Annotated in this window: 102 protein-coding genes, 1 tRNA gene and 5 pseudogenes (1 of these 108 cut by a window edge); 47 read left to right on the forward strand and 61 right to left on the reverse strand. The window is 61.6% G+C overall.

Annotated features, from left to right (window positions below; translation table 11 throughout):
• The 3 genes from QA642_RS37865 to QA642_RS37875 form a co-directional block, all read left to right on the forward strand.
• Positions 1-398, forward strand: partial view of a metallophosphoesterase family protein gene (locus QA642_RS37865; RefSeq protein WP_283081461.1) — the 3' portion only. Its footprint begins 313 nt before the window's first position; 398 of the gene's 711 nt are visible here — the last part of the coding sequence; its start codon lies beyond the left edge, outside the window; its stop codon occupies positions 396-398.
• A 27-nt stretch (positions 399-425) separates the two neighbouring features.
• On the forward strand, positions 426-1,058 hold the full coding sequence (locus tag QA642_RS37870) for a hypothetical protein (protein ID WP_283081462.1): 633 nt from the start codon (positions 426-428) through the stop codon (positions 1,056-1,058).
• A gap of 200 nt (positions 1,059-1,258) precedes the next feature.
• A complete protein-coding gene (locus tag QA642_RS37875) occupies positions 1,259-1,585 on the forward strand; it encodes a hypothetical protein (RefSeq protein ID WP_283081463.1) in 327 nt (108 codons plus the stop codon).
• A gap of 92 nt (positions 1,586-1,677) precedes the next feature.
• On the opposite strand, the gene QA642_RS37880 is transcribed toward QA642_RS37875, so the two are convergent.
• The 5 genes from QA642_RS37880 to QA642_RS37900 form a co-directional block, all read right to left on the reverse strand.
• Entirely contained in the window at positions 1,678-2,097 is a 420-nt protein-coding gene (locus tag QA642_RS37880) for a hypothetical protein (protein ID WP_283081464.1), read from the reverse strand.
• Between the two features lie 51 nt (positions 2,098-2,148).
• Positions 2,149-2,433, reverse strand: coding sequence for a hypothetical protein (locus QA642_RS37885; RefSeq protein WP_283081465.1), 285 nt, complete (start codon positions 2,431-2,433; stop codon positions 2,149-2,151).
• 319 nt (positions 2,434-2,752) lie between these two features.
• Positions 2,753-2,911: a hypothetical protein gene (locus QA642_RS37890; protein WP_283081466.1), complete on the reverse strand. Its 159-nt coding sequence runs from the start codon at positions 2,909-2,911 to the stop codon at positions 2,753-2,755.
• A gap of 157 nt (positions 2,912-3,068) precedes the next feature.
• Complete coding sequence (locus QA642_RS37895) at positions 3,069-3,224, reverse strand: hypothetical protein (protein ID WP_283081467.1); 156 nt, start codon at positions 3,222-3,224, stop codon at positions 3,069-3,071.
• A 266-nt stretch (positions 3,225-3,490) separates the two neighbouring features.
• Entirely contained in the window at positions 3,491-3,877 is a 387-nt protein-coding gene (locus tag QA642_RS37900; protein WP_283081468.1) for a hypothetical protein, read from the reverse strand.
• Positions 3,878-4,547: 670 nt separating this feature from the next.
• Here QA642_RS37900 and QA642_RS37905 point away from each other — a divergent pair.
• The 3 genes from QA642_RS37905 (at position 4,548) to QA642_RS37915 (ending at position 7,761) form a co-directional block, all read left to right on the forward strand.
• Positions 4,548-4,721 (forward strand): hypothetical protein, encoded by a 174-nt coding sequence (locus tag QA642_RS37905; protein WP_283081469.1) that lies wholly within the window; start codon positions 4,548-4,550, stop codon positions 4,719-4,721.
• A gap of 281 nt (positions 4,722-5,002) precedes the next feature.
• Positions 5,003-6,592: an EAL domain-containing protein gene (locus tag QA642_RS37910; RefSeq protein ID WP_283081470.1), complete on the forward strand. Its 1,590-nt coding sequence runs from the start codon at positions 5,003-5,005 to the stop codon at positions 6,590-6,592.
• 803 nt (positions 6,593-7,395) lie between these two features.
• A complete protein-coding gene (locus tag QA642_RS37915; RefSeq protein WP_283081471.1) occupies positions 7,396-7,761 on the forward strand; it encodes a VanZ family protein in 366 nt (121 codons plus the stop codon).
• A gap of 468 nt (positions 7,762-8,229) precedes the next feature.
• On the opposite strand, the gene QA642_RS37920 is transcribed toward QA642_RS37915, so the two are convergent.
• The 14 genes from QA642_RS37920 to QA642_RS37985 form a co-directional block, all read right to left on the reverse strand.
• The gene (locus QA642_RS37920; RefSeq protein ID WP_283081472.1) at positions 8,230-8,583 is read right to left on the reverse strand and encodes a hypothetical protein; all 354 of its coding nucleotides are present in this window, start codon (positions 8,581-8,583) and stop codon (positions 8,230-8,232) included.
• A gap of 32 nt (positions 8,584-8,615) precedes the next feature.
• Positions 8,616-9,059, reverse strand: coding sequence for a CHRD domain-containing protein (locus tag QA642_RS37925; RefSeq protein WP_283081473.1), 444 nt, complete (start codon positions 9,057-9,059; stop codon positions 8,616-8,618).
• A gap of 144 nt (positions 9,060-9,203) precedes the next feature.
• Entirely contained in the window at positions 9,204-9,488 is a 285-nt protein-coding gene (locus QA642_RS37930; RefSeq protein WP_283081474.1) for a hypothetical protein, read from the reverse strand.
• A 111-nt stretch (positions 9,489-9,599) separates the two neighbouring features.
• A complete protein-coding gene (locus QA642_RS37935; RefSeq protein WP_283081475.1) occupies positions 9,600-10,043 on the reverse strand; it encodes a hypothetical protein in 444 nt (147 codons plus the stop codon).
• 152 nt (positions 10,044-10,195) lie between these two features.
• Positions 10,196-11,923 carry a chemotaxis protein gene (locus QA642_RS37940; protein WP_283081476.1) on the reverse strand — a complete coding sequence of 576 codons (1,728 nt, stop codon included), beginning with the start codon at positions 11,921-11,923 and terminating at the stop codon, positions 10,196-10,198.
• Positions 11,924-11,928: 5 nt separating this feature from the next.
• Positions 11,929-13,020: a chemotaxis response regulator protein-glutamate methylesterase gene (locus QA642_RS37945; protein ID WP_283081477.1), complete on the reverse strand. Its 1,092-nt coding sequence runs from the start codon at positions 13,018-13,020 to the stop codon at positions 11,929-11,931.
• A 16-nt stretch (positions 13,021-13,036) separates the two neighbouring features.
• Positions 13,037-13,891: a CheR family methyltransferase gene (locus QA642_RS37950; RefSeq protein ID WP_283081478.1), complete on the reverse strand. Its 855-nt coding sequence runs from the start codon at positions 13,889-13,891 to the stop codon at positions 13,037-13,039.
• A gap of 141 nt (positions 13,892-14,032) precedes the next feature.
• Positions 14,033-15,838, reverse strand: a complete 1,806-nt coding sequence (locus QA642_RS37955) for a methyl-accepting chemotaxis protein (protein ID WP_283081479.1) — start codon at positions 15,836-15,838, stop codon at positions 14,033-14,035.
• Between the two features lie 60 nt (positions 15,839-15,898).
• Positions 15,899-16,375 carry a chemotaxis protein CheW gene (locus tag QA642_RS37960; RefSeq protein WP_027549415.1) on the reverse strand — a complete coding sequence of 159 codons (477 nt, stop codon included), beginning with the start codon at positions 16,373-16,375 and terminating at the stop codon, positions 15,899-15,901.
• 65 nt (positions 16,376-16,440) lie between these two features.
• Positions 16,441-18,138: a methyl-accepting chemotaxis protein gene (locus QA642_RS37965; protein ID WP_283081480.1), complete on the reverse strand. Its 1,698-nt coding sequence runs from the start codon at positions 18,136-18,138 to the stop codon at positions 16,441-16,443.
• Positions 18,139-18,176: 38 nt separating this feature from the next.
• A complete protein-coding gene (locus QA642_RS37970) occupies positions 18,177-18,638 on the reverse strand; it encodes a chemotaxis protein CheW (RefSeq protein WP_283081481.1) in 462 nt (153 codons plus the stop codon).
• Positions 18,638-20,707 (reverse strand): chemotaxis protein CheA, encoded by a 2,070-nt coding sequence (locus QA642_RS37975; protein WP_283081482.1) that lies wholly within the window; start codon positions 20,705-20,707, stop codon positions 18,638-18,640. The genes QA642_RS37970 and QA642_RS37975 overlap by 1 nt, the downstream gene beginning before the upstream one ends.
• The gene (locus tag QA642_RS37980; protein WP_008142319.1) at positions 20,704-21,069 is read right to left on the reverse strand and encodes a response regulator; all 366 of its coding nucleotides are present in this window, start codon (positions 21,067-21,069) and stop codon (positions 20,704-20,706) included. Before QA642_RS37980 ends, QA642_RS37975 begins: the two co-directional genes overlap by 4 nt.
• Entirely contained in the window at positions 21,069-21,392 is a 324-nt protein-coding gene (locus QA642_RS37985) for an STAS domain-containing protein (protein WP_283081483.1), read from the reverse strand. Before QA642_RS37985 ends, QA642_RS37980 begins: the two co-directional genes overlap by 1 nt.
• 288 nt (positions 21,393-21,680) lie before the next feature.
• Here QA642_RS37985 and QA642_RS37990 point away from each other — a divergent pair, with 288 nt between their 5' ends.
• The 3 genes from QA642_RS37990 (at position 21,681) to QA642_RS38000 (ending at position 25,825) form a co-directional block, all read left to right on the forward strand.
• Positions 21,681-22,799, forward strand: a complete 1,119-nt coding sequence (locus QA642_RS37990; protein ID WP_283081484.1) for an HD domain-containing phosphohydrolase — start codon at positions 21,681-21,683, stop codon at positions 22,797-22,799.
• A gap of 187 nt (positions 22,800-22,986) precedes the next feature.
• Complete coding sequence (locus tag QA642_RS37995) at positions 22,987-23,655, forward strand: hypothetical protein (protein ID WP_283081485.1); 669 nt, start codon at positions 22,987-22,989, stop codon at positions 23,653-23,655.
• A 19-nt stretch (positions 23,656-23,674) separates the two neighbouring features.
• Positions 23,675-25,825, forward strand: a complete 2,151-nt coding sequence (locus QA642_RS38000; RefSeq protein WP_283081486.1) for an adenylate/guanylate cyclase domain-containing protein — start codon at positions 23,675-23,677, stop codon at positions 25,823-25,825.
• Positions 25,826-26,297: 472 nt separating this feature from the next.
• Here QA642_RS38000 and pobA read toward each other — a convergent pair whose 3' ends face one another.
• Entirely contained in the window at positions 26,298-27,470 is a 1,173-nt protein-coding gene (pobA, locus tag QA642_RS38005) for a 4-hydroxybenzoate 3-monooxygenase (RefSeq protein ID WP_283081487.1), read from the reverse strand.
• A 50-nt stretch (positions 27,471-27,520) separates the two neighbouring features.
• On the opposite strand from pobA, the gene QA642_RS38010 reads away from it, so the two are divergent.
• Positions 27,521-28,426, forward strand: coding sequence for a helix-turn-helix domain-containing protein (locus QA642_RS38010; protein WP_283081488.1), 906 nt, complete (start codon positions 27,521-27,523; stop codon positions 28,424-28,426).
• A gap of 352 nt (positions 28,427-28,778) precedes the next feature.
• Positions 28,779-29,384: an NYN domain-containing protein gene (locus QA642_RS38015; protein WP_283081489.1), complete on the forward strand. Its 606-nt coding sequence runs from the start codon at positions 28,779-28,781 to the stop codon at positions 29,382-29,384.
• A gap of 25 nt (positions 29,385-29,409) precedes the next feature.
• On the opposite strand, the gene pcaG is transcribed toward QA642_RS38015, so the two are convergent.
• Together pcaG and pcaH are read right to left on the reverse strand one after the other, a co-directional pair.
• Positions 29,410-30,036, reverse strand: a complete 627-nt coding sequence (pcaG, locus tag QA642_RS38020) for a protocatechuate 3,4-dioxygenase subunit alpha (RefSeq protein WP_283081490.1) — start codon at positions 30,034-30,036, stop codon at positions 29,410-29,412.
• A gap of 4 nt (positions 30,037-30,040) precedes the next feature.
• Positions 30,041-30,829, reverse strand: coding sequence for a protocatechuate 3,4-dioxygenase subunit beta (gene pcaH / locus QA642_RS38025; RefSeq protein ID WP_283081491.1), 789 nt, complete (start codon positions 30,827-30,829; stop codon positions 30,041-30,043).
• Positions 30,830-30,932: 103 nt separating this feature from the next.
• Between pcaH and QA642_RS38030 the strand changes: the two genes are divergently transcribed.
• The 4 genes from QA642_RS38030 (at position 30,933) to QA642_RS38045 (ending at position 36,196) form a co-directional block, all read left to right on the forward strand.
• The gene (locus QA642_RS38030; RefSeq protein WP_283081492.1) at positions 30,933-31,853 is read left to right on the forward strand and encodes a LysR family transcriptional regulator; all 921 of its coding nucleotides are present in this window, start codon (positions 30,933-30,935) and stop codon (positions 31,851-31,853) included.
• A gap of 111 nt (positions 31,854-31,964) precedes the next feature.
• Positions 31,965-33,224 carry an Lpg1974 family pore-forming outer membrane protein gene (locus tag QA642_RS38035; RefSeq protein ID WP_283081493.1) on the forward strand — a complete coding sequence of 420 codons (1,260 nt, stop codon included), beginning with the start codon at positions 31,965-31,967 and terminating at the stop codon, positions 33,222-33,224.
• A gap of 107 nt (positions 33,225-33,331) precedes the next feature.
• On the forward strand, positions 33,332-34,636 hold the full coding sequence (gene pncB, locus QA642_RS38040; protein ID WP_283081494.1) for a nicotinate phosphoribosyltransferase: 1,305 nt from the start codon (positions 33,332-33,334) through the stop codon (positions 34,634-34,636).
• Positions 34,637-34,888: 252 nt separating this feature from the next.
• A complete protein-coding gene (locus QA642_RS38045; protein ID WP_283081495.1) occupies positions 34,889-36,196 on the forward strand; it encodes a GGDEF domain-containing protein in 1,308 nt (435 codons plus the stop codon).
• A 6-nt stretch (positions 36,197-36,202) separates the two neighbouring features.
• Here QA642_RS38045 and QA642_RS38050 read toward each other — a convergent pair whose 3' ends face one another.
• On the reverse strand, positions 36,203-36,823 hold the full coding sequence (locus QA642_RS38050; RefSeq protein WP_283087065.1) for a TetR/AcrR family transcriptional regulator: 621 nt from the start codon (positions 36,821-36,823) through the stop codon (positions 36,203-36,205).
• Positions 36,824-36,874: 51 nt separating this feature from the next.
• On the opposite strand from QA642_RS38050, the gene QA642_RS46630 reads away from it, so the two are divergent.
• Both QA642_RS46630 and QA642_RS38055 read left to right on the forward strand, forming a co-directional pair.
• Positions 36,875-37,141 carry a hypothetical protein gene (locus QA642_RS46630; protein ID WP_349253808.1) on the forward strand — a complete coding sequence of 89 codons (267 nt, stop codon included), beginning with the start codon at positions 36,875-36,877 and terminating at the stop codon, positions 37,139-37,141.
• Between the two features lie 350 nt (positions 37,142-37,491).
• Positions 37,492-40,896, forward strand: a complete 3,405-nt coding sequence (locus tag QA642_RS38055; protein ID WP_283081496.1) for an acyl-[ACP]--phospholipid O-acyltransferase — start codon at positions 37,492-37,494, stop codon at positions 40,894-40,896.
• A 44-nt stretch (positions 40,897-40,940) separates the two neighbouring features.
• Here the strand turns inward: QA642_RS38055 and QA642_RS38060 are convergent, their stop codons facing one another.
• The 5 genes from QA642_RS38060 to tcuA all read right to left on the reverse strand — a co-directional run bounded on the left by QA642_RS38060 (position 40,941) and on the right by tcuA (position 45,320).
• The gene (locus tag QA642_RS38060; protein ID WP_283081497.1) at positions 40,941-41,492 is read right to left on the reverse strand and encodes a disulfide bond formation protein B; all 552 of its coding nucleotides are present in this window, start codon (positions 41,490-41,492) and stop codon (positions 40,941-40,943) included.
• 25 nt (positions 41,493-41,517) lie between these two features.
• Positions 41,518-41,676 carry a DUF5993 family protein gene (locus QA642_RS38065; RefSeq protein ID WP_014497560.1) on the reverse strand — a complete coding sequence of 53 codons (159 nt, stop codon included), beginning with the start codon at positions 41,674-41,676 and terminating at the stop codon, positions 41,518-41,520.
• Positions 41,677-41,748: 72 nt separating this feature from the next.
• The gene (gene tcuB / locus QA642_RS38070) at positions 41,749-42,855 is read right to left on the reverse strand and encodes a tricarballylate utilization 4Fe-4S protein TcuB (protein WP_283081498.1); all 1,107 of its coding nucleotides are present in this window, start codon (positions 42,853-42,855) and stop codon (positions 41,749-41,751) included.
• Positions 42,856-42,859: 4 nt separating this feature from the next.
• Complete coding sequence (locus QA642_RS38075; RefSeq protein ID WP_283081499.1) at positions 42,860-43,888, reverse strand: esterase; 1,029 nt, start codon at positions 43,886-43,888, stop codon at positions 42,860-42,862.
• A gap of 40 nt (positions 43,889-43,928) precedes the next feature.
• Entirely contained in the window at positions 43,929-45,320 is a 1,392-nt protein-coding gene (gene tcuA, locus QA642_RS38080; RefSeq protein WP_283081500.1) for an FAD-dependent tricarballylate dehydrogenase TcuA, read from the reverse strand.
• 159 nt (positions 45,321-45,479) lie between these two features.
• Here tcuA and QA642_RS38085 point away from each other — a divergent pair, with 159 nt between their 5' ends.
• Together QA642_RS38085 and QA642_RS38090 are read left to right on the forward strand one after the other, a co-directional pair.
• A complete protein-coding gene (locus tag QA642_RS38085; RefSeq protein ID WP_283081501.1) occupies positions 45,480-46,163 on the forward strand; it encodes a GntR family transcriptional regulator in 684 nt (227 codons plus the stop codon).
• Positions 46,164-46,349: 186 nt separating this feature from the next.
• The gene (locus tag QA642_RS38090) at positions 46,350-49,136 is read left to right on the forward strand and encodes a non-ribosomal peptide synthetase (RefSeq protein ID WP_283081502.1); all 2,787 of its coding nucleotides are present in this window, start codon (positions 46,350-46,352) and stop codon (positions 49,134-49,136) included.
• A 192-nt stretch (positions 49,137-49,328) separates the two neighbouring features.
• Here the strand turns inward: QA642_RS38090 and ybaK are convergent, their stop codons facing one another.
• From ybaK to mobB, 8 genes are all read right to left on the reverse strand, one after another.
• The gene (gene ybaK / locus QA642_RS38095) at positions 49,329-49,802 is read right to left on the reverse strand and encodes a Cys-tRNA(Pro) deacylase (RefSeq protein WP_283081503.1); all 474 of its coding nucleotides are present in this window, start codon (positions 49,800-49,802) and stop codon (positions 49,329-49,331) included.
• 275 nt (positions 49,803-50,077) lie between these two features.
• Entirely contained in the window at positions 50,078-52,846 is a 2,769-nt protein-coding gene (fdhF, locus tag QA642_RS38100; RefSeq protein WP_283081504.1) for a formate dehydrogenase subunit alpha, read from the reverse strand.
• Entirely contained in the window at positions 52,843-54,552 is a 1,710-nt protein-coding gene (locus QA642_RS38105; RefSeq protein WP_283081505.1) for an NADH-ubiquinone oxidoreductase-F iron-sulfur binding region domain-containing protein, read from the reverse strand. The genes fdhF and QA642_RS38105 overlap by 4 nt, the downstream gene beginning before the upstream one ends.
• A gap of 250 nt (positions 54,553-54,802) precedes the next feature.
• Positions 54,803-55,078 carry a hypothetical protein gene (locus QA642_RS38110; protein WP_283081506.1) on the reverse strand — a complete coding sequence of 92 codons (276 nt, stop codon included), beginning with the start codon at positions 55,076-55,078 and terminating at the stop codon, positions 54,803-54,805.
• 90 nt (positions 55,079-55,168) lie between these two features.
• The gene (locus QA642_RS38115) at positions 55,169-56,824 is read right to left on the reverse strand and encodes an OFA family MFS transporter (RefSeq protein ID WP_283081507.1); all 1,656 of its coding nucleotides are present in this window, start codon (positions 56,822-56,824) and stop codon (positions 55,169-55,171) included.
• A 316-nt stretch (positions 56,825-57,140) separates the two neighbouring features.
• A complete protein-coding gene (locus QA642_RS38120; protein WP_283081508.1) occupies positions 57,141-57,404 on the reverse strand; it encodes a sulfurtransferase TusA family protein in 264 nt (87 codons plus the stop codon).
• Between the two features lie 45 nt (positions 57,405-57,449).
• Positions 57,450-58,706: a gephyrin-like molybdotransferase Glp gene (glp, locus tag QA642_RS38125; protein WP_283081509.1), complete on the reverse strand. Its 1,257-nt coding sequence runs from the start codon at positions 58,704-58,706 to the stop codon at positions 57,450-57,452.
• A 9-nt stretch (positions 58,707-58,715) separates the two neighbouring features.
• A complete protein-coding gene (gene mobB, locus QA642_RS38130) occupies positions 58,716-59,243 on the reverse strand; it encodes a molybdopterin-guanine dinucleotide biosynthesis protein B (RefSeq protein ID WP_283081510.1) in 528 nt (175 codons plus the stop codon).
• A gap of 207 nt (positions 59,244-59,450) precedes the next feature.
• Between mobB and fdhD the strand changes: the two genes are divergently transcribed.
• Together fdhD and mobA are read left to right on the forward strand one after the other, a co-directional pair.
• Positions 59,451-60,341: a formate dehydrogenase accessory sulfurtransferase FdhD gene (fdhD, locus tag QA642_RS38135; RefSeq protein WP_283081511.1), complete on the forward strand. Its 891-nt coding sequence runs from the start codon at positions 59,451-59,453 to the stop codon at positions 60,339-60,341.
• On the forward strand, positions 60,322-60,963 hold the full coding sequence (gene mobA / locus QA642_RS38140; protein ID WP_283081512.1) for a molybdenum cofactor guanylyltransferase MobA: 642 nt from the start codon (positions 60,322-60,324) through the stop codon (positions 60,961-60,963). The genes fdhD and mobA overlap by 20 nt, the downstream gene beginning before the upstream one ends.
• 6 nt (positions 60,964-60,969) lie before the next feature.
• Here the strand turns inward: mobA and QA642_RS38145 are convergent, their stop codons facing one another.
• The gene (locus QA642_RS38145) at positions 60,970-61,269 is read right to left on the reverse strand and encodes a hypothetical protein (protein WP_283081513.1); all 300 of its coding nucleotides are present in this window, start codon (positions 61,267-61,269) and stop codon (positions 60,970-60,972) included.
• Between the two features lie 111 nt (positions 61,270-61,380).
• On the opposite strand from QA642_RS38145, the gene QA642_RS38150 reads away from it, so the two are divergent.
• Positions 61,381-61,626 carry a hypothetical protein gene (locus QA642_RS38150; RefSeq protein WP_283081514.1) on the forward strand — a complete coding sequence of 82 codons (246 nt, stop codon included), beginning with the start codon at positions 61,381-61,383 and terminating at the stop codon, positions 61,624-61,626.
• Here QA642_RS38150 and QA642_RS38155 read toward each other — a convergent pair.
• From QA642_RS38155 to QA642_RS38170, 4 genes are read right to left on the reverse strand one after another with little or no spacing between them, the layout of a single operon-like run.
• Positions 61,593-62,723, reverse strand: coding sequence for an FAD-dependent monooxygenase (locus QA642_RS38155; RefSeq protein ID WP_283081515.1), 1,131 nt, complete (start codon positions 62,721-62,723; stop codon positions 61,593-61,595). The genes QA642_RS38150 and QA642_RS38155 overlap by 34 nt on opposite strands.
• Before the next feature lie 44 nt (positions 62,724-62,767).
• Positions 62,768-64,717: a molybdopterin biosynthesis protein gene (locus QA642_RS38160; protein ID WP_283081516.1), complete on the reverse strand. Its 1,950-nt coding sequence runs from the start codon at positions 64,715-64,717 to the stop codon at positions 62,768-62,770.
• Between the two features lie 13 nt (positions 64,718-64,730).
• A complete protein-coding gene (locus tag QA642_RS38165; RefSeq protein ID WP_283081517.1) occupies positions 64,731-65,837 on the reverse strand; it encodes a molybdopterin-binding protein in 1,107 nt (368 codons plus the stop codon).
• A 54-nt stretch (positions 65,838-65,891) separates the two neighbouring features.
• A complete protein-coding gene (locus QA642_RS38170) occupies positions 65,892-66,719 on the reverse strand; it encodes a substrate-binding domain-containing protein (RefSeq protein WP_283081518.1) in 828 nt (275 codons plus the stop codon).
• Between the two features lie 395 nt (positions 66,720-67,114).
• On the opposite strand from QA642_RS38170, the gene QA642_RS38175 reads away from it, so the two are divergent.
• Positions 67,115-68,008, forward strand: coding sequence for a helix-turn-helix transcriptional regulator (locus tag QA642_RS38175; RefSeq protein WP_283081519.1), 894 nt, complete (start codon positions 67,115-67,117; stop codon positions 68,006-68,008).
• A gap of 99 nt (positions 68,009-68,107) precedes the next feature.
• Entirely contained in the window at positions 68,108-69,322 is a 1,215-nt protein-coding gene (locus tag QA642_RS38180) for an ABC transporter substrate-binding protein (RefSeq protein ID WP_283081520.1), read from the forward strand.
• Between the two features lie 128 nt (positions 69,323-69,450).
• On the opposite strand, the gene QA642_RS38185 is transcribed toward QA642_RS38180, so the two are convergent.
• Positions 69,451-70,413: a TAXI family TRAP transporter solute-binding subunit gene (locus QA642_RS38185; protein ID WP_283081521.1), complete on the reverse strand. Its 963-nt coding sequence runs from the start codon at positions 70,411-70,413 to the stop codon at positions 69,451-69,453.
• Between the two features lie 106 nt (positions 70,414-70,519).
• Here QA642_RS38185 and QA642_RS38190 point away from each other — a divergent pair, with 106 nt between their 5' ends.
• Positions 70,520-71,494 (forward strand): tripartite tricarboxylate transporter substrate binding protein, encoded by a 975-nt coding sequence (locus tag QA642_RS38190; RefSeq protein WP_283081522.1) that lies wholly within the window; start codon positions 70,520-70,522, stop codon positions 71,492-71,494.
• A gap of 340 nt (positions 71,495-71,834) precedes the next feature.
• Positions 71,835-71,910 (forward strand) — tRNA-Ile (locus QA642_RS38195).
• Positions 71,911-71,927: 17 nt separating this feature from the next.
• On the opposite strand, the pseudogene QA642_RS38200 reads toward QA642_RS38195, so the two are convergent.
• From QA642_RS38200 to QA642_RS38210, 3 genes and pseudogenes are all read right to left on the reverse strand, one after another.
• Positions 71,928-72,166, reverse strand: a pseudogene (locus QA642_RS38200) (site-specific integrase); the annotation flags it as partial.
• A 1,238-nt stretch (positions 72,167-73,404) separates the two neighbouring features.
• A pseudogene (locus tag QA642_RS38205) lies at positions 73,405-73,772 on the reverse strand (hypothetical protein).
• Between the two features lie 97 nt (positions 73,773-73,869).
• Positions 73,870-74,091, reverse strand: coding sequence for a hypothetical protein (locus QA642_RS38210; RefSeq protein ID WP_092217518.1), 222 nt, complete (start codon positions 74,089-74,091; stop codon positions 73,870-73,872).
• Positions 74,092-75,572: 1,481 nt separating this feature from the next.
• On the opposite strand from QA642_RS38210, the gene QA642_RS38215 reads away from it, so the two are divergent.
• From QA642_RS38215 to QA642_RS38235, 5 genes are all read left to right on the forward strand, one after another.
• Entirely contained in the window at positions 75,573-75,785 is a 213-nt protein-coding gene (locus QA642_RS38215) for a hypothetical protein (RefSeq protein WP_194389416.1), read from the forward strand.
• A 3,051-nt stretch (positions 75,786-78,836) separates the two neighbouring features.
• Positions 78,837-79,025 carry a hypothetical protein gene (locus QA642_RS38220; RefSeq protein WP_194389417.1) on the forward strand — a complete coding sequence of 63 codons (189 nt, stop codon included), beginning with the start codon at positions 78,837-78,839 and terminating at the stop codon, positions 79,023-79,025.
• Positions 79,026-79,774: 749 nt separating this feature from the next.
• The gene (locus tag QA642_RS38225; protein ID WP_283081523.1) at positions 79,775-80,062 is read left to right on the forward strand and encodes a recombinase family protein; all 288 of its coding nucleotides are present in this window, start codon (positions 79,775-79,777) and stop codon (positions 80,060-80,062) included.
• 30 nt (positions 80,063-80,092) lie between these two features.
• Positions 80,093-80,347, forward strand: a complete 255-nt coding sequence (locus tag QA642_RS38230; protein ID WP_283081524.1) for a hypothetical protein — start codon at positions 80,093-80,095, stop codon at positions 80,345-80,347.
• Between the two features lie 155 nt (positions 80,348-80,502).
• Positions 80,503-80,745 (forward strand): hypothetical protein, encoded by a 243-nt coding sequence (locus QA642_RS38235; RefSeq protein WP_283081525.1) that lies wholly within the window; start codon positions 80,503-80,505, stop codon positions 80,743-80,745.
• A 701-nt stretch (positions 80,746-81,446) separates the two neighbouring features.
• On the opposite strand, the gene QA642_RS38240 is transcribed toward QA642_RS38235, so the two are convergent.
• Positions 81,447-82,685: a tyrosine-type recombinase/integrase gene (locus QA642_RS38240; RefSeq protein WP_283081526.1), complete on the reverse strand. Its 1,239-nt coding sequence runs from the start codon at positions 82,683-82,685 to the stop codon at positions 81,447-81,449.
• Between the two features lie 948 nt (positions 82,686-83,633).
• Between QA642_RS38240 and QA642_RS38245 the strand changes: the two genes are divergently transcribed.
• Positions 83,634-83,828 (forward strand): hypothetical protein, encoded by a 195-nt coding sequence (locus QA642_RS38245; RefSeq protein WP_143130673.1) that lies wholly within the window; start codon positions 83,634-83,636, stop codon positions 83,826-83,828.
• A 582-nt stretch (positions 83,829-84,410) separates the two neighbouring features.
• Here the strand turns inward: QA642_RS38245 and QA642_RS38250 are convergent.
• The 3 genes from QA642_RS38250 to QA642_RS38260 all read right to left on the reverse strand — a co-directional run bounded on the left by QA642_RS38250 (position 84,411) and on the right by QA642_RS38260 (position 86,697).
• Positions 84,411-84,629, reverse strand: coding sequence for a hypothetical protein (locus QA642_RS38250; protein WP_283081527.1), 219 nt, complete (start codon positions 84,627-84,629; stop codon positions 84,411-84,413).
• 459 nt (positions 84,630-85,088) lie between these two features.
• Positions 85,089-86,369: a HipA domain-containing protein gene (locus QA642_RS38255; protein ID WP_283081528.1), complete on the reverse strand. Its 1,281-nt coding sequence runs from the start codon at positions 86,367-86,369 to the stop codon at positions 85,089-85,091.
• Positions 86,359-86,697 (reverse strand): helix-turn-helix transcriptional regulator, encoded by a 339-nt coding sequence (locus tag QA642_RS38260; RefSeq protein WP_027562245.1) that lies wholly within the window; start codon positions 86,695-86,697, stop codon positions 86,359-86,361. Before QA642_RS38260 ends, QA642_RS38255 begins: the two co-directional genes overlap by 11 nt.
• Before the next feature lie 797 nt (positions 86,698-87,494).
• Between QA642_RS38260 and QA642_RS38265 the strand changes: the two genes are divergently transcribed.
• Positions 87,495-87,746, forward strand: a complete 252-nt coding sequence (locus QA642_RS38265) for a hypothetical protein (protein WP_283081529.1) — start codon at positions 87,495-87,497, stop codon at positions 87,744-87,746.
• Positions 87,747-88,532: 786 nt separating this feature from the next.
• Positions 88,533-88,796 (forward strand): hypothetical protein, encoded by a 264-nt coding sequence (locus QA642_RS38270; protein WP_283081530.1) that lies wholly within the window; start codon positions 88,533-88,535, stop codon positions 88,794-88,796.
• An 87-nt stretch (positions 88,797-88,883) separates the two neighbouring features.
• Here the strand turns inward: QA642_RS38270 and QA642_RS38275 are convergent, their stop codons facing one another.
• On the reverse strand, positions 88,884-89,867 hold the full coding sequence (locus QA642_RS38275; protein ID WP_283081531.1) for a hypothetical protein: 984 nt from the start codon (positions 89,865-89,867) through the stop codon (positions 88,884-88,886).
• Positions 89,868-90,377: 510 nt separating this feature from the next.
• Here QA642_RS38275 and QA642_RS38280 point away from each other — a divergent pair.
• Positions 90,378-90,878 carry a molybdopterin-dependent oxidoreductase gene (locus QA642_RS38280; RefSeq protein WP_194389422.1) on the forward strand — a complete coding sequence of 167 codons (501 nt, stop codon included), beginning with the start codon at positions 90,378-90,380 and terminating at the stop codon, positions 90,876-90,878.
• A 46-nt stretch (positions 90,879-90,924) separates the two neighbouring features.
• On the opposite strand, the gene QA642_RS38285 is transcribed toward QA642_RS38280, so the two are convergent.
• Genes QA642_RS38285 through QA642_RS38310 form a run of 6 tightly spaced genes read right to left on the reverse strand, consistent with a single transcriptional unit; the run spans position 90,925 to position 96,708 of the window.
• Positions 90,925-91,689 carry a class I SAM-dependent methyltransferase gene (locus QA642_RS38285; protein ID WP_283081532.1) on the reverse strand — a complete coding sequence of 255 codons (765 nt, stop codon included), beginning with the start codon at positions 91,687-91,689 and terminating at the stop codon, positions 90,925-90,927.
• 32 nt (positions 91,690-91,721) lie between these two features.
• A complete protein-coding gene (locus tag QA642_RS38290; protein WP_283081533.1) occupies positions 91,722-92,573 on the reverse strand; it encodes a class I SAM-dependent methyltransferase in 852 nt (283 codons plus the stop codon).
• Positions 92,563-94,125 carry a hypothetical protein gene (locus tag QA642_RS38295; protein WP_283081534.1) on the reverse strand — a complete coding sequence of 521 codons (1,563 nt, stop codon included), beginning with the start codon at positions 94,123-94,125 and terminating at the stop codon, positions 92,563-92,565. The genes QA642_RS38290 and QA642_RS38295 overlap by 11 nt, the downstream gene beginning before the upstream one ends.
• A gap of 17 nt (positions 94,126-94,142) precedes the next feature.
• Positions 94,143-95,195: an NAD(P)-dependent oxidoreductase gene (locus QA642_RS38300; RefSeq protein WP_283081535.1), complete on the reverse strand. Its 1,053-nt coding sequence runs from the start codon at positions 95,193-95,195 to the stop codon at positions 94,143-94,145.
• A 46-nt stretch (positions 95,196-95,241) separates the two neighbouring features.
• Positions 95,242-96,480, reverse strand: a complete 1,239-nt coding sequence (locus tag QA642_RS38305) for a radical SAM protein (RefSeq protein WP_283081536.1) — start codon at positions 96,478-96,480, stop codon at positions 95,242-95,244.
• Positions 96,481-96,525: 45 nt separating this feature from the next.
• Positions 96,526-96,708: a hypothetical protein gene (locus QA642_RS38310; RefSeq protein ID WP_092217502.1), complete on the reverse strand. Its 183-nt coding sequence runs from the start codon at positions 96,706-96,708 to the stop codon at positions 96,526-96,528.
• Positions 96,709-96,895: 187 nt separating this feature from the next.
• Here QA642_RS38310 and speD point away from each other — a divergent pair, with 187 nt between their 5' ends.
• Together speD and QA642_RS38320 are read left to right on the forward strand one after the other, a co-directional pair.
• Positions 96,896-97,336 (forward strand): adenosylmethionine decarboxylase, encoded by a 441-nt coding sequence (speD, locus tag QA642_RS38315; RefSeq protein ID WP_283081537.1) that lies wholly within the window; start codon positions 96,896-96,898, stop codon positions 97,334-97,336.
• A gap of 1,269 nt (positions 97,337-98,605) precedes the next feature.
• Positions 98,606-99,436 (forward strand): polysaccharide deacetylase family protein, encoded by an 831-nt coding sequence (locus QA642_RS38320; protein WP_283081538.1) that lies wholly within the window; start codon positions 98,606-98,608, stop codon positions 99,434-99,436.
• 124 nt (positions 99,437-99,560) lie between these two features.
• Here QA642_RS38320 and QA642_RS38325 read toward each other — a convergent pair whose 3' ends face one another.
• The gene (locus QA642_RS38325; protein WP_283081539.1) at positions 99,561-102,032 is read right to left on the reverse strand and encodes an EAL domain-containing protein; all 2,472 of its coding nucleotides are present in this window, start codon (positions 102,030-102,032) and stop codon (positions 99,561-99,563) included.
• 453 nt (positions 102,033-102,485) lie between these two features.
• On the opposite strand from QA642_RS38325, the gene QA642_RS38330 reads away from it, so the two are divergent.
• The gene (locus QA642_RS38330) at positions 102,486-102,680 is read left to right on the forward strand and encodes a hypothetical protein (RefSeq protein ID WP_283081540.1); all 195 of its coding nucleotides are present in this window, start codon (positions 102,486-102,488) and stop codon (positions 102,678-102,680) included.
• A 67-nt stretch (positions 102,681-102,747) separates the two neighbouring features.
• On the forward strand, positions 102,748-103,068 hold the full coding sequence (locus QA642_RS38335; protein ID WP_283081541.1) for a hypothetical protein: 321 nt from the start codon (positions 102,748-102,750) through the stop codon (positions 103,066-103,068).
• 106 nt (positions 103,069-103,174) lie between these two features.
• Here the strand turns inward: QA642_RS38335 and QA642_RS38340 are convergent, their stop codons facing one another.
• Positions 103,175-103,480 carry a S1/P1 nuclease gene (locus tag QA642_RS38340; protein ID WP_283081542.1) on the reverse strand — a complete coding sequence of 102 codons (306 nt, stop codon included), beginning with the start codon at positions 103,478-103,480 and terminating at the stop codon, positions 103,175-103,177.
• Positions 103,481-103,519: 39 nt separating this feature from the next.
• Here QA642_RS38340 and QA642_RS38345 point away from each other — a divergent pair.
• Together QA642_RS38345 and QA642_RS38350 are read left to right on the forward strand one after the other, a co-directional pair.
• A pseudogene (locus QA642_RS38345) lies at positions 103,520-103,903 on the forward strand (IS3 family transposase); the annotation flags it as partial.
• A 745-nt stretch (positions 103,904-104,648) separates the two neighbouring features.
• Positions 104,649-104,993 (forward strand): hypothetical protein, encoded by a 345-nt coding sequence (locus QA642_RS38350; protein ID WP_283087155.1) that lies wholly within the window; start codon positions 104,649-104,651, stop codon positions 104,991-104,993.
• Here QA642_RS38350 and QA642_RS38355 read toward each other — a convergent pair.
• The 3 genes and pseudogenes from QA642_RS38355 to QA642_RS38365 form a co-directional block, all read right to left on the reverse strand.
• A pseudogene (locus QA642_RS38355) lies at positions 104,990-105,313 on the reverse strand (IS481 family transposase); the annotation flags it as partial. The gene QA642_RS38350 and the pseudogene QA642_RS38355 sit on opposite strands and share 4 nt — an antisense overlap.
• A 75-nt stretch (positions 105,314-105,388) precedes the next feature.
• Positions 105,389-105,679, reverse strand: a complete 291-nt coding sequence (locus QA642_RS38360; protein WP_283081543.1) for a hypothetical protein — start codon at positions 105,677-105,679, stop codon at positions 105,389-105,391.
• Positions 105,680-105,699: 20 nt separating this feature from the next.
• Positions 105,700-106,724, reverse strand: a pseudogene (locus QA642_RS38365) (IS5 family transposase).
• 1,513 nt (positions 106,725-108,237) lie between these two features.
• On the opposite strand from QA642_RS38365, the gene QA642_RS38370 reads away from it, so the two are divergent.
• The 6 genes from QA642_RS38370 to QA642_RS38395 all read left to right on the forward strand — a co-directional run bounded on the left by QA642_RS38370 (position 108,238) and on the right by QA642_RS38395 (position 114,686).
• Positions 108,238-108,411: a hypothetical protein gene (locus QA642_RS38370; protein WP_167381167.1), complete on the forward strand. Its 174-nt coding sequence runs from the start codon at positions 108,238-108,240 to the stop codon at positions 108,409-108,411.
• A gap of 452 nt (positions 108,412-108,863) precedes the next feature.
• Entirely contained in the window at positions 108,864-109,460 is a 597-nt protein-coding gene (locus QA642_RS38375) for a hypothetical protein (RefSeq protein ID WP_283081544.1), read from the forward strand.
• Positions 109,461-109,645: 185 nt separating this feature from the next.
• Positions 109,646-111,322: a hypothetical protein gene (locus QA642_RS38380; protein ID WP_283081545.1), complete on the forward strand. Its 1,677-nt coding sequence runs from the start codon at positions 109,646-109,648 to the stop codon at positions 111,320-111,322.
• A complete protein-coding gene (locus QA642_RS38385) occupies positions 111,306-111,860 on the forward strand; it encodes an FAD-dependent oxidoreductase (protein ID WP_283081546.1) in 555 nt (184 codons plus the stop codon). Before QA642_RS38380 ends, QA642_RS38385 begins: the two co-directional genes overlap by 17 nt.
• Before the next feature lie 504 nt (positions 111,861-112,364).
• Positions 112,365-113,507 (forward strand): hypothetical protein, encoded by a 1,143-nt coding sequence (locus tag QA642_RS38390; RefSeq protein ID WP_283081547.1) that lies wholly within the window; start codon positions 112,365-112,367, stop codon positions 113,505-113,507.
• 132 nt (positions 113,508-113,639) lie between these two features.
• The gene (locus QA642_RS38395; RefSeq protein ID WP_283081548.1) at positions 113,640-114,686 is read left to right on the forward strand and encodes a tyrosinase family protein; all 1,047 of its coding nucleotides are present in this window, start codon (positions 113,640-113,642) and stop codon (positions 114,684-114,686) included.
• The last annotated feature ends 657 nt before the right edge of the window (positions 114,687-115,343 follow it).

The following is a 115,343-nucleotide window of genomic DNA, read 5'->3' on the forward strand; positions in this document are numbered from 1 at the left end:
TGCAGACCCTGACATCCTACGGCCTCAAACCCTCGCTCAACCCCAGCGCGGCCGAACAAGCCGAGCTCATCCAGGAGCTGTCGGCAAGAATTCCGCCTCATCAGCATAGATTCTTTCAGGGTCTGCGCCCCCGTTTTGTCTGCGGCGACTTCTTCTTCGTTCACGCCGGCGTCAGACCGGGCGTTCCGCTGGCACGTCAGCAGGAGCACGACCTCCTCTGGATCCGAGAGGAATTTCTTCGAAGCGAGGCTCGTTTCGGCAAATACGTCGTCCATGGACACACACCGGTTCAGGAGCCCGATATCCGTCCCAACCGGGTCAACATCGACACCGGCGCTTATGCAACGGGCAATTTGACCTTGTTGACTATTCAAGGGCATAGTCTCCTGGCGCTTTGAGCATAATGCTCGGCCACGAGTTCATCGATGCTCTTCCGGATCAGCCTGATCGCCTTGTCACTGCTCGTAGGATGCTACGGCTTCGTCTCTGGCGCCGCGGAATTGGCTGCCAGTGCGCGACCAGTTTTTCCTGACGATCCCAAGCTCTCGAAACAGCTGCACGAAGCTCCAGGTTGGCCCGGTGGCATTCCGTTCAGATCGGACCTTGAAAGCAATCACACGCTCATCGAAGCACTAGATGCCGTTCGGGATGGAAAAGCCTCTCCGAGGAACGATCATGCCCGATCGCGCGTCATATCGGCGCTGTCTGAAACGCCCTACGACGCCGGGTTATGGCTGACGTTAGCCCTTCTCGAAGCCCAACGTGACCCCAGTGGCCCGGCGGTGGTCGGGGCGCTCAGGATGGCCTACATCACGGGGGCGAACGACGTTCGCTTGATGCCGATGCGGCTTTATACCGCGACCTCTGCCGATGCACTTTTCGATCTTGAGCTTGCGGAGCTCGCGCGAGGCGACGTGCGGCTGATGTTGACGCGCCGCCCGGAATTGAGGGTGGCGCTCGTCAAGGCCTACCGGCAAGCCTCCAAGCAGGGCAAAGCCTTCCTGGAGCAAGCCGTACAGGCGGTCGACCCCTCCTTTGTCGGCGCGCTACGCGGCTAAAGCATAATCCGGAAAAGTGCGCAGCGGTTTTCCGAAAAGATCATGCTCAAACAATAACCTAAAGCGCGATCACGAATCATCCCGATCTCATCGCGCTTTAGATGTTTGTCTGTTTATTGCGCGATACCCGGCCGTCCAGGAGCCAACTTGCCCGTTCGGACGAGAACGTCTAAGATTGTCCCAATTGGGGAAATACAGCCATGCGATCTCTTCTCGGATTTCTCGCCCTTGCGACGAGCCTGACTGCCGTCGCCTCACCATCTTTCGCGGCCGATTACGCCGTTCCGCCGGTCGCCGTTCGCCACGCTTCGGCTGTTCCCTATATCGATCGCGGCCCCAATCCCTATTGCGGTCCGCGTTGCGGCTGCCCGATCGTCGTCCATGTACGTCATCGTTCGCTCGGACAGGCATATTCCTACGCTTTTGATCCGCGAACCCGGGATGAACCTCACTACTACTACGGTCGGGTTCGCACATACGCGCGCTATGCAAATCCCGCATTTCCCGAGCACGTTCTTCAGTACTAAGGCGCGCAGATTCGCTGCCTGAGCGCAGACGCGGGTTGAGCGCTGTCAGGGCTGCGATTGCCGCTGGCTTCAATGGCTGCGGTGCGGTCTAACTAGTTTGTGCTGGCGGGTGACCTGAATTCCGGAAAGCGGCTCAGCATTGCCGCCTTCAGGAATTTGAAGTGCGCGATCGAGGAGCCCAGCTCCTTGAGCCTGCGCTGCCCGTTCAGGATCTCCTTGTCGAAGAGATCCTGATGATGATTGTCCAGGTCATCGCGCTCCAGATATTCGTCATCGCCATTGCCGAGCGTCACGGCAGCCCGCGCGAGCACGTCTTCCACGCGACGGCTCAGGCCTGACTGCTCACGCTCGGCAGCGTGCAGGGCATCTTCGATCGCTGTCATGATGGCCCCGATCCGGGAGCGGTCGGTTTCCATGTCGCGTTCGGGCGAACGCGCACGAAACTCCTGCTCTCCCCGGCTATGGCCTCTCAAGAAGTTGTGGGTGCGGGCCCGCAAGAACAGCTGGAACATGCGTTCATTTTCCGGTTGGAAGCGCCAGACCAGAAAATGGGTCCGGGATAGTTAATAAAGGCTAAAGCCTACGGCCCGTTCACCACGGTTCTGCACCAACCACGCCTTCCAGGCACCGTCGTGCTTGGCGTACAGTTCCTGCCAGCGCTGCTCACCGGCTGCCGGCCACGGGACCTTCCCGTCGCGGAGAACCTGGCCCTCGGATAGGTCGGCAACCGGTTTGCTGTCCAGCCGTTCGAACTCGAAGGTCTCTTCAAGCGTCAGCCCAATCAAAACTCGTCGCCCGCCCGCATCCACGAAATATCGCCGCGGCGCATTGTTCCTCAGATCAGTCATGACGCGCCGCCTCTTCCCAGATCCACGGTCCGCCTAGCGCGCCAAGCCGGCGGCCATAGGCCCACACGAAAACCGGTCCCGCCACAACCGGGACGGCCAAAGCGACGAGCCAGATCATCAATTCAATTCCCACTCAACAGCGCAAGGATGCAAAATCATTTGCCTGAAATCCATGCGGAACCTAGCCATCACCAAACCGATAGACAACGGCGGCCGCGATTTAACCTAAGTGGACATGGTTACCTTGGTCATCGCGGACGCCGCCCAGTCGCTCCGGGCAGATGTTGCCATCACGGTAGCTGCCTTCCAGTCGTGTCGTCTAAAAAGCGCGCCGCGCGGCCGGCCGGGATGTCGGCGCGCCATAGGGCGCGTAAAGCTGGCGCATGTGCTTGCGCTTGCGCGAACGCAAGGCACGCGCGAGATAGCCAACTCCGAAGCCCGCGAAGAAGATCAAGCCTACGATCAAGACCGGTGTCATTGGGAAGTCTTTCCATTTGCGGAACGTTTCCTTCTCCCAGACACAGCATTCTCACCCCCCAGATTTGTCGATATCGTGATGAGTGCTGCTGATTTCGTTTTCACAGGCGAGAAATATTGGGCAGCCATCTGCTTGAGGATCGATCACCCGCATGCAGTCAGCCGACGAGCCACAGGATCAATCTCAGCAGCGATAGCGTGATGAAATAGACCCAGCCGGCCATCGCGATCAGCACAACACTGAAGAATGCGCCTTCGAATGCCCGTTCTTTGATCTTGGTGAGCGGCAATGCCGCCCAGGCTTTTTGAAGCATCTGCGTGTTCGCATTGTTTGTTTGCGCGATCATAAGCGAACGAATTCGACGATCTCGTGACGCGTCCTCATGAGATGAGGCGCAGGAATCCATCGAGGGGAGAATTCACGGAGGAGCATGTTGCGTGCGCGCATCATGACTTGATCGATTGTGAACCAGAGTTGACACGATCGTCACGATTTCGCGCGCGATGATTCGTTTCGTCTCGATCGGCATGATCCTGCAAGGCGTGAGCGCGAGCGGGCAATGAACGTCGCCGAGGCAAGCTAGCGCGGAGCTATCGGCACGAAATCCGCAGCCTGTCCGTCGGTGCCCGACCGCCCGCGGAAGACAAAGAAGCCCTTGTCCGTCGAGACGATATCTCCTGGCTGCAGCGTGTCATTGCTCAGCACACGTTCAGTGGCGATTTTCTCCGGCGGGTCTGGCACGAACGTCCGCAACGGAGCATTTAGTCGCCACTCCCGTCGTGCCTGCTCAGCCCGCGAGCGAGCCTCCCCGATCCGGCGCTTCCAATCTTCACGGGAGATATGACTATCGGGGGATGCAACGAGATCACTAGCCTCGCTTTCGGCCGCCGAACCAGCCATCGAGACCTCGTCGCCGGCCCGAGCCTGACCACTCCAGGCCTGAATCATCACGACCAACGCAACCATGGCGCCGAAATCCGGTCTCATAGGGAGCATTGCGATCGTCCGACCATTCAAGGCCCATAGTAGTTCATCAGTGCGACTGTGTCAGCAGCGACTGATAGAGAACCAGTTGCACAACCTCCGTCATTTAACACCAGCTCGCAGGAATTCGGCCTGAGCTCGAGAACATGGAGCGTATCGCCTGCGGCAGTCGGCCTTGCGTCGCCCGTCAGGCGAGGCCCCTCGGCGGCGAACAGAGCAAGGACGGCGAGGCCTGCAAGATCAACTCACGCTTCGAAGCAACGCTCGACGTCGATATCGTCTGCGCGACGAGTTCTCGGTCGGCACCGCCATTCCTCCCGGGACGCTACAGCGAATGCGAACTTGAAACGGGCTCGCACAAACTCGCTCTGCGAGAGCCTTATAGAGGCGGGGGCAGTCTAGATCACAGCCACTCGCCCGTAAGCCGCCGTCACTCACGAAAACTCCGTGGTTATACGTGGATCGCGCACCGATTTCGTCGCGGTAAGGTTGAGAGGTTAGCTTAATTCCCAGTCTTTGTTGCGCGTTTCGTCGGATCGCCTATCCATCTCCGCACCGGGCTCCCCCAAGCCCGGCCCCACCCAAGCAAAGCCGCTGAGCGAACCGCTTGGCGGCTTTGTCGTCGTGTCGACGTGAGAGGATAGTTTCGGTTATGGCGCGCAAGCCCTGGTCATTCAAGGAAGACCGCCGCCTCATGGAATTGGCCAAGTCTTCGACCTCGCTGGAAGAGGCAGCGAAACAGCTCGGGCGATCACCCGACGCAATCAAGCGGATGGCCATGCGCCTCGGCCTGTCGCTCAAGTCGAAGGCAACCAAGAAAGGCTAGCAGCCCGGCGGAAGGGCAGCTGAGCCGCTTGGCAACCACACCCCGCTCTCCGCGTTTGAGCGAGATCCGGCTGCCCCGGCGCCTACCCCGGCAATTCCACCAGCCATAAGGAGCCCGTCTGCGGTGGTTGGGCGGCCCGGAGCAGAACAGCGGGTCACAGGGCGTACCGAGCACAACCTGGAACGGGCGCCCGGCGGTTGTTAGTCGGCCCGTCTTAAACCTTATCTTAGCGCCTCCGGGTTAAGTTCGGATAATCCTCTTTTAACCCTGCCCGGGGCCGGATGCGATCGATACGGCCGAGATTTGCGACGGCGGTGCTCGTGCTTGCGGGCGCGGTGACGTTTGGACTAGGCGGCCACTTCGCCGCTATACAATTCATTCACGATCAGCAGGCGCGCCATCTGGAAGAGCTGACCGAGGTCGTTACGCGCCGCTCAGAGCTCGCGGTCGACTTTGCCGCAGCAAGCCTCGACCAGTTGGCAATCCGAGGGCTCGCCACCTGCGATCCGGCCGCGTTGCAGGCGATCCGTCTCCACGTCTATCGGCGCTCGGCGGTCAAGGATGTGCGACTGGTCAACGCCGACGGCTCGGTGATCTGCTCGGCCTATTCGGAGACGCTCGAATTCGACAAGGGCTGGGTCGATCGCGGCGACATGCTGGCCTCGCGCGATGCGGGGCTGATGCTGTTCCGCGTCGAGCAATTCGGCGGCGACGCCCTCGGCGTACTCAGGGACATCGGCAACAACAAGGCGCTGGTCGCCATCCTCGGCATCAACTCCAGCCTGTTCGATATCATGCCGGCGGAATTGCGTGCGCATGGTCAGGTCCTGTTGGCGCTCACGAACGGCGCGCAGCTTGGCGAATTCATGCTTGATGCCGACAAGGCGTTGCCGCATCCGGTCGATTTCGAGAAGCGCTCGGCACGTTACCCGCTGCGCACGACGATCCGCATCGACCGGACCGTTCTGTCGACATGGAACAGCCAGGTCTATTGGCCGGCCATGGCTCTCTCGCTCGCGCTGGGCGCGATCTTCGGCCTGCTGCTGTCGCGGACGCGGCGCGTAGAGGGCCCCGTCGCCGATCTCGACCGCGCCTTGGCACGCGGCGAATTCAGGCCCTATTTTCAGCCAGTCTTCGATCTCAAGACCAGGCAGATCAAAGGATGCGAGATCCTGGTGCGTTGGCTGCGCGAGGATGGCTCCGTCGTGCCTCCAATGAATTTCATCCCGTTGGCGGAGTCCAGCGGACGGATCCAAGGCATGACTTGGCAGCTTCTCGGCCGTGCCCTGGCCGACCTGCAGCCGCACCTGAAGGCCGACAAGGAATTCAAGCTTTCGCTCAATGTCGTGCCCAAGCACCTCTTGAGCGCGGGTTTCATCGAGACGCTGCGCAGCACCGTCGGTGCGGCCAGGGTCTCCACACGTCAGATTGTGATCGAGGTGACCGAACGCGACGAACTCGATGACCTTGTGCGCGCCGCAGCCGTGGTGAGCGAGTTACGCGAGCATGGCTTCCGCGTTGCCATCGACGACGTCGGCGTCGGCCATAGCGGGCTATCGCGCTTGAAAGGCCTGGGCGCCAACACCATCAAGATCGACAAGTTCTTCGTCGACACCATCGCGGTGGATGCGTCGACCACGGCCATCGTGGAGATGCTGGTCGCGCTCGCGGGCGATCTAAGCATGAGTGTGATCGCGGAAGGGATCGAGACCGAAGAGCAGGTCCGCGCCCTGATCTCCTGCGGCGTCGAAGAGGGCCAGGGCTATCTCGTCTCCGCGCCATTGCCCGTCGAGGAATTCGTCGAGCTTCTTGAGAGACGTAGATTGGCTGGCCTCGAGGGCGGGACACAAACAGCCGCGCTTGTTGCGTAGAAAAGCAGGTCGGCGAGCCGGCTCGAAAGCAGCCGCCTGCAAGGAGCGCCTTCACGTCTGACGAATCCGAGCTGGCACGGCAAATGCTTAGAGGGTGCCATGCTGGCACTGCTCTTCCTATTGGCTATTTTTGCGGCTGGATTTGCCGCGGGTTACGGCATTCGCGAGCTGCGTTCACGGCGGCGCCGACGCAGGTTCAGGCGAATTGCCTTCTGAACGGGCGCGACGCAATTGTTCACGATGTTGACACACGTTCACCCCGACCTTGAGGAGGCATTCTGCGGATGGATCGAAAGTTCCGGTCATCGCGGGCAAATTCATGTGATCGCGAGTCATCGGAAGTCCGCAAAACTGCCTTATGAATGTTGGCCAGCACCGGTATCGGACGGACAAGCTCTCCGATGGTGGTACCTTTGCATGTTTGACATCATATTCTTGGCTGCCATCGTGGCGATTTCGTTCGCGGCTGGTTATGGCACGCGATCCGTGGTCTCGCAGAGACGTCGTACAAAATATCTCAAGCTGAAGCCGTATGTGCGCCCCTCCAAGCCGTCGGAGCCGCCACAGTTCCTGCTCCGTCCTCGCGGCGGAAATGTCGCTCAGATGCCTAGGGTTGCATCAAACGGCCGTCGCAGCGGCTGATCTCGGCGGGGTTCCGGCCCGGCCTTCGCCGGGCCCGATGAAGATTGCTCTGTTGCTACGAACCGTCAGTCGCGCTCTCGTCGTACCGAGGGGCACCGGCCTCCTTAACGATAGCAAAGGGTTTTCCGGCACCAACTCGCAGGGTTGGGTATGGTGCCGACATGTTTCGCAACCCCCTCGTCACGGCCACTGGCGTCTGCTTTGCCCTGATAACTTACGCCACCTTGGCGAAGTTGGCGGGTCGCCCCGTGCTTGTCGGCCATCACGAAGCCTATTGGATCGTCGTCGTCGAGCGGTTCAGCGCTTATGGACTACTGGGCTTTCTCTTGTCTTTTTTGCTGCCTGGACGCTTCCGCCTGGCTTGCATGCTCGTGCTGTCAGTCGCAATCGGGCTCGAGGTTCTGCAAGCTCTGACGCCCGATCGCGATCCGGCCCTGGTGGACGTGCTGCAGAAAGCAGCTGGCGGAACAGTCGGTGTCCTGTTGGCTCAGACAATTCTTGCCTTCTTGCCGAGACCTCCATCCTAGACACGTTCTGCATACTCTGCTCAAAGCTCGCAGCGGATTGGCAAACTGCGGCTTCTCATCCACAATGCACACCCTGTTGAGAGGATTTCGAACGATGGCCCGCAAACTTCATGTGCTTCTGGGTGGAGCTTTGCTCATTGCCACATCGTCCTCGGCAGTCGCCCAAGGCACCTATCCGAGCGGTGTGCGCAGTGGCTACACTGGCACGACGTCCGGTTCACCCGCCCCGGCCACCAGCGCTACGGGAACGTCCTCCTCTCCGACACCATCGACTCGAAACTTGGGAACCGGCCAAGGGCGTACCGAGGGCGCGATGGGGCTTTCGCCGCAATTGCAGAAAGAGTTGGGAATTGGTCGTCAGCAGTAGGCGTGTTGCGCCTTGCCTATCCGTAAATTGATTGAAGACGCCCACATTTGATCGGCGACGTCAATCAAGCCTGCTGCCCCCTCGCCGAGACGCGCCTCTGATCAGCGGCTCACCGGTTCTTCCGGCGCTTCCTGACCGCGAACCACCGCACGCGCGGTTCCGAGATCGGCCGCTCGGCCGCTATGCGAGCGCAACATGACCTCGAACGACCTCTTGACCCCGCCAAGGTCATGGTCGATCGAAGCGTCGCGCAGCATGGCGCGCGCATCGGTGTGAAAAAGCAGGGCTGCGGCAACGGCCAGAGGGAACACGTGCTTCATGCTGGGTCCGACAATCAATTCCAGCGTGATGCCATTGCGCGAAAGTACGACGAAATGGCGACGCTTCGTTGCCACAGAGCGGCCTTTTAACGATCTTGAGCGTGACCGCTCCGGGCCAAGGCCGTTCGCCTGCACTAAGCCGCTTGAACTGGATTTGGCGGCAGCCTCTATTTCGTCATCTGCCCGCGCAACTCGCCACCCGGATTCGTGGCGGTGTGGATGTTCGCGTACCACTTGCCAGCCAGCAGGTCCGCAGCCTGCGTGTCGGTGAGCGTAGCGCTGCCCTGGATCGGGCTCTGCACCGTCTTGAACGGCAAGGCGATGCCGGCGTTCTTGCCGGCTTCGCCGGGGCCATGGAAATGGGCCCCCATCGCCGGGCCCGTCAGGCCGGCAAAGGTGACCGTGTAGGTGAGAGTTTTCGTCTCGGTATCGTAGGTCGCTTCCGCCTTGCCCGTGCCGGGCGAATTGTTTGGAGGCACCTCATTGCCGCCTTTGAGGTCGGCCTGAAGTTTCACGACCTCAGCGCTGGCCGGCGCTGCGGTCGCAATCGCCGCGCCGAACAGAGCTGTTCCCACCAGCGTCACGCACGCCCGATATGCGGCTGTCCTCATGGCATCCTCCTGCAGGCTGTATGCCCGTGCGGGTTGAAACCCCGAGGCCCAGCCGGAAATTCCGGAGCCGAATTTATGCCTGATTCGGAGCAGGGATAGCGGAAATCTCCGTGCGGATCGCAATGGCCCGCCCCTAGCGACGGCTCAAGCCACCCCGCGCCTGCCGAGCAACTCGTGCGGTGTCAGGAGTTCGGCCATCTGCTGATGCGTGGCCTGGAGCGCCTCGATGGCGCCGTCGAGATCGAAATCCGACTCGCGGACGGAGGCGAAGAACTTGGCCGTCAACGCCAGATCCAGTTTGACGCGCGTCGTTCCGTCGCGGCTCCTGCGACGGTCAAGTGACAGGTGAATGGCTCTCAACCTGGCTTCACTGCTGTCGCAATCGCACAGTCTTCCGAGTTCGTTATAGGTCATCCAGATCTGAGGCATGTTCTTCTTCCACCACCGTTATCGGGCTTCAGATTTAGATTTCACGTCTAAAGGCACGGTTTCTTCGGTCCGGCTGCGGCGTCTTTTCGAGGCAACAGCGTCAATGCAGTACTAAGATGCGGGAGACCTGGGAGGCCCAGGGAAGTGGCGCGGCCGGGAACGGCTATCGAGCCCCTTGGGCAATTTGTCATTGAGCTTCACGACGGCACGTCGCGTCTCGGCGGCAGGTTGATCCTCCTGGCAGTAGATCAGCGTCGCCTCGAACATGACGTCAGGCGCTTGCCTGGCCGTTCCCGAGCAGGTCGCCATCGCCCCGCTGCACACGCCGGAGAGCTCGACCTCGACCTCGTCATGCCCGAACACGGTCGGCGGGCCGTCGGCATACCGCTTCGTGGTCAGGAGGGCCGTGAAGCGCTGCTCGTCGACGCGATAGGATCCACCATAGGTGAAGAAGCTGTCGCTGCCCGAGATCCGCCCTTCGGCCAGATGTACGACGCCAGTGCCCTGGCCACGCGGGGTTCTGAACCAGGCAGCGTATTTGCCGTCTCTCAGCATGAAAAACATCCGTCGCAATTCCATGCGTATTTGCGACCAACTCTGGGGCGCGACAATGACCGATGCGACGAGCATTTCGCCACGGTTAACGTCCTGCAAAGCCAACCCGTCAAATTGCTGTCGGCGCGCACGCAAAGGCGCGGCGGCGGACGTCAGAACAATTCTATGCCGTCATCCGCTGTCTCGACCGCCTCGACCCGACGCGCGGTGGCGATCGACGCCAGCCCAAGCGTGTGCAGGAATTCGCGATGGACGTCCCGCTCGCGCTCCATCGTGTAGCGCGCGAAGAGACCGTCGAGCATCGCCTGATCCCGCCCCTCCGGCTGCGGCGGCTGCGCGCCCCCGCTCGCGGTCTCGAGGCGTACGGCGACCGCGGGCAATGCCGCGGAGCCTTCGCCGAGCGTGGTCATCAGGCCCTGCGCCGAATTCATCAGCCCCTCGAACTCGGCACCTTCATCGACGAGCCGGCTCATCAGCCTGCCGAGCCGTTCGTTTCCGGCCTCGACCTCGCGCAGCGCCTGCAGGATCTGCGGCTCGAGCTTGGCAAGCTGGGTGGGATCGCCCTGCACGCGCAGCTCCTTCAGCTCCTTTGCCGAGCGTTCGATACCATCGAGCACGGGCCGCAGGCGCCCTGCGCCGGCCGAGACCTGATCGGCGGTCGCCTTGAGCTCGTTCGCGATCACGACGAAGGCGCTACCGCGGCTGCCGAGATGGCTCGCTTTGAGGCCGGCATTCATCCCGATCAGGGTGATGTCGACGGTCGCCTCGGCGAGCCCGGCGATCGCCTGACGAAACTTTGCCAGCGTGTCCTCGACGATGGCGAGCGCCTCGTCGACCGCGCGGCCGGCGCTTTCGCAGGTGGCGATCAGGGTCGAGGCATGCGCCAGCGTCTGCTTGATGCGCGCCAGGAATGACGACGAGCCGCCCTCCTCGCCGCCGAACAGCGTGCGGCCGTGGCCGACGACACTGGCCGCGTCGCGCAGGATGGCGGACAGCGCGCGAACGATCTGGCCGATGTCGCCGCCGAACTCGCGCTGGGCGTCCCTGAGCAGGGCCGCCTGCAACTGGCAGATCGCGCGCGCGCCGTCTTCGCTCGCGACCGGTTCGGGAACGAGGCTCGTGGATGATCCCGACGCAAGGCCAAGGCCGTGACAGACATGCTCGAGACGCTGGCGCGTGCTGTCGCCGGCCTGAAGCGAAATGATCGCACCGCCGACCGCCTCGGCGATCTTCCTGGTGCTGGCGCTCGCGAGGTCGGCGAGCTCTCTGCCATTGCGGCGCTGCTCGCGCAACCCGGAATAGGCCGCACCGAGCTCGGCGCTCTCGGCCACCAGCTGCTTGGCGTAGCGGCTCTCGAATTCCTTCTGCCGGCCGGACGCCGTGGCGACGGCATCCGACAGACGCTGCTGGTCCTTCGCGCAGCCTTCGATCGAGCCCTGCACGGCCTTGCCGAGATCGTAGGCCTCCTGGGTGAAGGCGAGAAAGCCCTCGCGGTCGCCGTCGAGCGAGGCCGCCTCGATCCGCGCGCTGCGGGCGATGATGGTGATCATCTGGATGTGCTTGAACAGCGGCTTGAGCAGCGACGAGGCCTCCGCCGTGCTCTTGCCGATCGTCTCCAGCAGGGTACTTTCCGCCGGCAGCGCCTCTGCCAGCTCACTCAGCCGCGCCGCGATGTCCTGCAACGCGGTGGCAGCGCCCTCGATCTCGGCGCCGGAGAGCTCCTCGGAGAGCGTCGCAAGGCCCTGGTTCAGCTCCTTGAAGATGAGGTGGCCGCGGCCGAGATCATGACCGACGCGCGCGAAGACGTCCTCGATCCGCGACGAGACATCCTCGATCGCAGCGATCGATTCAGCGAGCGTATTGGCCGGAATGGCGGGCATTGTGATCAACCTGCCGCCGCGACATGCCCGGCCTGGTACCAAAGCATGATCTCGCGCGGGATATGGTGCAGCGAGACCACTTTCTCGACACCGCCATGGGCGATGGCTTCCTTGGGCATGCCGAACACGACGCAACTCTCTTCATCCTGTGCCCGCGTCGAAGCGCCGAGCTTGCGCATCTCCAGCATGCCGCGGGCGCCGTCGTCACCCATGCCGGTCATGATCACGCCGAGCGCATTGGCGCTCGCGTGCTGGGCCGCCGAGCGGAACAGCACGTCCACGGAGGGACGATGCCGCGACACCGGCGGGCCGTCCTTGATCGCGATCTGGTAGCGCAGGCCGATGCGCTGAAGCAGCATGTGACGGGCGCCGGGCGCGATATAGGCGTAGCCCGGCAGCACCGGTTCGCCATCCTCGGCTTCCTTGACGCGGATCTGGCAGACGCTGTCGAGACGCCTGGCAAAGGCCGCCGTGAAACCTGCCGGCATGTGCTGGACGATGAGAAGCGGAGGACAGTGCGGCGGCAGCATCTCGAGGACGTCGTTGAGGGCCTCGGTCCCGCCGGTCGATGCACCGATGCACACGATGCGCTCCGTCGTTGGCCGTACTTTGCCCAGCACCGGCGGCGGGATGATGGCGTCGGCCGTCAGCTTCTTCTCGACCACGCGACGTTCGGACCGCGGACGCACCCGCGCGCGCGCCGCCGACTTCACGGCCTCGCGCAGCCGCGTGGAGCATTCGAGCAGCGCCTGGCGCGTGTCGATCTTCGGCTTCGGCACGATATCGACCGCGCCAGCCTCGAACGCCTCAAACATCACGTTCGACCCCTCTTCGGTGAGCGAGGAGCAGATGATCACCGGGATCGGACGCTGCGCCATGATCTTGCGCAGGAATGTCATGCCGTCCATTTTGGGCATCTCGATGTCGAGAATGATGACGTCGGGAATCTCGTTCTGGAGGCGGCGCGCCGCCGCGAACGGGTCGGACGCCGTCCCCATCACCTCGATATCAGGGTCGTCGTTGAGGATCGTTTGCAGGATTTGGCGCACCGACGCCGAATCGTCCACGATCAGTACGCGAACTTTCTCCCTCGGCATTTGGGCGGCGCTCCGATCAGACCTTGAAAATGGTTGGCTGGACTTGCTTCAGACCCGGCACTGCACTGTGGATCATCGATTCCGAATGCCCGACCAGGAGATAGCCGCCGGGCCGCAAATGGCTGCACAATTGCTCGATCACCTTGCGCTGCGTCTCGCGCTCGAAATAGATCAGGACGTTGCGGCAGAAGATGATGTCGACGTCGCGATCCACCGGATAGGAGGAATCCATGAGATTCATCCGCATGAAATGCGTCATGCGCCGCAGCTCGGGCACCACCCGTACCTCGCAGCGCGACTTGTCGCGCGACGACAGGAAATATCGCTTCACGAAGTTCTCCGGCACCGGAGCCAGCACGTCGCGGGTATAGATCGCGGTCTTGGCGAGGCGCAGCACCGCCGTCGAAATGTCGGTCCCGAGAATGCGGTATTGAAACCGCGAGCCGCTCCGCGTCATGTCGTCCAGCACCATGGCGGTGGTGTAGGCTTCCATCCCCGTGGAGCTCGCCGAGCTCCAGATCTTCAGGTTCGCATTCCTGCGTCCATGCGACTTGAGCAGGGCGGGAACGGCCACGTCACGCATGAACGTGAAGTGCTGAGGTTCGCGGAAGAAGTCGGTCTTGTTGGTCGTCACTACATCGATGAGATGGGTGAGCTCGATATCGAAATGCTCGACCTCGAACAGGTTCTCGACATATTCGTTGAGGTCGGAGAAGTTCAGCGCGCGTACGCGCTTGTGCAACCGTCCCTCCAGCATCAGCCGCTTGCCCTGCGGCAGCTTGATGCCGACCTGGCCCTCGATCAAGTCGGCGATGGTCCGGAAGTGGCGGTCGGACAGATGCACCGCCGTATCCTGCATGGCGGGCATCATCGCTGCATGCCCCCAACCGGGATGGCCGCCGCCTGCACTGAATGTCGGGCCGAACGGGCCATCTTGAATCCCACGCGTTTACGCAATTGCTGACGAGGGATCGGCCCACCGGTCAAGGACGGACCGATCCCTCGGAGAGTCCTAGCGCTGGAAATCGGCGTCGCGATCGTCCTCGCCGTCGTTCATGTCGAAAGCGAAGCCGCCGCCGCCGGCCACCTTCAGGGCGCGTGCCGGCCTCGCCTGCGGCTTCTTGGCCGGACGCTCGGCCGCCGCCATCGTGGCGGCCTTGGCACGCAGCTGATTGACCGCGCGATCGATCGGCGCCGGCGCCTGGCTCTTTGCGCCGTGGTCGATGCGGAAATAGGCGATCGTCGACTGGAGCTGCTCGGCCTGCGAGGCGAGCTCTTCGGAGGTCGAGGATACCTGCTCGGAAGCGCTGGCGTTCTGCTGGCCGACCTTGTCGAGCTGCTGGATCGCCTGGTTGATCTGGGCCGAGCCGACGTCCTGCTCGCGGCAGGCCGCGGTGATCTCCTCGACGAGCTCTGCCGTCCGCTTGATGTCGGGGACGAGCTTGGAGAGCATGGAGCCAGCCTCCTGCGCCACCTTGACGGTCTCGGCCGAGAGCGTGCCGATCTCGGCCGCAGCCGCTTGGCTGCGTTCCGCGAGCTTGCGCACTTCGGACGCCACGACTGCAAAGCCCTTGCCGTGCTCGCCGGCGCGCGCGGCCTCGACCGCGGCGTTGAGCGCGAGCAGGTCGGTCTGGCGGGCGATCTCCTGAACGATCGTGATCTTCTCGGCGATGGTCTGCATCGCGTTGACGGCGCGACCCACCGCGGCGCCGCTGGCCTCGGCGTCCTTGGCGGACTGCGCCGCAATCTTCTCGGTCTGGTTGGCGTTGTCGGCGTTCTGCTTCACGTTCGAGGCCATCTCCTCCATCGAGGAGGAAGCCTCTTCCGCTGAGGAAGCCTGCTCCGTCGCGCCCTGCGAGAGCTGCTCGGCGCTGGCGGAGAGCTCCTGGCTGCCGGCGGAGACGTTCTGCGCCGCGGTGAGGGCTTCCGACACGATCTGCCGAAGCTTCTCCACCATGCGCTCGAGCGCGAGGCCGAGCGTATCCTTGTCCGACAGCGGCTTGGCTTCGACCGTGAGATCGCCCTGCGCGATCTGGTTGGCAAGCGCCGCCGTCGCGTTCAGGTTCACCGTCATCGCATTCAGCGACTTGATCAGGTCGCCGATCTCGTCATTGCTGGACGACTCGATCTTGTGGCTGAGATCGCCGATCGCCACCGCATCGGCGAGGCCGACGGCCTGCGCCAGTGCGCGGCTGATGTTGAGCGCGATCCAGGTTGCGGCAACAGCGGCGATCAGCAACGAAGCAATGACAAGGCTCATCAGGATCAGTTCGGCGCGGGCGCCATCCTGCTTGGCCTGTTCGGCCTGCTCGGCCATGTTCTTCTTGACGTTCTTGATGTAGCCGTCGGCCGCTTCGATCGCGTCCGCAACGACCTTGCGGCCGTCATGCATGGAACGGTCCAGCGCCTGCGGCTTGTCGGTCTTCGCGAGGCGGACCGTCTCGTCCTGATAGGCGTTCAGCTTGGCGAAGGCGACATTGAAGCCCTCCATCAGCTTCTTGCCGCTCTCGCTGGCCGCCGCATAGATCTCGTCCTTGGACTTGGCGACGGCCTCGCGGTTCTTGATGAGGTCAGCCCGGAACTGCTCATGCTCGGCGTCGGACGCTGCGAGGATGGAATTCTTCTCCGCGCGCACCAGGAAGAGAATGCCCTCCTTCAGTTCGGCGGCCTTTTCCATGCGGCCTGCACGACTGACCAGCTGCTCCGTGGTGCCGACCATGTCGGCGAGCTTCATGTAGCCGACCGCGCCAGCGATCATGGAAAGCAGGATGACGACGCCGAAGGCGCTGGCAAGCTTGGCTTTGACGGTGAATCTCATGTCAGTCTCGTTGGTTCAAATGGGGGTGCGTACGCTTGACCACGCTTCACTCTTGCAAACTCAGGCGGCGCGGGGCGCATCGCGCCCTTCCGGGATCTCGTCATGTGCCATCAGCTTGGCGAGATCGAAGATGACGACGAACTTCTCACCCTTGCGGCCGATGCCGGCGGCGTAGTCGGACTGCCATTTGCCGCCGACCTCGGGGATCGGCTCGATCGCCTGCTCGTCGATGTCGGTGACCTCGAACACGCAGTCGGCGACGAAGCCGACGCCGACCAGGCGGTCCTTCATCGGCACGTCGAGGATGATGATGCGGGTCGCCTCGGTGGCCGCCACGCTCGGCAGGCCGAGCTTGGTCCGGAGGTCGACGATCGGATAACCGCTGCCGCGCACGTCGATCATGCCGAGCAGGAAATTCGGCGCATGCGGCAGGCGCGAGATCGGCCGCATGTCCAGGATTTCCCGAACGTTGCGGATGCTGATGCCGAACGTCTCGCCGGCGAGCCCGAGCGTCAGATATTGCGAGGTTGCGGCCATGATGCAGTCCAGGGATCCCAGGTTTCGTGAAGTGCGCGGTCCGGCTCGGGGCCGGACCGGCTTGATCAGCGTTGAAACTCGGCGTCGCGGTCGTCTTCGCCGTCATGCATGTCGAACGCGAAACCGCCACCGCCGGCAACCTTCGTCGCACGCGCGGGCTTGCGGGCGGGCGCGGGCTTCTTCGTCCCGCGATCCGCCGCCGCCATGTGCGCGGCCTTGGCGCGGAGCTGGCCGACGGCGCGGTCGATCGACGCGGGCGCGGCACTCTCACTGCGTCCACCCTGTTCGATGCGGAAGAACGAGATGGTCGACTGGAGCTGCTCGGCCTGCGAGGCGAGCTCCTCGGAGGTCGAGGACACCTGCTCGGAGGCGCTGGCGTTCTGCTGGCCGACCTTGTCGAGCTGCTGGATCGCCTGGTTGATCTGGGCCGAACCGACGTCCTGCTCGCGGCAGGCCGCGGTGATCTCCTGGACCAGTTCGGCGGTCTTCTTGATGTCGGGCACGAGCTTGGCCAGCATGTCGCCGGCTTCTTGCGCGACCTTCACGGTCTCGGTCGACAGCGTGCCGATGTCGGCTGCCGCCGCCTGGCTCCGTTCGGCCAGCTTGCGCACTTCGGACGCCACGACCGCAAAGCCCTTGCCGTGCTCGCCGGCACGCGCGGCCTCGACCGCGGCGTTGAGCGCGAGAAGGTCGGTCTGGCGCGCGATCTCCTGCACGATCGTGATCTTCTCGGCGATGGTCTGCATCGCGTTGACGGCGCGGCCCACGGCAACGCCGCTGGCTTCCGCATCCTTGGCCGACTGCGCCGCGATCTTCTCGGTCTGGTTGGCGTTGTCGGCGTTCTGCTTTACGTTCGACGCCATCTCCTCCATCGAGGACGAGGCTTCCTCGGCGGACGAGGCCTGCTCGGTCGCGCCCTGCGAGAGCTGCTCCGCGCTGGCGGAGAGCTCTTGGCTGCCGGCCGAGACATTTTGCGCGGCGGTGAGAGCCTCGGCAACGATCTGCCGGAGCTTCTCGACCATTGTGTTCAGCGACCTGACGAGATCGCCGATCTCGTCGTTGCTCGCGGAGGGTATCGTCTGATTGAGATCGCCATCGGCCACCGCTCCGGCAAGGCTGACGGCGCGGCCGAGCGAACGGCTGATCGAGATCGAAATCCACAAGGCTGCCGCAATCGCAACCATCAGCGAGACACCGAGAAGCGACATCAGCATGAACTGCGCCTGATGCCCCTCGTCCTTCGACTGGATGGCCTGGTCGGCCATCTGTTTCTTGGTGTTCTCGACATAGGCACCCATGGACTCGAGCGCCTCGTTCACGACCTTGCGCCCCTCATTCGTCGAGCGGTCCGTCGCTTTGGCCTTGTCGGTCTTCGCGATCCGGATCGTCTCTTCCTGATAGGCATTCATCTTGGCGTAGGACGCCGCGAAGCCGTCGAGCAATTTCCTGCCGGCCTCACTGGCGAGCGCGTAGACCTCATCCTTGGTCTTGAACGCAGCCTCACGCCGCTTGGCAGCATCGGCGGCGGCCTGCTCGACCTCGCTCTCATTGCCGATGATGGCGTTCTTTTCCGCGCGGAGCTGGAGGAGGATGTCCTTCTCGATCTGGGTCGCCTTCTCCATGCGCTTGGCGCGGAGGACCATGCTGTCGGCCGTCGCCATCATGTCGCCGAGCTTCATGTACGCCACGCCGCCGGCGACCATGGACAGGACGATAACCAGGCCGAAAGCGCTGGCAAGTTTTGCCTTGACCGTAAATCTCATTTCCAGCCCCTACCCCTGTCTCGCCCCGAGACCTGCTCTCAATTCAGGATGCGTTCCATGTTGGGAACGATGACGAACTCTTCACGCCACTTCGCGATGAAGCGAATGAATTCCGGTTTCCAATGCATGCCGACGCGCGGCGTCTGCTGCACGTCGGTTTGCGAAATCTCCGTGACCTCGTAGACCTTGTCGGCGGTGACGCCGACCAGGACCGGCTCGCCGTCGAGCTGAAGCTCGATGACGACGATGCGCGTATCGGCGGAATCGTCGAGCTGCGGCATGCCGAAACGGATGCGCAGATCGGCGAGCGGAATGACGTTGCCGCGCACGTTGATCACGCTCGGAACGAACGCCCGCGCGCCCGCGACCTTGGTCACGGGCACGGGATCGATGATCTCGCGCACGAGGCCTGCGTCGAGTGCGAACTTCTCCTCGCCGAGGCCGATCATCACGACCTGCATCGCGCCCGTCTGGTGCTCGCCGGCTTGACCCTCGTTCATTACGCCGCCTCGCTGATGTGCTGCTTCTCGACCTTCGACTGCGCCAGCGTGACGAGCTGGGCGACGTCGAGGATCAGTGCCGCCGTGCCATCACCCAAAATCGTCGCGCCGGAGAAGATCGTGACGTCGGAGTGCAGCTTGGAGAGCGACTTGATCACGGTCTGGTGGTTGCCGATGATCTGGTCGGCGACGAGGCCGACGCGGGTCTCGCCGGTCGAGATGATGATCGTCTTCTGGTGCCGGTCGGGCGCGCCCGACGCGGTCAGGAGCTCGCGCAGACGCAGGAACGGGACGAGGTTGCCGCGCACGTTGAGGAAGTTGCGGCCGCGCGAGCGCTCGTCCTCGGCGGTCAGCTCGACGCATTCCTCCACCGCCGACAGCGGGATGATGTAGCGGCCTTCGCCGACGCGGATCAGAAGGCCTTCGATGATCGCCAGCGTCAGCGGCAGGCGCAGCGTCACGGTCGTGCCCTGGCCCGGCTTGGTCGACAGGTCGATCGTGCCGCGCATGTTCTCGATGGTGCGCTTGACCACGTCCATGCCGACGCCGCGGCCCGACAGCGCCGAGATGGTCTGCGCGGTCGAGAAACCGGGATGGAATAGGAACTGGTGGATCTCGTGATCGGTCAGCACGGCGCCGGAGGCGATCAGGCCCTGCTCTTCCGCCTTCGCGCGGATGCGCGCGGTGTTGAGGCCGCCACCATTGTCCTTGACGGTGACGAGCACCTGCGCGCCGGAATGCACGGCAGCGAGCTCGATCCGGCCCTGCTCGGTCTTGCCGTTGGCGGCGCGCGTTGCGGTGTCCTCGATGCCGTGGTCGATCGCGTTGCGGATCAGATGCACCAGCGGATCGGCCAGGCACTCGATCATGGTCTTGTCGAGCTCGGTGTCCTCGCCTGAGGTGACGAATTCGACCGGCTTCGACAGGTCGCGCGAGAGATCGTGCACGAGGCGGCGGAAGCGGCCGAACAGCGAGCCGATCGGCACCATGCGCGCACCCATCGTAGTGTCGCGCAAGGAGGAAGCGAGGCGCTCGATTTCCTCGGCGATCATCTTGATCGAGAGATCGGAGCCGGAGGCGGCGAGCTGGCTCAGCCGCGCCTGGGCGATCACGAGTTCGCCGACGCGGTCCATCAATTCGTCGAGGCGCTCGGCCTGGACCCGGACGGTGGCGATGCCGCGCTCTTCGCGCTTGGCCTCGGACTTCGGTTCAGGCTTGATTTCGGGTTTGGGCTCCGCCTTAGCGACGGGCGGCTCCGTAACGGGCGCGGCAACGGCCTCGGCCACCGGCGCGGGCATCTCGGCGACCGGCTCCTCGTCGAGAAGCTGGAACAGTGGCGCCGGGGCCGGCGCTTCGACGTGCTCCAGCGGCGAGAGCGCCAGCTTCATCTCGTCCTGGACGAACATGAAGACGTCGTCGATCGCGTCCTTGTCGCAGGCGGCGTGCAGCTTGACGTCCCACTTCAGATAGCAGTCTTCCGGCTCCATCTCGTCAAGGAACGGGATGCCGTCGGTGATGGGCACGACGAAGCAGGGGCCGAGCTTGCAGAGGTCTTCCAGCAGGTCGAGCGGATTCGAGCCGTTGCGCAGGATGTGGGATTCGAATTCGAGATAGAGGTGCCAGCCGGCCTGCTTGCTCTCGGTCGGGGCGAGCGGCGGCGCTGCCACGATCGCGGCGATCGGAGCTAAGGGCTGATCCGACGACACGAAGCGCTTGAGGTCGTCGAGGATGGCGTCGCCGATGATGTCGTCGGTCGACTGCGGGTCCTCGATCAGCGCGCGGATGTAGTCCTTGGCGGCGAGCGCGACCGAGATCAGCTCCTGGGTCGGCTTGATCTCGCCCTTGCGGACGCGGTCGAAGGCGGTCTCGAATTCATGGGTGAAGGAGGCGACCTTGTCGAAGCCGAACATCGCGCCCGAGCCCTTGATCGTGTGCAGGGCGCGGAAGGCGGAATCGACCAGCTCGCGGTCGTGGGGACGCTGGCCGAGATCGAGCAGGGCCCCTTCCAGGACCTCGAACAACTCGCTGGCTTCCTGGCGAAAGACCTCGGTCGGGTCCATCACGTTCATGCGCGCACCAGCTTGCCGACGACGGCGAGCAGCTGCTCGGGCTTGAACGGCTTGGTGATCCACCCGGTGGCGCCGGCGCTCTTGGCTTCCTGCTTCACCGTGTCGTTGGATTCGGTGGTGAGGAACACGATGGGCATGCCGACCGCGCTCGGTAGCTTGCGTAGCGCCCGGATCAGCTCCAGCCCGTTCATGACGGGCATATTCAAGTCGGTGATGACGAGGTCGAGCTTGCCGGCCTGCGCCTTGGCGAGCCCTTGCGCGCCGTCACCGGCCTCGATCACGTTGTGACCGGCCGGCTCGAGCACGACCTTGATCATCTGCCGGATGCTGGGCGAATCGTCGACCGTGAGAATCGTGGCCATCAGGTGCCATCTTTCTTTTGCGGGAAATGCTGATCGATCATCGCCTCGTTGGTGAAGCCGGCGCGGCGAAGAGTGTTGCGCAGAGACTGGGAGAATGACGTGAGCACCACCGGGCGGCCCTGGGCCTCGCCCGTCTTGGCGGTCGACAGCAGAAGCTGGATCGAGGTCACGTCGGCCTTGTCGACGCTCGAACAGTCGATCTCGAGCCGGTCCTGCCGGCCGAAAGCCTCGCGGATCAGGTCATAGACATTGCGGATCGCAGCAATGCTGCAATCCGCCGGCAGCCGCAGGGACCACTTCGGCTCGGTGACATCAGACGACATTCGTCCCCCAAATTTCCCCCGAGACTCACTGCACGCATGGCGCGAATCTCGCGCGACGACTATTCGGTATGGAGAGTGTGCAAACCCCTAATGGGCATCCCCGTACAACTACGGGTCACAATCCCCAGAACTTCGCCCGTGCATGCAAGCGTGCATGGCCCGCCCAATTCTCATGCGCTCCGCGCAGTCTTCAGGCTGCGTGATGCCGGTGAAACGTTTGCTCGGCGTTAAATCGCAAAGGCTAAGTGTCGAGGTCATGCCTCGCCATCCGAACGAGCCCGGCCGCCGATGCTGACCCAAGCGCTCCTGGTTGATGACAGCCGCTCCGTCCTCAACTTCCTGAAACGTCTCATCGAAGCCGAAGGCCTGGTCGAGGCCACCACCTTCCTCGATCCCCTGGAGGCGCTGGCCTGCGCGCGAGAGCGCGTCTTCGACCTCGTGCTGGTCGACTATGAGATGCCGCATATGGACGGCATCAGCTTCATCCGCACTTTGCGCACGCTGCCCGGCTGCGCCGACATCCCGATCGCGATGATCACCTCGCGACAGACCGATGACGTCAAGATGGAAGCGCTGCAGGCCGGTGCAACCGATTTCCTGCCCAAGCAGCCACAAAGCGTCGAGATGACAGTGCGCCTGCGGAATTTGATTCAGCTTGGTGCAGCCGTACGCAAGCTCAACGACCGAGCCGCGCATCTCGCCAGTGAAGTCGCGGCCGCGACGCGGAAGCTCGGCGAGCGCGAGGAAGAGATCATCCTGCGGCTCGCGCTCGCTGTCGAATACCGCGACAACGACACCGGCGAGCACACGCTGCGGGTCGCCCGCTACAGCCGTATCATCGCCCAGCAGCTCGGCCTCCCGGCCCGGCTCTGCCGCGACATCTATCTGGCCGCGCCGCTGCACGACGTCGGCAAGGTCGCCATCCCCGACAACATTCTGCTCAAGCCCGGCCGGCTGACCGACGAGGAGATGGCGGTGATCCGCACCCATGCGACGATCGGCGAGAGGATCCTGGCGGACTCCAGTTGCGAGCTGATCCAGCTTGGTGCGCAAATTGCCGCAGGCCATCACGAGCGCTGGGACGGCGCGGGCTATCCGAACGGCCTCAAGGCCGACGAGATCCCGGTCGCCGCGCGCGTGGTCGCCGTTGCCGACGTCTTCGACGCCCTGACGACACGGCGCCCATACAAAGAGCCGATGCCGCTCGAGGCGGCGCGCAACTACCTGGTCGAGCATCAGGGTCGTCAGTTCGACCCGGCCTGCGTCGAGGCCTTCCTGTCGCGCTGGGACGAGGTCGTTGAGATCGCCGCCGGGCAGCAGGCGACGCCATATCTGAAGACCGAGGCGACGCTCGTTCCTAATATAGAGTGTGCGGTGGAGAGCGGCCCAGCCATCCCGGCCGCCTGATATTATCCATTCGGCCAACGGCTTGCCGCGGCTCCGTTTTCTCCGGTCGCCGGGTTGAACCTGTTCCTGCTAAAGTGGCACCAATACTAAGAGTGATTCTGGTCACACATGCCTGGGCGCACCGCTGCTAAGCATCGGACCAGGACGGGGACCGGTAGAGCATCGGTCGAACTGGATGAGCATTCCCATGAAAAGCCTGATCGGCGCCGCTATCGGCACGTTCTGTCTTGCGGCCCCCGCTTTGGCCGAGACGCCGGCCGCAATCGTCGAGGACGTCCAGGGCAAGGTCGACGGCGTCGCGTTCATGGACTATGTGGCGCCGGGCAAGATCATCAAGCTCGGCCCCAAGGCCAGCATCACGCTGAGCTATCTCAAATCCTGCCAGCGCGAGACCATCAGCGAAGGCGTCGTCCTGGTCGGCGCCGAGCAGAGCACCGTGCAGCTCGGAGAGGTCAAGCGGGAGAAAGTGCCCTGCGATACCAACGCGGCAAAACTGTCCGAGCGCGAGGCGAACCAGAGTGCCGCGACCACCTTCCGCACGATGCGCTCGGACGCCAAGGGCGCGCCATCAAAGCTGCCGACGCTCTACGGCACAGCGCCGCTGGTGCAGGCCAAGAGCGGCAGCACGCTGGTGATCGAGCGCACCGACGGCAAGGAGCCCACAATCAGCGTGCCGCTCAAGAGCGAGATCATGGTCGGCGGCAAATTCTATGACTTTGCCAAGGCCGGGAAGACGCTCACCCCCGGCGGCAGCTATCTCGCCATTCTCGGCGCCAAGCGTTACGCCTTCCAGGTCGACGCCAGCGCCACGTCATCACCGACGCCGATCGTCGGCCGCCTGCTGCGGCTCGAATAGGCGACCTAGCGACGGGGCGATGCGGCGGATCGGCACACGGGACATCGTTGCGACGATCCTGATCGCGCTCCTTGCGGGCGCGGTCTTCACGTCCCCGCCGCTCCAGGCGCTGCAAGGTCTCTCGCTCGACATCCTCACGGCGCTGCGCGGCAAGATCACCAGTGACAACCGCGATCCCGCGGCCTCGCCTGTGGTCGTCGTCGCGATCGACGGGGAGACCTACGACACCCCACCTTTCAAGGGATCTCCGACACAGACCTGGACGCGCGAAATCGGCCGGGTGCTCGGCAGCATCGCCGAGGGCGGAGCCAAGGTGATCGGTTTCGACGTCATCTTTCCAAGCTCGATCGAGCAGTCCGAGATTCCCTTCGGCGACGCGCCGCTCGGCGCGCGCATGAAGGGTTTCGATCGAGACTACCTGATCGCGCTGCGACAGATCGCCGACGGCGGCAAGCTGGTGCTTGGCGAAATCCTAAGCAACGACCATCCGGACACGCCGTACACCGCGCAGCGGATGGCGGCGAAAAACAATATTCGCGCGCTGAACGTCCACACCGACGCGGACGATGTCATCCGGCGGATGCCGCTGAGCTTCTCCATCGATGGCAAGCCGGTTCCCGCGATGGCTGTCGAGCTCGCCGCACGTGCGGTCGGCGCGAAAGTCGAGATTGCACCGTCAGGTGCAGCCGAATTGTCCGGCTATGCCATTCCGAGCGCGGTGCCGAATACACTGACGCTGAACTTTCGTGGGATGGGTCGCGACGTTCCGACCTATTCGTTCGCCGATCTGCGCGCCTGCGTCGAGAAGGGCGACACCGATTTCTTCCGCCGTGCCTTTGACGGCAAGGTCGTGCTGCTCGGCACTATCCTCAATTTCGAGGACCGCAAGCTGACCTCGATGCGCCTTGCGGGCGGCTATGACGGCGCGCCGGGTGCGCGGTGCGCCCTGCCCGCGCCCGCAAGCACCGCGCAGAAGGCGCGCAGTGACGTCGCCGGCGTCTTCGTGCACGCCACCGTGGTGCGGAACCTGATCGAGCGCGATGCCGTGACCGAGCTCGGTTTTCCCATGCGGACCGTTCTGACAATCGTGTTCGCAGCGATCATCGCCTGTGCCGCCTGCCTGCTTGCACCGGGCGGCGCTCTGATCGTGTGGCTAGCCCTCACCGCCATCTACACCGCCGCAGCCGTCGGCGCCTTCGTTCACGCACTGGCATTGCCGCTGACCGAGCCCGCGCTCGCAAGCCTTGCCGCGCTCGCGATGATGATCGGCTACCGCTTCGTGCTGGCCGATCGCGACGAGCGCTTTCTGCGCAAGAGCTTTGCTCTTTATCTCGCGCCCGAAATCATCGAGACCATGGTCGCCTCCGGCAAGATGCCCGAGCTCGGCGGCGAGATGCGCAACGTCACCATGTTCTTCTCCGACCTCAGCGGCTTCTCCTCGATCGCGGAGACCATGACGCCGGGCGAGCTCGTGAAGCTGATGAACGAATACCTTTCCGCGATGACCGACATCATCGAGAGCCATGGCGGCTATGTCGACAAATATATCGGCGATTCCATCGTCGCCATGTTCGGCGCGCCGGCCGACGATCCCTCCCATGCGCGCAACGCCGTGCGCGCGGCACTGAAATGCCATGAGAAGCTCGCGGAGCTGAACGCCCACAATCCCGCCTTCGCCGGTCATGGCCTGTCGCACCGCATCGGCCTCAACAGTGGCGAAGCCGTGGTCGGCAATATCGGCTCGCGCCGCCGCTTCAACTACACCGTGATGAGCGACACCGTGAACGTCGCCTCGCGGCTCGAAGGCGCCAACAAATACTACGGCACCGCGATCATGGCCTCGGAAGCGACGGTCGCGCAGACCGGCGACACTTTCGCCTGGCGCGAGCTCGATGCGATCAGGGTGATGGGACGCGGCGAGGCGATCAAGGTGTTCGAGCCGCTGGCCAACAGGGGCGCGCAGAGTGCGAAGCAGGCGAAGGTGGCAGCAGCGTATGCGGAAGGCCTGGCCTGCTGGCGCGCGCGGGAGTTCGCGAAGGCGGCTGACGCGTTTGCGAAGACGGCGAATACCGATCCAACGTCAGCGCTGTTCGCAAAGCGCGCCCAAGCTCTAGCGGCCAATCCACCGCCGCCGGATTGGACACCGGTCAACGCGCTGGAAGGGAAGTAGTTGCCGCCGCGGCCCGGTGCGTCTTTCAACTGGCGCAAATGCGCCATGTTAGCTCGGATAGGCTCGCCTGCCCAAGGTCGAAGAAACGGGCTAAGGTTGCAGCCCCATCGAGAGCAAAAAGGCAAGTTCGATGTCCCCAATCAAGCTCTTGTCGATTGGATTGATCGCGATCGCCATGCTCACAACGTCCGCTGTGGCTCGCGAGAAGCGACGCGTCATAATACGCGCGCCCTTTGATATAAACCATTCCGCCACCGCCGGCCGGTCCTACAAGCTTCCGCTTGAACCGGATGGCCGTTGGATTTTCTGGGACGGCATTCCAATATGGTTCGGTCCGTCGGTCCGGGGCTGGCCCGGTCACATTTGCGACTGGGGCGACAATGGGCGGATTTGCTGAGTCATTTGATGCCGGTCTGACGCATCAATTTTTCTTCACGCGCGCGACGGATTGTGAGCGGGCAGCTGCCACTAGCTAAAACGGCAGCCCCACATAATTCTCCGCGAGCAGCCGCTGCGCCGTCTCGGACGAGAGCAGGTAGTCCAGCTCGGTCTGCTGCAGCCGGTCCTCGTATTCGAGCCGGTCGGGGAAACGATGCAGCATCATCGTCATCCACCAGGAGAAGCGCTGCGCCTTCCAGATCCGCGCCAGCGCCTTGGCGGAATAACCCGCAAGGCCGGAATCATCACCGCGCTGATAGTGCGCGAGCATGGCGTGATAGAGATAGTAGATGTCGGAGGCGGCGCTGTTCAGCCCCCGCGCGCCGGTCGGCGGCACGATGTGCGCGGCATCTCCGGCGAGGAACAGGCGGCCATAGCTCATCGGCTCGGCGACGAAGCTGCGCAGCGGCGCAATGCTCTTCTCGATCGAGGGCCCCGTGATCAGCCGGCCGGCAACCTCGTCCGGCAGGCGGCGCTTCAGCTCAGCCCAGAACGCATCGTCGCTCCAGTCCTCGACCTTGTCGGTCAGTGGCACCTGGACGTAGTAGCGACTCAATACCTGTGAGCGCAGCGAGCAGAGCGCAAAGCCGCGCTCGTGCTTCACATAGATCAGCTCGGGCGACACCGGCTTCGTGCGCGACAACACGCCAAGCCAACCGAACGGATAGACCTTCTCGTATTCGCGCAGCACGTCCTTCGGGATCGACTTGCGGCTGACGCCGTGGAAGCCGTCGGCGCCGACGATGTAATCGCAATCGACGCGGATGGTCTCTCCGTTCGACCGATAGGTCACGTAGGGGCGGTCGGACGTCAGATCATGCGGCGTGACGTCTTCGGCATTGTGCACGACCTTGCCGCCGTGCCGGTCACGTGCCTCGTAGAGGTCGCGCGTCAGCTCGGTCTGGCCGTAGACCAGCACCGAATTGCCCCCGGAATGCTTGTGCAGGTCGATATGGGACAGCCTGCCGTCACGGGCGATCTCGAAGCCACCGTGGATCTCGCCCTCGCGGTCCATCCGCTCGCCACACTGCGCCTCTCGCATCAGTTTCGCAAAACCATGTTCGAGCACGCCGGCGCGAATCCGGGCCAGCACGTGGTCGCGGCTGTATTTCTCCAGCACGATCGTGTCGATGCCCTTCAGATGAAGCAGCTGGGACAGCAGCAGCCCGGACGGCCCACCGCCGATGATGCAGACCTGAACTTTCATTTTTGCGTCCTCCCGTCGGCACTTTTTTGCAGATTTAGTCCCGCAAACCGATGGAGGGTTTCGTCTTTATCTTGTACTATTCGAACATGAGACACGCAGCCCCTGCCCCGGCGATCCGGGTCTACAATTTGTTCGGCGAGTCCGGCGATCTGCCCGACGTCGTGCATTGCGAGACGATCGCGTCCCGCTCGGTGCTGCACGATTGGACGCTGGCGGTGCACCGCCACGCGCGGCTGCACCAGGTGCTGCTGATCGAGCGCGGCGGCGGCGAGGCGACGCTCGACGGGCGGATGGTGCCACTCAAGCCGATGCAGATCGTCAACGTGCCGGTCGGCCATGTCCACGGCTTCCGCTTCGAGCCCGATACGCAAGGCTGGGTGCTGACCATCGCGGCGGAAATCCTGGACGAGGCGCTGCTCGCCGCCGAAGGCCTGCGCGGGGCGCTGTCGCGATCGGCCGTGGTGCGCGGCACGCCGCAGATCCGCACGACCATGAAGCAGATTTTTGCCGAGCACGCCGCGCGCGATTTCGGCCGCGCCCATGTGCTGCGCGCTCTGTCGTCGGCCATGATCGGGCTGGTGGCACGCGCGCTCACCGGCGAGAGCGGCGGTGCGGGCACGGCGGAAAGCGGACTATTCCGCCGCTTCGAGGCGCTGCTCGAGCAGCATCATCTGGAACGCTGGAGCGTCGCGGACTACGCCCGCGCGCTGTCGATCACGCCAACCCATCTCAACCGAATCACGCGGGCGGCGACCGGCGACACCGCCTCGCATCTGATCCTCAACCGCCTGATCCGCGAGGCGCGGCGCAACCTCGTCTACACCAATCTGCCGGTCTCGACGATCGCCTACGCGCTCGGCTTCGAGGACCCGGCCTATTTCAGCCGCGTCTATGCCGCGGCCACGGGACTGTCGCCGCGCGCCTTTCGCGCGCAGCTTCATGGCGATGAAGGCTGACACACGGGCGACGGGCCAAGCTGCGCCCACGGTCGGGGGGCCCACCGCGATTGCGTTTGTTGCCGACGCAGGCACTTACCTTCGTATATGGCGTCCTATCCTTTGGATAGGGGCTGTTTACCTCCGTACAATTGAGCCGGGACCGCGCCCGCCTTAGCGTGGCTGCATTCGGCGCCCTGGCGCTGGTGGCATGGATCCTCCCTAACCTTGGCGCAAGGCGGCCACCCCTGTCCGGTCGTCTGCGCCGCCTTTTTCGGCAAGCCATCGACGCCTTCAGAGTTTTCCGGCCGACGCACCGCACCATTTCGGCTGGACCGTCCGGCTTTCGTGCGGAACTGGGGATTTGTGCATAATGTCTTCAATTGGGAAGATCGCGCTCTTTATCGATGGCTCAAATCTATATGCCACCTCCAAGGCGCTCGGCTTCGACATCGATTACAGGCGTCTGCTCGGCGAATTCCAGAGCCGCGGCACGCTGTTGCGCGCCTTCTACTACACGACCGTCATCGAGGATCAGGAGTATTCGTCAATCCGCCCATTGATCGACTGGCTCGATTATAACGGATACACCGTCGTCACCAAGCTCACCAGGGAGTTCGTCGACGCCAACACCGGCCGCCGCAAGGTGAAGGGCAGCATGGATGTCGACCTCGCCGTCAGTGCGATGGAGCTCGCCGAGCACGTCGATCAGATCGTGTTGTTCTCCGGCGATGGAGACTTTCGTTCGCTGGTGGAAGCCCTGCAACGCCGCGGTGTCCGCGTGACGGTCGTCTCCACACTCTCCACCCAGCCGCCCATGGTCGCCGACGATCTGCGCCGACAGGCGGACGTCTTCATTGATCTGGCGGAGCTGAAACCGAAAGTGGGGCGCGATCCGGCCGACCGGCCGCGCGAGCTGCGGCAGCCACCGCAATTCCTCACGCGCGGAACGATTCCTCGCGGCGACCGGGTGGAGTGATCCTGCGGGACGATCCGCCGGATCCTCACACGTCGAAGAACACCGTCTCCTCCGGCCCCTGCAAATTGATCGTGAAGGAGTAGACGACCTTGCCGGCGCGCTCGCTGCGCGTGGCGATCAGCGTCTTCCGGCGCACCGGCGGCTCGACCAGATTGAGCACGGGATCGGCGGCATTGGCGGCCTCTTCATCCGAGAAATAGATGCGCGTGTTGAGGCCGATATTGATGCCGCGCGCGACGATCCAGACATTGACGTGCGGCGCGCATTTGCGCCCCGCCTTGTCGGTGATGGCGCCGGGCTTGATGGTCTCGAAGGTGACGAGGCCGCTCTCGAAGTCGGAGCCGGCCCGGCCCCAGCCGCGAAATGCCTCGTCCAGCGCGCCGGCCGAGCGGTCGGCCGGATGGTTGTAGCGGCCGGCCGCATTGGCCTGCCAGATCTCCAGCAGTACATCGCGCAGCGCCGTGCCGCTGCCGTCGAGCACCTTGCCTTCCAGCGTGATGCGCTCGCCTTGCGTGTTCGGCGTCACCAGCACGTTGGAAAAATTCTTCTCGAAGATGTCGAAGCCGGCCATGGCCGGGATCAGGCCGATATGGACATAGGGCCCGGCCGTCTGCGAAGCGGTTTCCTTGAGATAGTTGAGCGGCTGCGGCATGGACTCAGTTCCCCGCGGTGCGATTTTCAAAATAGGTGGAGCGCTGGCCGCGCAGCACGATGTCGAAGCGGTAGGCCAGCGAGTCGAACGGCGTCGAGGCGTTGAGGTCGAGCGGCGCCACCAGGCGATCCAGCGCGTCCTTGTCCGGGATCGTCGTCAGGATCGGGCAGACCGGGATCAAGGGATCGCCCTCGAAATACATCTGCGTGATCAGCCGCTGCGCAAAGCCGGAGCCGAACACCGAGAAATGGATGTGGGCGGGGCGCCAGCTGTTGACGAAGTTGCGCCAGGGATAGGGACCCGGCTTCACGGTGCGGAAATAGTAATAGCCGGTGTCGTCGGTCAGCGCGCGGCCACAGCCGCCGAAATTGGGATCGATCGGCGCCAGATACGTGTCCTTCTTGTGCCGGTAGCGGCCGCCGGCATTGGCCTGCCAGAACTCGACCAGCGTGTTCGGTACGCCGCGGCCGGTCTCGTCGAGCACACGGCCGTGGACGATGATGCGCTCGCCGACGGGATCGCCGTCCTTGGCGTAGTTGCGGATCAGGTCGTTGTCGAGCGGGCCGAGATCGTTGTGGCCGAACACCGGTCCCGTGATCTCCGAGACCGAGTTCTCCAGTGACAGCAGCGCCTGGCGCGGCGAGCGCAGCACCGAGGATTTGTAGCCGGGTGCGTGCGCGGGCGGATGGATCGAGCGGTCGCGCTGGAAAAAGCCGCCATCGCGCGGCGTGAACGGTTCGGGACGGTTGAGGCGAGGATCCTGCAAGGCCGGAATCGGAGCCTGGGCATTCATCGGCGTTGTCTCTCCCTGTGGCGGCCCGGTCGGGCACGCGGCTTATCGGGAGACCATGCGCCGGCCTATTCTCAAGATAAATAGATGGATTATAATATATTGCATGAAAGAAATCGATCATTTGGCCCTCGACGGCCACGCCCTCGAGCTGTTCCTCGCCGTGCTGGAGGAAGGCTCGGTCACGGCGGCGGCGACGCGGCTCGGCCTGACGCAGTCGGCGGTCAGTCACAGCCTGAACAAGCTGCGGCGGATCGCGGGCGATCCGCTGTTCGCCAAGTCCGGCCGCGGCATTGTCGCGACCGCCCATGCCCAGGCGCTGGCCGCGAAGGCGCGCGCCCTGATCGACGAGATGCGCAGCTTTGCCGGCGGCGTCAGCTTCACCCCGGCCACTGCACAGCTCTCGCTGACGATCGCCGCCAACGATTTCCAGCGCGACCTGCTGCTACCGCGCTTCTTCGATCATGTTGCGGCACAAGTGCGAAGCCTGAACCTGCGCGTGATCCCGTCACAATCGCCCTCGCCCGCCATGCTGCGCGAAAACCGCTGCGATCTCCTGATCACGCCGCTGCCGCCGTCGGGCGTCGACATCGTGCAGAAACGCCTGCTGAGCGATCACTATGTCTGCTACTACGATCCAAAGGCGCGCACTGCGCCGTCGGGCCGCGGCGCCTATCTGGCGGCGCGCCACATCACCGTGGTCTATACCGACAATGAGCGGCTCGACTTCGACCGCCGGCTGGCCGCAAGCGGATTCCACCGCGACATCGCGATCTCCGTGCCGAGCTTCTCCGGCGTGCCGTCCTTCCTGCGCGGCTCGCAGATGCTGGCGAGCATGCCGAGCCTGCTCGCTTCTGGCGTGATGCACGGTTTCGCGCAAACACGGATACCGCTTGCCTCGCGCACGCGAACGCTCGCCGAGCTGCCGATGTTCATGGTCTGGCACCAGCGCTACCAGAAAGACCCGGCCCATCGCTGGGTCAGGAATCAGCTCGAGATTGTCGCAACGACGGCAGCCGGCGGCTGATCCAGGAGTCGGCACCGGCTGCGGCCGATTGGCCACACCCTGGCCCGGAAATGTCGCGCCAGGCACGACAGCCGGCCGAGTTCAACCGAACGGTTGATGCGCGATCCGTGATTGCCCGCCACGGTCGCGCCACTGGCAGGACGAGGTGAATCAATGAAGAAAATTCTTGCGCTCATGCTCGGCGCAACCGCAGCGGTGACGGCAACCGGCGCCGCGGCCGGCGAACTCGAAGACGTCAATGCGCGCCTCGAACAACTGGAACGCCAGAACGCCGCCATCCGCAAGGAAAATGCTGCCTTGCGCGAGAACCAGCGGCTGCTCGGAGAGAACAACCGGCTGAAATCACGAGGCACGCACGCCGCGGTCGAAGCAGTCCAAACCTCCGCCCGACCGCAGCAAGAGAACGGCACGTTCCTGGCCGTATCGGCGGCTTCGCGACAGGCCAGGGATCCGTTGCAGTCCTATGCCACGGACTTCCCGGTCAAGGCGCCGCCGCTGGCCGGTCCGGCACAGTTCAGGGCCTGGATCGAAGGCGGCGCGATCTGGAGCGGCGGCGATCCAGTTTTCAGCAATTACAGCAACAATGGTGTCAGCGGCGTATTCGATCTGACGCCGAAGGTGGGTTGGGAAACAGCCATTGGCTTCGACCACCACTTCGCCGGATCTCCCTGGCACATCAGCGGCCAATTCCGCTACGGCGAAGGCGGCGCGACCAACGGCACGCGAACGACCGGCATCAACGTGGGCCCGGTAACGGGAACGGAAACCTCTGAAGCCGCTTCCAAGGAAACTCACTGGCTTGCCGATCTTGCGGCCGGACGTGACATCGCCGGCAGTGGCCCGGGCGCTCTTCAGCTGAAAGGCGGTATTCGCATTGCCGAATTCGTCGCTCGGAATTCGGACTCGGACGTCCAGAACGCCACGTTCGGCGCCGCATCCAGCACGGTCGCAGTTTGGCACGACAGGCGCGCGAGCTTCATTGGCGCGGGGCCTCTCATCGGCCTCGAAGGCTCGATCCCATTCGCCGGCAAATGGTCGTTCGATTATAACGGTGACATCGCTCTGCTCGTTGGCCGGCAGCAGTCGCAGCTCACGAGAAGGACCCTGAATAGCTTTTCCGGCCCTCCCGCCTTCGTCAGCGACGAGCTCGGAACGGGCAGCGACCGGCTCTTTGCCGGCGTGCTGAGCGCCGACATCCAGGTCGGCGTGTCCTATTGGCTGACGCAGAACCTGAAGCTGGGCGCAGGCTACCGGCTCGATGCCTTCGTCAACGTCTTCAACCAGGACGGCTCCGCCAATTCCGGCTTCACACCGGACCGCTACACGCATGGCCCGCGCGTCACGCTGACCGGACAGTTCGACGCCATGTAGGGTTAGGCCGGATCGCACGCGGCCACGTTCGGGACTGGTCACGGGCGACGCCCAGCCCCTCGCCAAACCCACTGGTTGCGCGCGGGCGGCCACGCTAGAATTCGGCCATGACAGTGACCGACATTGCGAGCCGAACCTACAATCACAGCTGGCGGCTGGATCCCATCATCCGCAGCCTGCTGGATACCGACTTCTACAAGCTATTGATGTTACAGATGATTCGGGAAGATTACCCGAGTCAGCAGGTGACTTTCTCGGTCATCAACCGATCGCGCCATGTGCGGCTTGCCGAGATCATCGACGAGGGCGAGCTGCGTGCCCAGCTCGACCATGCCCGCACCATCCGCTTCACCAAGAAGGAGCTGATCTGGCTCGCCGGTAACACCTTCTACGGCAAGACCCACATGTTCTCGGCCGATTTCATCCGCTGGCTCGCCGAATTCCGTCTTCCCGAATACGAGCTGCGCAAGGTCGAGGGTCAATACGAGCTGCATTTCCACGGACCCTGGACCCACACCACGATGTGGGAGATTCCGGCGCTCGCAATCCTCAACGAATTGCGCTCGCGTTCGGCGATGAAGGGCCGCGGCCGTTTCGAGCTCGACGTGCTCTATGCGCGCGCCAAGGCCAAGCTGTGGACCAAGGTGGAACGGTTGCGCAAGCTGGAGAATTTGCGGCTCTCGGACTTCGGCACCCGGCGCCGCCACGGCTTCCTGTGGCAGCGCTGGTGCGTCGAGGCGGTGAAGGAAGGCCTGGGTTCGTCCTTCATCGGTACCTCCAACGTGCTGCTCGCGATGGACAACGATCTCGAAGCCATCGGCACCAATGCGCACGAACTGCCGATGGTTGCAGCCGCGCTCGCCAAGGACGACGAGGAATTGCGCTGGGCGCCCTATCGCATTCTCGACCAGTGGCGCCAGACCTATGGCGGCAATCTGCTGATCGCGCTGCCGGACGCTTTCGGAACGAAAGCATTCCTGCGCGACGCGCCGGAATGGGTCGCCGACTGGACCGGCTTCCGTCCCGACAGCGCGCCGCCGATCCAGGCCGGCGAAGAGATCATAAAATGGTGGGAGAAGAAGGGCCGCAATCCCAGGGACAAGCTGCTCGTCTTCTCCGATGCCATGGACGTCGGCTCGATCGAGGAGACCTATCACCACTTCTCAGGCCGCGTGCGGCTCTCATTCGGCTGGGGCACCAATCTCACCAACGACTTCGTCGGCTGCACGCCGGATGGCTCGTTCAACCTCGATCCGATCTCGCTGGTCTGCAAGGTGTCGTCGGTCGACGGCCATCCGGCCGTCAAGCTCTCCGATAATCCGGAGAAGGCGACCGGAATGCCCTCCGAGATCGAGCGGTACCTGCGCGTCTTCGGCGACGCTGGCCGCGTGCGCAAGCCGGTGCTGGTATAGATCCAGCACCGGACCAGACTCTCTCGATCCGGTAAACCGCGCACGACGAATGCGAGGCATCGGCTCGCCGAAGCAGCGCCAGTTCCGGTCTCCCGGCATTTGAAGCGATCTGCGCCCATCCACTTCACAGCGCCTTCACCCTGCAACGCAGTCCCCTGTCGCTTTCAGGTCGAGTTAAGCAACCATCACCTCTACTTTGCGTTGCAGGCGCAACGCTCCGCTGGGGTCGTTGATCGATTTGGGGAACGCAGGGTGTTTCGCAGAACAGCGTCGTCGACGAAGGGAAACAATTTCCTTCGCGTCATCAAGCTCGTCTCGCCTTTCGTGATGGTCGTCGTGCTCCAGGCGGCGATCGCGGGATTCAGTCTCGAAGTGATGTCCTCGGTCCGCGCCTATGTCGCGGGCGAAGCGCTGTGGTCGCGCTCGCAGAAGAACGCCGTCTACTTCCTCAATCTCTATCTGCATTCGGGCAAGGCCAGCCAGTTCGCACATTATCAGGCCTCGCTCGCCGTTCCCATCGGCGACGAGTTCGCGCGCTGGGCGCTCGAGAGCCGTCCAGTCGACGTCGAGGCCGCCCGCATCGGCTTCCTGCAAGGCGGCAACCATCCCGACGACGTCCCGGGATTGATCTGGCTGTTTCGCTATTTCAATGGCGTCAGCTTCCTCCAGGAAGCGATCCGCGAGTGGGCCGCCACCGACCCCATGCTGCTGGAGCTGAGCGTGTTCGGCGAGGTGATCCGGTCCGAGCTGGAGAACGGCCCTGTTCAGGACAAGGGCCGCCTGCAATTCCTGTCGTCGCGGCTCTCGGACCTCAACGCCCAATTCACGGTGCATGCCAACCGCTTCTCCACCGTCCTCGGCGAAGGCTCCCGCGCCATCAAGGTGACGCTGACCTGCATCAACATCGTCACTGCGGCGATGCTGATCGTGCTCCTGGTCTGGCACACGCGGCGACTGGTGCTGCAACGACAGGCATTCGAGGACGCCTTGCATGCCGAGAAGGAGCGCCTCGCCTTTCAGGCTTCGCACGACTGGTTGACCGGCCTTTCCAACCGCCGCGCCTTCGAGGCGCGTCTGCAAAGCGAGCTGGACAACATCGCGGCGGGTCCGCTGGCATTGATCCTGCTCGACCTCGACCAGTTCAAGAGCGTCAACGACAGCTGCGGCCATCTCGCCGGCGACCGCCTGCTCTGCCAGGTTTCGCGGCTGCTGCAACAGAACCGGCGACCGCATGATCTGGTGGCCCGGCTCGGCGGTGACGAATTTGGTCTGATCCTGCCGCAGTGCTCGCCCTCGAGCGCCGTGGACATCGCCGAACGGCTGCGCCGGTCACTCGAATCGTTCAGCTTCGCCTGGGACGATCGTTGCTTTGCAGTGACGGCGAGCGTCGGCGTCACCTGCATTGCGGATCGCGACACCACGCTCGAAGACGCGATGCGGCGCGCGGACGCCGCCTGCTATCGCGCCAAGGAAAAGGGACGCAACCGGGTCCAGGTCGACACCGAGGGAGCGGACGTCGTCCTCGTCGCCGGCCGGCGGCGCGAGGCTGTCCGCGCCTGACGCGGCTCACCGCGGGCTGGGGATCCCAAGGCCGGCCAAATGCGTGTCCAGGAACTGCTCGACCTGCTGGCGCAGCATCTGCGATGGCACGGCCACCATGCGCTCCTCCAGGCCGAGCGAGATGATGCCATGCACGGCCGAAAACAGCGTGCGCGAGAGCAGCGCGATCTTCACGTCGTCCGCATCCGGTAGCACCCGCACCAGGGGCGGATGCATCAGCGCGAAGGCATCCATCACCATCTGAAGGATGTCGTCCGGATATGGCCGGTCGTCCTCCATCCGGTGCTCGAACAGCGAGCGCAGCAGATTGGCGTGCGCGGCGAAGAAGTCGAGATAGGTTTCGGCCAGCCCGTAGAGCTGGCGAACGGGATCCTCGGTCGGAACCCCGCGCAGCTGCAGGGTCAGCGCCTGGACGGTCTCTCGGTTGACGGTCAGGATCACCCCGTCGAAGTCGCCGAACTCGTTATAGACGCTGCCGACCGAGCAGCCGGCAGCCTCCGCGACGTCCCGAACCTTCAACGATCTCAAGCCTTTAGTAGCAATAATGGTGCGGGCGATCTCCAGGATCTGGAGCCGTCGCCGATTTTTTTTCTGACCCCGCAGCGATTCTTCTTGAACATTGTTCATTTTCAAGCTACTCACGTGAACATTGTTCAACTTAACCCGGAGACCTGCAAAATGCAAACCCTCGCTGTTGATATCGCCTCGACCTTCGTCGATGACGCCGCCGCTCTCGTGACCGGCCTTGGCCGCGCCCTGCTGCGGTTCGCCATGGCCCCGATCGATCGCATCGCCAATGCCTGCGACATTGCCGGCGTGCTCGCCGAACGGCGCGCGACCTTCCGGATGTGGCAGGCCAGTCGCACCCGCGCCCGCCACGAAGGCCGCCGGTTTAGCCTGCTCCGCCGCTTCTCGCCCTTTCGCCACCTCGCCCATCTCACCTGAGGCGACGGGTTCGGAGCGGCTAGAATGCAAGGGCCAGTTGCAACAAAGGACTCACCACGTCCCGACATTCGCAGCCCAACCCGCAATCCTCGGCGATGCGGTTCACTTTTCCTCGCCGTCCGGCGCGATATCCCCGACAGGTGCGGCCCTTCCCCCCGAAGTGCGGCCGTGACCAGATATTTGCGAACCTAACGAGATCACTTGGAGACCAACAGGATCGGAGGACCGGGGGGACAGAGCAGGCGGTGACCGTCGTCACACTGCAATGTTTCGTCGCATACCCTTCTGGTCGTGACGTCTCACCAACAGCGTAACAACCGCAGGCTGCCTTTTTCAAAACAGGACTCGTCATGATCAGGGATTTGATGTCGTCACGCCGCTTTGCGCCGCTGTTCTGGGCGCAGTTCTTCTCGGCGCTCAATGACAACGTGCTCAAGAACGCACTCGTCATCATCCTGCTTTACAGTGCCGCGACCGGCCACGGCGATGCCCTGGTGACAGTGGCAGGCGCCGTCTTCATCTTCCCCTATTTCATCCTGTCCGGGCTCGGCGGCCAGCTCGCCGACAAATACGTCAAATCCGTCGTCGCAAGGCGGCTCAAATTCGCCGAGATCTTCGCCGCGGCCTTTGCCGCCGCCGGCTTCTTCCTGCACTCGGTGCCGCTGCTGTTTGCAGCGCTGGCGCTGTTCGGCATCATCGCCGCCCTGTTCGGCCCCGTGAAATATTCCATGCTGCCGGACCAGCTCGAGCTCGGCGAGCTCGCGACCGGCAACGCGCTGGTCGAAGGCGCGACCTTCATGGCCATCCTGCTCGGCACCGTCGCCGGCGGCCAGTTCGTGGCGGGCTCCGCGCATATGGGCTGGGTCGCATCGGCCGTGGTCGTGCTGGCCCTGTTGTCCTGGGCCTTCGCCTCGCGCATTCCCGCGACCACGCCGTCTGCCCCCGATCTGCCCGTCAACGCCAATCCCTGGACCTCGACGCTGAGCCTGCTGAGGACGTTGCACGCCGACCACCGGCTGTGGGACGGCACTGTGATCGTCTCCTGGTTCTGGCTGGTGGGCGCCATCGTGCTGTCGCTGCTGCCGGCCCTGATCAAGGAGGTCGTCGGCGGCACCGAGGGCGTGGTGACGCTGTGCCTTGCGATCTTCGCGATCGGCATCGCCATCGGCTCGCTGTTCGCGGCCAGTCTCAGCCACGTTCGCCCGAATCTTGCGCTGGTGCCGATCGGCGCCATCATCATGGGCTGCGCCGGCCTCGACCTCGCCTGGGCCATCGCCGTGACCACCAAGGGTCAGGACATCACCGCGGCCGGCTTCGCGACCTCGTTCGCCGGCCTGCGCATGCTCGCCGACTTCGTCGCCTTCGCGTTCGGCGGCGGCCTGTTCGTCGTTCCCTCCTTCGCGGCGGTGCAGGCCTGGTCGGCACCAAACGAGCGCGCCCGCATCATTGCCGCCGGCAATGTGCTGCAGGCCGCCTTCATGGTGGTCGGCTCGCTGTTCGTCGCGCTGCTGCAGGCTGCCGGATTGCATGTCGGCTGGATCTTCTTCGGCCTCGGCGTCGCCAGCTTCGGCGCGGTGTGGTTCGTGCTGACCAAGTGGGGCAAGGAAGGCGTGCGCGATTTCGGCGGGCTCTTGTTCCGCGCGCTGTTCCGCACCGAGGTTCGCGGGCTCGAGAACCTGCCGCCTCCCGGCACGCGCATGCTGATCGCGCCGAACCATGTCAGCCTGATCGACGGCCCGTTGCTGCACGCCGTGCTGCCGATCGACGCCAGCTTCGCGGTCGATACCGGCATCTCCAAGGCCTGGTGGGCCAAGCCCTTCCTGCGCGTAGTCAAGCACTACACCATGGACCCGACCAAGCCGCTCGCCGCACGCGACCTGATCAAGCTGGTCGCCGCCGGCGAGCCGGTGGTGATCTTCCCGGAGGGACGCATCACCGTCTCCGGCTCGCTGATGAAGGTCTATGACGGCACCGCGATGATCGCCGACAAGGCCGATGCCGTGGTCGTGCCGGTTCGCATCGAAGGCGCACAACGCTCGCATCTCAGCTACCTCAATGGCAGCCAGATCAAGCGCTCGTGGTTCCCGCGCGTGACGGTCACGATCCTGCCGCCGATCAAGCTTCCGATCGATGAGCAGCTGAAGGGCAAGGCGCGCCGCAATGCCGCGGGCGCCGCGCTCCAGGACGTGATGATCGATGCCCTGGTCAAGAACGCGATGCTCGACCACACGCTGTTCGAGGCGCTCGGCCACGCCTATCGCGACCGCGACACCGGCAAGGTGATCATCGAGGACGCGCTCGGCACCGAGCTGACCTATCGCAAGCTGATCCTCGGCGCGCAGGTGCTGAGCCGCAAGCTTGAGACCGGCACGGTGGCCGGCGAGAATGTCGGCGTGCTGCTGCCGAATTCGGCGGGCGTTGCCGTCGTCTTCATGGGCTTGCAAAGCATCGGCCGCGTCCCGGCGATGCTCAATTTCTCGGCCGGCCCGGTCAACGTCCTCGCCGCGATGAAGGCCGCGCAGGTCAAGACCGTGCTGACCTCGAAAGCCTTCATCGAGAAGGGCAAGCTCGACAAGCTGATGGCCGCGATCTCCGCGGAAGCGCGCGTGGTCTATCTCGAGGACGTCCGCGCCTCGATTGGCACGGCCGACAAGATCAAGGGCCTGCTCGCCGGCACCGCGCCGCGCGTCGCCCGTCAGGCGAACGATCCGGCCGTCGTGTTGTTCACGTCGGGTTCGGAAGGCACGCCCAAGGGCGTGGTGCTGTCCCATCGCAACATCCTCGCCAACGCGGCGCAGGCGCTGGCGCGCGTCGATGCCAACGCCAATGACAAGGTGTTCAACGTGCTGCCGGTGTTCCACTCCTTTGGGCTCACTGGCGGAATGATGATGCCGCTGCTCGCGGGCATTCCGATCTACATGTATCCCTCGCCGCTGCACTACCGCATCGTGCCCGAACTGATCTACCAGACTGGCGCGACGATCCTGTTCGGCACCGATACGTTCCTCACCGGCTATGCGCGCTCGGCGCACGCCTACGACTTCCGCACCCTGCGCCTCGTGATCGCCGGCGCCGAGGCGGTCAAGGACCGCACGCGCCAGGTGTTCATGGAGCGCTACGGCATCCGCATCCTCGAAGGCTATGGCGTCACCGAGACCGCGCCGGTGCTGGCAATGAATACGCCGATGGCCAACCGTCCCGGCACGGTCGGCCGCCTCTCGCCGCTGATGGAAAGCAGGCTCGATCCGGTCCCCGGCATCGAGGAAGGCGGACGTCTCTCGGTGCGCGGACCGAACGTGATGCTGGGTTACTTGCGGGCCGAAAATCCCGGCGTGCTCGAAAAGCTTCCCGAAGGCTGGCACGACACCGGCGACATCGTGTCGATCGACTCCGCCGGCTTCATCACCATCAAGGGCCGCGCCAAGCGCTTTGCCAAGATCGCAGGCGAGATGGTCTCGCTATCGGCGGTCGAAGCCATCGCGACGGCGCTGTGGCCGCAGGCAGCCTCGGTCGCCGTGTCGATCCCCGACCAGCGCAAGGGCGAGCGTATCGTATTGCTGACGACGGAGAAGAACGCCGAGCGCAGCGCGATGCAGGCCCAGGCCAAGACGATCGGCGCGTCCGAGCTGACCGTTCCCGCGACAATCATGGTGGTCGACAAGGTGCCGCTGCTCGGCACCGGCAAGACCGACTATGTCACTGCAACCAACATGGCCCGCGAGCAGGCCTCCGCGCCGGAGCGCGAGGTTGCGTAAGGCTCAGGATCGTCGCACCGGCGGATGCCCGGTGCGACGGTCCTTCACTTGAGCAGAAGATAGCGAACCGGGTTGTCGTCGCACTGCCCTGCACCGCACTCCAGCGCGGTCGACAGCAGATTTGCGGCGACCAGCAACACGAAGATCGCGAACGCCGCATTCGATGCCGGCCCACCCATCGGCGCGTCGGCGTCCCGGTTGCCGGTGATATCCTTCAGGAGAAAGACGAGCGCGACATAGCAGACGATTCCGACCGCCGCGATCAGCGCCCAGGTATAGAAATGCAAGCCCAACAGCGTCGAACCGTAGCCGGGATCGCCGGGCGCGAGATGCAGCGACACCTGCCGCATCGAAATGAACCCGGTGACGAGGCTCGCAACGAGGATCATCGCATAGTGCGACGGACGCTCGCCGAGACGCATGTTGAACAGAAATCCCATGCCGATCGCGATGAACCCGGCCCGTTGCAGCAGGCAGAGCGGACAGGGCAACTCGCCGAGCGCCAGCTGATAGAAGAATGCGATCGTCAGGACCGACGAGATCCCGAGCAGCCCCAGCATATTCAGGATCGCTCCGACCGATCGCTGCCCGCTCATCCCTGTCGCGCCCATCTCGCCGCCGTCAGAACGAGAATTTCAGCGGATCGGTCGCGTGGTGGAAGAACCATGCGACCGTCACGACGATGGTTGCGCTCCAGAGCGCATAGCTCAGTCCCGCGCGCGAACGCCAGACCGACGCGCAGCCTGCGAGCGCCAGCAGAAAGGGCAGAAACATGTACATGAGCGTGGGCCCCCCAAGCGATTCGCGCATCGCGCGAACCGGCTCAAGAGATACGTCAGCGCCGAACGCCCCTCAAGAGCCGGCTTCGCTGCGCCGCTCCTGCGCATAGCGCACCAACGCCACGAAGCGATAGATGCCGTGCACGAACTTGCCATAGGGCATGGTGATGAACAGCGCGAACACCGTGCCGAGATGCAGCGCCAGCAGCGGCCCCATGGCGGCGGTCTCGCGCAGGACGAGAAGCAGCATGCCGGTGAGGCCGGTCAGGAACAGCATGGCGATGAAGCCGACATCCATGCCGTAGCGGTTCTCGTCGAGCAATGCCGGATCGCGCCGCATCTTGGCCGTGAACAGGCCGATCGGACCGACAATGAGGCCGATGCCACCGAGCGTGCCGAGCACCACGGGCAGATCCCACAGAGGATACGGCGCCTCGCGGCCAAGCAGATAGTGGTACAGCGTGGCGATCGAGGTCGCGGCAAAGCACAGCAGGAAGCCGTAGAACGTCAGATGGTGATACAGCTTGCGCTTATCGGTCGGCTTGTCGTCCTCGTTGTAGCAACCGACGCCGCCGCCATGGAGATAGCGCAGCTCGCCGGCATCGCGGATCGCCTGGAAGATCGAGCCGCCGTCGGCATGCCGACCGATCGGCGTGCCGATATCACGCCAGAACGCGCGCACGCTCATGACGAGGGCCAGGATCGCGTAGAGGAAGGCGGCGCTGAACAGCGCGGCCATCGCGTTATGCGGCATCAGTCTATAGAAGGCGCCGGGACCGGTGTGGACGCCGAACAAAACGTTGCGGTCGTTGAGCGCCGCGAAGCCGAGAATGAAGGCCGCCATGCTGAGCGCGGCAATGATGCTGATGACGAGCCCATTGCGCGCGAAGGCGCCGGAGAGCGCCTGCGGCCAGGCATAGGCCGCATAGGATTCGGCGCGCGCAACCGCGAGCGTTTTCGGGACGTTGACGTTGAACTCGTGCGGCGGCGAGAACTGGCAATCGACGTAGCAGGCGCCGCAGGAATGGCAGAGATTGGCGAGGTAGTTGAGGTCGCCGTCGGAGAAAGCGCGGCGCATCTCCATCGCCGGAAACACCGCGCAAAGACCTTCGCAGTAGCGGCAGGAATTGCAGACCGTCATCAGACGGTCGGCCTCGTCCAAAATTCTGGTTCCGTGCATGGCGTTACTTCGTCAAGCCCTTCGCCTCGAGCCATTTCTGGATCAGGCCCGCGACCTCGAGGTTGTTCTTGTCCATCATCACCATGTGCGAATTGCCCTTGATGCCAGCCTGCGGGAGGTCGACGATGTCGACGCTGCCGCCAGCCGCCTTGATGGCGTCCGCAAAGGCGATGCCGTTGGCGCGGATTTTTGGCCAACGCGAATCGCGCTCGATATAGTCGCCATAGATGATGAGGGTCGGGATGTTCTTCAGCACATCCGCCTTGGCGAGATCGCCAATGCCGGCCGGCTCGATCGCAATCAGCGCCTTGACCTTGTCGGGCCGAGCTTGCGCAACCTTGAAACCGAAGGTGCCGGCCTGGCTGTGGAACAGGAGCACCGAGGGACCGACGCGGTCGATCTCGGCGATATAGGCCGCGATGGTCGCATCATCCGTCGTGGTCCAGCGCGGCACATTCTGCTTGACGAAGTTCTCGTAGCCCTCGACCGGAAACTGGTTTCCCGGCAGCACCTTCCGCTTGGCGGGGTCGGGATCGTAGGAGTTCGGCCCGTCGCCGATGCGGAAGCGCTCGAACGGATTGGCCGTGGTGAGGAAGACCGGCTCACCCTTGAAGATGTCGGGGTATTGCGCCCAACCTGCGCGCCCACGCTCCACCGCATCGGAATTGTAGACCGCCCATCCCTTGCGCAGGAAATAGTTCAGCCAGCCTTCGCGTCCATCGGGCGTGGTCTCGTAGGTGACGCCGGTCAGTCCGCCGCCGTGCCACATCATCAGCGGATAGGCGCCCTTCTCGTTGGCCGGCAGGAAATATTGCACATACATCTGCTCGACCTGGTAGGTGCCGTTAGGATCGACCTTGGCCGGCACGCCGCCAGGCGCAAACACAACCTCCCTCACCGGCTTGCCGGAGATTTCGACAAGACGCCCGCCGACATGGAACGAGCCCATATCGCGCAAGGTGATCGGCTCGGCGGCGCGGGCGTGGCCGATCGTGAGCAGCGCCGCAATCGAAGCAATGGCAAGGCGTGACATGGTTGCTCCCTTTAGCTTTTCTTTGTCCTAGTTCTTTGTCCTAGTTCTTGGCGTGGCGCGCCGCTTCCCGTCCTGCGATGCGTCCGAACACGCTGCCGATGTTCATGCCCATGCCGGCCGCATAGCCCTTGCCGAGCACGTTGCCGGCCATGATCTCGCCCGCCGCGAACATGTTGGCGGACTGCTTGCCGTCGGCCATCAACATTCGCGCCTCCTTGTTCACGCGCGTGCCGAGATAGGTGAAGGTGATGCCGGGCCGCACCGGATAGGCGAGATAAGGCGGCGTTTCGATTCTGCGCGCCCAGTGCGTCTTCGGTGGCGTGATGCCATCGGTCACACAGTCATCGAGAATGGTGTGATCGAACGTGCCGGGCCGCACCGCGGCGTTGAACTCGCTGATGGTCTTTTCCAGCGCGGCTGGATCGAGCTCGAGCTTGCCCGCGAGCTCGGCAATGGTCTGCCCGGCGATCGGCGGGAACAGCGTCGGCATGAAGCTGGTGACGACGGTCGAATCGAAGATGATGTAGGCAATCTGGTCGGGCTGCGCCGCGACCAGCCGGCCCCAGATCGCGTAGCGCTTCGGCCAGATGTCCTCGCCCTCGTCATAGAAGCGCTGCGCGTGCTTGTTGACGACGATGCCGAACACGACCGAGTCATGCCTGGTGATGATGCCGCCGTCGAATTTCGGTGCACGGGCGTCGATCGCGACCGCATGACACTGGGTGGGGTCGCCGACCTCCTGCACGCCCTTGTCGAGCAGCATCTTCAGGATCGATCCGCGGTTATAGGGCGTGCCGCGGATCAGGAAATTGTCGGCGGCCTCGCCCCAATATTGCTTGAGCCATTCGATGTTGGCCTCGAACCCGCCGGCTGCCGCGACCAGCGCCGTCGCGCGGATCTCGGTCTCGCCCTTGACCGGCCGCTTGAGGCGCGCGGCGAGGAACATGCCGTCCTCGATCACGAGGTCGGTGACCTCGGCATCGTATTCGACGTCGACGCCGAGACGCTCGGCAGTCAGATACAGCGCGTTGAGCATCGCGCGACCGCCGCCGAGAAAGAAGGAATTGGTGCGGCCGAGGCTCAGCGTGCCGCCGAGCGAGGGCTGCCAGCGCACGCCCTGCTCCACGATCCAGTTCAGGATGTCCTTGGACTCCCGGATCATGTGACGGGCGAGCTCCTCGTCGGTCTGCCCGCCGGTGACGCGCAGCAGATCCTCCCAGAACTCCTCCTCGGTGTAGGGGCCGGTCAGGATTTCGGTCGCCACGTCATGGGCGCAGCGCATGTTGCGGGTGTGGCGTGTGTTGCCGCCGCGATAGAATTTTGGCGCGCCTTCGAGCACGAGCACCGAGGCGCCGCCGCGCCGCGCCGAAATCGCCGCGCACAGTGCCGCGTTGCCGCCGCCGATCACCAGCACGTCGTATCTGCTGCTCATGCCGTCTGTCCGGTGCGACGAAGTTGGAGACATTCTGCCGCCAGCCGGCGCGGATCAACCGCGCCGACCATTGCGTACCTTTGTATACAAAGATATACAGAAGCAGCGCAAGCGACATCTCTGCATGGGCAGGATGCGCTTGGCGGCCGACGAGGATGCATGGCCAGACGCCCGGCAAAGACAGGCGGATCAATCGGACGCGGCAGCGGCGTGGCGCTCGGTGAAGCCGTGTTCCGCTCGCTGTGCGAGGCACTGCAGGCCGGCAACTATCGCGCCGGTGACCGCCTGCGCGAGGAGGAGGTCGCGCAGCGGCTCAAGGTCAGCCGCACGCCGGTGCGGGAAGCGCTGGGACGGCTCGCCGCGCGCGGCTTCGTCGAGCCCGCCGGCGGCCGCGGCTTGATCGTGCGCAACCTCGACATCTCGGAAGTGCTCGAGCTCTACGCCATGCGCGAGATCATGGAAGGCGCCGCGGCGCGCCTCGCCGCCGCGCATGCCTCGGCGCCCGAGGTCGATGCACTCAGGGATATCGAGCAGGCTTTTGTCGAGGCGTCCGCGACCGACGCCGCCGAGATGGCGAAGCTCAACCGCGCCTTCCACGAAGCGATCTGCCGCGCCGCGCGCAACCGCTATCTCGACAACGCCTCGCGGGAACTACAGGACTGGATCGCTCTGCTCGGCCCAACGACCTTCACCGTATCGGGCCGCCCCTCGACCAGCCACGGCGAGCACCAGGCCATCATCGAGGCCATCGCCGCGCGCGACGGCGACAAGGCCGAGCAGCTCGCCCGCGCGCACATCCGCGAAGCGCTGCGCTGCCGGTTGAAGCTGTTGCAGAAGCAGTAGGCGCTGTCGTCTCGCCCCCGCACGGATGCGCATCCGTGTCGCCCCGGGCGCTCGCTTTAGGCCCGTTTCCATACCTTGGTACCGGAACCATGCCTTTTGTCGTACTGCATTCGAATGATTTTCCCGCGATAGGGCGCGCTATCCTGTCACACGCGACATCAAGCGGTCTTGACATGGAGTCACTGCGTGGCGACGCGGGGTTCGAAGTTTCATGCTGAGGTGCCGTTGAAGCCTTTAGAAGGTTCTGCCGCTGGTATTGTCCACCCTTTCGTCGAGAGCGTAGCCGACGGCATCGAGTGGAAGGCAGTACCGGAACGCCCCCTGGATGATGGCGGCCCAAACACCCCCTTCAAGGCGCTGCCGCACGATTTTCCCGACACGCCAGCGATCGAACATCTGACCCGCATCGTTGAGTGCCATCCTCACAAGATCTGCGTCGACGACGGAACGCACCAACTCGCGTTTGCGCAACTTCATGCCGCAGTGGTCAAGTTAGCCAATCTACTCCCTGAGCTTGTTCCTGCTGGACAAGCGGTGGGCCTGCTGATGCCGAACTGCGTCTGGCAACCTGTTGCAATGCTTGCATGCATGGCGGCAAATCGACCTTGCCTTCCCCTCAACTGCCGCGATCCGGTCAGCCGGAACGTGGACATTTCAACCGACGCAGGCCTCACCGTCGTGATCGGCTGCCTGCCGGATGCGCCGCCGAGCTTCGCAGACCTTGCACACCTGCGCTGGATCAATATCGCGAGCTTGACGGATCAGGGACATGGCGCCGCGCCGTCGCTTTCGGTCTCGGTCGACGACCCGGCTCTCATCCTATACACCTCCGGAAGCACTGGGCGTCCGAAAGGCATCGTGAACAGCCAACGCAGTCTTCTCCAGCGCGTATTGCAGTATGTGAACGCCTCCCATCTGAGCCACGAGGATGTGTTCTTCCCGTTGAGCGGCCCCACCACGATTGCAGGCTGCAGGGAAATGCTGACGTCGCTGCTGATCGGTGCAAGGCTCTACGTTGCGGATCTTGAAGCCGCCGGGCTCCACGGGACGCTGCGCGCGATTGGATCGCAACGTGCGACGGTCATCTATTCCGTTCCCACGCTACTGCGCACCATGACCTCTGCGGGAAAGCACAACGACTTTCAGTCGGTGCGAATCCTCCGAATTGGCGGCGAGAAGATCTTGACGGCCGACATCGAGTTTTTTCGTCGGGCGATGCCGCACGCCTACGTTCAGATTGGCTACTCTTCAACGGAGACGACCGGCTCTCAGTGTTTCGTTCCAACGCAGTTTGCCGAAGGGACTGTCACGACTCCGGTCGGATATCTGCTGCCCGGAATTTCTTTTGCCGTGGTCGACGACAACGGAGCATCTGTCCCGCAGGGTGAGTGCGGTGAGCTCATGATATCCAGCCGCTTCGTAACGCTTGGGCGATGGGAAAAGGGCGCATTAATTGCGGCTCGCAGCGATCCCAAGGACCCGACGCGTCGGATACATGCGACAGGTGATCTCGTCTTTTTCGATGATCGAGAAGTCATGCACGTTGTCGGCCGCAAAGACCGGCAGATCAAGATCAATGGAAAACGTATCGAGCCGGCGGAACTCGAGGTTGCGGTCCGTCAAATTCCACACGTTGCCGACGCGGTCGTTGTCGTCACGGCTGCGAACGAATTGGTGACCTTTGTCGTCCTCGAACCCAACTCCGGCATTCCATTCCCGGGCGCCATTTGGGAAGTCATCCGTAAGACTGTTCCAGGATCGCTTCACCCGAAGCGACTGCACGAGGTCGCGGACATCCCCCGGCTTGGGAGCGGCAAGATCGACGTGGTCACCCTCCGCGCCCGCGATGCAGCTCTCGTAGAGCCTGTATCGCGTTCACTCGATGAACTGCATCATGCACGATCGGCAGTCGAGCAGGTCTGGAAACGGGTGCTTGGTACGCGGAACGCGGTGGGCTCGTGGGATGAAGCGGGAGGAGATTCCCTGCAGCTTCTCCGGCTCGTCATGGAATTGGAAGACCTGATTGGCACGCAGCTCGACCTCGGAGCATTTACCTTAGACGCCGACGTAGCCAGGATGGCTGCGGCGGCGGCCGACGCACTCAGCCAGGACGCGGATGTTGATTGTGACCACCCGACCAAGCCACCGTTGTTTCTGGTGCCAGGTTCAATCGGCTTCGGTCCAAGCTTGACCGCCTTCGGAGCGACATTGGACGATGTGGCTCAAGTCACGACCCTCCGATATCCGGCTCTGAGCACTGCCATGGCTGGACAATCAGAGGTCACAGACATGGCGGCGGCCGCCATGGACCAGATCCATCGCATCCAACCCAGTGGCGACGTGAGACTTTTGAGCTATTCGCTGGGAGGCGGAGTTGCTTTCGAGATAGCGCGCCAGCTGATAGCCGAGGGCAGGAAAGTAAGGTTTTTCGGGGTATTGGACACGAATGTGGGAAATGAACGAAGCGGCTACGTGGAGGGGCTCAGCAGGACTTTGCAGCGTATCCGGACTCACCGAGTTACCATCTACAGGATGATCTGCCGTTCCATTTCCAAGGCATTTGTGCGCGTGGGTAGAGAGCAACTGCTGATGCGCGCACTCGAATTCAAACAATGGTCGTTCGCTCCAGCCACCCACTTCATGCTTAAGCTCGAGGCGGAGGAAGTTCTGCGTATGCGCGCGTTCCGGAGGTGGGTCGGGGAAGCCCATCAGCAACTGCCGATAACCGCCACGCTATTCTCCTGCAGACGCGCCCATGTCTCTCCGCGCATGGGCTGGGATCGTCTCGTCGAGCGACTCGACGTTATTCCCGTCAATGGTGGACACCTGGACCTCGTCGTTGAACCACATCTGTCAATCAATCAGCCACTGATCGAGCGAGCTCTAATCGCAACCTACGGAAAACCAGTGACCGGCAGAAGCGTTCGTGTGAAAGCAACTACCGATGCTTGTCATGCGAATCAACTCAGTTGAATGATGACGCGGGCGAGCTGCGCCGACATGATCTGTTCTTCCAAATCAGAAGATCGTTCAAAATGAGGAATGAGCCTGCAGCGAGCGGCGGAACCGACATCAGAGAGAGAGAGAGAGAGAGAGAGAGAGAGAGAGAGGATGACCACGCAGCCATAGCGGCTGCGGTCACCTTACGCTCCCGATCAATCGCCTTCACGCAAGCACATCCGCGACGACCGCTTTCGCGACATCCCGTACATCGGTCGGCTTGAGCCGCACCTGCAATCCGCGCTGGCCGCCATTGAGATAGACCAGATCATGCGCGAGCGCGCTCTGCTCGATCACGGTGCCAACCTGCTTGCGCTGCCCGAACGGGCTGATGCCACCGACCTTGTAGCCGGTGACGCGCTCGGCCTCCGGCGGCTTCATCATCTGCGCCGACTTGCCGCCCACGGCCGCGGCGAGCTTCTTCATCGAGACTTCCTGGTCGGACGGAACGATTACGCAGACCGGCTTGCCGTCGACCAGCGCCATCAGCGTCTTCAACACGCGCGCGGGGTCCTCCCCGAGCGCGGATGCGGCCTGCAGCCCGATGCTCTCGGCATCAGGATCGTAGTCGTAGGCGTGGACGGTGAAGGCGACGCCGGCGGCTGTGAGCGCGCGTGTGGCAGGGGTAACTTTGGACATGGCCCACGTTTACCACCGTCATTGCCAGGAGCGAAGCGACGAAGCAAGCCAGGATGCCGCCGCCGCGACTGTCTGGATTGCTTCGCTTCGCTCGCAATGACGGTGTGGGCGCAGATAAGCGCCACACCCTCGGTGTCATCGCCCGGCTTGACCGGGCGATCCAGTACTCCGAGCCGGTTATCGCTCAATCGATGGGCCGCGGCGTACTGGATGCCCCGCCTTCGCGGGGCATGACAGCGGAGTTTGGCGCGCTATGAACTCCGCCGAGAGAAACCCTACTCCGCCGCGTCCCGCATCTCGGCGCGCTCGGCTCTTGCCGCGCAGAACTTGAACTCGGGGATCTTGCCGAACGGATCGAGCGCCGGGTTGGTCAAGAGGTTCGCGGCCGCCTCGGCATAGCAGAACGGCATGAACACCATGTTCTCCGGCACGTCGCGGTCGGAGCGGACCTTGACCTCGACGGCACCGCGGCGGGTCTCGAGGCGAATGAAATCGCCCGGCGCGAGCTTCTTCCTGCGCATGTCCTTTGGCGACATGAACGCCACTGCCTCCGGCTCGATCTGATCGAGCACCTGGGCACGGCGCGTCATCGAGCCGGTGTGCCAGTGCTCCAGCACGCGGCCGGTCGAGAGCACCATCGGATATTCGGCGTCGGGCAATTCATCCGGCGGGATGACCTTGGCCGGCACGATCTTGCCGCGGCCGCTCGCGGTCGGGAAGCCCGTGGTGAAGATGATCTCGTTGCCGGGCTTGTTCGGATCGTCGGCCGGATAGGTGACGGCGCCTTCGCGCACCAGCCGTTCCCAGCTGATGTTCTTGAGCGACGGCATCAGCTCCGCCATCTCGGTATAGACGTCACCGGCGCCCGAATAATTCCACGGCAGGCCCATCCGCTTGCCGATCTCCTGGATGATCCAGAGATCCTGCCGCGCGTCGCCCGGCGGCTTGATCACCTGACGCGCGAGCTGCACGCGGCGATCAGTGTTGGTGAAGGAGCCCTCCTTCTCGGCGAAGGCCGAGGCCGGCAGGATGACGTCGGCGTGGAACGCAGTCTCGGTGACGAAGAGATCCTGCACCACGAGATGATCGAGCATCGCGAGCGCCTGTCGCGCGTGCTGGAGATCGGGATCGGACATCGCGGGGTTCTCGCCCTCGATATACATGCCCGTGATCTCGCCGGCGTGGATCGCGTTCATGATCTCGACCACGGTCAGGCCGCGGACGGGATCGAGATCCTGGCCCCACAGCTTCTCGAACGCGCCGCGCATGTCGTCGCGGCCGACCGGCTGATAGTCCGGCAGGAACATCGGGATCAGGCCCGCGTCGGACGCTCCTTGCACGTTGTTCTGGCCGCGCAGCGGATGCAGGCCGGTGCCGGGACGGCCGACCTGACCGGTGATCAGCGCGAGCGCAATCAGGCAGCGTGCATTGTCGGTACCGTGAACGTGCTGGCTGATGCCCATGCCCCAGAAGATGATCGACGATTTTGCCCGCGCATAGGTGCGCGCGGCCTCGCGCAGCGTCTGCGCCGGGATGCCGCAGATCGGCTCCATCTTCTCCGGCGTGAACTCCTTGATCTTCTCCTTGAGGTCCTCGAACCCCTCGGTGTAGCCGGCGATGTACTGGTCGTCGGTCAGGCCCTCGGTGATGATCGTGTTGATCATCGCGTTCAGCATGGCAACGTCGGAGCCGGGCTTGAACTGCAGATGCTTGGTCGCATGGCGCGACAGCGTCTGCCGGCGCGGATCCATCACGAACAGCTTTGCGCCGTTCTGCTTGACGGCGTTCTTGATGAAGGTCGCGGCGACCGGATGGTTCACGGTCGGGTTGGCGCCGATCACCCAGATCACCTCGGCATCCATCGCCGCCGAGAACGGCGCCGACACCGCGCCCGAGCTCAGGCCCTCGAACAGCGCCGCCACCGACGAGGCGTGGCACAGACGCGTGCAATGGTCGACATTGTTCGAACCAAAGCCGGTGCGCACCAGCTTCTGGAACAGATAGGCCTCTTCGTTCGAGCCCTTGGCCGAGCCGAAGCCGGCCAGCGCCTTCACGCCCTTCTCGTCGCGGATCTTGACGAGGCCCTTGGCGGCGATGTCGAGCGCCTCTTCCCAGCTCGCCTCGCGGAAATGCGTGAAGGGATTGGCGGGATCGACCTGGTCGTTGGAATCCTTCTTCGCATTCGGCAGCCGCACCAGCGGCTTGGTCAGGCGATGCGGATGGTGGATGTAGTCGAAGCCGAAGCGGCCCTTCACACAAAGACGGTTGTGATTGGCCGGGCCATCGCGCCCTTCCGCATAGATCACCTTCTCGTCCTTGACCTCATAGGTGACCTGACAGCCGACGCCGCAGAACGGGCAGAGCGAATCCACCTTCCGGTCGGCGTAGGTGACGCGGGTCTGCTTGTCGTCCAGCATCACGGCCGGCATCAGCGCGCCGGTCGGGCAGGCCTGCACGCATTCGCCGCAGGCGACGCAGGTGGACTCGCCCATGGGATCGTCGAAGTCGAACACGATTTTGGAATCGTGATTACGATAAGCCATGCCGATGACGTCGTTGACCTGGACCTCGCGGCAGGCGCGCACGCACAGGCCGCACTGAATGCAGGCATCGAGATTGACGCGCATCGCCGGATGGCTGGCATCGGTCTCCCAGCGCTCGGCGGCGGGGAAGCGGCTTTCGGTAACGCCCGTGGTCTCGGCCCAGTGCCAGAACTTCGAATCCGGATCGTGGCTGGTCTCGCGCGCCGGCTGGTCGGCGACCAGCAGCTCCATCACCATCTTCTGCGCAGCCGTTGCGCGCGCGGATTCGGTCTTCACCTTCATGCCGACCGACGGCGTGCGCTTGCACGACGCAGCCAGCACGCGCTCGCCCTCGATCTCGACCATGCAGGCGCGGCAATTGCCGTCGGGGCGATAGTCGGGCGCCGGCGAATAGCAGAGATGCGGGATGTCGCGGCCCTGGCGTTTTGCGACCTGCCAGATGGTCTCGCCGGGCTTGGCCTCGACCTGCTTGCCGTCGAGCTCGAACGTAATTTTCGTCATTCGGCCGCTTCCTTGAACTCGTCAGGGAAATACTTGATCACGGAGCTGAGCGGATTCGATGCCGCCTGTCCGAGCCCGCAGATCGAGGCATCGCGCATCGCCTGGCTCAATTCTTCCAGCAGAGCACGGTTCCAGACCGGCTTCTGCATCAGCAGCGCCGCCTTCTGGGTTCCGACCCGGCATGGCGTGCACTGGCCGCAGCTCTCGTCCTCGAAGAACTTCATCAGGTTCAATGCTGCCGCGCGCACGCTGTCCTTCTGCGACAGGATCACGATCGCGGCCGAGCCGATGAAGCAGCCGTATTTTTCCAGCGTGCCGAAATCGAGCGGAATGTCGTCCATCGACGCCGGCAGGATGCCGCCGGAGGCGCCGCCCGGCAGGTACGCATAGAACTGATGGCCGTCGGCCATGCCGCCGCAATATTCGTCGATCAGCTCGCGCACGGTGATGCCCGCGGGCGCGAGCTTCATGCCGGGATTTTTCACGCGGCCCGAGACCGAGAAGCTGCGCAGGCCGTGCCGCTCATGGCGGCCATGGCCCTTCCACCAGTCGGCACCCTTCTCGACGATGTCGCGTACCCACCACAGCGTCTCGATATTGTTGATCAGCGTCGGCAGGCCGAACAGGCCGACCTGGAACGGATAGGGCGGCTTGTGCCTGGGCAGGCCGCGCTTGCCCTCGATGCTTTCCAGCAGCGAGGATTCCTCGCCGCAGATGTAGGCACCGGCGCCGCGGCGCATGTGCAGCGTCGGGCCACCCGGCGGAAGCTTTGCGATCTCGCGCTCCAAAATCTCGCGCGAGGCCGGATATTCGTCACGCAGATAGATGTAGACGTCGGACGCCTGCACCACATGCGCGCCGATCAGCATGCCCTCGATGAAGCGGTGCGGATCGGTTTCGAGATAATAGCGGTCCTTGAACGTGCCGGGCTCGCCCTCGTCGCCGTTGATCGCCATCAGCCGCGGACCGGGCTCACCCAGCACCGCGCGCCATTTGCGCCCGGTGGGGAAGCCGGCGCCGCCGAGGCCGCGCAGCGAGGCGTCGTCGAGCGCCTTCAGCAGATCGTCCTTCGACAATTCGCCGGAGCGCACGCGATTGAGCAGCTTGTACCCGCCGCCGGCGACATAGGCGTCATAGTCGATATAATCAGGCAAATGCGCGTGGGTGTCATCGGCCTTCGCGGCCGCCATCACATTGGCGACGGTCGCATGATCGACGAAGTTGTGGCCGACCTCAGCCGCCGGCGCGGTATCGCAGCGGCCGACGCAGGGCGCGCGCACGACGCGGATGCCGGGACCCGAGGCATCTTGCAAATCCGCGAGCAACTTTTCGCCGCCGAGCATCGCGCAGGTCAGCGAGTCGCAGACACGGATCGTCAGCGGCGGAACGTTCGGCTCGCCTTCCTTCACCACGTCGAAATGCGCGTAGAAGGTCGCGGTCTCGAACACTTCGGCAAAGGCGAGCTTCATCTCATCGGCGAGCGCTGCAAGATGCGCGGCCGAGATCTGGTGATATTTGTCCTGGATCAGGTGGAGATATTCGATCAGGAGATCGCGCCGCCGCGGGCGATCGCCGAGAAGCTGCTCGATCTCGTGCGCGGCGGTCGGATCGACCTGCCGGCCCTTGGGCGTGGCCTTGGCGCGTCGGCGCCCCTCGCCCGGATGCTCGAATTCCCTGACCTTGTGAACGTCGTCGTTGCTGCTCATGGAAACGTCGCGTTCTCCTCAAAAGCGCGATGACCTCAGGCGGCATCGCCCTCGCGATCCGCCCTCATTTTCAGACCTGACACTCGGGAACCGCGTCGCCCGCATCCCGCGGATCAGGCCTCATTCCAGGCAACTCTAGCCTCTGGTATACCAGGTGCCAAGTGAATTTAGAACGTGTCTATAGTCATTTAGGGGGCGGACAGCCGCCCTGCCGCGCCCCCTTACGCAAACTGTTCGCGGGAACCTTGGCTCAGGTCTTGTTCATGCAGTCTTCGATGTAGAACCAGCGATCGTCGCCGATCAGGCCCTTCGACTTCACCTCGCCGCGGCAGGCCTTCAGCTTCGGCTTGTTGGCGGACCACTTCGCCTTCATGTCCTTCAGCTTCTGCATGGTGAGCTTGATCTTGCCCGGCTTGGCTTCGGTCGTCGCGGCCGGGGCAGCGGGCGCGGTCGCTGTCTGTGCCGACGCGGTGTGGAGGCCCGCGGCCAGCAGCATGGCAGCGAGGCAGATACGGGTGCGAAGCATTGAGGTCCCCCTAAGTCCCATTCCTGGTGATGTCTAAAAGGCGAACGCTGCGGGATGCGGATGAACATCCCGCAGCAGTCTCGACGGCGATCAGAAGATCTTGACCGCGCTTTCCAGCGTCTTCCAGACACCCCAGAGCAGGGGAATGCCGACGAAGGCCCAGAACAGCGCCGCCTTGGCATCAAGCCCGCCAAAGCCGATACCGTAGGAGCCGTGCGGCCCCGCGGCGGCCGCGCTGGCGCTGGCCGCCTGCAGCTTGGCAACGTCGGCCTCTTTCATGTGCCACTTCGCATCGACCGGCTTGACCAGGTAGTTACAGATCAGGCCCGCGATCAGCATCGCGCACAGGATGTACATCGTCGTGTTGTAGAGCTGGTCCCGCGGCACGCCGGCTGCGAGCTGGAACTCGCGGATGTAGTTCACCACGACCGGGCCGATGATTCCGGCGGTCGACCACGCCGTCAGCAGCCGGCCATGGATGGCGCCGACAAACTGGGTACCGAACATGTCGGCGAGGTAAGCCGGCACGGTGGCGAAGCCGCCGCCATACATCGACAGGATGATGCCGAAGCCGAGCACGAAGAGGAGCTTCGAGCCCATCGCCGCGAAGGTCGGCGCCAGCGCGTAGAGCACGATGCCGAGGATGAAGAACGTGTAGTAGGTGTTCTTGCGTCCGATCTTGTCCGACAGCGACGCCCAGAAGAAGCGGCCGCCGATGTTGAACAGCGACAGCAATCCGGCAAAGCCCGCGGCGATCGCGGCGATCTGCGCCTTCTGGCCGGCGTCGAGCGCGTTGAAGCCCACATCCGGCAGGCCGATCAGCTTGCCGGCGAAGATCTCCTGCAGCATCGGCGAGGCCATGCCGATCACGCCGATACCCGCCGACACGTTAAGACAGAGCACCCACCAGATCAGCCAGAACTGCGGCGTCTTGTGCGCGTCGTTGAGATGGACGTTGTTCTTCGAGATCATCGCGTTCGCCTTGGTCGGCGGGGTCCAGCCCTCCGGCTGCCAGCCGGGCGGCGGCAGGCGATAGCGGAACGCGCCGATCATCATGAACACGAAGTAGATGACGCCCATCGCGACGAAGGTTTCCCAGACGCCGACGGAGGTCGGGCTCTTGAAATAGTTCATCAGAAGGTTCGCCAGCGGCGCACCGATCATGGCGCCGCCGCCGAAGCCCATGATGGCCATGCCGGTCGCCATGCCGCGGCGGTCCGGAAACCACTTCACCAGCGTCGACACCGGCGAGATGTAGCCGAGGCCGAGACCGATGCCGCCGATCACACCCGAACCCAGCCACAACAGCCAGAGCTGATGGGTGTAGACGCCGATCGCGCCGAGGAAGAGGCCGCCGCACCAGCACAGCGCCGAGACGAAACCGGCCTTGCGCGGACCCACCCGCTCCAACCAGCCGCCCCAGACCGCCGCCGCGATCCCGAGCAGCACGAAGAACAGCGTGTACATCCACCCCATGCTGGCGACCTTCCAGTCGCAGCTGGTCGTGAACAGCTCCTGAAACAGCGAAATGTCCCCGCAGGTCTTCGGCGCGGTCAATCCGATCGCGCGCGACAACGGCAGCCAGAACACCGAGAAGCCGTAGGCCATGCCGATGCAGAGATGGATGCACAGCGCAGCGGGCGGCACCAGCCAGCGATTGAAGCCGGCAGTCGCGATGGTCCGCTCGCGATCCAGAAAGCCCCCGCCGGCGCCCGATAGTGTTCCGGCGCTCTCGATTGTTGTCATGTAGTCCTCCCCTGCAGTTGCCCTTCTGAGCACCCTGCCGCTGCGATCCTGTTTTCTCAGCCCGTTGCAGCGCAGCCAATTGTCCCTGCTGCTCCGCAAAATCATCCGACGCGCGCCAGGATCGTCGCGCGCATCCGAAAAGTTAACCCCGCGAGCGGGGCGCTATGCCGATACGACGTGCAAGCTTCGTGTGGCCCATTGATCCGCGTATCGCAGACAAGACTCAACCTCCGCGCCTGCACGGACATTGTCAATTGGGGCAGAAGCCGTGATTGATGTCGATAGACAAAAGGTCGGTATCAGCGCGGTAACGTGCTCAAGAACGCAGCGCACCATTGACGTCTGCTATCGGACCATTCGCTTTTTCTATCAAGAACACGATGCGCGCGTCGTTGCGCTCGGTGATCTCCACCGTGTCGCCCGTCTCGCGGATCAGGTTCGGAATGTCAATCACCGACAACGGATCGGTGCAGTGCACTTCGAGCTGATCGCCCGGCTGTAACGGCTTCAGCGCCTTGCGCGTTTTCAAGGCAGGCAGCGGGCATTTCAAGCCGGTGAGATCAAGCGTCGTTCTGGTCATGGGCGCAACATGGCGGGGCGAAGCGTTGGCGTCAACGAAGGGGCGTCAGAGCAGATCCGCATAGGGCAGGAAACCCACGCTCTGGCCGGGCTCGACACGAATGACGTCCTCGCCGAGCTCGATGAGACCGTCGGTCTCGACCAGCGACGACAACAGGCCGGCGCCCTCGCGCGGGAACTTGACTGCCTCCAGCGCGCCATCCTCTCCGCGCCGCAAGGTCGCGCGAACATATTCGCGGCGGCCGATCTTCTTCTTGTAGGTGAACGCGGCGCGCACGGGGATCGGCGACAGCGGCTCGGGCAGGCTGCCGGCGAGCGCCAGCACGGTCGGCCGCACCACATGGACGAAGGTGACGAAGCTCGCGACGGGATTGCCGGGTAGACCAATCAGCGGCGTGCCCTCGATGATGCCCATCGCCACGGGCCGTCCGGGCTTGATCGCCATCCGCCACAACACCAGCGAGCCGATGCTCTCCACCGCCGCCTTGACGTGGTCCTCCTCGCCGGTCGAGACGCCGCCGGTGGTGAGGATTAAGTCATGCTCACCCGCAACCTGCTTCAAACCATTCGCGAGCGAAGTCCGTTCATCGCGCACGATGCCGAGATCGCTGACCTCGCAGCCGAGCCGGCGCAGCATCGCCATCAGCATGAAACGGTTGGAATCGAACAGCTGCGAGGCGGCGCGCGGCTCGCCGGGCGAGGCCAGTTCGTCGCCGGTCGAGAACACCGCGACGCGGATGCGCCTGATCACGTCGAGCTTGGTCAGGCCGAACGCCGCGGCAAGCGCGACATGCTGCGGCCGCAAGCGCTGGCCGGCGCGCAGCGCGATCTGTCCTTGAGGGATATCCTCGCCCGCAGGACGTACATTCGCGCCGGGCTTCAATCCCGCCGGCAGCACGATCTTGCCTGATGCATCGATGCGGACATCTTCCTGCATGAAGACGGTTTCGGCGCCCGGCGGCATCGGCGCGCCCGTGAAGATGCGCGCGGTATGGCCCGGTTTGATCGGCGCATCCGCAGCCCCACCGGCCTGGATGCGGCCATCGAGCGGCAACGCCTGCTCCGCACTTTGCGGAAGATCGGCATTGCGTACGGCGTAACCGTCAACGGCGGAGTTGGTGAACGGCGGCAGCGGCAGCGGCGCTGCGATATCCCGCGCCAGCACGCGGCCATCCGCATCGACAAGCGCGACCGTTTCGAGATCAGTGATCGCGTTGACACGGGTCGTGATCAGGCCAACGGCCTCGTCGACCGACATCATCGGTCCGCCGAAGGCAAAGCAATCGTCAGACAGTTGCGCCATGGTGCCTCGTCAGCGCGTCGCAGCGCTTTTTGCCACCGCTTCCTCGACCGGCATCGCCGCCCGCAGCATCAGTGCCGCGGCAGCCTCGATATCATCGAGATGGACAGTCGGCAGCCGCGTGTCAATCGCGACATCGGTCGCGATCCCGGCAATGCCGGGATCGTCGGGAAACAGCAGCGGCTTGCCGTTGGCGGCGCGGTGCACCTCGATCTTGCGATGCGGCTCGCGCTTGAAGCCTTCGACCACGACGAGATCGACGGCCGACAGCTTGCCCAATAGTTCCGGCAGCCGCGGCTCCGCTGCACCGCGCAACTCGTGCATCAGGGCCCAGCGGTTTGAGGAGGCCACCAGCACCTCGGCCGCGCCCGCCTCGCGATGCCGCCAGGAATCCTTGCCGGGCACATCGACGTCGAACTGGTGATGCGCGTGCTTGATGACGGAGACACGCAGGCCCTGCGCGTTGAAATGCGGGATCAGCCGCGTCAACAGCGTGGTCTTGCCCGCACCGCTCCAGCCTGCAAGGCCGATGACTTTCATACCGTCCAATCTCCGCCAACGGCTCGCCAGCCGATGGAACCACCGTCCCCTCCCCGTCATTGCGAGCGGAGCGAAGCAATCCAGACTGCTGCCGCGGAAAAGTTCTGGATTGCTTCGCTGCGCTCGCAATGACGAGCGGAGGCATTTTGCCCATTCCCCGCCATGCTTATATCGGCTTGACCCGAATGTCATGCTAACGTCACGGCCATGATGAAGATCGACAAAGCCCCGGTGCCCCTGATCGTCCCCAATCCGGACGACCCGCGCCTGACCCAGAGCGTGACCGGGACCGACCAGACCGGCGCCAGGGTCGAGATCAAGGTGCCGATGGAACGGCCGCTGACGCTCTATTTGAACGCCCAGGAGATCGTCACCATGATGACGATCGGCGACTATCCGGAATATCTGGCGCTCGGCTACCTGCTGAACCAGAACATGCTGAAATATAGTGACGCCGTCACCGAGGTCGAATACGACGACGACCTCCAGGTGGTCGTGGTGCGCACCGAGCACCACACCAATTTCGAAGCCAAGCTGAAGAAGCGCACGCAGACTTCGGGCTGCGCGCAGGGCACGGCCTTCGGCGATCTGTTGGAGGCCGTCGAGAGCGTCGCGCTGCCAAAGGCCGAGCTGCGTACTTCCTGGCTCTACCAGATGACGCAGACCATCAACACCATGCCCTCGCTTTATCTCGAGGCCGGCGCGATCCACGGCTGCGTGCTGTGCAAGGAGGGCACCCCGCTCTGCTACACCGAGGATGTCGGCCGCCACAACGCCGTCGACAAGATCGCCGGCTGGATGTACCGCCACGGCGTCGATGCCAGCGACAAGATCCTCTACACCACGGGACGCCTTACCTCGGAGATGGTGATCAAGACCGTGCGGATGGGCATTCCGATCCTGGTGTCGCGCTCCGGCTTCACCGCCTGGGGCGTCGATCTCGCACGGCAGGTCGGCCTGACTCTGGTCGGCCGCACCCGCGGCAAGCGCTTCATCGTGCTCGCGGGCGAAAAGCGGATCGTCTACGACCAGAACCTCGCTTACGTCGAGGAGGAGTCGGCCAAGCACAAGCGCAAGGGTGAAGGTGGTGACGATTAGCATTCCCGCGACGCAAGGCGTGCTGCTCGCCGGCGGCCTGGCACGGCGCATGGGCGGCGGCGACAAGCCGATGCGCACCATCGGCGGCCGCACCATTCTGGAGCGCGTGATCGCGCGCCTTTCGCCTCAGTGCAGCGGATTGATCCTGAACGCCAACGGCGATCCCGCGCGCTTCGCAGCGTTCGGCTTGCAGGTGGTCGCCGACGACGTGCCCGGCTTCCCCGGTCCGCTCGCCGGCATTTTGGCTGCGCTCGACTGGACCGCGGCGAACCGTCCTGGCATCGAGTGGGTGCTCAGCGCCGCCGGCGACTGTCCGTTCCTGCCGCGCGATCTCGTCGCGCGCCTGCACGAAGTGCGAACACGGGAGAACGCCCAGCTCGCGGTCGCGGCATCCGGCGATCAGTCGCATCCGGTGATCGGATTGTGGCGCGTCGCCTTGCGCAACGAGCTGCGCCACGCACTGGTCGTCGAGGACCTCCGCAAGATCGACCGCTGGACCGCGCGCTATCCGCTCGCGACGGTGACGTGGCCAGCCGAGCCGCTCGATCCGTTCTTCAATGCCAACACGGTCGACGACATTGCCGAGGCCGAGCGGCTGGCGGCGCTGGATGACGCAGCTTGAGCCACCTTACGACTTTGGAAACTCGTTGAGCAGCTGCGCCCAGATGATCGCGAAGGCGATCAGGCCGCAGATAGCTACGAGCGTGGTAAACCGCGGCAGCCAGTTCATCGCAACCAGCAGCCAAACCGGCAGGAAGAACAGCCCAAAGATCATGCCGAGCGGAAACACCGCGAGCCATTGAAAGCCGGTGCCGTCGCCCTGGGGGACATGGGCGATGAAATAGAAGGTGTAGAGCCAGAACAACGTCCCAGCAGCAGCGACGAGCGCGGCGATCTTGCGGAAATTAAGGGGTGTGGGCGCGGTCATGGCTTGGCTCATGCTCCTTGGTCGCGGCGGCGGCCGTTGGCGTTCATGGGACGATCGAACCGTACCGAGGCTGGAAGCGACTACTGATCGGGACATGCCTCCGGATCAGCCATGGTCATCTCTCTTCTGACTGCCGTCTTCGAAGTCGTCGATTTCGTGTTTGATCTCTCGGTCGCGATCGATCGCACGAAGCGACTGAGCGGACAGGCCACGGGCAGCGATCAGATCGTAGACGTCCCGCCTGACCCGAAGCCACTGCCACCTGCCGCCCAGCGCGCGCTCGCCGAGGCCGAGGAGCAGGAACGCGCAAGAGAGCACACCGCTCAAGCCGCCAGCGGCACCGACAAGGCGTCGTAGCCGTAGACCCAACTCGTATCGGTCCGCTCTCTCAGCCAGATGTTGGCGCGCGAGGTTTCCTGCACCCGTGTCGTGCGTTCCTTGCGCGTCGCCTCGAAGCGGCGGAATGCGTCCGCGACGCCGTCTCGGTCGACACCGTCGAGGCAGCGCGACAGCACGGCGGCGTCCTCGATCGCCATCGCCGCGCCCTGTGCCATATAAGGCGTCATAGGATGACAGGCATCGCCGAGCAGCGTCACCTTACCGTCAGCCCAGCGCTCCAGCGCGTCGCGGTCCATGACCGCCCATTTGTGCACGTCGGGGCACGCCGCGAGCACTTGTCCGACCTGCGGATGAAAGCCTTCGAATGAGGCGCGCAGATCGCGCACGTCACCCTTGGCAGACCAGGACTCGATGCGGAAGTCCGGCTCGGGCTGGCTGGTGACGAGATAGACCTCGCTGCGATCAGGCTTGACGTAATAGATCACGATGTGGCGGTCTTTGCCCCACCATTTGGTGCAGTCGTCGATTGTCTCGCCGCCGAGCAGCGCCGCTGGATAGGTGGTGCGATAGGCGATGCGGCCGGTGAACCTGACCGGTGCGGTATCGAACAGGATATCGCGTACTGTCGAATGCACGCCGTCGGCGCCGACGACGGCATCGGCAACGGCGCTGGCGCCATCGGCAAAGGTGAGCCGGACGCCCTCACCGGTCTCGTCGAGGCCGACGAGCTTGTGGTTGAGCCTTATAAATTCATCCGGCACCACGCTCGCCAGCGCGGCATGCAAATCGCCGCGATGGGCGAGCAGATAGGGCGCGCCGAACTTCTCCTCCGCGCTCTCGCCAAAGATCATGTCGAATTTGATGTCGCCACTCTTCCAGTCGCGATTATTCCAGGAGCGTGGGTAGAACGACTGGCTGCGCATCCGTTGCTCGAGCCCCAGTGCGCGCAGCACCTTCATCGCGTTGCAGCCGATCTGGATGCCGGCGCCGATGCGGGCAAATTGCGAGGCTTGCTCGTAGACCATGACGTCGACGCCGACGCGCCTGAGCGCCGCGGCTGTCGCGAGCCCGCCCATGCCGGCACCGACGATCGCAACCGAAAGCGGCCTAGCCATCGCGTCCCCCACCCTGCCGCGCGGCTTGAGCGCCGCGTTGTCGTCTACGCGGGCCGGAAGCCCGCGTGCTCTAGCGCCGCAAGCGCCTCGTCCGAGCCGAGCGCATCGAGAAAAGCCTGCACCGCCGGCCGCTGCTTGCGCGCCGTCACCAGCGCGAAGTCATAATGCTCTTCCGCGAATGGAATGAAACCGAGGCCGACCGCATGGGCGACCGGCGCAATGGTCATGCCCCAGTCGGCGCGGTGCTGCGCGACGGCCGCGGCCACGGCGTTGTGCGAGCGCGGCTGGTTCCAGTAGCCTTCGGGACGCGCGCCGCCGAGCAGGCGGTCGATCAGGATGCGCGTGCCGGCGCCCTGGTTGCGGTTGACCATGATGCAGGCAGAGTCAGCGAGCGCAGCGGCGACAGCCTCCTTCGCACCGAGGCCCTCGAAACGCTCGTCGCCCTTGCGGAAGACGATGCCCTGCATCCGCCGCCAGCCCGGCACGAGCTCGAGCCCATCGGCAAGATAAGGCGTGTTGTAGGTCTCACTCTTGTCGTCGAACAGATGGATCGGCGCGAGATCGCATTCGCCGCGCTTCGCCGCCGCAAGCCCGCCGAGACTGCCGACCGCGATCGAGCGGACGGTGAGGCCGGCATGCGCGAGCTGTGCCGTCACGAGATCGAGGCCGGTGCAGTGACTGCCAACGATGACGAGATCTGGCACGCGCACATGCGGCGTGAACAGCGTCACCTCGGCCTCGGTCCCTGCCCGCATCTGGTCGGCCAGCGCATCGATGCGCAGGAAGCCGTCGGCCTGCGCGAAGGACGTGATCGCACCCGAGCCCTTGCCGGAGGGATAGGCGATCAGGCCGTCCTTGCCCTCGACCAGCGAGACCATGACGAATTCGGTGCGGCCGAGTTCGGACGCGATGCGCACCGGCACCGTCGCATTCACCTTGGCATCGGCGCGCGGCGGCAGGCCGGCCATTTTTCGGAGGACGGGCACGATCATGTCGTGGAAGGTGAACATCGCCGAGGTCGGAAAGCCCGGCAGGATCACCACCGGCTTGCCCTCGCACACCGCGAGGCACAGCGGCTTGCCCGGCTTGAGCGCAACGCCGTGCGCGATGATGCCGGGCGCGCCAAGCCGGCCGATGATATGATGGGAAAGGTCGCCGGCGCCTTTCGACGTGCCACCCGAGAGCACCAGCATGTCGGCGTCCGCCAGCGCGCTGCGCATGGCGGCTTCGAGCTTTGCCTCATCGTCGGGAATGGCGCCGAGGAAGACGGCCTCACCGCCATTCTCGTTGATCGCCGCGGTAACAATCGCACCGTTGGTGTCGTAGATCGCGGCCGGCGCCAGCGCTTCGCCGGGCTGCACCAGCTCGTCGCCGGTGGAGATCACGGCAACGCGCGGCTTGCGCGCGACTTTCACCTCGGCGATGCCGCAGGCCGCGAGCATGCCGATCTCGCGCGAGCCGATGATCGTCCCGGCGCGCAGCAGCGCCTCGCCGCGCGCGATGTCCGAGCCTGCATAGGAGACGAATTGGCCAGGAGACGTCGCGCGGCGGATGTCGATCGCATCCGAGCCGGCCGGCTGGGTATGCTCGACCATGACGACGGCGTCGGCGCCGCGCGGCAGCGGACCACCGGTCGCGATCGCCGTTGCGGTTCCCACAGCAACTTGCAGCGCCGGTGCGGTGCCGCAATGGATGGTCTCGCCGTTCAGCGCAAGGCGAACGGGTGCTCCTTCGCCGGCAGCGGAGAGGTCGGACGAGCGCACGGCAAAGCCGTCGACATTGGAGCGGTCGAACGGCGGCACATCGATCGGTGCCGTAACGTCTTCGGCGAGTGCCGTGCCGAGCGCAGCATCGAGCTTGCACACCTCATTCGGAAGCGCACGCGGGAACAGCGCCGCCTCGAAGCGCGCCAGCGCCTCCTCGCGCGAGAGGATCTTGAGGAACTGCTCCTGTTCGAGCGCGCTGCGGTCTGGCGATTGCGGGATCATCGTCATGCCGGAATCCATATCACTCCCGCATCAGATAAGCATCGACCGGCGCGCCCGCTGCAAATCCTTCGTGGCTGCCGGGAATGAGCAGCCATGCACCCGCACGGGCGATCGCCTGGAGCGGCCACTCGCCGACCGCAATCGGCATCCATGTCTTATGTTCCTCAACCAGCAGCGCGATCTCGGCGATGCCGACGCTGGATGCAATTTTTTGCGCGAGCGGCAAGGTCACCTGCCGGCGCGGCTGGCGCGCCGCCAGACGATCGACCAGCGGAAGCACCAGCGCGAGCCAGCCCGCGAGCGCATGATCTGGCGATCCCGGCAGGGCCACTGCGGGAACCTTGCCAAGCCGCGCCACGGCGGCGGTGCGTCCGGGTTGGAGCGCGAGGCCATGGGCGAGCACATCGCCGCGCTGGGCCAGCGCCACGATGGCGGCATCCAGGCGGCCGACCCCGCTGCCACCGATGGTCACCATCACATCGCAGGAGGAGGTATCGAGCGCAGCGGCAATCGATGCCTGATCGCGCGCGTCGGCCTCGAACGTCGTCACGTCCAGTCCCGCTGCTCGCGCGATCCCGGCGATCATATGCGCCGTTGCCGTTGCGCCCGGCACATTGACGATGCGCAGCCGCGGGCGCCGCACGCTGAGCTTTTCCAAGCCCGCGATGCGCGCGATGAGCAGATCAGCCACATTGACCGAATGTCCCTGTCTCCCGTCGGGCGTGCGGTCCGCGACATCGCTGCCGGCACGCCTGACGCCTTGCCCCGGCACGCCCTCGGCCAGCACCTGAACCAGCGGCCCCGACACCTCGACCGCATCGGCATCGAGCACGCAGTCGCATCCCCCAGGCATTGCATCACCGGCCTCGACCCAAGCGGGGGCCGTTGCCAGAGGCAGTGGCGAATAGGCGGACGCGCCGACGAGATCGTTGGCGCATAGCGCCCAGCCGTCTGTGGCGGCGACGTCGTGAGACGGATAGGCTGGGAGCAGCGGAGTGCCCGCCGCGATGCAGCCGACCGCTTCGGTCAGCGGCAATTCCACCGGCGCAAGCGGATCAACACCGCGCAGCAACGCGGCGAGCGCGACGTCGAGCGATGTGAGCGAGGGCGGCAGGCGCTGGGTCATGCGCCATGATGGACCATGCATCGCCCGGTTTGGCAACCGCTGACGATCCGGACATCAGCCGCCCGACCTGTCCGCATTCGGAAAGAACAGCTGCTGTCCGTCGACCTTGTAGCCGGCGATCGCGGCCTGCCCCTCCGGCGAGGTCAGCCAGTCGACGAAGGTCTGCCCCAGCTCCTTCTTCACGTCGGGAAACTTCTCGGGATTGACCAGCATCACGCCGTACTGGTTGAGCAGCCGCTTGTCGCCTTCGACGACAATGTCGAGATCGCCGCGCTCCTTGAAGGCGATCCAGCTGCCGCGATCGGACAGCACATAGGCATTCGCGGCGCGCGCGGCCTCGAGCGCCGCGTTCATGCCCTGCCTCGCCTCGCGATACCAGGCGCCCTTGGCGCTTGCGATGTCGATGCCGGCGATGATCCAGAGCGCGAGCTCGGCTGCGTGGGTGCCCGAGCGATCTCCGCGCGTCACGAACGGCGCGCCCTTGGCCTCGATCGCCTTCAGCGCGGTCGCGATGTCCTTGCCCTTCACGCCGGCGGGATCGCTCTTCGGCCCGATCAGCAGATAGTCATTGTACATCACGTCGTAGCGCTTCGATGCAAAACCGTCGGCGACGAATTTCTCCTCTTGCGGTCGCGCATGCATCAGCACCGCGTCGGCTTCGCCCCGACGTGCGCCCTCGAGCACCTCGTCGGCGCGCCGCGCGATCACGGTGACGTCGATGCCGGTCTTGTCGCGAAAGATCGGCAGGAGATAGTCGAGCAGGCCGGACTCCTGTGTCGATGCGGTCGTCGCCAGCACGATCGAGCGGTCCTCCGCGGATGACGCCGCAACGGCAAGGCCGCAGAGAAGCGCAAGCAGAGCGGAGAGGCGGCGAACGGCCATGGACGGGTTCCCTCGGATATGACGCGGTCATGATGATGATCGATTGCGCCGCACTCGTGACGCATTGCCATTCCGCGGCCCGGGTCTCGACAACGACAGATAGAGCCGACATCTGACCACCACCAGCAGCAGACTTCGCCGCGCCGGCGCAAACCGTTCAAAGGCGCGACATTCGGGAAAGTTCGGCAACGCTGCGACGCTCATCTCGATCGCGATCGCAACCCTCGCACCATGTGCGTGCAACAGGATCGTTCACCAAAGCAAAAATCGCGCGCGCGGATGTGTTGCAAAGCAACGAGATCATCGTGCATGGTTCCGATGAACACAAATTGAAATGCAGAATTCCACCTGCGTCGAACGTCAAAAAGAAGTAAGAATTTGCATAGGAATGCAGGATGGAATTCCTGACGACCAGCGAAGCCGCCGACTATCTCCGGCTCGGCGAACGCAAGCTCTACGAACTCGTCACCAACGGCGCGATCCCGTGCACCAAGGTGACCGGCAAGTGGCTCTTCCCGCGGCACGAGCTCGACCTCTGGGTGCTGTCCGGCCTCGCGCGTCCCGCCGGCATGCTGATCGCGGAGCCGCCGCCGGTCGTGGGCGGCAGCCAGGACGAGCTGCTGGATTGGAGCCTGCGCGAATCCGGCTCGGGCCTGGGATCGATGAGCGAGGGCAGCGCGCGCGGGCTCGAGCGCTTGCAGCGCGACGAGGTGATGGCGGCCGCGGTGCACTTCCACAGCCTCGACGCCGACGGCAATCTTGCCGCCGACGCCAGTGCGACGGCGCTGCGTGATGCGCCGGACCTGCATGATGCGGTGCTGGTCGCGTTCGTGCGCCGCGAGCAGGGGCTCGTGCTGTCGCCGGGCAACCCGAAGCGGCTGCGCGGCCTCTCCGACGTGCTCGCGCTCGGCGCCAGGATGGCGATGCGGCAACAGGGCACGGGCGCGCAGATGCTGCTCGACGTGCTGTTGAAGCGCGCCGGCGCCTCGACGCGGGATTTGCACCGGGTCGAGACGCCGGCCCTGACGGGTCCGGACCTCGCCGAGATCGTGCGCGCGGGACAGGCCGATTGCGGCGTCGCGACGCGGGCGGCGGCGCGCTCGGCCGGGCTCGATTTCGTGCCGCTGGTCTGGGAGAATTTCGATCTTGCGATGCGGCAGCGCAGCTATTTCCGCCCCGCCATGCAGGCTCTGATCCGGTTCCTGAACGAGCGGCGGCTGCGCCAGCGCGCCGAGGAGCTGACCGGCTATGATCCCTCGCCCGCAGGACAGATCCGCTTCGCAGCCTGACATTGACGCCCGCCCCCTAATAGTTGCAAAAGAAACCAATTCAGCCGGGCCATACCCGGGGCAACACCGGCCAACGTGCCGGATCAGGGGAGGACAAGCGTGAACCCAGCGAGATTTGGACTGCCGGTCGCGGCCGCCTTGGTGGCAGCGCTAGTGCCGGGTGCCGCAATGGCGCAGGTGTCCGACAACGTCGTCAAGATCGGCGTGCTCACCGACATGAACGGCCCCGCCTCGGCGCCGACCGGCCAGGGATCGGTGACCGCGGCGCAGATGGCGATCGACGATTTTGGCGGCACCGTGCTCGGCAAGCCGATCAGCATCGTGATCGGCGACCACCAGCTCAAGGCCGACATCGGTGCTTCGCTCGCGCGGCGCTGGTACGACGTCGACCAGGTCGATCTGATCGTCGACGTGCCGGTCTCCGCCGTCGGCCTCGCGGTGCAGAACATCGCCAACGAGAAGAAGAAGCTGTTCATCACCCACTCCACCGGCACCGCGGATTTCCACGGCAAGTTCTGCTCGCCTTACGCGATGCAGTGGGTGTTCGACACCCGCGCGCTCGCGGTCGGCACCGCGGATGCGGTGGTGAAGCGCGGCGGCGACAGCTGGTTCTTCATCACCGACGACTACGCCTTCGGTCACTCCCTCGAACGCGATGCTTCCAGCGTCATCACCGCTAATGGTGGCAAGGTGCTGGGCTCGGTGAAGCCGCCGCTGGCAACGCCCGACCTCTCCTCCTTCGTGCTGCAGGCGCAGGCCTCCAAGGCCAAGATCATCGGCATTGCGGCAGGCCCGCCCAACAACATGAACGAGATCAAGACCGGCTCGGAGTTCGGCGTGTTCAAGGGCGGCCAGCAGATGGCGGCGCTGCTGGCGCTGATCACCGACATCCACGGCCTCGGCCTGCAGGCCGCGCAAGGCCTGCTCCTGACGACGTCGTTCTATTGGGACATGGACGACAAGACCCGCGAATGGTCGAAACGCTATTTCGCCAAGATGAACAAGATGCCGTCGATGTGGCAGGCCGGCGTCTATTCGAGCGTGATCCACTATCTCAACGCCATCAAGGACGCCGGCACCGACGATCCGCTCAAGGTCGCGGCGAAGATGCGCGAGAAGCCGGTCGAGGATTTCTTTGCCCGCAACGGCAGGATCCGCGAGGACAATCTGATGGTGCACGATCTCTGGCTGGTGCAGGTGAAGACGCCGGAGGAGAGCAAGTATCCGTGGGACTATTACAAGATCCTCACGACCATCTCCGGCGAGAAGGCGTTCGGGCCGCCGGACCCGGCGTGCGCGCTGGTGAAGAAGTGACGGTGTAGCGAAACACACAACTCGTCATGCCCGGGCTTGACCCGGGCATCCACGTCTTTCCTCAATCGCGGTGACGCGTGGATGGCCGGGTCGAGCCCGGCCATGACGGTGGCGGGCGTGGCCGCGTCCTATTTCACCACCCCGATCTCGCGAAAGTACTTCATCACGCCCGGATGGATCAGCTCCGCCTTCGGCGCGGCCGCGACCGTGTTCGACGCCGTGGTCTCGCAGGCCTGCGCGAGCTGCTTGCAGAAGGTGGCCTCGACGCCATGCAGGGTCTTCGCCAGTCGATAGGCGACATCGTCGGGCAGGTCCTCGCGCGTGAGGACGAAACTCCAGGAGCCGAGCGAGGCGATCGGCTCGCTCTGCTTGGGATAGGAGCCGGCCGGCACGGTCAGCGGCTTCAGGAACGCATGCTTGGCGCGGATGCGCGCGATCTCTTCAGTGCTCGGCGCGATGAAGCGCGCGCCTGACGCGCTCGAGGCAACCGCGGCGAAGCCCGGCCAGCCGATGCCGGCGCCCCAGAGCGCGGCAACGCGGCCGTCCTCGACCATCGCGGGGCCGTCGCCGGCGCGGTCGAGATAGATGGCCTTGAAATCCTCATCCTGCTTCAGGCCGAGGCCGTCGAGCACGTAGCGCGCCAGGATCGGCAGGCCCGAGCCTTTTGCGCCGAACGCGACGGGCTGGCCGACGAGATCGCGGATGTTCTTGTAGGGACTGTCGGCCCGCACCACGAACATGCCGGGGTTGGAATAGATCGCGGTGAGGATCTTCAGCCGCACGGGCACACGGCCGATGCCGGCAAAGGCCTCATAGGCCGGCTCGCCCGCGACCAAAGCGAGATCGAGCTCGCCCTTCTCCAGCAGCGGAATGTTCTCGTTGCTGCCTTTGGTGTTGCGCGGCGTGATGGTGATTTGCGGATCGGCCGCGTTCATCACCTCGGCAAAGGCATTGCCATAGAGCGGGAAGCCGCCGCCGGGCGTCGCGGTGCCGAGGCTGAGTGTCGTGGTCGGAATGGCCTTGCCTCCGGTTTGAGCAGCGGCGGGGGTGAAGGGCAGCACCGCTGCGAGAAGGAGAATTGCGAATCTCATGGTCAGTCCCGGCGGCCTGCGTCAACACCGACTTGCGGCGATGTAGGCAGCGGCCCGTTTTTGTGAAAGCATGCCCCGTAACGACAATAGAACAATGGGAGGCGTCATGTTGCGAATTTTGCGTAACGGTGTTTTCGGGCTTGCAGTCCTGTTTGGTCTTTTCAGCGCCTCCCCTCCCGCCGCAGCCGCCTATCCCGACCGCCCCGTGCACTGGATGATCGGCTTTGCCGCCGGCGGCCCGGTCGACATCGTGGCGCGGATCATGGCGCAGGCGCTGTCGGATCGCCTCGGCCAGCAATTCATCGTCGAGAACCGCGCCGGCTCCGGCGGCAACATCGCAGCTGCGGCTGCGATCAACGCCCCGGCCGACGGCTACACGCTGCTGTTCGTCGCGCCCAACAACGCGATCTCGACCTCACTCTACAAGAAGCTGCCTTACGACTTCCTGCGCGATACCGTGCCGGTGGCGAGCATCATGCAGCTCACCAACATGCTGGTGGTCTCCAACGCGTTTCCGGCGACGACGGTCCAGGAGTTCATCGACTACTGCAAGGCCAATCCCGGAAAAATCTCCTATGCCTCGTCGGGCAACGGCACCTCGGTGCACATGTCGGCCGAGCTGTTCAAGGCGATGACCAAGTGCGACATGATCCACGTGCCCTATCGGGGCTCGGCGATCGCCTTCCCCGACATCATCTCCAACAAGGTGCAGCTGATCTTCGACAACCTCCCCTCCGCACTCGAGCAGTCGCGCGGCGGCAATGTCCGCGCGCTCGGCGTGACCTCGCCGCAGCGCTGGCCGACCGTGCCTGACGTGCCGGCGATCGCCGAGACCGTGCCCGGCTTCGAATCGGTCGGCTTCTACGGCATCTCCGCGCCGAAGGGCACGCCGAGCGAGGTGATCGAGATCCTCAACAAGGCCGTCGGCGAAGCGCTGAAGGACCCGAAGGTGATCGCGCGCCTGACCGAGAACGGCGGCATCCCGAAGCCAATGGCGCCGGCCGAGTTCGGCAAGCTGGTCGCGGACGAGACCGAGAAGTGGCGCAAGGTGGTGGAGTTCGCCGGGGTCTCGGTGGACTAGGCGGCCTAGCGGCGAGCTTGCAGCTCGCAAGCAGCCATTGGAGGGGCCGCAAGGCCCCTTCCATCAAAAAGCGAAAACAACCCCATGCACAGTAGAAAACTCACGTGATTGCAATGGGTTACAAGATCGAGCGAGTAGGCCCACGAAAAACCCGTTTGACTCGTCGGGCAAAACAGGCGCATAAGGGCATCATCGTTGATTTCGGTAATTTCGAAATGCTTGGCCAGGCTATGCCGGCGCTCCCGACCGCGGCCGCCAGCATTGCACCCCCGCCTCCATCCCTGTAAACGAACCGCGCACCGTTGCCGGCCACGCGTTCGCGCGGGGCCGTCCCGCGGCGGGGCCTGTAGCTCAATGGTTAGAGCCGGCCGCTCATAACGGTCTGGTTGCAGGTTCGAGTCCTGCCGGGCCCACCAATGAAATCAGTGACTTATCAAGGGCGGTTTCGTTTCATCGGAAGCACCGCACCAGATATCGCACCAGATACGTGCGCTTTTCGTTCGCTGACTGGGCAGCACTTAGCGATTCTGTCGACGGCATCCGACAAATCGTCGGGATTGTGATGGCCATACGTGTTGACAGCACCTCAAGCTACATCCCGAGATACCCCGCTGCCTGCCGCGAATCCGCGCCTCGCTGCATGAGCCAAGTCGCTGCGGTCTGTCGCAGCGTAGCACCGATGGATGCTCGTAACTGGACGCCGCGGTAATCGCTCCCTTGTCTCGAGGAGCGCTCGTCCAACGACAACGCAGGCATAAGGGAGGCACTGGGTCCCCCAACATGCCAACTCGAGCACGGATACCTCGGTCCGGTAGCTTTGGCCGACGCGACCCACGTTTCTGGTTTCAGCCTCCTCAATGTTAGGAAGTCAATGCCATCGTTTGTCGTCCATGCGCGTTCTCAATCTTAGTCTCAACGTCGTGAGGTTGTGGTCGTTCAGCAGGTCGGTCTGACGCAGGCCGAGAAGGCGGCCGCTGTCGACCCCGCGGAGCCGTCGTCATAGGCGCGGAAAAACTCGCCGCGGGCATCGCGTCGTTCGACATCGAAGGAGCGCCGAAGTCAGTTACAAGTGACGAACGTCGTTTTGATGGAAAGCAGACGCTGTCGTTTGATAAGTTAACGAGGGGACTTGTTGGAAGGCAGAGGCTCGAGGGATTGGGATCTTTGGTATTGAGACGACGTTCGACTGCGATCAAACTTTCATCCTATTCGGGATCTAAAGCTGATCAATAGAGAGCAGGTTGTTGATTGGAAGATTCAACCACGCAAGAGCTTCAAAGGCCACTCATGGCTCCGTCCAAGCGGAAGAGTTTCGACTAACTTGGAGCAATGAAGAAAAGCAACTAGGTGGCCTCGTGAGAGCCAGCGGTATCGGACAGCGCCAGTGAACCAAACTGGCCCCGCAGTAGGCACCGGATCTCGTGCGGGAGCATCCGTGCTCAGATGAGCCGACAACGAATGGCGCACTAGGGTGGAGTGCGCCACAACAATCCGGGCGGAATGCGGATTGCTCCACGGCCAGCACCTACACGATCATGTTGCGTCAGGTGGAGCGCGTGAGAACTGCACCCGCAGACAGCAAGCGTTTCCTCCAATCCGCTGGCAATAGGTTGCTGAATTGTTTTTTTAAGACTTGTTTTCGCGCCAGGTGACTTTATCTCCGCACCATGGATCTCAGTGACACCCAAGACTACGCGATACAGGCGAAGCTAGCCGGTGTAATAGGCGCGAACCGGGACCCAATCCGACCCTAGCGCGCCCGCTGACTGGCCACGTTAAGCATAGCGCGAACTTTTCATTGTGAAACACAATGCCGATGCCGATTAAGCTCGATGCTGCGACGGCGTTGAGCCGCACTTCCCCAACCTGCGGGCGATGTCTGGAGGTTTATTGATTGTCCCGACCGGCTCTTAGCTGGAATAAAAACGTGCGCCCAAACTCCTCCCCTCTGATGGACGATATCTGGGTAGGCGCCATCGGATGGGTCCTGGGAAGGAGTTGGGAACGCTCAAAGCGCGCTCCTCGTCCGTCTCGATAGCTATTTTTTGGGCGAGCATGACGTCGCCCTCTACCAAGCCACCCAGCGGGACGAAACACCAGCCCGTGCCGAGCCGTCCGTACTCGTCGATCTCGTTGACGTTCCCGGATGTTCCCCGCCGGATGCGATAACGCTTCCACTGTCGCATCCTACCACATCGAAATACCCCCCGGTATCGAACTCTGTCCTTTGCTCGGGCGAAAGCCAAGAACGCAGCAGTCGTAGCGCACGACCCTGAATCGTCTTCTCGGCCTTAGCTGCTTGATAAAGCCTGCTTACCGCGACGCTTCGATGGGGCCATAAGCCGATGCGACGATGCCTTCTCGTCACCTCGCGATCACCCGCCCACGAGCCGCGGGAAGAACAACGTTTCTTCCGCGATCGGATCGAACGCGGTGATCCTGCTCACCTCACCGGGCCCTTTCCGCACCGCCGCGGTATACCCTTTGAGAGCAAATTGCAGAAAACGCTTCTCCGCCTCTGCCAATGCTTCTGAATTGGAGTTGTCGAAGAAGTGTCGGCTATCGCCGCTATGATCCATCACGATTTGGATTGCCATGCTAAGGCTCCCGATTGCACTTCAGGAGGAATGTGAAAGCCGAGCTCTCGTTCCTAAGTTCGCAATCGACAGCTGTGGGACTTTTCCACATTGCAGGTAACACGTTGCACTGGATGCCGCTCGCTTGCCGGAAAAAAGGCCCCAGCACAACCCGCCGGAGCCGTTGGAGGCCTCGACAGTAATGGGGAGCCGCCGAGGCATGCTAATGTCTAGGAAGATTCGGCAATCGGGTATGTATAACCGGTGTGTCTGGATCGCTCTCTCTGAGTGAGCGAGAGGCTTTGCTTTTCCACACCCACCAGAGGCCGTAGCTCGCGCGGGTTCGAGGCCACCATCGATCTATATTTTGCGAGGTACTTACGATGCCGCTTGAATGGGGCATGCCTCGCCCAGTCCGACGCCCCAAGCCCACGCATGCTGACGGTCGGCAGTTCAAGACCACCTTCGGCGGAGATGCGTGAGACGGGCTTGCGCGGCTACTGCCATTGCGGACACCACATTGAACTGAGCGCTGATCGCTGGGCTGATGACGTCCGGCTGTCAGATCTCGAGCCGCGGTTTGTCTGTCAGGGGTGCGGCTCTCGGGGAGCCGACGTTCGGCCCCGACTTCGAGCGCGGCGATGCACGACTTGCAATCGTAGACCACCCGGGCAGTGATCAATTCAGATCGAAGTCACAGGTGCAAACCGATAATAAACCGGATCGCGAAGAATGAGCCAACGGCGACAACAGCCGTCGCACTGATCGCAAACAGGACTCTCCAAGTCTCGTCCAATCGAGCCTCGTACAGAAACGGTGCCCGTGGTGGCCCCAGCATCGGGCCGCGGGGCATGATGATGCTGGGGCCCCCGGACAGGCTCTTGCCTCCTGGGACAGAGGCCGTCACCCGCGAGACACAAGCACATTTCCGATCAGCTGTCTTCGCTTGCCGATTATTCCCGGATGTGTATCCAAATTCCCACAGCTCTGCTGACAAAAGGGAAGGGCCGCAGGCGCCGCTCCTGGTACGACCCCTGCGGCCGGCGCCGCGACGTTCCGCACGATCGGCGCGGCACCCTTGAGGGCTCTAAGATGTCGCTCGGATCGGATCAAGCCGCCTGGCGTTCCTGCGGGCGAACATACCGTTGCCAAATCAATGTCATTCGAAGGATTGCACCTTGGGACCGACCATGGCACGGCTTATTTTCCAGCCCCAGTGCTCCCGGCTGCCGATCCAATTGCGGGTCGGAGCGTAGGGGCGAATGGCCTGAAAAGTTCCAAAATTCGGAATTGGCGAAATGATTCGCGACTGGCGGCGTACATGTGTTAGGGAGCTGGCGCATATTCTACTTGTTCTACTTAGATCCTCTTTTACCCGGCAATGTTTTGACAAGTGGCCGCAGCAGGACGACTGCTGCGGCCTTTTGCTGACAGTCGCTCCGGCCGAGCGTTTTCCGTTCAATTGACAACTTTGTGGTTCGTTGCCATTGGAGACAATACCTATGCCTGAAGAAAATTGCCTGATTGTCCGTGCTGCCGGGAGGCAACTGGACCTTTTGCGCGACGAAGCCTTTCGTATCGCGAAAGATGCAAATGTTGGCTGGTGGACAGACCGCGCGCAGGTCGGCACTAAGTTCTGCTTTGAAGACGCCAAGGCAAAAGCGTCATTTGCGGCGGCCTGCAACAATCTCGGTATTCCATACAGAGAAAACTAGTCAACGAAAAACCCGCCGGCCTCGACAGCCAGCGGGTTCTCAATGCCCATGCGTACCGCGGTACTCGTCACCAATCCGCGAGGATCTATCGTAAGCCGGTATCGGTTGATGCCTGGTTACCGCTCGACGTCGGTGGGTCATGAGGCGCTGCCAGTCTCGTTTTTTGGGTCCTCCGCCGCGGCAACGCGATACTTTGCCGGTCGACCACGCGGTGAGGGTCTCTGCCACAGTGATTCTGGGGAGACATGCATGTGCGGCGCGTGATGGCCTGAGGATTGAAGCGGTAGCTGGCGAAAGAGCAATGCGAAGCGGTAAGGTTCAAACAATGGGCAACTGCGGGAAGAATTTCCCGCTTGTTCTGCTCGCTTGCCACCGCTGCCTCTGAAAGCGATGGAGGCGAGCGTAAACCAACTGACGCGTCCGACCTAGCCGTTCTCCAATTTCGTCGGCAATGGCTCCATCGCCAAGAAGGGAGATTAATTGCCCTCCTCTTCCGGTGACCAAGATCGGCGCAAGTTGCGGCTTTCCGTCAACGTGGCCTCGTCCGAGCTTATGGGCGCGGAGGCGCGGGCTGACGCGATTTGTCGAGAACTCGATTGGGTTGTTCAACCCGCGTCGGGTGCGGCGATCGACTAGGCTCAGATGCGCGGTTGAACCGCACCATCCAAGCGGCTAGACGGGCATAGCTCTGTCGAAGAGCGGTGCCAAACCCCGCAGGTACATCATCGTCGTCCATGCCACAAGAATAGCTCAGGACAGTTTAGAAGACGTTGCCGAAGGTCCGACGGTAGAGACATCATGAACATGCCACATCGATGCATTCCGGCCGACAATTTGTGCTGACCGTTCAATCCTTTTGCAGATCTGAATCCTATGATCTGCGTGTTTATGCACCTCGCTTTCGAGCATGTTGCTCAAGCTGCTGTTTCAGCAATTGCTGCAGTGGGCTCCAACAAATTTCGCGTAGATCGCGGAGTTCGTCCGGCATGACCTGCCGATCCCCGTCGGCCCAATTGACACTGATATGAGCCCAACCAACATGATTATCCGCTTTCCGTAGGCAACAATCGCAGACGAACGTCGTCTCGGTGCTCATCACCCAACCTCCGGTTCGCTTAGCCGAACAACACAGGCCAGTAGCCTAGGTTCCCGCAGCCGCAAATGGGTTAATGCTCGCATCAGCGGTGCCGCAGACCGCCATGCACATTTGGAGAGCGGGGCTCTTCGTGCTTCCGACCGCCGCTTCAAGCGCCGGACCTAAAATGGCGGCCCCAGCATCAGGCGAGCTGGGGCCGTGGAACGCTCCGGACGCTGGGGGGGCTTGGGCCGGAGCAGTGCGCCAACCCGCGCGATTACCGATTGTTCCCCGTAAAAGTTTAGTTTCGCAGTTCGGGCAGACAAAAAAGTGGCCGATTAGCGGATCCGGAGTGTCTCGCACCAACTCCGATCGAAACCATCTCATGGTGATCCGGCAATTCTTACAGTCCGGGACTTCGAGATGCGCCAGTGGCCGCCAGGCCTCATGACGAGCAACATTGTTTAGCATTAAACCGCCAGACAGGCCGGGGAGGCGTTTGGGGGTGTAGGCCGGGCCGCTGTGGGGTCCCGGTGCGCCAAGCAGACGTGAGCCTACCCGCATGGCGAAAAGCACCCCTGTTCACTTTCGCACAGTTCCGTCGCCTATTTTTGCCGCTCGTACATTCGCCAGTGTTACACTCATAATGGCGTCGCGGTAGCCGGCGACTAAGAGCGTGTTTTGAGCAGGTCAACGTAGCGCGCGTGCAATGTTACAAAGCGCTTGGCTCCGTCGAGGAGCACTTTGACCTGAGTCGCCGTTGCCCCTTGGCCAACGATAATACCGATCCGACCACTCAGGCGCGGCCCGGCCGAAGCAGCAACAACAATCCTGCGCCCAGTCATCAGCTCTTCTTTGATAACAAATAGGTCTGCGGACTTCGGCAAGTTACGGGTTGCGCTCCGGGGCATGGCTTGTTCACCACCATCTATCGACGTTGAACCCGCGATTGACGGTGCACGCCTCGGTCGCGACCGCAAAGAGGCCGACAGGAGCGATCCCCAACATTAGGCGGTCCGCTACGGTTGTGCCACCGCCCTAGTCGCGGGTAATCGGCGCGTATTGAATATGGGTGTCTTGACGACCCCGGTGCTACCAAGCCGTCCTCGGCATAATCCATGTTATTGATGCCGAACTCGCGATCTGATCCCACTTAAAAGAGAGGCGAATCACATGGGCGAGCAACAAGCCCCCTTTGAGATGAGTTATTGGCTGACGTCCCAGCTGCGAAGATTCGCACCAAGAGCTGCTAGCCGTCGTGCTTGATTTCGTAGGCCCAATCCGGCCCTACCGGTGCGGTCTTGGCGACCGTGGCGATGCAGGGTCCAATGAAACTGGGAGCGGGGCGTACGCTGAAACTGGATCGCCATCGGTTGAGGCAAGTTCTATTTTTCCAGTCGCGGGAGCCGACCTTCCGGGGCTCCCGCTTCCGTTGTGTCCGGGTTGGCGACGATCCGGACGGCGTTGCCTTCCGAGACAGATGCATTCTATAGTCATTCCCATTCATGGAACTAAGCCGGAGGTTGAACGTTTTGATCGTTTTTATGGCCCTCGGAGGCAAGATGATTTCCGCCGCGCATTGCTTAGAGTTTGCACGTCAGTACAGAGCCCTCTCCCAGAACCCCAACACTTCCCCAGACCGCGCCTTCCTGACGAAGAACATAGCTCGGAGCCTTACCGGGTTGGCGGGTCAATTGGATCGGCTTGATGCGCTGACAAGGGAGGAGCAGCAAAGATGCCCCGCGCCCGGGGCTCCTTAGAAGTTAAAGCTGGAACTAAGGTCTTTGTGCGCTACCTACCGCACCATCACCGGCCAAGGCTCTGCCCGTAGGCGTCAGTGGCTGGATTCGGACAACATCGGCGCAGATTCGCAAGGCGCTTGATAGTTCAAAGGTCTAAGTCCGAAATAACTTATGTTCCTGCGATGATCTGCACGCGGACGTACAATCAATACCCATCAGCAGAAGGAACATGCGATGGGATTGAAGCGACGGCGATTCAAGCAGACGGATTCTCTGGAAATGCGACTCGAGCAATTTGCACAGGATATGCGTGAGCGGGCAGATGGAAAGCCTCCCGGCAACGAGCGCAATGCCTTGCTCAAGCGAGCACGCAATGCAGATCAAGCAATCGACATTGAGCGGCAACTTCGTCAGGACCACTAGGAACGCCCAAGAGAGAAGCGGTTTAGCCTGGCTCCTCCTTCGGAAAACTCTTGCCCTCCCTGCTCCCTGGCAAATCGCCGCTTGATTGCCGATCCGGCCATGTTGAGAATCCAGCCCTCCAAGCGCGCCGATGGCCGCACATCGTCACTGGTGGCCGGAAGCCGTTGTTTTTGCTAAGCTCAAAAAACGGGAAGTAGGCGACGATCAGGAAGAAAGCGAACGTCTGAAGCTCCTTAGCGCGCAGCTCGGGGTGCCTACAACTGCCTTTCGTCGACGCTTAACTGAGATGCTGCGCAACGCGCGTAGGCCACCGCTTATATCCATTGCCTTTATGCACCATCGCGCTCGCGGGTGAGTCCTTCCAGGCGAGTCGGCATTGGTAAACAGAGACCTGGCGCCCATCTCGAGCGTCGCAAATGATCGATCTCAGGGCCATGACGATGTGGCAAAGCACGATGACCGCGCGCGGATGGGCCTGCAATGACTTCCTCCTTTCAGAAGCAAGCGTCGGAAAGCGCACCGCTTCGGCAACCGGCGCCGCAACAGACCATGTCATTCGGAGTCGCCCAACCCCAGGCCGTCAATCAGCGCTGACCAAGGGCGCGTGCAGACTCTTCTTTAGCTAGAAATTGTGTCCCGAAGTCTGTTCAAGCTGGACGCCTGCTGAGCCCTTTTCTCACTTGCAGCGGCTGATTCGCCTACGCTCATGGAGCCTGGGGGATGCTGCGAGCCGCCCAATAGACTTGCGCATGTCCTCCGATAACCAGCGCTACTCAACTGCAAATCAGCGGAATGCAATTGCCGAGTACGCGAGCCAGCACGGACACAAAATTGTGGCGTCATACATCGACGCCGGAAAAAGTGGACTGTCGCTAAGAGGCCGCGACGCACTCAAGAATCTGGTTAGCGATGCACTGGCGGTTCAGCGCAAATTCGAAGCGATCCTGGTTGTTGACGTCAAAGATGGGCCCGCTTTCAGAATCCCGACCAGGCCGCCCACTATGAGTTCCTTTGCAGGCAAGCTGGGGTACGCGTGATGTTACTGCGGCGAACCGTTCGGTGACGATGTGACTTCCATCACCACCATCATCAAACATCTGAAACGGGTGATGGCTGGAGAATATAGCCGCGAACTTTCCGAGAAAATGCCCCGTAAGCGCCAGCAGGCCCAATTAGGATGTCGACAGGGCGGCACGTTGATCTACGCCTTCCGTCGTCTGTTGGTCGATGCTGAGCAGAGTGCTCGGCAGGTCCTGCAACGTGGAGAAAGGAAGGCGCTCACCACCGACAAGGTCATGGTCATCCCAGGACCACCGGAATAACTTGAGGTGATTAGGCGACTTTTTTTCGGATGTACGTGCGCCAGAAGCTCTCGATTGCCGTCCCGGCGCCGGAAACCATCCTCAGCTACTTCGGTTCGCTCCGAAGGGCGTATGAGGCCATTGGATAGACTCCGCCGCCGATACCTCCGTTCGGTATGAATGCGCTGCATTGGAGCAAGAAGGATATATTGGCCGGCTTGCGGAAGCTCTATGCTGAGCACGGGCAGATCACCACCGGTCTCATTGATGGCGCGCCCGACCTGCCGTCCAATAATCTCATTCGCCGTTACTTCGGCTCAAGGACAGCAGCAATGAAACAGGCCGGCTTTCCTGTTTTATCCCGCAGCAAAATTCAGCAGCGTCTGTGGAAGGGCAGGAAAAGCCGCCAAGTGCGATGAATTCTATCATGGCGTTCGTTGGACGGAGGTGAGTCTACTACAGGCCTTGCGCCAGCTTGAGGAGCAGAACGGCTACATATCGGCGACGCTGCTCGACCGGAACGGTGTTACTCCGAGCGCCTACCATTTTACGAAGCGCTTCGGTACGAATGCAAGGACCTTGGCGCACTTGCCACCCCGGACGGCCTCCGACGTCATGAAGGCCGCCTTGAAGCGGAAGGAGGAAGGCAGGGCGATCATTGGACCTCAGCCCCGACTTCAAGGGCAGCGCGCCCGTCTATGGTATCGCTCAGAAGACATCCTGGTTGGACTGAAGCGGCTAGCGGAGCAAAAGGGCCGGGTTTCAGCCCGACTTATCGATGAGGACTCTGACCTGCCTTCGTGTGGCACAGTGGTTCGTCACTCCGGCTCACTCACGGCCGCCTACGAATTGATCAGCCTGGTGCGTCTTGCGGGAAAGCCAGTGCGGTTTGGCTTGCCGCCGAAGGCGAAGCAGTCGTGGCTGTGCCCTAGGCTTACACGACGAGCTGCGAAGCAGCCCTTTGCTGCGGTTAACCCGGACCTGTGGCTCAAAAAGTTGGTAACAGTGTCGCGAAAACCCCTGAAATCGCTTGAAGCGCGCAAGTTGCCCACTTTGTCGCACATGATAAATTGAGAGTCTGAGGGCCCTGCCGGGCTCACCAAAAAAGTCCGTAGCTCATTCAGGCGCCATTTCGCCGGATCGGAATCACCGCACCAGATACGTGGGCTTTTCGTTCCCCAGCCGGATTTCGACTGGTGATTTTTTCCACGGCATCGGACAAATAATCGGGGTGGTGATGACCATAGGTGTTGAGCAACACCTCTAGCGACATTCCAAGATAGCCAGCTGCCTGCCAAGGGTCCGTACCTCTCTGCATGAGCCAAGTCGCAGCTGTGTGCCGCAAAGTGTGAGGGGAGATTCGCGGGCCGAGGCCTGCGAGCCTGACTGCACTCTTGAATGCAGTCTTGACTGACGTCACAGCCTTCCCATTGTACTCCACGAAATGCTTCGCCTCTGGACTAGCTCGGTGCCAGCGCCGCAGGTGCGCGAGCAAGCGCAAGGGGATCGGCACGGTGGGTTGCCGTTTGTTGGTTTTCGCGCTGCCCTGCTTCAGGCGGTAGTAGCGGCCGCGCTCTAAGTCGACGTAAGAGCGACCAATCGCGGGAATGGGAGATGCAGCTGCGATAGCTCCAGCACGAGTTCCGCTGTAGATCCCCAACAAAATGAACCGTGCAAGATGGCGTAGCGGACGCTTGCTTGTCGGGACCTTCAGGTCGTCGGTCGGCCGACGCGAGCCCTTCTGCATTTCACGATAGCGCCAGCACGTCCAAATCAGTTTGGCCGCATCGCTCCGCGTCAGCCACTGGTCTCGAGGCTGGCCTCGCTCTGGTAGTGAGATCTTCACGATTTCCCGGTGAAATCCTTCGGCTGCATGGTGGCCAATCGCAGCTCGTAGGTCTTCAAGGTCTCGCCGAGCGCCTCCCTTTTTGCCGCGCCACTTGGTGTAGGAGCGACATGCCTCCCCATTGACCTCGCCAAGCATTTTTGCTCCCCACCATTCGTTTAATCGTTCTATTCGTTTCTTGGACTTGCGGATATCGGGGATGGTGTCCTCATTTTCGCAATCAGCGTTGAAACGACAGCGAAGCTTGTCCAGTTGTGCATCCAAATAAATCGAGAGGACATCCGCGATTGCGATATCGTCTATGTGGCGGACGCGTCGCTTGGGGGTATGTTTGGAGCTTATGTAGTCCCTTAGTTTTTCCTCCGCGGCCGCAATCTCATCTGCAGCGCAGCCTGTGCCGACATCCCGGCCGTTGTCTCTGATGATCCAGGTTGCTTGGTGGGTGATCTTTCCCCTCTTGTTTCGGCGGGCGGCCTTAAGCTGAAGTCTGGCGCCCTTGCTTCTTCGCGGCATAGCTCTCGCATCCGTCCGATATGAGCCAGCGTTGTAAATTCCTTGCCGGCAATCTTCTCAATAACCAATCGGTTACGATCGCGCTCGCGACGTAAGCCCGCGACCGTCATTCCTCCCAAAGGAAACGCGATCTTCACGGCATCAGCAAGGCGAAGAGGGGTATCGGGTGTAATTTCAGGTTGCGTTCGATTTGTCATCGACGCCTTATCGAATATTGTAGAGCGGAAGCTTACTCGTGCTGCAACATTCGTCGCGGAGACCTACTCCGTGGGCAAGCTCAGCCCCACCTCTATCGCGCACTCGAGCGTAAAATCGTACAAATAAGTAAAGACGACAACAGCGGTAGGGAATCAGTAAAGCTCACACTCGGGTCTCGGCACGATTCAAGAACGGGCCGTTCCGGATGAAGCGGAGGGTGCTATGGTCGAGGCAATTAGTTATGGATCCAAAGTTACTATTGAGCCGATTCCCACGCAGACCTACCATCGCAGTTTAGTGACGTTTGGAAGGAACTCGTTGACGATATGGACGATCAAATGATCCCACCTCGCGGGATGTCAAAAGAGCAGCCGCGGCCTACGCCGGTTATGAAACGCTATCAGCTTTCAACGACTGGATTGGGCGGGGATCATGCCGGGACCCATTCCCGGAACACATCGGTGGGACAGGAAAGCTATAGATGCAGCATTTGACCGGCTCTCCGGGCTCAAGCCCACGGTTGAATCGCAGCGGTCGCTTCATGACGAATGGAAGGCCTTGCAAAATACGGATGCGCCTCGAGCGCATCAACACGTTAAACGAAAAGCTCGCCGATGAAACGGAAGACGCACTGCTTCGCGCGGCTGGGAGGTCCATGGATCGGATGGCGCAGCACCCCTTCCAAGGAGCAGGTCGTAAGTGGTTGATTTGTAGGCTTGGCACATGGCGCCTCGAACCTGGGACCCGCTGATGCAGCTCCAGAAGATCGAGCGGCTTGCGCCATCGCTTAAAAATTCTCTTCTCGAAACCTGCGTCCGATTTTCTGGCGCGCGCAAGAAGCTGAGGCATCCTTCGCTTCAGATCCTTGCACATATCGCGCGCGACAGCTGGAATAAACTGCGACAGCAAGTTGGCCGAAGCCCCGGCGATATCCTGCTCAGTTAGATCAGGATGCGCTTCCAAGGCCCTTTCGATCAATTCTTCAAATATCTGTTCAAAAGTCTTCATGATTCAGGCCCCCACAGGCCGGCATCCTAACCGATTTGCAGCTGATAGTGGGATTATCGGGACCGACGACAACGGTCCTCAATTTCGGCAATTCCCCGAACAGCCGACGACAGGATCACAGAACGACTCGGCTATAAGACGTGTCGCTGATGGCGCTCAAGAGAGTGATATTGTCATGTCCGAAATCCCGTCTCTGCCCCTGCCGATCTCCCTTCCGCGGGACGAGGCTATGCGATCGTGGGGACAAGCAGCCTCATCCTATGAGCCGGATGTTTGGGAGTTCGAATACCGCGTCCATCCTATCTCGGTCGCATGCCGGAAGCCGAATTGCGAGCCCGTTACGACGGGATTGCCCGGAATCTCCAAACCATTTTCAGTGATGATCGCAACGTCATCCCAATCAATTCATTCCTGAGTTCTTGGTACTGGTATCGCAAGGAACATCAGACTCGCTAATGCAGGTGCCGAGGCACAGCACCGCCGGGCCCCGCGTCACGATGTCGGAGACTGGAAAAGCCATCACGCGCGCTGGGAATCATAGGCATTCAGCAAATCGAGCCCGAACTCATATTCAATGACGAGCTTCAAGGCATGGTCCTCGTCCCCCTCGACCTCCATTAACCAGCGGCGTAACCGTTCGCCGTCCGGTTTTTGCGCGCTGCAATGCGCCAGGATCAAAAAGCGGAGCCAGCGCTGTTGGTCGAGCGGATGCGATGAGCCGGTGGATTTGTTCGCCAAATCCGAGAAAGCTTCGAGCGCCTTAGCCGCCTCAGGCGAGACCCACTCTTCAAGGGACTGCCAAAGAGAAGAGAGTTCTACGACGAAGCCGGTCGAAGGCTGCTGGTTTGGCGATCAGGCGTTCGAATTCTTGCAAGAGGCCATTGTATTGCGCGTAAGTAAGCCGGTCGACTCTCTTGGAACGATATTTGTAATCGTATACCCGCCTTCGCGGGACCAGAGCGTGAGCCTGGCCGCAGGCAGGCTCTTGTCGCTCTGCCGTTGAAAGACGAGGACATCGTCGCCGCGTGCCATGCGACTAAGGTCCTTCTCGGCGTCTATCCCACGCTCCCATGGCGTTGCTGTAGCGGCAATAAGCGCCTCCCGCAGCTCTGCACGCCTGGTTTCGGGACCAAGGATCGAGAGATCCTGGAAGACTTCGATCGTGTTTGTCGCTCATGTGTTTGGTCTCCGATCGAACTAGCTGATCAGGCTCGTTATGGCCTGCGGCGCGCCAATGAAGGCGTAAGGATTCAGGAACTGGCGGCGCCAAAACAAGTTTCGATCCACTTGTCCAAGCGCGGCTTCGTCACAAACAGCCGACCAGCGATCCTTGATGGTCTTGATTTGATGCACGACAATCGCGACGGCATCCGCCTCGTTGAGAAGAAACGATGGCGCGCCTTTCAGGCAGAGCGCAATCTGACTGTGTCGATCCTGGCCCAATATAAGCATCGCTTGCGTCGCCTCGCCGCCCGTGCGGCTTTGCGGGCAAATATCATAGGCAGGTGTGAGCGTCAGATTCGTGCCGTCCCAGAAGGCTGCGTGATTTCGGGCATGGTCATCCGTGTTGCCGCAGAGCACGTTGAAGACAATGCGCGAAAACAACTCCCGTAGCGTCTCCTTGGGTTCCGTAAAACGGTGGCGGATGGTCGTGGCGAGCTGTTCGTAGCTGGCGTAACGGGCCATCATTTCGTCCAGCTCAAGCAATGTTAGGGCGGATACCATGGCCTTGCGGTACCATCCGTCGGTAGCCTTCGCACGATCGAAGCGCTCGATGAGGAGGATGTCCTTGCCCGCCACGCGTTGAAGGTTCACAGGCGCGACGCGAAGCCCGGTCGCCGCGGCCAAGCGCATTGCGATGAATTCCGCCTTCACCACGCTATAGAGGTCGGTTTGCGAAGAAAACTTCGCGATGAATTTCTTATCGTTGGAGGTAATCGTCGCTTTCGGGCGCGCCCCGCCAATGGAGCTACCGTGGAAAAGAGCCCGGTCGAGCTCGGGCGTCAGCGGCGTTCCTTGTTCGACGAGCGCCGCCGCATTCAAGAGCTCATCGAGAGAGGCGCCCTCGCCTTCACGCGCGACATAGGCGGAGGGCGAGGCTTGAAAATCGAGCGCGCCGATGCGATCCGACCCTGACTCGAGGAGAAAGGTCAGCTCGGCAAGACTGCCCGCGTCAATCTCCTTCTCACGGGCACCGAACTTGCGATTGAGGATCACGCGCCGGCCCCAGGCGTCGGGCGCGGCGTCGCGAATACAATTCGGCATGTTCAGACCCGCAAGAAGCGGAAGGATTCCGCTCCGCAGCGGCAATTCGGGCTGGTAAAGCGCAATGGCGTCCTTGCGCTCGATATAGCTCCGTCCATAGTTGAACAGGAGCTGTTCGCCACGCGCCGACAGAAGTCCTGCAACAACCGGTTTCGTCTGGCCCGGTAGCCAAGTCCAGACATAGGCCTCAGTGAATTTGGGATCAGAAGTCATCCTTGACCTCTTCACCCCGCCGGGCACGAATGGATTTAGGCAGAAGCGTCATGACTTCGCGATTGCTTTCGATCGCCTGAGACATTGTCGCCTGCTCGACGTCGAACAGCCTGACGCCGACAATCGCGGCGACCTCAAAGACAGCGCCAATTGTGGATCGCGGGTCGCCTGCCTCTATGCGCCGCAGCAGCCCGCGCGAGATCCCTGCCCGCTCCGCGACATTGAGCGTGCTCATCTTCCGTTCGATGCGGGCCTTGCGCAGGAGCTGCCCAAGCAGCACCGCAGCATCGGCGGCATAGGCAGAAATGGGATGATGGATCTTAGCCATGGTTCATAAATAGATCGTCACGACCCTTGTGGATCATATATAGACCAAAGCTGCAAAAGCCAATTGGGTGGTTCACAAAAAGCCCAAATGAGCCCCTTATGGTCCATTAATGGATCATCTAGGTTCCACAGAAAATGGGAAATTATCAAGGAGCTGCCGAGGACCACCATTCAAGCACAGATCTCGCCTCGTCCAAGCTTCCCACAGGAGATTTTTCGCATCTAAAGGCGCGACAGATTGCGGCATCGACCTCGCGAACATAGCATGAACGCAAACGATTGAAAAACGTTCATGACAGACAAATCCGGCGACTTTGAAATTGAGCCTGAGTTCGAATGGGGACCGAGCCGCATGTAGATTGTCGAACTCGCCTTCTGGCGCCTTTCAACACTGCCCGACGATGAAATGGAATCCTGCTTTCCAGACCGAAATGGAAGATGGAGCAGCAGCCAAACCAAGGCTGCCGTTCTCAGACACGGTGCGAAGGGTCTCGACCTCAATCAGAATTGGGCTCTTGTCGAACAGAATTGGTTCTGTCCCGTTTGCCGGCGCAGCAAAGTTGATACTCTTCCGCCTTTCCAGTCGCGGTATTCTGCTCGCCAATTTGGAAGAGCATCACGATCACCTGCGGGACTATTGTGGGGCGTCGAGGGCGCACGTTGTTCGGGGACCGCTGGACCGTGGATCTTCCGCCAGGATGTGGAGAAATAGCCGATACCGTCGAACACTTGGTATCCAGCTTCCCTCGCGAGCTCGTCTGTTCGGAATGTAATGCCGCGGACGGCAAGGCAAAGCTCATGATGAAAGGCGCCATTCCGGCGTATTTCAGCTTTTCGCCGGCTGAAATTCGCACGTTTATCGAGCCGGTTGCAAACGCGGACCACCGGATCCTCGAGGACCGCGTTGAGAAGGCCTGGCACGCCTGCGCGCCCTCGCTAAATGCTCGTATCGCTTTGATCGATCAAACGTTGAACATGATTCATTCCGGCGCGCTCTACCGGGAAAGAGGCACATCGTCCTTTCAAGCTCGCCATCAACGGTCACGATGAACTGCCGCTCCTCGTACTCCGTTCCGTTGCTGGACCAAGGCTTGACGTTGAGCTCTTCTATGATCGTCCTAGTTTCCAACCAGTCTCTTCTTCGATTTCTCGGTTCAGCGCAGCGAACACGTCTTCGCCTTCATCAACCTGACCGCCGACGAGCTCCCAGCAACCGGGAAGAGTCGACGGCTCATTGTGCGCTTCTGCACGAAAATCCGTCCCAACGAGTCCGGGATTAGCGCGCGTGCGACAATTTGCTTTTTGAACGCCATGTTTCTAATCTAACGTGTAGTAGAAACAATGCCGGTATGACGAGTCTCAACGATATTTTAGACCGATTTCGGCCAGGCCCGCCGAGCGGGACAATTAAGCTCGGCGTACTGGGGGCACCGGGCACGGGAAAGTCGACTCTCACGGCGCGTCTGTCCGAGGCTCTTGTCGGACGGTGGCTGCACGTTTCCTTGTAGCCGCCGACGGCATGATGTCGAGCGTGGCATCGCGGCTCCAGGTCCAATACTCAATGTTTCATCGTTCGATCACTTCACGCTCTACAAGTATGTACCAAATAAGGTCCAGAGTGATTGCTACATCCTTGTGGACGAGTGGGGTACCCCGTGTTCCCACCACAGACGGAGACATGATCTACGTCATTCAGCTGAGGGCTTCCGAAGGGCGTTGAATCAACAATCGTTCATCCGCGCCTTGTCAGACACCGGAGCGTGTCTCATTGGCGATGCTTAGTCTCACAAGGACCTCACCGCCCAGGGAATTAAGAATGCCTTTCTTGATGCCAATTTGCTGGCAGAGCTCATTATTGCACGTCCGTACGTGGACGCCCGCTTCGAGCAGGAGCTCAAGCTCCAGTGGTCTCAGCGCACAGCATTATATGCGGGTGAAGTCGAGCGAGCACATAGGCTTGCTGGATTCCTGCCTGCAACCCCACCGCAGATCGAAGAGTTGCAGACGATCGCCAGAAATCCCGAACCGAGTTCGAAATTTCTCGGGCTCGAAGCCAAGACCTATTCCGAGAAGGACTTCGTCAAAGACCTGACAGCTTGATGCCAACCGCCGCGACGAAGATGTCGCAGCACGTCGTTGAGAAGAAGCATCTTGGCGGAAGGGCCTCTTCCATCCCTGTAATTGGCGCTAGCGCGCAATACGCGGGTGCTCTCCGGGATGGTCGTCGACCCGAAGGTTCATGATAGAGGCCGATGGCGAACACGGATTGGCATCACCAAACTGCACCACGTTCTGGACTGCGACCGATAATTGGAGTGAAAAGTCGAGAGGCTTCGGCGGAGGTGCGCTGGTGATGGGATTGCAGCTTGCATCCACACCTCCAAACGGCTGATTACCCTTCAGATCTCTGAACCAAAGCATCTTCTGAGCGTCCGTCGTACAGGCGTTCGAAAATGTAATGGGCGCCGACGGCAATTGGGCGGTGCTGTGACAGCTCAAGCACCCCGAAATCGGATTGTCGACCGGCCCGTTCGCGCGCCCCGCCCATCCCAAATGGGAGGCTGCGTAAGCAGGCGCCTGGTCCGAGATCGTGGTTTCGGTCAGCTTCTTGCCTGCTTGCTGGTCAGCGGGTGTGAAGCCGAAGTCATTTCCCCATGAAAGGCCTACGGGCCGGAGCCTCCGCCACGGGGAGGTATCAGTTGCATTGCTGTCAAAAGCGAAAGTCCCGAAGACCCACCCGGTTGGCGAGCGACTATCCACCGCGGCGACGTCCATCTGCATGAGGCGCACGGTTTGGGGGCCGGCAGCTGTCCGGATCGTCCACTGCGGAGCACCCGACAAGACGTCAGAATCCTGAAAGTCATTCGCAGTAACGTCGCTGAACAAGATCTTGAAGGTCATTGCTCCTTGGGGGAATTGAGCTTTTGCTAGATCGGGCGAAGCGCCGCCCAAGACCTGTCCGATCGTGACGGCACCCGCTGCATTGTAGAAGCCGACCGCATAATTGTGAATGGTCACTCCTGGCTTGAGACCGAGCTCCGGTCCGGTCACAGAACGTTCTGAGGTCAAGCCGCGCATCGGCTCTCGTGCACGCGGTCCAAAATTCATCAGCGGCATGTGAAACCAGGGCCGAACGTTGTTGGCTTCCGGCTTGAAGTCGGCATCGATCATGCCATCAAATGCATAGTCTCGCAGGGCATAGAGGTAAGCATTGGCCCCCGTCACTCCGTCCTTGAAGTCGATATTCGACCACGGTGCGTCGTTCCCCGGGACAACCGTAGGGTACGATTGGGACAGTTTGAACCACGGACCAGCGCTCGGTACCATCGCTGATGGCGTGACGAAGTCTGGAAAGGCCCCGGTGCATTGCGCAATGAAAGGTGCCGGCTCAGGAGCCGGAACGCCCTTCCCTGTCACCGGGAGGCAAGTCGATCCGGGAGCACAACCGCTAGCGGCATGTCCATGTGTCGGAGCAAGGCATGTGATCGTGGTCGCAAAAAGGACGTTGCGAAATATACGACTTCCTAAATGTTGAATAACGCGCATGAGCCTCTTTCCTCTATGACGCACCACTTCATTCCGATACAATTACAGCGCGAATTCGCCTTTGCAAGCCCGAATTGATTCCCAGTAAGTTTTCGCTACAGAGCTTGGAAGTAGGCCCTGACCTTTAAAGAGAGGATGATGATCGTGTTCTGTACGAAACGTACGGTGCTTCTCCTTTTTCTCTTTGCAGCAAGCGCGCAGGCGCAGACTGCAACGTCATCTGCTTATTTGACGGTAGATGGACAAGTGACGACTCCACTGTCCTTCTCTGAACCCGACTTTCAGGCACTTCCTCACACATCGATCACCGTCACGGATTCGGCCGGGAAAAGTACGACCTATTCAGGAGTTGACCTGGCTGTCCTTTTGAACAAAGCGGGGGTGCCGCTCAAGCAAGACCTGAAAGGTGCCGACGTCGCAAAATATCTCCACGTTCAAGGCGCTGATGGTTTCGTCGCGATTATTTCTCTGCCCGAGTTTGATAACGGCACGTTCCTGGTGGCAGATGCGCAAGATGGCTCCCCATTGCCGAGCGGGACCGGTCCTCTCCAGGTCATTTCACCTCAAGAAGGTCGTCGTAGCCGCTGGGTGAAACAACTGAACTTGCTGCAGATCACCAAATCTTCACCGCAATAGCCGCACCAGAGCGAGGACTAGTCACTGGCGTCCACTCCGAGCGGCCTCACTCTCTGCGCATGAGCCAGACGAACACGGTCGAATAAAGCGGGTCGCCCCGAATACAAATCTTGCTCAGAGACAGTACGTCTAGCCGGTGTTCGTCGGCGGCGCGCCTGATAGATGCTTCGTTGATATATGAGTTATCATGCCCTTCCGCGTCGATAAAACGCGCGCTCCTGACCCAGTCGGCACCGATCATGTAGCCGTCCTCAGCGAGTTGAGCCGCGGCGTTTCCAAGAGCCCATGCGTAGCGTTCTGGGCTTTTGCAAAGCCCAAACAGACCAATTGCCGTAATCAAGTCGTGCTGCGGGCCGGGTACGTGACGAAAGGGCGTGCTGAGCACATCATGGATGATGAACTTGTCGATCTTCTCCCGCACGCACGCCAAGTGATGGTGGTCACGCCCGAACCTTGCTAGCACTTGCTGGTAGCAGGGAGGGACGTCGTCCGATAGAATGAAATCGTGAAGCACCTTGAGTGCTTCGGCGCTTTTGTCGCAGCAATCGATGCTCGTTCGGACATTTGCGGGAATAGACCAGAACAAGGTCGTTGGACCGCAACCAAGATCAAGCCAGCACTCGACCTCTTCTACGCCCGCGATGAGCTCGAGAATTTCGTCGGTCCCCTGCCCGTCCCGGAAGGATTCATTGAAATACAGGAATCGGTACTGCGAGAAGTAATCAACATGCTCTTGATCAAGCCTGGTGTGTGACAGCGCGTCCCTCCAGGGAGCCCTGGAGGACTTCACCCGGCTTTCGTCCTCACCCAACCACCCGCCAACATATTGAGTTCGGCTTCGCATCACGTAGCTTCCGCCACGATGAGCAGGCGGGCAGAGTTTTCGCTGACGGGCACCCGCCTGTAATTGCCATATGCTTCAACCATCCGAAACCCAGCGGCTTGCAGCAGGGCGGACATCTGGCAAAGCGAGTAGATCCTTAACTCGACCGTCGAGACAAACTCTTCAGTCAACGCGCCATTTACGAGAGTGTAGAAGAACGTTAGCTCAAGCAGCTGATTTGAACGGAGGCGTTGGGATCGCGATCGCCTGAGGAGGCTACCATCGTCCAGGCCTCTTTCCCACTCAGCGATGAGTTCGTTGTCACCGAGTCCGGCCGCGAAGTATTCAGGCCCATCCTCCGTAGGTTCGCTCGAGCGGGCGAACGTCGCGAGATCTAGAACCAGGCACCCTCGCTTCGACATGTGCCGCTTGAATGATGATAAGGCGTCCAGTGCCTCGGTCTCGCTGCCGAGAAGCTGAAAACACTCGCGCGGACACACAATGAGGTCGAACATGGCGGAAAGCTTGAGAAACCGCATGTCCTCAAGAACAGTCTTTACGTTCTCGATTCCGCCGCGTGCCGCCAAACGCCTTTGCAGCTGCAGAAGCATTTTCGGGTCACGGTCGACCGCAGTGATGCGCTCGACGCGACGCGAAAGTGGGAGCGTCAATCTGCCGCAAGCGCACGGCACCTCGAGGACATTTCCCCCCCGCATTTGCCCCACAGAGGCGATGAACTCGACTTCATCCGGGAACGAGCCAAATTCACAATCGTAGAATGCACTTCTCTCCCTATAGCCGATTGGAAGGGCGTGATTTCCGCCTATTGGACCCGAGCCTGCTTTACCCAAAGCACCAACGTTAGAGCTCATTGCTCGCCTCACCCAAGCGACTGACGAGATCGGCGGCCGTGATATCGGCTGAAGATAGGTTAGCGAGGTTCTGCCATTCAGCGGCGAGGTTGGCTCTATCGAACAACAGACGCTCTGAGAAGTGATTGCATTTGCAACCAGACGTGTAATTGTAGTTGGCATTGACTATCAAAGGCGAATGGATGGCACCAAACAGATTGTCACCTACACTCAATCCTTCTAGTACGCCCAGGCTTGCCAGATCGTCCAAGTCGACACCGGTGCCTGGGCTGGCAAAGAATCCGTCACCAGCTCTGAACTTCGCGATCGGCTGATGGAGGAAACGAAACGAGCACTCCTTTCTTGCAAGCAGCTTGTCCACATCGTGCGAAGCTATGGCCTCACTTTCGCAGGACCACGACTTTTGTCCGCCTATTCTTCCCCGTCTAGCCCGTCCCGTCCTTATGACAGGCTCGAAGTAGCTCCGAAGGCCTTCGTGAGCGACAAACGTGGCTAACGCAGGAACATCTCGAGCGGAAGCATCGCTGACGGGAAATTCTATACCGAAACGGCTGCGATGGTTCCCTTTGAACACCGCCATCAGGTCCAGCAGGCTCGTTGGCAGCTCCAGCGCGTGATCAGTAAGCACGACCTCACGATAGTCGTATTCTCCGGTTCTCGGATTGCGCCAGCTTGAATTATTGGCGCTCGATGTGCTCCAAATGGAATGATAGATCTGCAAGACATCCTTGTATTCCTCGATCTGCGCGATGAACGCGCGCACAGTCGGCTTGCTGTCGCCGGCAGCAGAGAAGCGCTCAATATTGCGAGCAATCTGTTGACGGATGTGAGAGCTCGAAAAACGGCCGTATGTTCGCCAATGACCGGCAGCCGCTTCCTCGCTTGAAAATATCAATCCTGCAGTGAAGATGAGCCATTGCATGCCGGATGCTGCGACGAGCTCCAGCAGATCGAAGAACCGTGGGAACACAGTTACTTCACCGTCCCCCGATGTCTGTATCACCTTGGCTCCCAGTGCGCGAGCTTGGGAGATGGTGCCGGCTGCTCCATCGAAATAGGAGGTTATCTGCTCTTCCATATACGGGTGCTTGTCGATCGGAACGGCGGACGCATAGCAGCCCGAACACGCCAAATTGCACTGCTTCGGACAAAAAAGATGCAGAGAATCTATGCAGTTCGTCAACGCGCTTCGCACGCGGCTCATCAGTTCCTCTCTGGTCGCGCGCCGGATGCTATCGAGGTGGGACGAGTAGGCCGAATCCGCCGTAAACCAGCCGGGCAAATCCAGATTCACGGACCCGCACTGACCGTCTGGCAATCGCCGCTCGCCGGCAAACCTTTCAATTGAGGTCGCATAGAACGGTATCCGATAGGCCTTGGATATCGCAAAGTCGAGCGTCATCGCACTCTTAGCCATCTCGATTGAATGCGAGGTCTTCGGAAGGTGCCCAGGCAAGACGTTCGTGCACCCGAATTCGCTCTGTTTGGAGAGGAAGTAGCGCAGGACCTCCGGATGGATCCTTGAAGGGCTCGTCTCAAATTGCGAGAACATACCGAACTCCACATCGTTTAGGCGATTGGCATTCGCGTTTCTAAGGCATCATGCCGAATGAGCTCTGGATGAACGAGCTCGCCGGCCTTGGCTATCATGCATAGTTCGATCATTCTTGACCGACCGCCGCGCAAGCAGACATCGGCCAACTTGCGGACATATCTGATCACACGCTCGGATGTCGCTTTAGATGCTGTTACCGGTACCGATGCAGGCAGATGATCGATCTTGATGTGCAAGACGCTGTTTATGAGCCGCGCTGGAGCGCGATGGCTTGTTGTGCTCTTAAAGGACGGCAAGTATCCCTTCCCGTAGCCGCAAGTGACGTCCACGATCACCGACCCAGGTTTCATGGTGGACACCATGCGTTCGTCCACCATCGCGGGCGTATCGAAGGTGGAAATCAGGATTGCGCCTATCAGTACGTCAGCCTTCTTGACTTCCTCACGCAGGACACCTCGGCGATTGAGCAGACATCTCACGCGCCTACCGAACTCCTGCTCAATTTGCGCTATCTTGGTGGCGTTGCGCACGAAGATTGTCACCTGAGCGCCCAATGCGATCGCCGTTTGCGCCGCTGCGCGCCCGACATTTCCAGCGCCTATAATGACCACCCGAGGAAAAGGCCCGTTCGGCGCTGCGCCCATCAGCAATCCTCGGCCGCCGAGATGAGACTGTAAATGGTACGCGGCATAGATCACGGCCATCCGACCGGCAATATCGGAATCCGACACCGAAGCCGGATAGGCGCCCGCGCGCGAAATAAACTCGAGAGCGTACGCGGTGAGCTGCGAGGTCTTTAGTGCCTTCATTAGCGCAGGGTTTCCCTCTGCATGCATGAATGCGGCCAGATGGGACCCCTTGCGGAAGAATCTATATTCTTCGGGTAGAGGGGCCTTATACTTGAGGACGAGATTAGCTTGCCATGCCTCGAGCGATGTTACGATGCGCGCCCCAGCCTCCGCGTAAGCTTCGTCGGATATTCCAAGCGATGCCGCAGCCTTGGCCTCGACCAGAACATCGTATCTATCCTGGACCAACGTTTTGATTTCGTGTGGCAGCAGGAGCACCCGCCTCTCGCTCGTTCCTCGCTCCTTCAGGAGCCCAATTGACCGCCTAGCCATCGCCGGTCTCAGCCGACCGGAGATGGGCTGCAATCCTCGCGCCGTTTGACCTATTGGCCTGCTTCAGGAAATCTGACGCACCGCACAACAATGGATCACCGGTGTAGATCTCGGACATAACCGGGCATCTGCCAGCGCAAGCGTGTTTGGCGCTCCCAATGTCGCAGCTGGCGCAACCCTTGAAGTCGTTGAAGGATACAGCCCTGATGTCCTTGAAGGATGTGTCCCAGAGTTCGGCAAAGCTCGCTTCTCGCAAGGTCCCTGCAGAGTATTTCTTGGCGGACATGCAGACCGAGCACGGGTAAACCTCGCCGTCCGATGCAATATACGCGAGCGAGATGCCACAAAACTCCCGCTGTATGGCGTGCGAAAGCCTATACGAGAAGGACAGAAACTTTTGAACGCAAAGGCCAATCCTCTGCATCTTTTCGATCCGATCGAGGTAGTTTCTAAAGTAGAGAGGCGAGGCACTTTGTGCGACATTGCCATTTGGTGTCAGATGGGGAAACCGCTTTCCTCGCCCGACAGGGCTAAAAGGCGTCACTCCGAAAAACAGATCCTGCTGCGAAGTGAACTCGAAAATCTCCTCCAGTTCAGCGAGATTGGAATTCGTCAAAGTCGTCATTACGGCTGAGCGGATCCCGTTCTTCTTGAGTAGTTTCAGCTTTTCGATCGTTTCCTCATAAGTTGACAGATGCCGCATCTTCTTGTGCGATTCGGTCCCGTCCAGGCTCACGCTGACAACGCACTCCTCACGTGGAATTTCATCAATGACCGATTGAGAGAGGTAAGTGCCGTTGGTAGCAATCGAAATGACGAAGCCGAGATCGTGAGCATATTTGACGATGGACATGAAATCGGGATGAGCAAAGGGCTCACCTCCGCAGAACACGATCGAGAAGACGCCCTTCGCCTTCAGTTGATTAAGTATCTCATAGATTTCGGAAGTGCTCAGCTCGTTTGTTCTTTTCGGACCGGCTTCCACGTAGCAGTGCAGACACGGAAGATTGCAGTACCGCGTGATTTCGAACCACACGATCAGCGGAGCTGACAGACGGAAGCTGTCGCCAATCGGGACTGTATCTAATCTAAAGGGTTCAAACTCTTGCTGCTCCGCCTCTGCGTTGATCAGAGGGGCAGCCTCGTTTGAATAGAAACCAATATCGCCAGTGTCCGCAAACGCGAGTGTGTAGCCGAATTCCTCGATGCGCGACCGCGTTCGTTTGCGCATGAATTTCACTCGCGCTTGCGGAGCTGACAGGGCTGTAAAGCCGTTTTAAATGGCGTTTCCAACGAGGAACGTCGCCGGGGAGATCTTCCCGGTGTCCACGTGCGCCTCGAACTCTGCGCTAGCTGTCAGCTTCCTGCTGCCGGTCGCTTTCGCGAATTCCTCCAATTGCTTCTTTTGCTCAGGTGTGAGTTCAAGAGCCAATGTTTGCGGGGCTGGGCTTTTGGACATCGAAGCTCTCCTTTTGCGCTGCGGGAATTACGTTTCACAAAACCGTCACTACTCTTGATTGTACCTTGTCCACATGATGACTTTACGAAGATCAATGCGATAGTTGTCTTTTAGGAAATTCACAGGATAAAGTTGCGACGCTGGTTATGGCTTGCAACCCCGCCACCGTTTCAGCGAGTCTGCCCTGATGATCCAAGCCCGCCGGTCCCACGGCACTCACCTGCTGATCGATCTGTGGGGAGCACGTCATTTGGAAGACGCCGATCGCATCAGAGAAACGATGATCAACGCTGCGTTGCGGGCTGGAGCAAAACTGCTGCATGTGCATCTGCACAAATTCGAGCCCCACGGGGGTGTCACTGGTGTCGCGCTGCTAGCCGAAAGCCATATCAGTATTCATACCTGGCCAGAAAGCAGTTACGCAGCGCTAGATGTGTTTATGTGCGGCAGCGCCGAGCCCGAGCAAACAATACCGATCATCAAAGCCACGTTCACTCCGCGACAAACGATTGTTCTACAGGCAATCCGAGGCACTGATGGTGGCGGCTCATCGATGATTGAGACTGCAAGCTTTGCACATTGCGACGGTCTGAGAACCGCGCCAACGACCGCGCAGGCCCGAGGTTGAGCACCGCACGGCCTCCGGGCCGGGCTGGTGGCAGTCGCAGCTTGCGCCCTTGTCGATCGACCGGATCGCCTCCCAGGGGCCAAGCAACACTTCGATCTGACCTGCCTAGAGCGCCATTTTTTCTAGCCTGCCAGGCGTGACAAACGCCGACTGGCCTGTTCGATTTCGGTGCGATCGTGTCGCCGGCGCCTGAACTCATGCCTCGCCCAGCGCTGCTCAGTCTGATAAGCGGTCATAGTTCGGCACGGATAACGACCGCAGCACCCGCATGGCGCAGCACCTCCCAGACGGATCACGCTCACGGGGGCAGCATCCAGGCGCAAGATGGCTTCGCATCTTGCTCGGACGCTTTGATGCTCGGGGTGCATGTGCATCGAGTAGATTTCCTCAAGCCCAAGGAAGACATCATCAACCGCTCCGGAGCCGCGTGCATTTTCAAGATCCTTTTCGACCTCCGCCAAAATCTTCAACTCTTTGGCGCAAGCTCTGTCTGCCTTCTGTTTTGTTACCGCTTTCACCGTCGTTTTCTCCGTCGATCTTTCTGAGATCGAGATAGTCGTCCGGAGCCAGAAATAAGCAACGACAGGCGCTCCCTCGCACCTTTAGGCTTGCGCCACTGGACATACGCGCGAGGACTCCGGACTTTGGGGAAAAACGATTACGCCTGCCGTACGAGGTTTTCTGGACCTCATCCGACAATAGGAAATGCGATTCGGCCATGTCAACGTTTAAGTTGTATTGTTTTGTATAACACGTGTTGAGGCAGTAATTATATCGACACACAAAGGTGCACCGTGTTTGAATCGCGCAATGAAGCGCAGAATCAAACCGAACTCGCAGATGTTGACGGAAAGCGAAGCTGCTCAACTGCTGCGTTGCTCGACGAGCGACGTGAGACATCTGCGGCTCACTCGTCAGCTCCGGTGTTATCCAGGCCTCGGCCTCTCACAAGCCGATCTGGAAATATACGTCGCGGCAGAAGATCATCAGAGTTCGAATGCCCGGAACAGCCAACGGGTGCGCCGTCGTACCCGCTGACACGCGGCCGCGCGTGCTGCAGACGCGGGGCGCACTGCAGCCATTGTCCGAGCCAAGCCGCCTACCCCTAGCTCAAAAGGCAGGCAGCAGGAGCGGTTCGAGCGGATAACGGACGTTCGACGACCTTTTTGCTCACGACACAGCCTCGATGTGCCGAAATCCCGCGATGCCTATCAGATAGTCTGCTGAACAACACGGGGCTCACCACCAATCAAGGTCGCGCCAAGCGCAATGACAAAGTTGCGCCTGCCTAGATTAGCATTTCGCATCGGCTGCGCTGGGCTGGCGTTGCTCGCCGGTACTGCCGTGACAGACGCCTCTAGCTGCAATCGGCGGGATGCGCTCGGCACGGCGCGGGTGCTCGCTGTCGATGCCGCACTCTTCCCGCGGGTGGGGCTGAAGAACTTTCCCGAGACGCTTCCTCTGGCGGACCATGAAGTCGTCCTCACCTTCGATGACGGACCGCGGACGCCCAACACAGACAAGGTGCTGGCTGCGCTCGCACAGGAATGCGCGCGAGCCACGTTCTTTCTGGTCGGCCGATCCTCGGCGGAATTTCCCGAGCTCGTGCGGCGTATGGCCGCCCAGGGCCACACCGTAGCGCACCACAGCTGGTCGCATCCGATGATGTCGAAAATCTCGTTCGAGCAGGCGAAAGAGGACATCGAGCGCGGTATCACCGCCGTCGAAATGGCGCTCAACGGTGTGTCCACCAAAATGCCCTCGACACCGTTCTTCCGGTTCCCCTACTTCGACGCGACACCTGCGACGCTCGATCTCTTGCTGGCGCGCGGAATTGTCGTGTTCGGCGCTGACCTTTGGGCGAGCGATTGGGAGAACATAACTCCAGAGCAGGAGCTCACAATCCTGATCGAGCGGCTCGAGGCCGCTCATAAGGGCATCATTCTGCTGCATGATGCGCAGACGCGGACGGCGGCCATGCTGCCTGGGTTCCTGCGCTACCTGCATCAGAACGGGTATCGGATCGTGCATCTGGTGCCGGCTGCCGCCAAGAGCGCTGAAGCCCCATTGACGTCTTGGCACCACGCCTTCCCGCAGTGAAGGCGCGCGAGAAGTGTCGGAGATCACCTCCTGGGTTCAGAGACGGCTACGGGCGACCTCGTGGCCTGATCTCGTTCGATTTGCGAAGCCTCAACGTGACGAAGCTGTTCCTGCGGCATGGCGATCACGCCGCCCTGGACGCCCTTGCGCCAAAGCGAAACAAGAGCTGCTCCACTTCGGCGGCCGGCCTGGCACCGCTGAACAAGAATCCTTGCACCTCGTTGCAACCTTCGGCCCGAAGCCAATCGAGCTGCTCCGTGGTCTCCACCCCTTCCGCTGTCGTCGTGATGTTGAGGCTCCGGCCGAGGCCCGAGATCGCCCGCACGATGGCCCCGCAATCGGAGCGTTTCGCCAGATCCTTGACAAAAGAGCGATCAATCTTGATCTTGTCGAAGGGAAAGCTGCGCAAGTAGCTGAGGCTCGAATAGCCCGTTCCAAAGTCATCCAGCGATATTGAGACGCCGAGCTCGCGGAGCTGGTGCAGGATCGCAAGGTTTGCCTCCGTCTCCGCCAAAAATACCGATTCGGTGATTTCAAGCTCGAGCCGCTTCGGGGCCAAGCCGGAATTCGCCAGCGCTGAAATCACCACCTGAACCAGATTGCGGCTACGGAATTGCACCGGCGACAGGTTGACCGCGACCTTGATCTCTAAAGGCCACTTTACCGCCTCTTTACAGGCTTCGCGCAGCACCCATTCTCCGAGGGGCCCGATCAGCCCCATTTCTTCCGCAAGGGGAATGAATTCGGCCGGCGAGATCATGCCCTTCCCTGGGTGCGGCCAGCGCAGAAGCGCTTCAAAACCTGAGATCTTGTCGCTCGCGATCTCGACCAGGGGCTGATAGTATAGCTCGAACTCGCTGCTGGCAAAGGCGCGGCGCAAATCAAGCTCCATCTCGCGCCGTCGCTGCACCTGCTGATCCATCTCCCGCTCGAAAAAGCGATGCGTTCCGCGGCCATCCTCTTTGGCGCGATAGAGCGCGATATCGGCGTTACGCATCAACTCGGCGCTGCTCGCGCCGTCGCCTGGTGACAGCGCGATTCCGACCGAGGCACCGATAATGACCTCGTTATCGTCAATCTCGTATGGCGCACTCAATGTTCTGATCAGGTCGCCCGCGAATTGGCTCACATGCGTCGGCGAGGTATCATCCGTGAGAATGATCGAAAATTCGTCGCCGCCGAGCCGTGCCGCCAGATTGTTGCCGGCCACCCTGGACCGCAACCGGTCGGCCACTTGCTCGAGCAGGCGATCGCCGATGAGGTGGCCGAACGAATCGTTGACGTTCTTGAAGAGGTCGAGGTCGATACACAGCGCCGCGACGCGGTTGCCGACTGCATTAGCGCTTTCGAGTGCCTCTGCGAGCCACCTCTGGTGGAGTGCGCGGTTGGCCAGGTTGGTCAACCCGTCGTGAAGTGCCATATGGGCGATGCGGGCCTCGGCCTTGCGCCGTTCGGTGATGTCGACCACCACAACCAGATAGCCCTCGCGTCCCTCGATCATAAGGCGCCGCCCAAAGGTCAGCGCAGAAATCTCAGTGCCATCAGCCCTGACATGGCGCCAGGGATGTTCAGACTGAGAGATGTCGCCCGCTTCTCGCAGCGCTCGCGTATAGCTGACCCGCTCGTCGTCTGGCCAGATCTCCTGAACTTTCATTCGCAGGAAGGTCTCGCGAGCATAGCCATAGTGCAGCACTGCCGCGTCATTGACCCTCACGAAGTCCATTGTCTCGGCATCTAACGCCCACATCGGCATCGGATTACTGTCGAACAGCAACCTGAACGAGGCATCCCGGCGCTTGAACGACGTAACGTCGGAAATGACCACGGACACGATGTCTCCGAAGGCACTGAGGCGCAAGCGCAGGCTCTGATCACCGTATTCGAGCTCGAACTCGTCACCGAATTCATTCGCGACCGCGGCGCCCAACCGCTCCATCACCTCTTCCGAACAAAGCAGATGGTCTGAATTGCCGAGGCGCTGCCACAACAGGTTGCCCTCTTCCACATCGAGGAGCCTTGCGGCTGCCTGATTGTGGTGCACAACTTGAAAATCAAATGGCCTGCCTGCGGGATCGCGAACGGTTGAGAGCGAGATAACGCCATCGTCGGTCTTGCAAAAGATTGCATCGATCAAATTGTATTCTGTAGCGCGCTCGTTGACATAGACGCCGACCAGCGTACCGGCCCAACGCGATAAGGTCGGCAGCGCCAGCACGTCGTAGGTCCGTACCATGCCGGCTTGCACGCAATGAGCGGTTGCGAGATAGGGATGGTTGTTTGCAATCGAATTCGAGGCCGCCCCGGTGAGGGCTGTCGCGCAGTCTGGACGCAACGCATCAAGCGGAATGTCCCAGCGGGCATCGCCCAACCAGTTCTGCACATAACGGCCAGTGCGCGAAACAGTAAACGCGCCATTGTCACACCTGAGCAGCACAAGATGATCGGCAAGCCGCCCGAGGCTCCCCAGCAGCACATTTTCATAGCGGGGAAGGGTTTCGCCGGGCTCGAGCGCAGCTTGCCACTTGCGCCGCAGGATTGGCATGTCATTAAGCAGCCTGGTATCTGATTCCACGGATTGCCTGTTAGCAGCACTCATCACACGCCCCACTGACCTAAGCTTCCTGCCCGGGGTGCATAAAATCCAGCTTGGCTTAATTCGCTCTTAAAAGACGAGAGGGTCGCGCTCTAGCCCTGCTGATCGATGGCGTTGCCTGGAACATCAGGCCCGATCGCTTTCGCGCCTCACAGCGCAGAAACTCTGCGGCGATAAGGCAGAATTCGACGAAAAGCGTTTGCCAGCGCCACGGTGACGACGAGAACCTTCGTAGCTAACGATTTGAGCGTCACGCATTCTAGGAAGGAGCGCCGTCAGTTTCGCGCGAAATTTTTCGTCGGATTGTCCGATTTGTGCGACCACTAATTATGGACGGTCGCAGGCGTCAGCAGGTCCACAATGTTGATTGTGCTTGAAAGGCCGTCCCAGGGAGATGCACGATAACTAAGCGCATGTTAAAGAAATGTGACGGTTGCCAGCGCGAGGAGGCCACGCATGAAAAAGAGCGATGTGACGTGCTCGGAATGCGGTGCTGGCTTTCGCCGTCTTGAGCTTACGTCTGAACGCGGCATCCAAGGAAACTACCACTGCCCTGCTTGCGGCACACTGATCAAGGAGCTCGGAGCGGCTCACCTCGTGCTTTATCGCTTGACTGTACAGCCTTCCACCAAAGCGATCCGCAATCAATAACGCGTCTGAGTTGCCCTGGCCTGGTTAAGGAGCCTGAGTTGGTTTCGCTCACTGTTGGTGTCTGACAGTGCGCATCAAATATCAAGCCGTTGCTGGCGACGGATGCGACGGCTGGTTCGGAGCCCGCGCGGGCCGAGGCGAAGAGTTCGGCCTTTTTCTGATTGAACGCGTCTTCGGTCCCGCGGATGCCCTGGAGGCTCGTGATGACGGTACCGAAGACGGCGAGGCCTCCAAGCGTCTGCAAGACAGCGGAGCGGACCTTCGAACGCATCTCGATGATCTTGCCCAGGTCCTCCGGCGGAATGGGAATAAGCCTGCCGTCTTCACCTTCCGCGCGATGGATGGGTCCGGAACGCGAATAATCAGAGTGATCGAGACGACCACATAGAGCGCAATCGAGGTGAGGAGGACATCCACCGGGATGTACAGGCCCCATAACGTCAGCCCTGCGTCCATCGCTCACCATGCCTGTGTTGCGAGCTCATCCGCCGGCATCAATCTGCAAGAACACTATCGAGCAGATGTGCAAGGCGTATGCCCGCCTTTTGCAAGCGCTCCCGGATGATGACGTCGCTCTTCGCCAGATACGCCCCATCGATCGTCACGCTGCCCCCGTCTGGTGGATCGCAGGATTTCCCATGGAAGGTGCAATAGCCGGTTTCGGCTGCCTCGCTGATGGCGAATGATTCATTCGCCCAGGCGTGAGGATCGGACGCATTCCACTCGGCGATTTGCTCGTCCGTGATGGCGTCGAGCAGCTTGTCGGCCGCAAGCTTCACATCCGACCAAACCGCGTGCACTACGAGGCCATTATCCCAGGTGGAATGAAGATTTCGGCGCGTGGCCGATTGCGCGATCTTGCCAACGAGCGGCGGGGTTTCGGCTATCGCCGCCTGTTCGTGCTGCTGCGGCGGGAGGGCGAGCCATCGGGGATCAACCGGATCTACCGGCTTTATTGCGAGGAAGGGCTCACCGTCCGCAAGCGGCGGGCTCGCCGCAAGGCCGTCGGGACCCGAGCCCCGATCCTAGTCGAGGCCAAGCCCAATGCCCGCTGGTCGCTGGACTTCGTCCACGACCAGTTCGCCAATGGTCGACGCTTCCGCATCCTCAACATCGTCGACGACGTCACCAAGGAATGCCTGGGCGCCATTCCGGATACGTCGATCTCGGGGCGGCGCGTGGCCCGCGAACTCGCGGCAATCGGCGAGCGACGCCGCAAGCCAGTGACCTGCCACTGAATTTTCATCCAGCGGCAGTTAGAGTCTCGGGGTTTTTGCAGCGAAGATCAAGAGAGTACGGATTGCCCATCGATACTGGCTTCCGTCCAGCCAGTACGGTGAATCAGAAACCGACTGATTTGGGAATCTCAAATCGATTCAGACTAAACCCATCCCGCTTTAAAGAGCCCCGGGCGCGGGGCATCTTTGCTGCTTCTCCCTTGTCAGCGCATCAAGCCGATCCAATTGACCCGCCAACCCGGTAAGGCTCCGAGCTATGTTCTTCATCAGGAAGGCGCGGTCTGAGGAGGTGTTGGGGTTCTGGGAGAGGGCTCTGTACTGGCGTGCAAACTCTAAGCATTGCGCGGCGGAAATCATCTTGCCTCCGAGGGCCACAAAAAAGATAAAACTTTCAACCTCCGGCTTAGTTCCATGAACGCGAATGACTATAGAATGCATCTGCTTCGGAGGCAACGTTCCCCGTCCGGATCGCCGCGACCCCGGACACAACGGAAGCGGGAGCCCCACTAAGGTGCGGGAGGTAGGGCTCCCGCGAGTGGAAAAATAGAACTTGCCTCAACCGATGGCGATCCAGTTTCAGCGGACGCCCCGCCCTCAGCTTCATTGGACTCTGCATCCCCACGGTCGCCAAGACCGCACCGGTAGGGCCGGATTGGGTCTACGAAATCAATCACGGCAGCTACCGGCTCATGGTGCGAAAGCACGATGACCGCGTGCGGATAGGCCTGCCATGACTTCCTCCTTTCAGAAGCAAGCGTCGGAAAAGCGCACCGCTTCGGCAACGGGCGCCGCAACAGACCATGTCATTCGTTGCCCGCAGTCAAATTCAGCAGCGTCTGTGGAAGCGCAGGAAGACGCCGGGTGGGATGAATTCTATCATGGCGTTCGTTGGACGGAGGTGAGTCTACTACAGGCCTTGCGCCAGCTTGAGGAGCAGAACGGCGACATATCGGCGACTCTGTTCGACCAGAATGGTGTTACTCCGAGCGCCTACTATTTTACGAAGCGCTTCGGTTCGCTGACCAATGCAAAGGACCCTGGCGAACTCTCCGCTGGGGGACGATCTCGCATATAGCCGATCGGATAAGCCTTGAACTTCTTCTTCGAGGGCTTGCGCCTTCGACCTCCGGCAATCGCCTGATGCCGTGGCGCTGGAGGCAACGATGCAGAGATGACCGCGTAGATGCGTGATGGTCGGCTGCAGCGTATAGAGGCAATCGTCGAGTGGCAGCAGCGTGTGCCGCCGGAAAGCGACGATAATCGCCTCCTCCTCGATGGAAAGGACAGTCGACTTAGTTTCCTTGGGGCCTGTCGGCAGATCGGTGACAGTCCCGCGCTGCTTCCACTTCAAAACGTCTTCTGGTTGATTCCGTAGCGCTTCGCGAGGGCTCTCAGGCTCTCCTGACTATTTTGTATTGCTCGACGGACTGCCTCCGTCCTGGTGGCGCAGCCGTATCTGGGACAAAACACCTAGCAGGATGTTGAAGAAGTCTTTGAACGGCGCGCGATGAATGGGATGTTGTCACCGTTGAGGAGGCAGATCTCCCCTTCGAGTGAGCCGTCATCCTTTAGTTCGGCCCAACCATCACCCTCGGCGGGCTCCATTTTGTCGTTTCCTTGCCAGCCGAACTCGACGGTATCGCCGTGGCAGGCTCCAAGAATGGAGCCAGTGAGGCAATCGAAGGCAAATTCGCCGCCGGCCTCATCGAACAGGATGTAGGCGCCCGCCAAGGCCATGTCGTAGCCCGGCGTCTGGACCACCTGCCACCTGCCCCGAATGCTCAAGCCGGTGCCGCCAGAAGCTTGGGAAGCCGGATCAGATTGTAGGCTGCAAGCGCCAGGACGAAGGCGGCATCCACGCGGTCGCGGCCTCGCAGCTTGACCTTGGCCAAGCCAGCGGAACTCTTGATCCAGCCGAAGACTTCTTCGATGCGTTTGCGGCAGCGTTGGCTGACGTCGTAGCCGCTGTGACGGGTGGTAAGCGCGTCGATCGCCGTCTTGCGCCGCTTGCCGGTCTTACTCAGATGTCCATCAATCGCGATATGCGGGGTAACCGATCTATCTCTCAGGTCGTGCACGAACTGCGTGACATCATAGGCCTTATCCGCCCCCCGAGTGATCCGCTTCGCGCACCTCCGCCTGTCGCTCATGGCAAGCGCAATCTCCCGTTCGGCGGTGCCCGTCGCTTGGCTCACCCCACCCAAAACCGCTAAACCATTGCGGTTCTCCATCAGAGCATGGCCCATATAGCTCAGCTTGGCTGGCTGGCCGTCACCCTTCTTGTAGAGCCGCGCCTCAGGATCGGTCGTGCTCGCATGGGTCTCGTTGGATCGCTTCTCCTTGTGGAAGCTGCGCTCGGCGTTGCGTCCCGGACCATCCTCGTCCTTATCGCTGCCATCCTTCTTCCGGAAGCTCTTGATCGAGGCCCAGGCTTCAATCAGCGTACCATCCACCGAGAAGTGATCGCTCGATAGCAGACGCTTGACCTTTGGCTGCGCCAAAAGCGCGTTCAGGAACTTGGCCGCAATCTCGCCTTCGAGCAGCCGGTCGCGGTTCTTCGAGAAGGTCGAATGGTCCCAAACCGCATCGTCCACCCCAAGCCCAACGAACCAGCGGAACAGAAGATCGAACTCTATCCGTTCCATCAGATGCCGTTCCGAGCGAACCCCATAAAACGCCTGGAGGAGCATCGCCCGAAGCAACTTCTCACCCGTAGCGGATGGCCGACGCGAACTCGAGCCTCCAGGTCCACATAACTGAAAAGCGAGCCAGACCGTTCGTCACTCCCCCGCGTCGCGTCCCCCAGTTAAATCCTGGTCCCAGAGAATCACGATACGAAGTGCTTCGCTATCGACTTCTTCAACAGCCTGCTAGAGCTCGTTCGTCGCGCGCCGAAAGATGCATACGATGATCGCTGAGAACTGGCAGGCGATAGATCGAGGACGCGATTGACGCACGTGAGATGCTGCCAGGCAAATGCGAAATCCCACTTCAACCACGCCGAAAAGACTACCCCGGCTCCGACCCCAAAAACGTCTTGCTGTACCCTTCCGGCCACCGCGACGACGCGCTCCGCGATTGCTGTGGGCTGAACCGTGCGCATCGGCAACGATTCTGCCGGGACGCACTGCAGCTGAAAACCTGAGCCTACCTCGTATTGCTACTCGATTTGCTACGCGCTCTCAGCGCGCGCGATGATTCGCTGCGTTTGTATTCCCACATCCGCCGATTACTCGCATAGTGCGTGTGGTACGCTCATTCTGAGCGCGTCACGTGAGCTATGGAAATCAGTAATGGCTGTGTACTTGGTCACTTGGGATCTAAACAAACATAGGGCGAACTATGCGCAGGCACGACAGAACCTGATCGATCACATTTCACGCTAGGGTCACACTAAGGACGATGGGCCTCGATTCCGTGTGGTTCATCCAAGCACCATCGACAGCTGAGGCGCTATATGCCGACATCCGAAAATACATGGACAACGCAGACAGGCATATGGTCACGACCTGGTGAGTGGTCAGTATCGTGGTCGATTGTCCCAATCGGTCTGAGACTGGATCTACGCGCACATCTAACTGAAGGCCTTTACGCCTCAGGCCCAAATCCGAGTTTAGAACGCAAAGCATGAAAATGAGTTCATGGGACGGACTAAGCCCCGGCCAGTTTTTGGCGCGAGTAGGGTTTTCAATCGCTATCACAGCTGCAGTTGCCGTCGGCACATTCGTCGCAATCCGCTACATTGTCGGCTTCTATCGATGATCGCAGCTCGCAGTGCTCAAGCACTACGGCCCGCGATTGCAATGCTCGCTTGGCTCTGCAATCGTCGGTGGCTAGGGCTTTGCTCTCATTTCAGGCGGGGAGCTCAGTCGAGGACCAAAATCAGTGGCGATCAACCCATTGCGGTCACCGAGACCGCGGACGGCACGCAGATCGAATCCGAAGGCACGGTACGGTCGCAGTGGATCGCATCCGGAAGATAACCCTCGCCAATATTTTGCGCGTACAATCTTTCGACGGAGGGTGAGTTCGTCACCCATAGGATCGAGTTCATCCACGGCGGCAACGCCATTATTGGCTATTCAAAGACCGGGAAGCTGATGGTGGTTCGAAACAAATAGTCTGACAAACAGTGTGGACGGTAACCACATCATTCTCGATGACGTCGACTGAATGGCGCGCGCGGCTACCGGGCAATCATTGCGCGATCAAGATCGCGAATCAGAAAAATTCGAACAAATCCAGCGCAAACGCCGAAGATCTGCAGCTATTCATCCTGACTCGTCATTAAGACTGCGGTTTTCACAGGACGCGCGACTATGCAATATCTCGATTTGCTATTTCTGGTCCTGGGTGGTCTCACGCTCGGAGGCCTCATCGGCGCGCTGATCAAACCTCTCTTCGGCCGTCGCGAGCGCGGCGTGGCCCGCACCGGCGAACCTCGAAAAAAGCGCGGCCCCTACAAAAAGCGGACACCTGCAACGGCTATCTAACGCCATGAAAGGCACGCCGTATCTAAGTTATTCTAGCACGCAGAATCGATATGTTGATCATATGGCGTACGTACCCGCCCACGTTGCGTACTCATTTTTGTGTCGCACGAGCCACCAGAGTATTCGCGATATCGATCCCCCGTGTACCGCCTGCACGGGTGGTCCCTTGCTACGCGCGGCGCTCCGGCTGTGGGGCGAGCATTTCCAGGCATGGCCATATGGGCCCGTGCTTGGTCGCTGTATCGCGAATTCAAGGCGAACCGATCCGAGTGCAGTCCGAATGGGCTCGCTCAAAAGTTATCCATCAACAATTTAGTTGTGTATCCAACTCAACACAACTATGATCTCCAACATAAACTTTTTCCTGCGCCACCTTTCGAGCTGCTCGCACGAGCTGCTTTTCACAATGCATTTCATAGTTTCTGCGGTTGTTTGTGGATTGGGGGAAATCAATGGAGAATGGCCCAACGCGGCGCTTCGTCGTAACGGCGAGTAAACCCAAGGGTAAGCTGCTTTCTGGGGTCAAGGCAGCTCTTGAGCGTCTCGGACCGCTCGGATGGGAGGCGCTGCTAGAGCACCACGGGCTCGATCTGTCCGCGGATGATCTCGCACACGAGCTATCGCGACCATTGACCTGCATAGACAGGTCCTTCCCCGGCTTCGAAGATTTCGCCCAAGAAGGCAATCGCGGCGTCGAGCCGGGCGCGCCCGCCAGAAGTCTCCTATTTCACGCCTTTGCATCCCCTCGGATCACGAGCTTTCGACATCGCGGACGCCTCACGAAGCTGAAGGGATTCCCCACCCTCACGGAGATCGAAGCGATCGAGAATTACGTATTCGGCCATCAGCCGCCTTCGATCGACGATCTGCGCGCTCGAGCCCAAGGGGCACGCCTGGCCATCGTAGTCTTCGCAACCGAATACAGGGCGGCGCTGGGGACGGTCCATGGTCGGCATGCCGACATGGTCTTTGCGCGAACCGGATCGCTCGGATTGGTACGGAGCCGCCGCTGTACGACGGAGCAGCACGCGGGTTTCTCCCATTCGTAAAAGACAAGGACACCGGTATCCGCGTACTTCCTTGTCGATACGCCGCATACGTCGCCTGTCTGGTGCCAGGAAAGAAGGGCGCTCACGGCCCTCTCCGCTTTATCGACGGAGACGTTCAGGAGAGCGGAACGTCGGGAAGAAGCGCGCTGCGGGCCGGCTTACAAGATGCACCCGAAGCGCTACGCGTGGATGAGCCCGGCGACCACAATCGACGTTTCTGGGTGCCGCTTCACAAGCTATTCTCGGGAGGTGAATGCCTTCTCGACCGTGACATCGAAGTGCGGTTGTCCGCTTCCCATGTGAACGAGAAGATCAGGCGAGCTCACCTGAAGTTTCTCTCCAATGGACACTTCGGCGGGTGGTCTGAGCCCGCTTTGAGCGATGCCCCGTTCATTTTCCATGATGGGATCGCGGACTTTTCGGCCGAACCCGACGACGGCGGTTGGCTGCTACGACCCTTCTCTCACCCGCGACTGACCGAGCCCGCCTCCTACAAGGGCGAGCCACTGACCTTTTGCGTACCGAAGACTCCCGATAGCGGCGGATCTTGGCGTGCTTATCAGTCCAGCTTGAACCTACTTCCGCAACCGAGCGGAGCCCGCTCGGCACCGGAATATCTCCACGCACGACACGCGATAGCCGATGATGGATCGGAGCGAGACCTCAACGACGAGCCCGACATCATTAAGCTCGTCGAGGGTGGAGGGTACCGGGCCCGCCACTACGTCGACTTTACCGGCGACGGTTGGATCGACGTCGAGTGCCCCGAAATCGCGCTAGATCTTCCTCGCAGAATCCCGGCCTATTCGATAGTCGCATCGCCCGACTTCTTCCCCCTGGTCGATCAGACATCGCTTATGCAATGGGCTGATCAATCCGTATTGCCCTCGTTGATGCACTCGCTTTGGGACGCGCCTGGATCCAGCCTTCCCCAAGCTCTCTCCGACCAGCGATACGCCGCCAATCTGCAGATCAGTGGCGCGAACTTCGATCCGGACGACGATACGATGACCGCCATCGTTGGTCCCTTCGGCTCCGGCGCCGGCGCGCTCTGCCAGCTAAAGTCCGTAAACAACCACCGCGCTTCGATGCTTCCCGATGGAGCCGCTGGCGTTTTCGCACCGGGGTGGGATGTTTCTTACGACAGAACGTCTGAGACGGATCCCGAAGACACCGGCAAAAAGCTGGCTCCGGGGGTAACGTTCCTTACCAATTACGGGCTCGGCTCTCCCTTCATGGAGGATAGCAAACTGTGCGCGGCTCTCAGCTCGTTCTGGCCTGCGGCCGCACCGGACATCACTCGTACTTTTGCCCCAAGCAAGAACTATGCAACGGCGACGCCGCTGACCGACGAAGTCATCGGACTGGGATCGAAGCCGCCATGGGACGGGGTCCGGGGGCCGACCCTCAGGCAGAAGGAAGGAAAGGTCGAATACGCCTCCCTCGCCTACGCGGATTATGTCGAAAAGGCGCTCAGCGGAGGGTTCGATATAAGCGAGATAGGAAAGACGACCGTCGAGGAGTACGTCGCCAGAACCCTGACCATGGGACTTGTCTACCGAGCGCTCGGCGTAGAGACGCACGACGACAAACTCAAATGGTCCGTTCTCAGCTTCCGCATGGCCGATCCGTCGGACGCCGACTTGCTGGCTGCCCAAAAGGCAACGGGACGTCGTCTAAACAAGCATTTCACATACCGCTACCTCGTATTTGACCATGCCGATCGCGGAGCCGCCGACCCGACCGATTTCAAGAAGGTGTTGGTCAACTTTGGATCGCTCAAGCTTCTCTTCGCCGATCCGACGCTCGTATTGACCAAAGATTCAGCGGCCGATTGGAGCGCCAATGAAGTCCGACGCTGACATTATAGTGGTCGGCGGGGGGCCGGCCGGATCGGCGGCGGCGATACATGCGCGCCAATCGGGGCTGACCGTCATCGTCATTGAGGCCGACGGTCAGCCGCGGCGTAGACCCGGTGAAACGTTGCATAGCGGCGCCGCTTCGATACTGACAGCTCGGCGTCAGAGAGGCGTTCGAACACGATATCGGCGGTCGCTACGGATCCATTCAAGTCGAGTGGAGCACCGCCCGATCGAGCGATCGAGGGTCGATACCATTGGCAGCGGCCAGCGGGTTTCACATCTTCAGAGACAAATTGGATGCTGTCCTCATAGAGCGGGCGGAAACGTTGAGCGCGGATGTGCGGCGCCCCTGTCGTGCACTTCGTCCCATTGTGCGCGACCAGGAAGTGGTCGGAGTAGAGACCGACTCCGGCCCTCTCGAGGCGTCCTTTGTGATCGACGCCTCCGGGAACGGCAATTGGTTTCGAAAGAGCTACCCCTCGCGAGTAGACGTCCTATCGCCGCGCCTGTTAGCTCGTTACGGATATTGTCGAGTTGACGATCTAAGAGACTTCGGCTCCCCCTCGATCAAGGGCGACCAGAGCGGCTGGCAATGGATCGCCCGCGTATCGGACGATACCCTTGCCTGGGTCAGCTTGGCTCTCCCCGGTGCTTCCGCTCGCCCGGTTAAGCCGACTGCGCTCGCTGCGCTCGCGGACGTGAGCCCGACGCGCGGAGCCGACGTTACTTGGAAGCGAGCCGATGCATACTCGGGCCCCGGCTTCTTCCTTGTCGGGGACGCAGCTTTTCAATTGGATCCAGCCGCAGGCCACGGAATTTTGCGGGCCATGATGAGCGGCATCATGGCGACGTACCAGGCGGCTGCAGCGATCAAAGGCAGGGTCGGTCCAGATGAGGCTGCGCAGCTCTACCGCGGTTGGATGGCAGAATGGTGGAGGCGCGATACCTCCGCACTAACCGAGATGTACCTCAGATTGGACGCAACGTGGGATCGATCAAGCAGTACCCGTGAACATCACCAGTCGGAGGCAGGGGCATAGCTATGACAAAGACCAAAATCGTCGATATTCGGAATCATGTTTTCGCTCCGGCGGCGATCGAAGCGGACGATTTCGTCGTCTGGAGAAATCTCGACGCTGTACCACACACCGTCGAGACCGCTCCCGACGCCAGTTTCTACTTCAATGTCGGTCCTCTTGCGACAGGCGAGGTGTCCAGTCCGGTTTGGTTTGGAAAACCAGGGAAATTTCCCTACCTATGCCGATATCACGCGGACATGACCGGCGAAATCGAGGTTGTCGCTCGCGGAGCAAAATTGCCGCAGCCCGCGCAAATGGATGGCGGACATCACGACATGCCCGGGCACGATATGCCCGGACATGGAGGGCACGATCTCTTGCATTTTCATGGCTTTGTGACCGGAGGCCGATCGGGGACAAAACTGTACATGTCCCATACGCCCGTGATCGCCGACGATCGTCACCGCTTTCAAGTCATTCTGCGCAGCAGCTTCGTCGAGCAGAAGCACCGCGACATCTACGACAAGCTCAGGGCCTCGTCATTCGGTGCCGGCAAAGTCCAAATATTTCACGATCATCTCTCACTAGTCGATATCGGCGACGGGACCATAAAGGATCTGCCGCAAGCATCGGTCGAATATTATCCTCCCGAAAGCCCTGACGGGATCGCCGTCCCTGGCCTGGAGGAGAACATTCCGGTCCGGATCGACCGGGTCCTGCATTTCCATCAGTTCGACCCGGACGCCAGCTATCCTCTCGGCCTGAGATATCTCGTCTATGGCGATGCCGACGACGTATTCATGGACCATCACATCATAGGTGCGCCAAGCTTCCATTCAGTCGCAAAATTGAAGGATGTGCCCGCGTTCTGGGAACCGACCAGGTTCGACGGCACGGCTGGAATTCTAATTCCAGAAAAGCGCATCGTAGACGTCTCTCCAAAGGTCCTGCGCAAAGTCGCTTTCGTCGACAATGCCTATCACCTCGCCTACCTGCCGCCATCGGGCGCATACAGGCAACCGCCACCAGACCCCTTGATCCGTCGTGACGGAACGCCTCCGATTTATGACGTGACCGTGGACGGCGCCGGCAGTGATCGCGTCACAATAGACAAATTCATTCATTTTGATGTCGCGCTGCTAAACAACCGGGTCGTCATCGCCTAGGAGTACATCGCTTTGAGCATATCGCGCAGAGACTTGATGAAGGTAGCAGCAGCGTTCGCGGCTGGGGGAGGCTCTGTACGATCCGTCGCTGCGGCTTGCACAGTAGGAATTACGCCGAATCCGAGCTCGGTCATGCCGCGCATGCCCCTCGAAGAATTCGTCGAGACCGCGAGCCTGCTCGACTCCTTGAGACGCGGCGTCAGGGAGATGAAGAAAAGGAAACCGTCCGATCCATTGAGTTGGTTCTTTCAAGCCGCGATCCACGGCGTCCAGCTGGATCCTACGGACCTAGGTTACAAATACTACAAGGCGGCCTTGGACCAGGATCCTGGAGTGGCGCAGGTCGATCAGAAGTACTGGAACCAATGTCCTCACTTCGGGCAGCATTCCGCCGACTTCCTACCGTGGCACCGGGCCTACACGTTCCACTTCGAACAAATTCTGCGGGAGCATACCGGCGACAGCAACTTTTCGCTTCCCTATTGGAATTATGGCCCGAGAACGAACCGGAAATTTCCGAAGGCGTTTGGAGTACAGCATCTGGACGGCAATCCCGGCAACGACGCCGATGAGAACATAAACCCACTATTCATGAAGGAACGCGACTTCTACCTGACCTACTACGAACATCCCCTAATACCGAACATGCCGCTGCTGGAGCTGTCCGACGCTGTCGTCGACAACACTTCTGCTCTGGCCACGGACATCTTCTTCGGTACCACAGAGGATACCGGTATCGGAGGGGGAATAGCGGACAACAACCCTGGAACGCGGGGACTGCTCGAGAGCCGGCCTCACGACAACATTCATCGTGTTGTCGGGGGAATCATTCCCGGAGCTGCGGTTGGCCATGACCAGAATGGCCATGAGATAGAGGTCGATGCGCTTGGCGCCATGGCGCAACCGCCGACCGCGGGCTTCGATCCGATCTTTCCGGTGCATCATACCAATATCGATTGGATATGGACTCAATGGAGCGTCATGCCAGGCAAGAAGTGGGGTACCCTTCCAGACGCCTCTTGGTTCATGGAGAGGCCATGGTTCTTCTTCGATGCGAAGGGAAACTGCATCAACGAACCGCGGAAATCATACTTCGATCACCGAGCGCTCGGAGTGAAGTTCAAGTACGAAGACCTGTCCAGCATGCCCTTCCCTTACCCTCCTTTCCCGCGGCGCTAGTGGTGGCAGACAGCGGAACGGCGTCGAGAATAAAGTCTACTCAGGCGGTCGCGACTCTCGATTCGAGAATCGAGGCGGGATCGGCTCAGAACACAACGATCGTATTTCCTTCTCGAACGCTTGATGCGTTACGATCGGCCTCCTTTGACCGTTCTCAGAAACGATTATTGCTCCGAATTTCGATAACGGGCTTAAATAGACTGCCGATCGTCGGCTTCGATGTTCACCTGACCCGCGCGGCTCCAAGCGGGGAGTTGAAACGCACTGATCCGAGTTTTCTTGGCTCCGTACATTTATTCGTCCATGCACACCATGACGACGAGGTCTTTCAAGATTTCACGATTCAGGACCCGACAGTTGTCGATTCCGCGTCTCCGGCCGTCACCTTCGTGCCCGTCGCGCTCACACAAAGCATAGGTACGGGCCGGCCGAATCTCCAAGGAAGCCCGTTAAGGATCACGAGCATCTCCGTTCTCGCGCAGGACCGGTAAGTGACGATAAAGTCCGAAACATTCGTCCAAACATGTCGCGGATGGAGCAGGTGATCCTAATTGCCGGGGCGTTGCGAGAACCTAGCATCAAGATGGTGCTGAAGAAGTACGACAAACAAGCCGCTACCCGCGCAAACGCAAGCTTCGTCATATCGGGCCGAAAGGG

The sequence above is a fragment of the Bradyrhizobium sp. CB2312 genome (genome assembly GCF_029714425.1).
GTDB lineage: Bacteria > Pseudomonadota > Alphaproteobacteria > Rhizobiales > Xanthobacteraceae > Bradyrhizobium.

Coding starts and splice junctions, on each gene's coding strand:
- QA642_RS37870 (WP_283081462.1), top strand. CDS start 426: ATGCTCTTCCGGATCAGCCTGATCGCCTTGTCACTGCTCGTAGGATGC.
- QA642_RS37875 (WP_283081463.1), top strand. CDS start 1,259: ATGCGATCTCTTCTCGGATTTCTCGCCCTTGCGACGAGCCTGACTGCC.
- QA642_RS37880 (WP_283081464.1), bottom strand. CDS start 2,097: ATGTTCCAGCTGTTCTTGCGGGCCCGCACCCACAACTTCTTGAGAGGC.
- QA642_RS37885 (WP_283081465.1), bottom strand. CDS start 2,433: ATGACTGATCTGAGGAACAATGCGCCGCGGCGATATTTCGTGGATGCG.
- QA642_RS37890 (WP_283081466.1), bottom strand. CDS start 2,911: ATGACACCGGTCTTGATCGTAGGCTTGATCTTCTTCGCGGGCTTCGGA.
- QA642_RS37895 (WP_283081467.1), bottom strand. CDS start 3,224: ATGCTTCAAAAAGCCTGGGCGGCATTGCCGCTCACCAAGATCAAAGAA.
- QA642_RS37900 (WP_283081468.1), bottom strand. CDS start 3,877: ATGGTTGCGTTGGTCGTGATGATTCAGGCCTGGAGTGGTCAGGCTCGG.
- QA642_RS37905 (WP_283081469.1), top strand. CDS start 4,548: ATGGCGCGCAAGCCCTGGTCATTCAAGGAAGACCGCCGCCTCATGGAA.
- QA642_RS37910 (WP_283081470.1), top strand. CDS start 5,003: ATGCGATCGATACGGCCGAGATTTGCGACGGCGGTGCTCGTGCTTGCG.
- QA642_RS37915 (WP_283081471.1), top strand. CDS start 7,396: ATGTTTCGCAACCCCCTCGTCACGGCCACTGGCGTCTGCTTTGCCCTG.
- QA642_RS37925 (WP_283081473.1), bottom strand. CDS start 9,059: ATGAGGACAGCCGCATATCGGGCGTGCGTGACGCTGGTGGGAACAGCT.
- QA642_RS37930 (WP_283081474.1), bottom strand. CDS start 9,488: ATGCCTCAGATCTGGATGACCTATAACGAACTCGGAAGACTGTGCGAT.
- QA642_RS37935 (WP_283081475.1), bottom strand. CDS start 10,043: ATGCTGAGAGACGGCAAATACGCTGCCTGGTTCAGAACCCCGCGTGGC.
- QA642_RS37940 (WP_283081476.1), bottom strand. CDS start 11,923: ATGCCCGCCATTCCGGCCAATACGCTCGCTGAATCGATCGCTGCGATC.
- QA642_RS37945 (WP_283081477.1), bottom strand. CDS start 13,020: ATGCCGAGGGAGAAAGTTCGCGTACTGATCGTGGACGATTCGGCGTCG.
- QA642_RS37950 (WP_283081478.1), bottom strand. CDS start 13,891: ATGATGCCCGCCATGCAGGATACGGCGGTGCATCTGTCCGACCGCCAC.
- QA642_RS37955 (WP_283081479.1), bottom strand. CDS start 15,838: ATGAGATTCACCGTCAAAGCCAAGCTTGCCAGCGCCTTCGGCGTCGTC.
- QA642_RS37960 (WP_027549415.1), bottom strand. CDS start 16,375: ATGGCCGCAACCTCGCAATATCTGACGCTCGGGCTCGCCGGCGAGACG.
- QA642_RS37965 (WP_283081480.1), bottom strand. CDS start 18,138: ATGAGATTTACGGTCAAGGCAAAACTTGCCAGCGCTTTCGGCCTGGTT.
- QA642_RS37970 (WP_283081481.1), bottom strand. CDS start 18,638: ATGAACGAGGGTCAAGCCGGCGAGCACCAGACGGGCGCGATGCAGGTC.
- QA642_RS37975 (WP_283081482.1), bottom strand. CDS start 20,707: ATGAACGTGATGGACCCGACCGAGGTCTTTCGCCAGGAAGCCAGCGAG.
- QA642_RS37980 (WP_008142319.1), bottom strand. CDS start 21,069: ATGGCCACGATTCTCACGGTCGACGATTCGCCCAGCATCCGGCAGATG.
- QA642_RS37985 (WP_283081483.1), bottom strand. CDS start 21,392: ATGTCGTCTGATGTCACCGAGCCGAAGTGGTCCCTGCGGCTGCCGGCG.
- QA642_RS37990 (WP_283081484.1), top strand. CDS start 21,681: ATGCTGACCCAAGCGCTCCTGGTTGATGACAGCCGCTCCGTCCTCAAC.
- QA642_RS37995 (WP_283081485.1), top strand. CDS start 22,987: ATGAAAAGCCTGATCGGCGCCGCTATCGGCACGTTCTGTCTTGCGGCC.
- QA642_RS38000 (WP_283081486.1), top strand. CDS start 23,675: ATGCGGCGGATCGGCACACGGGACATCGTTGCGACGATCCTGATCGCG.
- pobA (WP_283081487.1), bottom strand. CDS start 27,470: ATGAAAGTTCAGGTCTGCATCATCGGCGGTGGGCCGTCCGGGCTGCTG.
- QA642_RS38010 (WP_283081488.1), top strand. CDS start 27,521: ATGGAGGGTTTCGTCTTTATCTTGTACTATTCGAACATGAGACACGCA.
- QA642_RS38015 (WP_283081489.1), top strand. CDS start 28,779: ATGTCTTCAATTGGGAAGATCGCGCTCTTTATCGATGGCTCAAATCTA.
- pcaG (WP_283081490.1), bottom strand. CDS start 30,036: ATGCCGCAGCCGCTCAACTATCTCAAGGAAACCGCTTCGCAGACGGCC.
- pcaH (WP_283081491.1), bottom strand. CDS start 30,829: ATGAATGCCCAGGCTCCGATTCCGGCCTTGCAGGATCCTCGCCTCAAC.
- QA642_RS38030 (WP_283081492.1), top strand. CDS start 30,933: ATGAAAGAAATCGATCATTTGGCCCTCGACGGCCACGCCCTCGAGCTG.
- pncB (WP_283081494.1), top strand. CDS start 33,332: ATGACAGTGACCGACATTGCGAGCCGAACCTACAATCACAGCTGGCGG.
- QA642_RS38050 (WP_283087065.1), bottom strand. CDS start 36,823: ATGAACAATGTTCAAGAAGAATCGCTGCGGGGTCAGAAAAAAAATCGG.
- QA642_RS46630 (WP_349253808.1), top strand. CDS start 36,875: ATGCAAACCCTCGCTGTTGATATCGCCTCGACCTTCGTCGATGACGCC.
- QA642_RS38055 (WP_283081496.1), top strand. CDS start 37,492: ATGATCAGGGATTTGATGTCGTCACGCCGCTTTGCGCCGCTGTTCTGG.
- QA642_RS38060 (WP_283081497.1), bottom strand. CDS start 41,492: ATGAGCGGGCAGCGATCGGTCGGAGCGATCCTGAATATGCTGGGGCTG.
- QA642_RS38065 (WP_014497560.1), bottom strand. CDS start 41,676: ATGTACATGTTTCTGCCCTTTCTGCTGGCGCTCGCAGGCTGCGCGTCG.
- tcuB (WP_283081498.1), bottom strand. CDS start 42,855: ATGCACGGAACCAGAATTTTGGACGAGGCCGACCGTCTGATGACGGTC.
- QA642_RS38075 (WP_283081499.1), bottom strand. CDS start 43,888: ATGTCACGCCTTGCCATTGCTTCGATTGCGGCGCTGCTCACGATCGGC.
- tcuA (WP_283081500.1), bottom strand. CDS start 45,320: ATGAGCAGCAGATACGACGTGCTGGTGATCGGCGGCGGCAACGCGGCA.
- QA642_RS38085 (WP_283081501.1), top strand. CDS start 45,480: ATGGCCAGACGCCCGGCAAAGACAGGCGGATCAATCGGACGCGGCAGC.
- ybaK (WP_283081503.1), bottom strand. CDS start 49,802: ATGTCCAAAGTTACCCCTGCCACACGCGCGCTCACAGCCGCCGGCGTC.
- fdhF (WP_283081504.1), bottom strand. CDS start 52,846: ATGACGAAAATTACGTTCGAGCTCGACGGCAAGCAGGTCGAGGCCAAG.
- QA642_RS38105 (WP_283081505.1), bottom strand. CDS start 54,552: ATGAGCAGCAACGACGACGTTCACAAGGTCAGGGAATTCGAGCATCCG.
- QA642_RS38110 (WP_283081506.1), bottom strand. CDS start 55,078: ATGCTTCGCACCCGTATCTGCCTCGCTGCCATGCTGCTGGCCGCGGGC.
- QA642_RS38115 (WP_283081507.1), bottom strand. CDS start 56,824: ATGACAACAATCGAGAGCGCCGGAACACTATCGGGCGCCGGCGGGGGC.
- QA642_RS38120 (WP_283081508.1), bottom strand. CDS start 57,404: ATGACCAGAACGACGCTTGATCTCACCGGCTTGAAATGCCCGCTGCCT.
- glp (WP_283081509.1), bottom strand. CDS start 58,706: ATGGCGCAACTGTCTGACGATTGCTTTGCCTTCGGCGGACCGATGATG.
- mobB (WP_283081510.1), bottom strand. CDS start 59,243: ATGAAAGTCATCGGCCTTGCAGGCTGGAGCGGTGCGGGCAAGACCACG.
- fdhD (WP_283081511.1), top strand. CDS start 59,451: ATGATGAAGATCGACAAAGCCCCGGTGCCCCTGATCGTCCCCAATCCG.
- QA642_RS38145 (WP_283081513.1), bottom strand. CDS start 61,269: ATGACCGCGCCCACACCCCTTAATTTCCGCAAGATCGCCGCGCTCGTC.
- QA642_RS38150 (WP_283081514.1), top strand. CDS start 61,381: ATGGTCATCTCTCTTCTGACTGCCGTCTTCGAAGTCGTCGATTTCGTG.
- QA642_RS38155 (WP_283081515.1), bottom strand. CDS start 62,723: ATGGCTAGGCCGCTTTCGGTTGCGATCGTCGGTGCCGGCATGGGCGGG.
- QA642_RS38160 (WP_283081516.1), bottom strand. CDS start 64,717: ATGACGATGATCCCGCAATCGCCAGACCGCAGCGCGCTCGAACAGGAG.
- QA642_RS38165 (WP_283081517.1), bottom strand. CDS start 65,837: ATGACCCAGCGCCTGCCGCCCTCGCTCACATCGCTCGACGTCGCGCTC.
- QA642_RS38170 (WP_283081518.1), bottom strand. CDS start 66,719: ATGGCCGTTCGCCGCCTCTCCGCTCTGCTTGCGCTTCTCTGCGGCCTT.
- QA642_RS38175 (WP_283081519.1), top strand. CDS start 67,115: ATGGAATTCCTGACGACCAGCGAAGCCGCCGACTATCTCCGGCTCGGC.
- QA642_RS38185 (WP_283081521.1), bottom strand. CDS start 70,413: ATGAGATTCGCAATTCTCCTTCTCGCAGCGGTGCTGCCCTTCACCCCC.
- QA642_RS38190 (WP_283081522.1), top strand. CDS start 70,520: ATGTTGCGAATTTTGCGTAACGGTGTTTTCGGGCTTGCAGTCCTGTTT.
- QA642_RS38210 (WP_092217518.1), bottom strand. CDS start 74,091: ATGGCAATCCAAATCGTGATGGATCATAGCGGCGATAGCCGACACTTC.
- QA642_RS38215 (WP_194389416.1), top strand. CDS start 75,573: ATGCCTGAAGAAAATTGCCTGATTGTCCGTGCTGCCGGGAGGCAACTG.
- QA642_RS38220 (WP_194389417.1), top strand. CDS start 78,837: ATGGGATTGAAGCGACGGCGATTCAAGCAGACGGATTCTCTGGAAATG.
- QA642_RS38225 (WP_283081523.1), top strand. CDS start 79,775: ATGTCCTCCGATAACCAGCGCTACTCAACTGCAAATCAGCGGAATGCA.
- QA642_RS38235 (WP_283081525.1), top strand. CDS start 80,503: ATGAATGCGCTGCATTGGAGCAAGAAGGATATATTGGCCGGCTTGCGG.
- QA642_RS38240 (WP_283081526.1), bottom strand. CDS start 82,685: ATGCCGCGAAGAAGCAAGGGCGCCAGACTTCAGCTTAAGGCCGCCCGC.
- QA642_RS38245 (WP_143130673.1), top strand. CDS start 83,634: ATGCAGCTCCAGAAGATCGAGCGGCTTGCGCCATCGCTTAAAAATTCT.
- QA642_RS38255 (WP_283081528.1), bottom strand. CDS start 86,369: ATGACTTCTGATCCCAAATTCACTGAGGCCTATGTCTGGACTTGGCTA.
- QA642_RS38260 (WP_027562245.1), bottom strand. CDS start 86,697: ATGGCTAAGATCCATCATCCCATTTCTGCCTATGCCGCCGATGCTGCG.
- QA642_RS38265 (WP_283081529.1), top strand. CDS start 87,495: ATGATGAAAGGCGCCATTCCGGCGTATTTCAGCTTTTCGCCGGCTGAA.
- QA642_RS38275 (WP_283081531.1), bottom strand. CDS start 89,867: ATGATCGATGCCGACTTCAAGCCGGAAGCCAACAACGTTCGGCCCTGG.
- QA642_RS38280 (WP_194389422.1), top strand. CDS start 90,378: ATGATGATCGTGTTCTGTACGAAACGTACGGTGCTTCTCCTTTTTCTC.
- QA642_RS38290 (WP_283081533.1), bottom strand. CDS start 92,573: ATGAGCTCTAACGTTGGTGCTTTGGGTAAAGCAGGCTCGGGTCCAATA.
- QA642_RS38295 (WP_283081534.1), bottom strand. CDS start 94,125: ATGTTCTCGCAATTTGAGACGAGCCCTTCAAGGATCCATCCGGAGGTC.
- QA642_RS38305 (WP_283081536.1), bottom strand. CDS start 96,480: ATGCGCAAACGAACGCGGTCGCGCATCGAGGAATTCGGCTACACACTC.
- QA642_RS38310 (WP_092217502.1), bottom strand. CDS start 96,708: ATGTCCAAAAGCCCAGCCCCGCAAACATTGGCTCTTGAACTCACACCT.
- speD (WP_283081537.1), top strand. CDS start 96,896: ATGATCCAAGCCCGCCGGTCCCACGGCACTCACCTGCTGATCGATCTG.
- QA642_RS38320 (WP_283081538.1), top strand. CDS start 98,606: ATGACAAAGTTGCGCCTGCCTAGATTAGCATTTCGCATCGGCTGCGCT.
- QA642_RS38325 (WP_283081539.1), bottom strand. CDS start 102,032: ATGAGTGCTGCTAACAGGCAATCCGTGGAATCAGATACCAGGCTGCTT.
- QA642_RS38330 (WP_283081540.1), top strand. CDS start 102,486: ATGAAAAAGAGCGATGTGACGTGCTCGGAATGCGGTGCTGGCTTTCGC.
- QA642_RS38350 (WP_283087155.1), top strand. CDS start 104,649: ATGACTTCCTCCTTTCAGAAGCAAGCGTCGGAAAAGCGCACCGCTTCG.
- QA642_RS38370 (WP_167381167.1), top strand. CDS start 108,238: ATGCAATATCTCGATTTGCTATTTCTGGTCCTGGGTGGTCTCACGCTC.
- QA642_RS38375 (WP_283081544.1), top strand. CDS start 108,864: ATGGAGAATGGCCCAACGCGGCGCTTCGTCGTAACGGCGAGTAAACCC.
- QA642_RS38385 (WP_283081546.1), top strand. CDS start 111,306: ATGAAGTCCGACGCTGACATTATAGTGGTCGGCGGGGGGCCGGCCGGA.
- QA642_RS38390 (WP_283081547.1), top strand. CDS start 112,365: ATGACAAAGACCAAAATCGTCGATATTCGGAATCATGTTTTCGCTCCG.
- QA642_RS38395 (WP_283081548.1), top strand. CDS start 113,640: ATGCCGCGCATGCCCCTCGAAGAATTCGTCGAGACCGCGAGCCTGCTC.